Source organism: Actinomycetospora sp. C-140, assembly GCF_054796175.1.
The window spans coordinates 279348-391325 of sequence record NZ_JBTWNF010000004.1; the positions used below are offsets into that span (position 1 = coordinate 279348).

The following is a 111978-nucleotide window of genomic DNA, read 5'->3' on the forward strand; positions in this document are numbered from 1 at the left end:
TCGGCGTAGGTGGAGAACGAGCCGGGGTCGGGCCGCGCGGCGGCCATCTCGCCGAGCATCCGCATGACCAGCACGACGAGCGTGCCGGCGAACAGGTAGGCGATCAGCACGGCGGGGCCCGCGGTGGCGATGGCCTCGCCGGAGCCGATGAACAGCCCGGCACCGATCACGCCGGCGATGCTGATCATCGTCACGTGCCGTTGGCGGAGGCCGGCACGCAGCTCGCCCTCGTCCCGTGCGGCGGTGGTTACGGTGGCGGTACCACGGTCGGCGCCGTCGGACGGTTCGGACATCGGCGCCCCTCTGTAGCGACAGGCCGTGACGAGGACGTCACCAGCTGACACCGTGAGGTACGTGTGAGTCAACGGCCACCGTCGCGGTCCGGTGCACCACTGATCAGGAAGGCCGCGCCCGTGTCCTCGACCCTCGGCCGCGCCGACGACGTCGTCACCCTGAACAACGGGGTACGGATGCCGCAGCTGGGCTTCGGTGTCTCCGAGGCGCGTGATGCCGAGGCCTCGGTGTCCGAGGCGCTCGCGCAGGGCTACCGCAGCGTCGACACCGCCGCGGTCTACGGCAACGAGGACGGCGTGGGCCGCGCGCTCGCCGCCTCCGGGCTGCGCCGGGAGGACCTGTTCGTCACCACCAAGGTGTGGAACGGCCACCAGGGCTGCGATCACGCGCTCGACTGCCACGCCCGCAGCCTCGAGCGGCTCGGGCTCGACTTCGTCGATCTCTACCTCGTGCACTGGCCGACCGACGTCTTCGCGGAGTCCGTCGAGACGTGGTCGGGTATGGAGCAGCTCTACGACGGGCGCCTGGCCCGGGCGATCGGGGTGTCGAACTTCCGCGCCGGCCACCTGCAGCGCATCCTCGTGCTCGGGGGGACCATGCCGGCGGTCAACCAGATCGAGCTCCACCCGCACCTGCAGCAGCACGGGATGCGGGCGCTGCACGACGCGCACGGCATCCGCACCGAGGCGTGGAGCCCGCTCGGCCGGGGGTCGGTGCTGCAGGAGGACGTCCTGCGGCGGATCGCCGAGCGGCTGGGTGCGACGCCCGCGCAGGTGGTGCTGGCCTGGCACCTGCGGCAGGGCCGGATCGTCATCCCGAAGGCCGACTCCCCGCAGCACATCGCCGAGAACCGGGCCGCGGCCGACCTCGAGCTCACCGACGAGGACGTCGCCGCGATCGCGAGCCTGGACGTCGCGGACGGCAGCGGGCGCATCGGCCCGGTGCCCGTCGACCCCGACGCGGGAGGCTGACCCGGCGGCGTCGGCGACCTCGGGCCGGTGTCACGCGAACGGTCCGCCGGGGGAGAAGGCGTGCGCGGCGAAGCGCTCGCCGATGATCCGGTGGGCGGCGGCGTCGGGGTGCAGGCGGTCGGGGAGGGGGTGCTCGGCCGCGTCCGCCTCGCCGTAGAGCGCGAGACCGTCGAGGAGGTGGAGGTTCGGGTCGTCGGCGCGCTCCGCGACGACGCGGGCGAGCTCGGCGCGGATCGCGCGCAGCGAGAGCCGCCCGGTGGGCCCGTCGTTCACGTCGGCGGGGTCGCCGGTGGCGCGGAAGCGCGCCGTCCCGTCGCCGAAGTCCGGGGCGCCGGGCCCGGGGGTGTCCTCGTGGATCGGGCACAGCACGGGTCCGACCACCAGCAGCGGTGTCGTCGGGTGGCCGTCGCGCAGGGTGTCGAGGAACCCGTGCACAGCCGGCGCGAACGCCCGCCGGCGCATCACGTCCCCGTTGACCAGATTGATGCCGATCTTGACGCTGAGCAGGTCGGCCGGCAGGTCACGCATGACGCGGGCGACGAACGGGTCGAGCATCATGCTGCCGCTGAACCCGAGGTTGACCAGGTCGACGCCGCCCGCGGCCGCCGCGAGCGCGGGCCAGGTCCCGGTCGGGCCTGCGGCGTTCGATCCCTGGCTGATCGAGCTGCCGTGGTGGACCCACACCGGGCGGTCGCCGGCCGGGAGCGGGGCCACCGGCGCGTCCGTGCGCAGCGCGACCAGCTCGGTCCGCTCCTGGTGGGGCAGCCACAGCGCGACGTCCTGGTCGCGGCCGGCCAGGCCGGAGAACCGCAGGGTCGCGACGGGGCCCTCCGAGGTCTCGGTCGCGCCGGTGGCCGGGTCGACGGTGACGGTGGTCCCCCCGCTGGTGGACAGGGAGCCCGCGGGCTCCCCGTCGACGACGAGGTCGACCCGCCCGTCGGGTCGCGGTGGCATGCCTCGGAAGCGCATCGTCGTCCGGCGGAGGTCGACCTCGACGAGGGTGGCCCTCGTGCGGAAGGCGAGCCGCACCCCGGCCGGGCAGGACTCCGCGGTCAGCAGCTGCGCGTCGGCGCGGGCGCGGGCCCACGCGGGCAGCCGGTGGGGCAGCACACCGCGGTCGGTGGCCTCGATCTCCTGCGCGCCCCGGACCAGGTCGGTCGTGATCGGCGTGGCGACCAGGGGCGGGGTGCTCGACGGTGCCGCCAGGTCGTCGGTCACGGCGGGGTTCCTCCTCGTCGGTCGGGGTCCGGGTCTCGGGTCGGTCCCGACCATCAAGCCATACACCCGGGCCCGCCCGAGCGTCAGGCCAGCGCCGAACCCTGCCGGTACTGCTCCCACGGGATCGTCCAGTCGGCGATGTCGCCGTCGGCCGGGGTCAGGGGGCGTTCCGAGCCGACGATCTCGACCGGGTCGCCCATCTGCACCCAACCGAAGAACATCTCTCCGTCGGCCGGGGAGACGTTCGCGCAGCCGTGGGAGACGTTGCTGCGGCCCTGCTGGCTCACGGTGGCCGCGTTGACGTGCACGAACTCGCCGTTGTTCGAGATCCGCACGGCGAAGGGGAGCTCCTCGTCGTAGAAACCCGGGGTGCCCTCGGCCGGGCCGCCCCACGAGTCCGAGCGCATCCGCTTGACCTCGTACTTCTCGAACGCGACGTGGACCCCGGACTGCGTCGGGTACTGCGGGCGGCCGAAGGACGCGGGCAGGGTCCGGACCTCCCGGCCGTCCTGGTAGAGCACGAGGGTGTGGGCGTTGACGTCGCCGCGGGCACGCTGGTCGCGTCCGACGGTGAACGAGAACGAGGTGTCGTCCCCGCCGTCGAGGCCGTGTCCGGTGGCCACGCCGAACAGCCGGGCGTCCACCGTGACCTCCGTGCCGGGGCGCCAGTACTCCTTCGGGCGCCAGTTGAGCTGCTCGTCGGACATCCAGTGGAACGAGCCCTCGGTCGGTACCGAGGTGGTCACGGAGACCCGCCGCTCGACGGCGGCACGGTCGCCGACCGGCGCGTCGAAGGTGATCGAGATCGGCATCGCGACGCCGACGGTCTGCCCGTCGGTCGGACGGATGCTCGCGACCTCGAGGGTCTGCCGGGGCTTCTCGACGGTGCGGAAGGTCTGGTCGAGCGGGGCCCCGGGCCTGCCGTCGGAGTCGACGCCGGCGGCCTGCACGCGGTACTCGGTGTCGTAGGCGAGCCGGGCGCTGGTCCAGCGCGTGCCGCTCGGGTCGGGCGTGCCGGCGAGCGGGGCGGCGCCCACGGGCGTGACGGTCACCTGGGTGACCCGCCCACCCGCGGCGGAGACGACGAGCGGATCCGCCGGGGCGACGTCCACGGCGCCCGCGGGGACGGACGCGGCCAGGGAGAACGGGACCGGCGACGTGAACGGCGACCCGGGGATCGCGCTGCAGCCACCCAGGACGCCGAGCAGGGCCAGCACCGCCACGACGGGCGCGAGGCGGGCCCGACCGGTCCGGCCGCGCCGTGGTGGTTCGGTCGTGATCATCGCGGGACTCCCTCGCGGCCGTGAGGCGGTGACCAGGGAAGCGTCCGCCGCACGAGGCGCGCGCAGAATCACCGTCGCGATCACAGAGGTCGTGCATCGAGGTCAGGTTCTCGTCACCACGAGGCAAGCCTCAGCGTTCGCCGTCCGCGGGCGTCGTCGTCGAGTCGTGGCCGGTCGTCACCCGCGCACCCACGACCTCCAGCGAGGCCGTGTCGATCTCCACCGTCACGTCCCACTGCCGGACGAGCCCCAGCACCAGGACGTCGAGCACCGCCGGGTTGGACACCCAGTAGACGGCCGGCCGGGGGACCAGGGTCACCTCGCACGAGGTGCGGTCGCGATGGGCGACGGAGCTGACCAGCCCGGTGTCGGTCGTGATGACCCGGCCGGTCACGCCGGGATCCCGGCGGCGGCGCGGGCACTGCGGATCTCCGAGCTCGTCGAGGCGATCTCGACGGTCACCTCGAGGCCCTTCGTGAGGCTCAGCGCCAGGATGTCGAGGACGGCGCGGTGCGCGACCCAGAACCGGGCGCCCGACGAGTAGAGCACCACGTCCCACACGTTCTGGCCGTGACACTCGATGGCCCGGACGCGGGAGACCGCGGTGTGGGTCGGTGAGGTCACGTCAAAGGCTCCCCGGGGGCGGAACAGGGCCGGCGTCGATCAGTCTTCCCCGGAAACACGTTCCCGAGCCAGAGTCGACCCCTCGGCTCCCGCCCGGACGAGCGTGAGCTGTTCGACGCGCCGGGCCGTGCGGCTGCCGGGCTCGGGGGTGAACACCTGCAACTGCTGCCCGCGCACGGCCACGTTCGCGAGGGTGGTGCAGTGCAGGTCGAGGTCACCGAGCACGGGGTGGCAGAGCCGGTGGGTGCCGGGGCACGGGCTCACCGTGATCTCCCGGGACGACCAGAGAGCGGCGAAGGACTCGCTGCGCTCGCCCAGTTCCGCGGCGATCTCGGCGATCCGTTCGTCCCCGGGGAACCGGGCGGAGGACTCCCGGAAGCTCGCCACGGCCGCGTGGGCGGTGAGGTCCCACTCGTCGCCGTAGAAGGAACGGGCGGCCGGATCACCGAACACCATCCGGAGGAGGTTGTCGCGCCGAGCGAACCCCGCGTGGAGTCCGACGCTCGCCGGGTTCATGTCGACGACGTCGAGCGCGCGGTCGAGCACCGTCACCGGCACCCGCACCAGCGACGGGTGCAGCAGAGCGCGGAGGTCGGGTCCCGGCGCGGCCGGCGGCGGCTCCACCGGCGGCGGGGCCTGCCCGCCGAGTCGGAAGAGGTGCCCGACCTCGTCGGCGTGCAGGCGGAGGGCACGAGCGAGCGAGGCGAGGACCTGGGGCGACGGGTGTCGCTCGCGGCCCTGCTCGAGGCGGGTGTAGTAATCGGTGCTGACCTCGGCGAGCTCAGCGAGCTCCTCGCGGCGCAGTCCCGGCACGCGGCGCGCACGCCCGTCGGGCGACAGCTCGACCGACCGCGGGTCGACCCGACGCCGGCGTGCGCTGAGGAACGCCCCGAGCTCGGAGCGGCGCTCGCGCTGCCCTTCCCGCACCCCTCGACGGTAGCCCGTCCCGGGGGCGGCCCGTCACACCTCGCGGCGGGGTCGCCTGCCGTGCCGTGGTCCCGAGGGGGTGCGCTGCACCCTGCCGGGGAGGCCGTTCGGACGGTGAGCTGCCCGGGAGCGACGGAGGGAGCCGGCATGAGCACGCCTCGGGTGATCCGGGAGGCGACGCACCAGCGGATCGCGTGGATCAGCGGCAGCGTCCACCACATCGTCCTGGACGGCGCGGCCACCGACGATCGGCTGGCCGCGTTCCGATCGTCGATGGCGGGAGGCGCCGCGTCGCCCGTGCACGTCCACGATCACGAGGACGAGACGGTGTTCGTGCTCGACGGCACGTGCACCTTCTGGGCGGGCGATCAGCGCTGGGACCTCGGAGCGGGCGACACGGCGTTCCTCCCGCGGCGCGTGCCGCACGGCATGCTGATCACCTCTGAGACCGTCGACCTCCTGACCGTGTGCACCCCGGCCGGGATGGAGGCCTTCTACCGGGCCGCGGGCCGGGACCTGCGGGAGCCCGTGCCGGACGGCTGGGCGGTCGACGCGGCAGCGCTGAGCGCCGCCGCACAGGCGTGCGGTCAGCGGGTGCTCGGGCCCCCGCTCGCCGCCGGCGATCGGATGCCCGCGCGCTACCTCGACGACAGCGGTCGGTGAGCGTGTCGGCTCAGGCGCGGGCCTTGGCCTTCCGGCGCCACTGGGTCAGGGGGCGCTCGGTGTAGCCGTTGGGTTCGGTCCCGCCGCTGAACACCAGCTCGAGCGCGGCCTGGAACGACTCGCTGTTCTCCAGGTCCGGCGCCATCGGCGGGTAGCCGTCCTGGCCCTCGTTCTGCTCGTCGACCAGCGCGGCCATGCGCGCGAACGTCTCCTTGACGGTGTCGGCGTCGACGACGCCGTGCTCCAGCCAGTTCGCGATGAGCTGGCTGGAGATCCGCAACGTCGCGCGGTCCTCCATGAGCCCGACCCCGTCGAGGTCGGGCACCGTCGAGCAGCCGATGCCCATCCCCACCCAGCGCACGACGTAGCCGAGGATCGACTGGGCGTTGGTCTCCAGCTCCCGGCGCACGTCGTCGTCGGACAGGGTGCTCGGGTCGGAGAGGGGGAGCTCCAGCAGGTGACGGCGGTCGGCCGTCTGCCGCTGCGCGATCTCCTCCTGGACGGCGTGCACGTCGACGCGGAGGTAGTGCAGCGCGTGCAGGGTCGCGGCGGTCGGCGAGGGCACCCAGGCGGTGTTCGCCCCGGCCTTCGGATGCCCGATCTTCTGCTCGAGCATCTCGGCCATCGCGGCGGGCTTGGCCCACATCCCCTTGCCGACCTGGGCGTGGTGCTCGAACCCCGCGGCCAGCGCGACGTCGACGTTGCGGTCCTCGTAGGTCTGCAGCCAGACCGTCGACTTCATGTCGCCCTTGCGCAGCACCGGTCCGGCGGCGAAGCAGGTGTGGATCTCGTCGCCGGTCCGGTCGAGGAACCCGGTGTTGACGAAGATGACGCGGTGCGCGGCCGCGCCGATGCAGGCCGACAGGTTGACCGTCGTCCGCTTCTCCTCGTCCATGATGCCGATCTTGAGCGTGTTGGTGTCGAGCCCGAGGGCCTCCTCGACCGCCGCGAACAGCTCGACGGTCAGCGCGACCTCCGCCGGCCCGTGCTGCTTGGGCTTGACGACGTAGACGCTGCCGGCGCGGGAGTTGGTGTGCGGGCCGAGGCCGCGCAGGTCGTAGAGGGCGGCGACGGCGCACACGAGCGCGTCGAGCACACCCTCGGCGATCTCCTGCCCGTCCGCGGTGAGCACCGCGTTCGTGGTCATGTGGTGGCCGCAGGTGCGCACCAGCATCAGCGAGCGACCCGGCAGCGTCAGCGTGCTGCCATCGGCGGCGGTGTACTCGCGGTCGGGGTTGACCCGCCGGGTGACGGTCTCGCCGCCCTTGGAGAACTCCGAGACCAGGTCGCCGGTCATCAGCCCCAGCCACGTGCGGTAGGCCAGGGCCTTGTCCTCGCCGTCGACCGTCGCGACCGAGTCCTCGAGGTCGACGATCGTGGTCACCGCCGACTCGAGCGCGATGTCGCTGACGCCCGCGTGGTGCTGCCGGCCCACCTGGGTGGACGGGTCGATCACCAGGTCGACGTGCAGGCCGTTCCGCACGAGCAGGACGTGACCCTTGCCCTCGGCGTCGGGGCTGGTGAACCCGGCGAACTGGTCGGGACGGGCCAGGCGGACGTCGCCGCCGGGAGTGTCGGCGGCCAGACCGTCGGTCGACGGCCGGTAGGCGGTGACGTCGGCGTGGCTGCCGCGCTCGAGCGGGAACAACTCGTCGAGCAGTCCGTCGGCGGCCTCGATGACCTGCGCGCCGCGGCGCTCGTCGTAGCCCTTGGCGAGCTCGTGGTCCTGGGGGAGCGCGTCGGTGCCGTAGAACGCGTCGAACAGCGAGCCCCAGCGGGCGTTCGCGGCGTTGAGCGAGAAGCGCGCGTTCGTGGACGGCACCACCAGCTGCGGCCCGGGCACCTCGGCGATCTCCGGGTCGACCCGGTCGACGTCGATCGTCGGGACGCTCGACGGCTCGGGCTCCAGGTAGCCGAGGTCGGTCAGCAGCTTCTCGTAGTCGTCCCGCGAGCCCGCGCCGCGCTCGGCGTGCCAGGCGTCGATCTCGTCCTGGAACCGGTCGCGCTCGGCCAGCGCCGTCGCGATCGGGGCGGCGAACCGCTCCTGCAGGCGGGCCAGGGTCGACCAGAACTGCTCGCCGGTGAGCTCGACCTGCGCGAGCAGCTCTTCTTCGACGAACGCCCGCAGGTGCTCGTCGACCTTCAGCCCGGACCGCTCGGACATCTCGGACACTGACGGACCGCCCCTCACCCACTGGACCCACCGGGGACTCGCGACGGCCACGTGACGGCGCCGTCGGCTGCCTCGCTCTCGCGGGGAGTCTGACCGCGACCCGCGGCTGCCAAACGTGGTCCTCGTCCACGTCGGGTCGTCAGCCCCGGGCCGTTCCCGGAGGTTCGAGCAGCCCGTCGACCAGCGTGGCCGCGAAGTAGTCGGCGATCTGCTCCGGAGTGCGCGTCCCGTCCGGCCGGTACCAGCGGTAGACCCAGTTGGTGGCGCCGAGGACGGCGAGAGCGCTCAGGTGCGGGTCGAGGTCCGACCGGACGCGGGGATCGGCGCGGGCCGCGTCGACCTGCTCCTCGAGCACGGCCTGGTACTCGCGGACCGGGACGGTGGCCTGTCGCTCCGCCGACAGCTGCGCGAACTCGTGGAGCAGCACGGTCGTGCCGACGCGGTTGTCGACGAGGTGCAGGACGTGGGCGCGGATGATCGCGCGGAGGCGCTCGACGGGGTCGAGGTCGACCGCCGCCTGCTCGCGGAGGCGGGCGAGCCCGACGTCGAGCACCCCGCGGATGACCTCGTACAGCAGGTCGTCCTTGCTGCGGATGTAGTGGTAGAGGCTGCCCTTGAGGACGCCGAACTCGTCGGCGATGTCCTGGAGGGTGGCGGACCGGTAGCCCTTGCGCGCGAAGGTGCGCGCCGCGGTGTCGAGCAGTTCCTGCCACCGACCGTCGTCGGACCGGAAGGGTGGGGCGGTCTCCTCCCGCTTCTCCCTCCTGCGGTTCACCACCGCGTCGACCTCGTCGACCTCGTCATCGGGGCTCGGGGAGCAGCACGTCGGCGCGTCCGTGCAGGACCGTGCGTGAGCCGGACTCCAGGGTCAGGTCACACCGCACCGTCTCGCCCGCGTCGGTGAGCTCGTGCCCGGTGACGACCCCGCGCACCACGGCCTCGTCCCCGGCGGCGACCGCGCCGCGCAGCGTCACCTGCAGCCGGAGCAGCCGGCCCGCGGGGTAGGCCGCTCGCACCGCGTTGGCGAGCATCGCCATGCTGGACGGACCCTGGTTGACCGGGCGGTCGCCGAGCCCGACCGCCCGGACCGCCGCCGGGTCGAAGTGCAGCGGGTTGGGGTCGGCGAGCAGCAGGGCGAGCACCTTCATCCTCGCGGCGTCGACCTCGTCCAGGCGCCAGACGGGCAGTTCCGTGCCCACGGCGGTCACGCGCGTCCCCCGGCGGGGCGGGGGAGGGCGTAGACGTTGCGGACCACGGCCACCGGCTCGCCGTCGGCGTCGCCGAGCTCGAAGCGGGCGGTGAGGAGGTCGAACTCGCCCATGGTCCGGCCGAACTTGCGCACCACCGACTCGACGGTGCCCGTCACCCGGTACTCCACCCCGGCCCGGAACTCGCCGGGGAACTCCAGGGTCGACTCGGTGAGCATCGGACCGTCGCCCATCTCGGTGCCCCAGGAGCGGAACAGGTCCGCGACACCCACGCCGAGCCCGCGCTGCGCGGCGACGAACGCCATCACCGGGTGGGGTTCCTCGGCGGGCTCGGAGTAGAGCGCGTCGTGGCCCAGCCAGTTCTCGTGCGCCTCGAGCGTCCAGGAGCCGCCGGGGATCGCCGCGCCGGCGGTCGGGCTCACGAGAACGACCTCGGCAGCCCGAGCCCCTCGGCGATGCCGTTGCGCGCCATCTCGTTGGTGATCGGCCCGATGCGGAACAGCCGCACGTCGCGCCAGTAGCGCTGCATGTCGGTCTCGGCCGAGTAGCCCATGCCGCCCAGGACCTGCAGGCCGAGATCGGCCGCCTGGCCACCGAGCTCCGAGGCGACCACCTTGGCCATGGTGGCCTCCTGGTGGCAGGGGCGGCCCAGCGACTGCAGCCACGCCGCGCGGTTGACCATGAGCTCGGCCTGGTCGCGCCACATGGCGATGTTGGCGATGTGGTGCTGGACGGCCTGGAAGCGCCCGATCGGGCCGCCGAACGCCTCGCGTTCCTTGGCGTAGCGCACCGCGTCCTCGAGGACCGCGTCCATGATGCCGACGCAGAAGCTCGACAGCATGATCCGCTCGTTGTTGAGCGTGGGCAGCAGCATGTACCAGGCCTTGTCCTGCTCCCCGAGCAGGTTCTCGTCGGGGACGAACACGTCGTCGAGGTAGACGTCGCAGGACCCGAGCGAGCGCATGCCGACCTTGGGGATCTCGCGGATCGTCACGCCCTCGCTCCTGGTCGGCAGGATCAGCAGGGAGACGCCCTGGTGGCGCTTCTCGGTGTAGTCGCTGGTGCGCGCCAGCAGCAGGACGTAGTCCGCGACGTGTGCCATCGAGCTCCACGTCTTCTGCCCGTTGACCACCCAGCCGCCGTCGACCTTCGTCGCCCGCGTGCGCAGGGCGCCCAGCACGTCGGTGCCGCCGCCGGGCTCGGTGAAGCCGATGGCCCACTTCTCGCGGCCCTCGGCGATGGCGGGCAGGTGACGCTGCTTCTGCTCGTCGGTGCCGTAGACACCGACCGACTTGCCGCCCGCGAACGACGAGATGCCCCACACCCAGGTCAGACCGGCCAGTGACCGCGACAGGCCGCGCGCCAGGATCATCTGGGTCATGACGTCGCCGCCCTGACCGCCGTACTCCTCGGGGACCCCGATCCCGTGGAAACCCGCCGCGGAGAACTTGTCCCAGAGCGCGTGCGGGAACGCGTGCTCGTCGGCCTCGAGCTCGCGGGCCCACTCCTTGGGTGCCTCCCGGTCCACCCAGTCGCGCACGGTCTTGCGGAAGAGCTCCTGCTGCTCGGTGAGCTCGAAGTCCACGGTGACGTCCTCTCCGGGGATGTGTCGTCGGCCCTCAGGCCGGCGAGGTGGCGGATCGGCGGGTCGGGTCGCCGTCGCCGGTCGGACCGAGCTCGGCGAGGAGCCGGTCGCGGAGCCGGAACTTCTGGATCTTGGTGGCCGACATCGGCCAATCGGTGACGAACCGGACGTGGCGCGGGACCTTGTAGCGGGCCAGGCCGCGGCGGCAGAAGTCGAGGACGTCCTCGTCGGTCAGCGACGCGCCGGGCCGGAGCTCCACGAAGGCGGCCGGCACCTCGCCGTAGCGCGCGTCCGGGATGCCGACGACGCCGGCGAGCTGGATGTCGGGGTGGGTGGTCAGGTAGGACTCGACCTCGAGGGCGCCGACGTTCTCGCCGCCGACCTTGAGCATGTCCTTGGTCCGGCCGCGGAACGTCAGGTTGCCCGCGGCGTCGATGCTGGCGAGGTCCCCGGTGGCGAACCAGCCGTCACGGTCGAAGCTCGCCGCGGTCTTCTGCGGGTCGTTGCGGTAGCCGGAGAAGAGGTTGAACCCGCGGACGTACAGCACGCCGGTCTCGCCCGCGGGGGCCTCCTCGCCGGTGACGACGTCCCGCACCTGGGCCTCGACGCCGGCGAACGGCTTCCCCGAGGTGAGCCGCTCCTCGAGCGGGTCGTCGAGGCGGCCCATGATGGCCACGCCCCCGGTCTCGGTGGAGCCGTAGCAGCTGACGTGGACGGTGTGCGGGAGCTGCTCCTGGTACGAGCGCAGGAGCTCGGGCGGCCCGACCGTCAGCATCGCCCGCACCCGCCGGAACGTGTCCGGTCCGTAGCTCGGGTGGCCCAGCAGCGGCGCGGTCAGGGTCGGGTAGGCCGGGTAGAGCAGCGTCGCGCGTTCGCGCTCGACGAGGTCGAGGGCGAGGTCGGGCTCGAAGTGGGTCATCGAGATCCACGCCGCGCCGGCGTCGAAGACGGCGATCATCGGCGCCTGGGCGCTGACGTGGAACATCGGCAGTGGGTTCCACATCCGGTCGTCCGCGGCGAGCCCGAACGCCTCCGTACCCAGGGCCCGACCGAGACGGATGACCGACTCGTGACTCAACGGGCAGCCGCGGGGCTCGGCCGTCGTGCCCGAGGTGTACATCATGATGTAGGGGGAGTCCGCGCTCACCGCGCGCGCCGTCTCCCGGACCCGGTCCGGATCGATCTCGCGTCCCGCGGCCAGGAAGCCGCGCCGGTCGACGAGGCCGGACGCGGACCGCGCTCCCATCACGACCACGTGGCGCAGCTCGGGTGCCGCGGCGAGGTCCGGGGTGCGTCCGTGCTCGCCCCCGCGGAGCTCGGGCAGGGCCTGGTGCAGGCGGGCGACGTAGTCGACGTGCTCGTCGACCACGTCGGTCGTCACCAGGACCCGCATCCCCGAGTCGACGACGACGTGCGCGATCTCCCGGGGCGCCAGCCGGGCGTTGACCGGGACGAACAGCGCCCCGGTCATCGAGATCCCGATCATGACGTGGACGAAGTCGAGGCAGTTGGGCATCAGCACGCCGACGGCGTCGCCGGGCCGGACGCCGAGCGCGACGAGCGACCGGGCGACGTCGACCGCGGCCTCGTCGACCTCGCGGTAGGACGCGCGCACCCCGGGGAGGACGACGCAGTCGTGATCCGGGTGCGCCCGGGCCGTCCGCTCGAACAGCCGCGGCAACGTGGGCTCGGTGTCGACCACCGGACACCTCCTGGCTGGACGGTCCGCGGACGGTCAGTTGCCGACCATACGGTTGTTTGGGCGCGCCGGACAAGCGCCGACCCGCGGTCCGAGCGAGGGCTTCCGTTCTGACAGGACGTCCTGTCAGAATTCCGCCGTGGTCACCCGGACCTTCCAGGGCGCGAGCGCGGCGGAGCGAGTCGCCGAGCGCCGGACGCGTCTGATCGCCGCGGCGCTCGACGTCGTCGGTGAGCGCGGGGTCCGCGACTTCACGATGACCGCGGTGTGCCGCGCCGCGGGCCTGACCGAGCGCTACTTCTACGAGTCGTTCGCCCGCCGCGAGGACCTGCTCGAGGCCCTGTTCGACAGCGTCGCCGCCACCGCGCTCGACCTCGCGGTCCGCGCCGCCGACGACGTCCCGCACCCGCGGCTCGAGGCCCGGGCCCGCGCGGCGATCGGCGCGACGACGACGCTGCTCGGCGAGGACGCGCGGGTGGCCCGCCTCTACCGGGAGGCCATCGGCCACCCCCAGCTCGCCGGGCGCCGGCAGGACACCATCGCCGCCTTCGCGGCGCTGCTCGCGCGGCTGATCACCGATGCGCACCCCGATCTGCGCAGCGAGGACCTGCAGCTCACCACCGTCGTCCTCACCGGTGGGGTCGTCGACGCCGTCGGGTTCTGGCTCGACGGCCGCCTGGACGCCGACGTCGACGCGCTCCTCACCCGCTGCGCCCGCCTCGTGGTGGCCGCCGCCGACCAGCACCGCACCGAGAACCGAGCGACGGAGGAACCGTGACCTCGATGCTGCAGCACCACGTCCAGCAGGTCGTGGCGAACGCCGTCGGCCGCGTGCCGGCGCGGCCCGGCCCGCTCGCCCCGCCGCCCCCGGGCAGCGGCCTCGCGCCCGTCCCGGGCGACTTCGGCGCGCCCCTGGTCGGGCGGTCGCTGGAGTTCGCGGCCGACATGCTCGGCTTCGCCCGGCAGCGCTACGAGAAGTACGGCCCGGTGTCCTGGACCGGCGCGTTCGGCCGGCCCATGGTGGCGGTGCTCGGGCCCGATGCGCTCGGCCAGGTGCTGGTCAACAAGGACAAGTACTTCGGCAACGCCGACGGCTGGGGCTTCTTCATCGGGCCGTTCTTCCGCCGCGGCGTGATGCTGCTCGACTTCGACGAGCACCGCACCCACCGGCGCATCTTGCAGGAGGCGTTCACGCGCGACCGGCTCGCCGAGTACCTGCAGGTGATGAACCCGCGCATCCGGCGCAGCCTCGACGACTGGACCACCGGCGACGGCGTCCGGATCTACGACCGCATCAAGCAGATGACCCTCGACATCGGCACCGAGGTGTTCGTCGGCGACGAGCTCGGCCCGCGGGCGGACCGGGTCAACCGCGCCTTCGTCGACACCGTGCACGCCGGCGTGGCGGTCGTGCGCGCGCCGGTGCCCGGCGGCTCGTGGAAGCGGGGCCTGGTCGGACGGAAGGTGCTCGAGGACTACTTCGCCGCGCAGATCCCCGCCAAGCGCGCGGGCGACGGGCGCGACATGTTCAGCGTGCTCTGCCGCGCGCGCAGCGACGAGGGCGAGACGTTCTCCGACGACGACGTCGTCAACCACATGATCTTCCTGCTGATGGCCGCGCACGACACGTCGACGATCACGCTGTCGATGATGTGCTACCTGCTGGCGAAGAACCCGGAGTGGCAGGAGAAGCTGCGCGCGGAGTCGCTGGCCCTCGGCGGCGACGACCTGACGGGTGCCGAGCTCGACTCCCTGGTCTCGCTGGACCTCGCGATGCGCGAGACCCTGCGGATGTACGCGCCGGTCGGTCAGCTCGCCCGCATCACGGTGCGCGACGCCGACCTGCAGGGCTTCCACATCCCCGCCGGCACGCTGATGTCGCTCGGCATCCACGCCTCGCAGCGCATGGAGCCGTGGTGGGACCGGCCCGACGAGTTCGACCCCGACCGCTTCGCCCCCGAGCGTGCCGAGGACAAGTCGCACCGCTTCGCGTGGATGCCCTTCGGCGGTGGCGTCCACAAGTGCATCGGCCTGCACTTCGGCGGCATGGAGGTCAAGGCGATCATGCACGCGATGCTGCGGCGCTTCCGCTGGTCGGTGCCCGAGGGCTACGTCATGCCCGTCGGGCTGACGACGGGTCCGACGCCGGCCGACCACCTGCCGCTGCGCCTCGAGCGGCTCGCCCCACAGGACTGAGGGCGCCGCGGGCCGCGGTCACCGACGACGGGACGCCCGTCGTCGGGCAGGTCCCTTCGTCGCGGGGCCGGAGGAGTCCGGTGGCGGGCCGCCTCGACGGGGCGTGCGGGAGCTGTTGGCCGTGCGTCCGCGGACGATGCCGATGAACTCCTCCATCAGCTCCGGTGTGTCGGCGTCCGGCCAGGTGAGGACGACGCTGGACTGCGGCGCGTCGAGGACCGGCCGGTGGGTGAGGTCCCGCCGGTGGTGCAGGCGCGCCAGCGACTGGGGCAGGAGCAGCAGGCCGACGCCCGCGGCGACGAGCTCGATCGCCTGGGCCGTCGTCGCCGGGTCGGACGCCGCTGGTCGGCCCGGCCTGTCCCCGGGCCAGGGGAGGGTGTCGTCCCGCGGTCGCAGGACGATCTCGTCGTCCAGATCGTCGAGCGCCGCCTCGTCGACCGCGGTGAGCACGTGGTCCTTCGGCGCGACGGCCACGGTGGTCTCGGTGTAGAGCGGGATCGCGTGCAACCCGGTGCGGTCGATCGGCAGCCGGACCACGCCGGCGTTCACCGCGCCGGCCCGGATCCGTTCGACCACCTCGTCCGTGTCCGCGCCGACGAGCTCGAGGGGGACGTCGGGGCGGCGCTCGGCCCAGATCCGTGCCCACTTGCCCGGCGTGGCGCCGGGGACGTAGCCGAGCCGGAAGGACGCGGTCTCGCCCGGCTCGGTCACGGGGTCAGGCTATCGGCCGGCCGGACCCCGATAACCTGGACCGATGGCGCGGCAGAGGGCGACACAGACGATGAAGCCCGCGACGGCGGCGAAGAAGCTGGGCGTGCACCTCGACGCCACGCCGGCCGAGTTCCGCGACGGCGTGATCTCCCGCGACGAGCTCGACGCCCTGCAGGCCGACCCGCCGGCGTGGCTGCGCGAGCTGCGGCGCGACGGACCGCACCCGCGTCCCGTCGTCGCGGACCGGCTCGGGGTGTCGATCTCCGGTCTGGCGCGGGCCGAGATCACCGAGCCGCTGACCACCGCGCAGATCGCGGCGTTGAAGGAGGAGCAGCCGGAGTGGCTGCGCCGCGAGCGGGACCTCCGCGCCGAGGTGCAGCGCGAGGAGGCCCGGCTGCGCGCCGAGCGCTCGGGCGGCGGGGACACCCGGTAGGCGACCGCTCGCCGGGATCACCTCCTGACGGTGTAGTGCAGGTGCAGGACGCGGTCGCCTTGGACGATCGTGTCGGCGTCGTCGAGCAGCACCGTGCCGGCGTGCGCGCCGAAGAAGCGGACCCCCTCGCCGAGGACCACCGGGACGACGTCCATGGCGACCTCGTCGACCAGCCCGGCCGCGAACGCCTGGCCGCCGAGGTCGCCGGCGGAGACGACGACGAGCCCGTCGCCGGCGAGCTCCTTCGCCCGCGCGATCCCGGACTCGACGGAGTCGGCGACGTGGAACGGGGCGTCCGGGTGCGCGGCGAGCCAGTCCTCGGGCAGCGGCCGGTGGGTGACGACGACGAGCTGGTCGCCCGCCGCGGTCTTGCCGTCCCACCCGTCGGTGGTGTCGAAGAGGTGGCGGCCGATCAGGGTGACGGCGACCGCGTCCCAGAACGGCTGGACGTGGTCGTGCGAGGCGGGCGAGACGCGGAACGTCCAGCCGCTCGGCCGGGCGATCAGCTGCTCGTCGCCGTTGAAGTACCAGTCGAACAGGGGGCCGACCGAGTCGTCGGGGCGGGCGATGAACCCGTCGACCGAGACCACGGCCTGCATCACGACACGTGCCATCGAACGCTCCTCATGCCTCGTGGTGCCGCAGCCAGGCGACGTAGTCGGGGACGGCGCGATCGACGTCGTAATCGGGGACGAAGCCGGTGTCGCGCTGCAGGCGGGTGATGTCGAGGTGGCCCTCGGGCGGGCGGCCCGTGCTGTGCCCGGGTGGCAGGGTCAGGTCCGCGCCCGGAACGGCCTCGTTGATCGCCGCGACCACCTCGGCGTAGGGCACGAGCCGTCCGCTCGAGACGTTGTAGACGGTGTGCTCGAGGCGGTCGGCGAGCATCAGCAGCGCGATGGCCCGGCCGCAGTCCTTGACGTAGCAGAGGTCGGTGGCGTCCTCGGCGTGCGCCGGCGGGCGGGGTGGCGTGAGGTCGGGGTCCGCGTCGCGCACGGCGGCGCTGAGCAGCCGCGGGAGCGCGAAGAACGGCGAGTCGGGCAGCCCCAGCGGGCCCCAGACGGTGCCGATGCGCAGGTTCACCACGTCGAACCCCGCGTGGGCACCGGCCAGGCTGCTGAACAGCTCGGCGGCCTTCTTGAACACCGGGATCTGGTGCGGGGCCACCGCCGGGAGCGGGGCGTCCTCGCGCCACGGCGGGTCGTCGACGCCCAGGTACGCCGCGATCGTGCTGGCGACCGCGAACCGCCGCACGCCCCACGTGGTCGCGGCCTCGAGCGCGTTGAGCAGCGCGGTGCACTCGGCGCGGAGGTAGGCGACGGGGTCGGGCGCGTCGTGCGGCGCCGCGGCGAGGTGGACGATGCCGGTGATCGGGTGCCGAGTCCCGAGGTCGAGGAAGGCCGCGCCGTCGGTGGTGTCCAGCGGCTCGACGACCAGACGGTCGGCCGGCTCGTCGGCGAGGAAGGACGGCAACCGGGTCGAGCGGTGCGCGGTGAGCACGACCGGCTCGCCGAGGTCGAGCAGCGCCCGTGCGGTGTGCGACCCGATCGAGCCCAGGCCGCCGGTCACGAGGATCATGCTCGCGGACGTTAGGCCGGGGCAGCCGTCCCCTCTTGTACGGAACGGCCACGCGTCCGCAGCATGGGCATGTAGGCGGCGGTGTGGTCGTGGTCGTCGGCGCCCCCGCAGGCCGCGCGGTACTGCGCGAGGAACTCCGCGGGCGTCACGCCCGTGAGCCGCCGGCACTCCCGCGTCAGGTGCGCCTGGTCGTGGTAGCCGGTGTCGACCGCCCAGCCCGCGAGGTCGGCGGGCGCGCCCCGGTCGACCGCCGCCTGCACGCGGGCGGTGAAGCCGTGGAAGCGCAGGATGCGCTGCAGCTCCTTCGGCCCGACCCCGGCCGCGGCACGGCAGCGTCGCCGCAGCTGGCGCTCGGACACCGGCAGCAGGTCCGGGAGGGCGGCCGTCCCGCCGCGCCACGGCATCAGGTGCCGGACGGCCTCGTCCACGAGCGGGTCCCGCGCGTCGACGGAGCGCGCGACGAACGCCTGCAAGCGGTCGAGTGCGGCCTGAGGTGACGGCGCATCGCCGAGCAGGTCGGTCAGGCGGGCGGGGTCCCGCCACAGCGCCGAGCCGGCCAGGTCCTCGTCCACCAGCTCGTCGGCCGGTATGCCGGCGAGACCACCGAGCACACCGGCACGCAGGCGGACGCCGACGACCGTCCGGCCCGCCGGGATGTCCCGGTGGGTCGCCGCGGTCAGCGTGCCGAGCAGTCGCGGCTCCTCGCCGAGGACACAGCGCACCTCGGCCCCGCCGTGGGGCACGTGGCGCTGCGCGACCGGCTCGGCACCGACCCGCTGGATCCACACCGACGACGCGATCGCGGCGAGCGCCGGCATCGGCGCCCGGTCCTGGTACGTCGACCCTGCCACCTCGGCATCCTCTCTCGTGGGTGAGGACACCCGCCGCTACGCGGCCCGATGCCGCGCCTCACTCCTGGTGGAGGTCCCACTTCTCCCGCAGCATCCGTGCCTTGCGCCGCTCGTCCTCGGCAAGGTCGCGGATCCGCTGCGTGACGTGGGGACTGTCGGGCCGCCCGGTGCCGTCCGAGCGGGACGGCCGGGTGTCGGCGACGCGATCGAGTGCCCGAGCGACGTGATCGGCGGTCGCGGCGAGCTCGGCCGCCACGGACCGGGCGTCCGTCGCCGCTCCGGCCGCCCGGTCCGATGCGCCGGTCTCACGGTCGATCTCACCCTGGTCGCGTCGGGCCCGCAGGCGTGCGAGCGTGGCGCGCGAGCGGCTGAGACGAGCGACCGACCGGGCGACCGCGTCGCGGGCGTGGTTCAGGGTGTCCTCGGCGCGATCGAAGACACTCGCCGTCGACACGCCCGCCGCCCGCGCGAGATCGTCGATGGCGACCTCGCGGATGTCGGCGAGATGCTCGCGCTCGTCGGCCTGCTTCTCGCGGAGGTCGGCCTCGGCCTCTCTGTCGTCGGCCTCGGACTCGCGCTCGTCGGCGGCGGCGTCGCGGGCGTCGGCCCGCGCGTCCCGCTCGTCGGCGGCGGCGTCGCGCTCGTCCGCGCGGGCGTCCCGCCGATCGGCGGCGACCTCTCGGGCGTCCTGCCGCGCCTGATCCGGCGGCACCGGGCGCACCGGCCCACGCCCAGCGCTCCCGTTGACCGCGGCCTCGGGAGGCTCCGACCTCTCGCTCACGGCGTCCCCGGGCCCTCAGCGCCCGGCGGCCCGCGCGTCCCGCCGTGTCCCGTCTCCGACGCCCACCGCGGTGGGGTGCTCGGACGGTGGCGACGCCTCCGCTCGCAGCCGCTCCTGCACGTCGCGCTCGTACCGGGCGAAGCGACCGGCCCTCACCGCGACGTCGAGATGATGGGCCCGGTCCTGGCCCGGCAGCGCTGCCATCGCCCGACGACCGGCGTCGATGCCCTCGAAGGTCTCGGCCACCATCCCGGCGGTGTCGGCCATGTAGGCGCGGACCGCCAGCCACTGGCCCTGGACGGCCCGGAAGCGCTCCCGTGCCGATTCCCGCGGGTGGGAGGGCCGATCGTGTAACAACTCCATGGCCGCACCTCACCGAGAGCCGGCCCCGCCCGACGCCCCGACCGGCGTCGGGCCGGGCGCCGAAGGAACCCTCAGCCTGGAGCACGGCACGGGCCCGCACAAGGAGCCGCCCGTGGCGCCTGGCAGGTGACGGGTGACCTCGGAGGCGACCCCGTGCCAAGGTGGGTCCGTGCTCGACGCGGAGCAGGTGGCGCAGGCCTACGCCCGGTGGATCGCGCACGGCGAGCCCGCGTTCCAGGCGATGATGCGTCCCGATCTGCACGACCACGTCAGCGGGCGACGTGGGCCGGAGACCTGGGACATGGTCTGGGGCTGGATCGAGGCCGCCTTCGACGAGCGCCGGGCGGAGCTGCACGGCTGGGGCCGGCTCGACGACGGGCGCATCGCGGTGTGGGTGACCCTGCACGGCCGTCACGTGGGTCCCGGGATGCCGTGGTTGGGGGACCGCACGCCGAGCGGCGCGCAGGTCGCCTGGAAGCAGCTGCACGTCTTCGCGACCGACGGCGAGCACCTCACTGACCACTGGGCGGTCCGCGACGACCTCAGCGTGATCGAGGCCGTGGACGCGGCGAACGGCTGATGGGCCACGTGCCTCGCGGCGGGTCCCACCGCTGGTTCCGTGGTCGGGAACGCCGACCTTGACCGTTGATCGACGCGCTCGCCAGGCTCCCCGCCGAGACGGCAGGAGGCGCCGATGACCGCCATCCGCACCACGCACGTCGGGAGCCTGGTCCGCCCGCCCGAGCTCGCCGAGATCCTGCGGGCCCGCGAGCACGGCGAGGTGATCGACCCGGCCCACCACGTCGAGGTGCTGGCGCGGTCGGTCGAGGAGGTCGTCCGCCGGCAGGTGGAGATCGGCATCGACGTCGTCAGCGACGGCGAGTACGGCAAGTCCGACAGCTGGTCGCGCTACATCCGTGAGCGCCTCGGGGGCTTCACCGTCGCGGAGTCCGCCGGGACGGTCATGGCGCGCTCCAACGTGCCGCCGGGCACCGACAAGCGCCTCTTCGGCGACTTCTACGCCGAGTACGAGGCGTCCCAGGGGTTCGTGGGCGGGGGAGGGGAGTGGACGGCGACGTCGCCGGTGCACTACACCGGCCAGGAGGCCGTCGCGCGCGACATCGCGAACCTGACCCGCGCGGCGGCGAAGACCGGTGCCGCCGGCGCGTTCCTGCCGGTGGTCGCGCCGGCGAGCGCGGTCCCGCGCCCGGTCCTGGACTTCTACGACTCCGACGAGGCGCTGTTGTTCGCCGTGGCGGACGCGCTCAACGAGGAGTACCGGGCCGTGGTCGACGCCGGGCTGACGGTGCAGGTCGACGACGCCCACTTCGCGATCACCTACGACACGATGGGCGGCGACCTCGCCGCCTACCGGGCGTGGGCGGAGGTCCGCACCGAGGCGCTGATCCGTGCCCTGGACGGGATCCCGCCGGAGCGCGCCCGCTACCACGTCTGCTGGGGGAGCTGGAACGCCCCGCACGTCGGCGACGTCGCGCTGCGCGACATCGTCGACCTCGTCCTGCGGGTGCCGGTGGGCACCTACTCCCTCGAGCAGGCCAACCCGCGCCACGAGCACGAGTGGCGCGTCTGGGCCGACGTCGAGCTCCCCGCGGGCAAGGTCCTCATGCCGGGCCTGGTCAGCCACGCGACCAACGTCGTCGAGCACCCGGAGCTCGTGGCCGAGCGGATCGTCCGGCTCGCCGGGCTCGTCGGCCCGGAGCGCGTCATCGCCAGCAGCGACTGCGGGTTCGCGCAGGGACCGCTCGTCCGCCGGGTCCACCCGAGCATCCAGTGGGCGAAGCTCGAGTCCCTCGTCGAGGGCGCGCGGCTGGCGTCGACCCGGGTCTGACCGGCGCCCTCGACGCGTTCCGGGTCTACCGGGGGGCCGCCGGCAGGCCGGAGTGCCGACCCCCACGCCACGTCGGCAGCGGTGTGCGGGCCAGGGCCACGTCGAGCGCCCGGTCGGCCAGCACGGCGGTGGAGTCGACGACGGGTAGAGGACTGTCCTCCGGTGCGAGGAGGAGCGGCAGCTCGGTGGACGCGAGCGCGACGGCGTCACAGCCTCGCTCGGCGAGACCCTGGACGACCTCGACGCACCAGGATCGCGACGCGTCACTGGCGGCGCCGTTCACCAGCTCCCCGAGGATGATCCTGTCGAGCCGCTCCGCGTCCCCGGGCGCCGGGGTCTCGACCTCGATCCCGTCGGCGCCGAGCCACGTCGCGTAGAGGGCGCTCCCGGTGACGAACGCGGTCCCGAGGACGGCGACGCGTCGGTGACCCGCCGCCCGGGCCGTCTCGGCGACGGCCCGGGCGATGTGCACTCCGGGGAGGGCCAGGTCCGGCCCCATCTCGTCGAGGACGAGGTGCACGGTGTTGTCCGGGCAGACGAAGAAGTCCGCGCCGGCCGCGGCGAGCCGCGCCACGCTCCGCGCGAGGTACGCGCGGACCGTGTCGGGATCCCCGGCCCGCCAGGCGGCCAGGTGGTGACCGAACCCGATGTAGTCGAGGCTGACGTCGGGATAGGTGTGGCCGCCCAGCTGCGCGGCGCCGGCGCGGCAGTAACGCAGGAAGCACTGGGCGGCCCCGTCCGGGTTGGCGGCCAGGATGCCGGTGTGGGGCACGGCTCCTCCCCGGTCAGACGTACTGGTCGTACTTGCCGGGGGACATCTCGTTGAGCTTCCTCATCCACGCCACCTCGGCGTCGTGGACGGGCTCGGGCAGCACCATCCCGGCCTCGATGATCCAGCTGCTGGGGGTGTCGGAGACGACCACGACGACCTGGTCCGGCGGGAGGTCGACGACGTCCTGGATGACCTCGTAGAGCTTGTCCATCAGCTCGTGGCGGGTCTGCTCGGAGCGGCCTCCGCGGCATGCGGCGCTCAGGATCAGCGACGGCTCGACACGGCCGGCCGTGTAGATCAGGCCCAGCGGCATCGGCTGGAACACGATCCGGACGAAGGGATCGGGCGCGCCGGTGACATCGTGGTGGGTGCGGGTGCACCGGGTGGCGAGCGCGTCCCGCTGCTCCTGCGTGAGGTCGATCCCGCTGGTCACGATCTGGTAGACGGGCATCGGACGTCCTTCCCTCGGGAGCGGCCCCTCCGAGTGGGGTCCGCGACGGGGACGACGATGGCGTGGGTGCCTCCAACGGCGCGCCAGGTCCGGCTCCAAGACCGAGCCAACCGACCCTCACCGGTCGGCGGGCCGCCCGTCGGCGACCACGGGCGCCCGGAAGTCCGTGACGGTCAGCCGGGCGGCGCCGCGGGCGATCCGCTCCGCGGTGTCGGCGGGGACCGCGGCGCGGGCGCGCTCGAGCAGGGCGTCGGTGCCGGCCGCGGTGGGCCAGGGCAGCCCGGCGCGGTCGATCTGTGCCCGCGCGGCCCCGTAGACGCGCAGCGCCTCGTCGTGGTGGCCCAGCAGGGCGAGGGTGTTGGCCCGGAGCTCGAGCTGCAGCGGGGCCTGCTGCCGGCCGGTGCGGTCGACGACGGCCAGGCAGGCGTCCGACCACTCCAGCGCCGTCGTCGCGTCCCCGGTGGCGAGGGCGGCCATCTGCGCGATCGCGCTCGCGATCCAGGCGCCGAACCAGTTGTCGACCGTCGATGCCTCGCGGTAGGAGACCCCGAGGGCGGCGAGGACGTCGCCCGGGTCGCCACGGCCGAGGTCGGCCATGCGGGCGCGGACCCGGTGGACCAGCGTGAGCGTCGGATCCGCCGTGCGCCGCACGATGTCGGCGGCGGCGGCGAGGGCGGTCGCCGCCTGCTCCGGTGCCCCGGAGAACCCGAGGGAGGTGGACAGGACGACGAGGGCGTCACCGGTCAGCAGTTCCTGCTCGGCGTCGAGCCGGGTGCCCGCGAGGTCCTCCAACGCCTGATCGCAGATCGGCGCGGCGAGGTCGAGACGTCGCGCGAACGCCTGCGCCGTCGCGGCGCTGATCGCCACCCGGAGCGCGGCGACGGCAGGGACGTCGCCGAGGCCGGCGGCGCACCGGGCGTGGGCGATCTCGATCCACCGCGTGCCCTCGAGCGTCGCGTCGTGCTGGAACCAGAAGAGCGCCCCGAGGTCCGCCATGATCTGGGGGCCGCGTGGCGACGGCTCCTCGATCAGGGTGTGCTGCAGCGTGCTGCGCAACGCCGCCGCGTCGTCGGCGAGTGCCCGCGAGCGCGCGAGGTCCTCGGGTGTCCCCAGGCGTGGGCTCTCGGCGACGAGGTGCTCGATCCAGGCGTCGCGCCGGTCCCGGGCGGCCGCGGTCTCGCCCGCGTCGTGCAGGGCACGGGCGGCGTGGGCCCGCACGATGGTCAGCTGCGAGAACCTCGAGGGGCGGCCCGTTCGGGCCGGTCCGCGGGCGACGAGCATCGAGCGGTGGGTCAGGTCGGCCAGCAGGTCGGCCGCGACGACGGGCGTCGTCCCGGCGACCGCGGCCGCCGCGGCGGCGGTGAACGGTCCCGGCAGCACCGCGAGGCGGCGGTGCAGGAGCCGCGCGTCGTCGTCGAGCAGCCGGTGGCTGCGCTCCACCGCGGCATAGACGCTCGGTCGGACGCCATGCCGGTGGCGACCGAGCGCGGAGAGGGTGCCCGGGTCCTGTTCGGTCTGGTCGGCGATCTCGGCGAGGGTGAAGCTCCCGGCGCGTGCGGCGGCGAGCTCGAGGGCGAGGGGTACGCCCTCCACGGCGCGGCAGACCCGGCGGGCGTCCGCGAGGTCGTCGGGGTCGGTGGGCCCGGTCGCCGCCTCCCAGCGGTCCAGGAGCAGGTCGAGTGCTGGGCTCTCGGCCTGGTCGTCGTCGGTGACGACCAGGGGCCGGAGCTCCACGAGGGTCTCGTCGGCGAGGTCGAGCCGTTCGCGGCTGGTGACGATCAGCCCGAGGTGCGGGGCAGCCCGGCACAGCGGCCCGACGAGGGAGGCCACGTCGGCCAGCACGTGCTCGCAGTCGTCGAGCAGCAGCAGCCCGTGCCGGTCGCGCAGGAAGCCCAGCACGGCGTCGCGCGGCGAGCCGGCCGCCGGCGCGGCGAGCGAGAGTCCCGTGCTGATCGCGTCGAGGACCTGGTCGCCGTCGCGGGCGGCGGTGAGGTCGACGAACCAGACGCCGTCGGTGTAGGCGTCGGCGACCTGGTGGGCGGCCTCGACCGCCAGCCGCGTCTTGCCGACCCCGGCCGGTCCGTGGACCGTCACCAGCGGTGATCGGCCGACGAGCGACGTCAACCTCTCGAGCTCCCGGTCCCGCCCGACCAGCCGGCTCGACCACCGGGGCAGATGGGGCTCCGCGGCGCGGGGGTCCGAGGGTGCCGTCGGGGTCGCTCGCAGGGACGGGTCGTCCGCCAGCACGCGGCGGTGCAGGTCGCGGAGCTCGTCGGTGGGCTCGGTGCCGAGCTCGGCGACGAGCAGCGAGCGGGCCCGGTGGAAGGTGGCGAGGGCGTCGTCGACACGGCCGGCGCGGTACGCCGCGAGCATGCGCCGCGCCCACAGGCGTTCGCGCAGGGGATGCTCGCCGAGCGCCGACTCGAGCTCGAGCAGCGCCTGCTCGGGACGTCCCAGGGCGAGCAGCGCATCGACGTGCCGCTCCGCGAGCTGGGCGCGCAGCTCCTCCAGCCGCGCCACCGTGGGGGTCGCCCAGGGCTGGTCGGCCACCGGCGCGAGCGGGCGACCCCGCCACAACTCCCGTGCCGACTCGCAGCTCCGCAGCGCCCGGCCGGCCTCTCCGCGGCCGAGCAGGGTCCCGGCCTCCTCGACGAGCGCCGTGAATCGCGACGAGTCCACCTGCGCCGCCGCGACGCACAGTCGGTAGCCGCCGGGCTCGGTGACCAGGAGCGACCACGGCTCGCCGGGCTTGCGGCCCGGTTCGAGCACCTGACGCAGGCGCCACAGATGGGACTCGAGCGTCGAGACGGCGCGCGGTCGGCCGTCGTCCCAGATCGCGTCGCTCAGCGCGTCGACGGACACCGGGCGGTTGGCGTGGATCAGGAGCACGGCGAGGGCGGCGCCCGGCCGTCGACCACCCGGGGTGCGTACCAGCCCGTCGACCTCGACCATCAGCTCGCCGAGGTCGAGGAAACGCACCGATCCGCCGTCCGCCCCCATCACCCCATCGTGCCGCACCGGCGTTGGAGCGGGCTTGGACCGGCGATGGACGTCCCCGCGCGACCGTTCCCGGGCCGCGGCCGGACACGGGCCGCCCCACGCAGAGCCGGAGAGCGCCATGGAACTCGTCTCGGAGGAGCCGGACACCGTCCTCGTCGCCGGAGCCGGCCCGGTGGGCCTGACCGCCGCTGCCGAGCTCGTCCGGCAGGGCGCACGGGTCCGGCTCGTCGACGCCCTCGGGGGCCCGTCGGGGGAGTTCCGCGCGATCACGGTGCACCCGCGCACGCAGGAGCACCTCGCGGCGATGGGCGTGCTCGACCGGATCGAGGCGCAGGCCCAGGAGATCACCGCGGTGGAGTTCCACGTGCACGGAGAGGCGGAGCCCGCCGTGCGGATGACGACGGACCACGTGGACTCCCGGTACCGGCGCATCCTCGACGTCCCGCAGGTCGACACCGAGTCGGCGCTGCGCGAGGTGGTCGCCCGGCACGGCGTCGGCATCGAGTACGGGCAGCGGGTCGACGACCTGGTCCAGGACAGCGGCGGCGTCACGGTCACCCTCACCGGCGCGGGCGGGACCGAGCAGCGCCGCTACGGCTGGGTCGTCGGCGCGGACGGCGCGCACAGCGCCGTCCGCCGGGCCGTGGGCACGCACCTCGAGGGCGAGTTCGCGGGAGAGCACTCCGTGCTCGCCGACGTCGACGTCGACACCGCGCTCCCGCCGACGGCGTTGCGCCTGTTCGTCGATCCCCGCGGTGGCGGAGGTGTGTTCCCGCTCGCCGGGGGACGCGCCAAGATCGCCGTGCGGGTCGGGACGCCCGACCCCGGGGCCTCGCCGACGGTGGAGCAGGTCCAGCGCCTGGTCGACGAGCAGATGGGTGGGCACTGGCGGCTGGGCACCGCCCACTGGCTCACCTACTTCGAGAGCCGTCATGCGCAGGTGCCGCGCTACCGCCACGGGCGGGTGCTCCTGGCCGGCGACGCCGCCCACATCCACCCGCCGGCCGCGGGTCAGGGGATGAACACCGGGATCCAGGACGCGGTCGACCTCGCCTGGAAGCTCGCCCTGGTCAGCACCGGCCGGGCGGACGAGAGCCTGCTCGACACCTACGACGGCGAACGCCACCCCGTCGGCGCCGCGGTGGTCGCCGGCACCAGCAGGCTGAACAGCCTCCTCGCCGCGGACGGACCCAGCGCTCTCCTGCGCGACCTCGGACTGCACCTGCTCGGCCACCTGCGCGCCGGGGGCGACCGACTGATGGCCCGCATGACCGAGACGACCGTCACCTACCGCGCCGAGACCGACCGCACGAGGTCGCACGCGGTCGTCGGCGACCACGCCCCGGACGTGCCCGGCCTGCGGACCGCCACCGGCGAGCCGGCCCCCCTCGACGTCCTGCTGCGTCGACCCGGCCACCTCCTGCTGGCCGTCGGCGCCGGGCCGGGCGACCTCGAGCGTCTCCGCGACGTCCTCGGGGCGCTGGGAACGGTCGTCCCCGTCGTGGCGCCATCGGTGAACATCCCGACCGGCGCCCTGGTCGATCCCGTCGGCGAGGTCGCCCGGCGCTACGGCCTCGGCGCCCACGGCTTCGCGCTCGTCCGGCCCGACGGGTACCTGGCGTGCATCTCCCGTGCCCTGGACCCACGACCGCTCCACGAGCACCTGTGCGTGCATCGCCTCGACGCCCGCCGCGCCACGGTCTGACCGGACATCGGTCGGCCGGCTCGTGGCGCCGTGGGTCCGCGGACGATGCCGACGAGCTCCTCCACCAGCTCGGGTGTGGCGGCGTCCGGCCAGGTGAGGACGACTCTGGACTGCGGCGCGTCGAGGAGCGGCCGGTGGGTGAGGTCCCGGGTGCGCGCCGAGCGCTCGGGCTGCGCTGCCACCCCGTAGGCGACCGACTCGGCCGGCCCGGGGGAGGGTGCGGTCAGGCGCGCCGCGCGTAGGCGTCGATGAAGCAGTAGAGGCCGTAGGCGGCGAGTCCCGCGCTGACGACGACCAGGCCGATCAGTCCGGCCGGGCCGTCCTCGATGGCGCGCATGGCGTGGGTGAACCCGCCGGACCGCCGGGCGTCGCCGGTGACGGCGGCCGCGGCGAACAGCACACCGACGCAGCCGGTGAGGGCCGCCCGAGCGAGGTTGCCGTAGCTGCCGGCGATGACCGCGGCACGGCGCAGCCGCGGGGTGAGCCGCTCGGCCCGCAGGTCGCCGAGGTAGGTGGTGCGCAGCCCGGTCCAGCACATCGCGACCGCCATCGCGAGCGCGACCACGGCGGCCGCGGCCACGGCGGCGCGGCCGGCGGGCAGCGCGAGGACCGACGCGACCAGGTCGTTCACCGCGTGCGGCGCCGAGGGAGGGGGCGGTCCGCCGGGGGGCGGTCCGCGCAGGGGCCCGATCGCGGGTGGCAACGCCAGCGAGGCGATCGAGAACATGGCGACGGCCTTCCCGGCAGCGCCGAGCCGCTTGCGCGTCCGCTCGCCGCCGGTGGTCCAGCCGAAGCCGATCAGGGCGGCCCGGGCCTGCCAGACGCCGAAGGCGACGAGGGCCAGGACGGACAGGCCGAGCAGCACCGCGCCGACGGGCCCGATGCCCGCGATGACGGCGATGGCTCCTTCCTGGTCGGCGTGGACCGTGCTGCTCCCCGTCATCAGGACGACGGCGAGCCCGGCGAGCAGGAGGTGCAGGACCCCGTAGGCCACGAGACCGGCCCGGCCGAGGACCTCGATGCCGTGGTTCCCCGCGTCACCGGCCCCGCCGGTCGCCCAGGTGGAGACCGAGCGCGCCCTGCTCCGCAGGCGTCCGGACCACGGCGCGGCGACCACGGACGTCGTGGGCAGGCCGTCCGCCGGGCCGGGACGCGACGTCGTCGACGTGCGTCGAGCGCGAACGGCGGGGGACACGGTCGTGAGCTCCAGATCGGGGCCGGCAGCGGGTCCGCGCCCGACAGGCCGCGTGATGCGAGAGTGCCCCGCACGCCACGGATCGGCACCTCGGGATGCTGAAGCGTTCCTGAAGAGGTCGGGCGCCGGCCCCCCAGGCCGGCCGGGGCCGTCAGGGAATCCCGACGAGGCCGTTGCGGATGGCGTCGCTGAGGGCGTGCGCCGTGCCGGGGGACGAGCAGGGAGCCACTCCGACGCCACCCCAGCGAGAGCGGGACGCCGAGCGCGATCTGCACGACCAGCAGGCCGATCACGACGCCGACGATCGGGGTCGCCGCGCCGGCCGCGAGCACGATCGGCAGGTGCCACAGGCCCCAGAGGGCGGAGACGTAGATCGCCGAGAGCCACCCCGTCCCGCGGTCCGTGCGGTGCTAGTAGCTGTCGAGGACGCCGCGGAAGACGACCTCCTCGACGACGAACACCGCGGGCAGGCAGAGCAGGAACCCGTAGGCGCCCGACAGCAGGCCGCTCCCCGCCGGCGTCGGACCGGGTCCGCCGCGGGTCGACAGGTTCAGGAGGTCGAGCACGACGCCGAGGGCGCAGACGACCACCACGCAGATCACCAGCTGGCGGACGGTGACGCGTCGGGCGGCGCGGAGCTGGAAGGCGACGACGAACGGGATGCTGAGCAGCAGGTACACGTTCGTGAGCCGCGGCTCGACCGAGGAGGAAGCATTCGCCCCGGCCGGCCCGAGCGCGAGAGATCCGGTGCCGGAGATCAGTCCAGCCGTGCGGCGGTCACGGCCGCGGCGGCCGCGAAGATCGCCACCAGGGCGAGCTCCGTCGCGGGCAGGAGGTCCGGGCTCGGGCGGCACGGGTCGGCGGCGATCACGACGACCGTCGAGACACCGACCGCGACCAGGGCCATGCCCATCGACAGCGCGGGCAGCCGGTCCGGGGCCGACGGGCGACGCTCGCGCATACGCGTCGCGAACCGGCGGGCCAGGAGCCCGACCACGAGGACCGCACCGACGGCGGCGAGGCTGGCCACGTCGAGGCCCTGCAACCCGGTCGTGGTGCCCGTGCGCAGCCGGATGTGGTCGTGCATGCCGGCCGAGAACACCAGCACCGTCAGCGGGCAGACCAGGACGACGAAGGCCCGTTGCAGCAACGAGAAGGCGCTGCGGGTCTGACCGGTCTCGTCGGGGACGTCGCGCTCGACGGCGTGGAGCAGGACGAGCAACGAGTACAGCAGCGTGAGCACGGCCGCGGCGAACCCCAGCCCGGCCGCCGTCTCCAGCGAGGACGCGCGCCCGAGGCTGGTGGGGTCTCCGGCGGCGAGCGCGAAGCTCATGCTCGCGGCGACGAGGCAGACGAAGGCGCTGACCGTGGGTCGGTACGCGACGGCGAGATCGCCGTACGAGCTCCGGGCGCCGATCCGCGCCGCGATCAGGGCGACGAGCCCCGCGAACGCGAACCCCGCCAGCACACCGGACAACTGCGAGTAGAACCCGGCGGCGTCACGCAGCGCGCTCAACCCGGACGGGTTCGGCACGCACGGTGCCGGCGGTGTCGTCACAGACGCGAAGGGTGGCCGGTCCGCTCACGGGACGCCAGCGTCGAGGACACCGGGTCGTCGACGGTGGCCCTCGTCGACGCCGCGGTGCGCGTCGGTCCGGACTAGTGGTGAACGGCGGACTGGTGCTGGAACAGGACGAGCAGTTTGCCGGAGTCGCAGAATTCACGGAAGGCGACGGCGAGGCCGTTGCGCAGGGTCCAGAGCTGGATGAAGGCGACGTCGAAGGTCTGGTCGCCGAGCCGGCCTCGGTGGTGCCCTTCCACGAGGACCCGGTCGTTCTCGTCGGCGGAGAACTGCTCGGGTTCGACCCGGAACTCGGTGTACGTCTCCTGCAACGTCCCGAAGAACTGCAGCACCCCGTCCGGGCCGCGGTAGGTACCGCCCTCGGGGAGCTCGTCGGGGATGTACCACTCGATGTCCGGGTCGAACAGGCCGAGAAGCGTGGGCATGTCCTGCTCGGCGAAGGCCTGGTACCCGGCGACGACGATCTCTGTGTTCGTTGGCATGCCGCGAGGCTAGGAACGGCCTCGCGCCCGCAGCCATCGTCAAGACTGTGTAGGCCGGGGCCGGGGCCGGGCCGGATGTGACCTGGACCCTGCGGGCGGCTCCGCCCCGGTGCGCAGCAGCCCGTGGTGCAGGGCCCATCGCGTCGCCTCGGTGCGGTTCCGGACATCGATCTTCGCGTAGACGTTCGCGGTGTGCCGGTTGACGGTGGCGATCGAGATCGACAATTCTCGGGCGATCTCCTTGCTGGTCCGTCCCGCCGCCACTTCGACGAGGACGTCGCGCTCGCGGGCGGTGAGACCACCCGCGATCCCGGGGGAGGAGGTCGCCCGCAGCAGGAGGTCCCGGGCCAGCTCCTCGTGACGGCCCATGCCGAGCGTGTGGTAGGCCGCGACGGCGTCCTCGAGGAGCTCGGCGGCGACGGCGCGATCCGCGGGATCGCCGCGCTCGAGGAGCACCCAGGCGTGCAGCCGGCACGTCTCGGGCCGCTCGATCCGGTGCCGGATCGTGGCGGCCTGCCGGTGGGCCCGGCGGAAGTGCTCGTCCGCGCGCGCCGCGTCTCCGGCAGCGTGCGCGGCGAGGGCGGCCACCGTCTCCACCAGGCGATTGTCGTAGCCGCGCAGCACGTTCCCGGCCGCGAGGGTGCGCAGGACCGCGGGGTAGTGGCGGGCGGCGTGTTCGTGGTGGCCGCGGATGACCAGGCCCTCGACGGTCGCGAGCAGACTCGTCCAGCTCCCGAGGCTCGCCGGCCTGCCGGAGATCGGGAAGCGGTCCGCCGCGTCTCGCAGCAGCCGCCGGCATCCACGGTCGTCGTGCTGGTGGGCGCGCAGCAGGAAGGTCATCGCCCAGCACGCGCCGGCCAGGATGCCGGCCGGGTCCTCGGACATTCCCTGTCGGTAGTGCTCGTCGGCCCGCGACCAGTCGCCCCTCCAGAACGCCGCCAGGCCGAGCCAGGCCCGGGAGTCCGCGGTCCACGGCAGTCCGAGTGCGTGACACCGCTCGAGGTCGGCCCGGGCGGCCGCATCGATGGCGTCGACGTCGCCGCGGGTGATCTGACTCAGCACGGCGGCACGGCCCCGCATGAACGCACCGCCGTAGTGCCCCAGTCGCTCGACGAGTGCGCCGAGCTCGGTGTCGATGGCGGCGACGGCGTCGAGTTCGCCCGCCAGGACGTGCGCGAACTGGACGAAGCCCAGACCGTCGGCGAGCTCCCACAGCGCACCGGAGGCGCGGGCGGCGACGGCCGCCCGCCGTCCGTGGCGGACCGCGTCCGCCGGTTCCACCACCGACCAGAGGTGCACGGTGCGCGCGAAGGACGCCGCGGCCCGGGCGGCGTCGCCCCCGATCTCCTGGGCGACGACGAGCGCCTCGGCAGTGAGCCGCTCACCGGTGTCGTGGTCGCCGGCAAAGGTCGCGCACTTCCCGCCGAGGGCGAGCAGGCGGACGCGGTCGGCGCCCTCCTGGCCGGCGAGGGCCGCGAGTCCCGTCCGCACGGCCGTCTGGCACTCGTCGTACCTGCCCGACCAGAAGAGGTTTCCCGCCGCCTCCGTGCAGAGTGTGCCGATCGCGGCCCGCTCCTCGGCCGCACCGAGGACGTGGATCGCCTGGTGCCACGCATCTTGGGCCTCGTCCCACCGGCCCAGCCCGCACAACACGCGAGCTCGGCGCTCGAGGAGCTGGATCCACGCCGCGTCCCGTCGTGGGCCGACGAGCCCCAGCGCGATCTCCAGGTGCGCGAGGGCGTCCTCGAACGCCGCGGCGCGCTCGGCGTGTGCTGCCGCGGCATCGAGGTGGGTCAGCAGCCGTCCTGGGTCGGCGTCGTTGCCGGCGCGACAGAGGTGGTGCACCAGCTCGGCGGCGCGGACCCCGAGTCGGTCGCCATCGGTGGACTCGATGGCTGCGGCGACCGACGCGTGCAGGCGCTGTCGGCGCAGGGGTGTCATTCCCGCGAGGACGGCGAGGCGCATGAGCTCGTGCCCGAAGTGGTGCTCGGTCACACCGGGGCCCGCCGTGGCGACGAGCAGGTCGGCGCGGCTCGCCTCGTCGACGGCCCGGACGAGGACGTCCGGCGTCGTGGCCAGCGCCTCGGAGAGGATCTCCATCGAGGCGTGCCCGGCCACGGCCACCGTGTCGAGGACCTCCTGGGCCACGGGGCTCAGGTCCCGCACCCGCATCGCGGTGATCCGACGCACCGCGGGTGGGACGGGGAGGTCCGCGTCGGCGCCGAGCTCGAGCCACACCCCCTGCGAGTCGCCGGTGGCGTCCCGGGCGGACAGGTGACGGAAGACCTCCGCGACGAAGAAGGGATTGCCGCCGGTCAGCTCGTGGCACCGCGCGACGACGCGCTCCGGCGGCGGACGCCCGCCGAGCGCGGCGAGCATCTCGCCGACCTCGGAGCGGTCGAGAGCCCGGAGCGCGATGTGCTCGGAGAGCCCGTGCCGCCGCCACTGCTCGACGGCTTCCTCGAGCGGGGTGGGCATGCCGTCGTCCTCCGGACGGAACGTCGCGACGACCAGCGTCGGTGTCCCGGCCAGCCGAGGTGCGAGGTGGCTGATGAGCAGGAGGGTCGCGGTGTCGGCCCAGTGCAGGTCCTCGAGCACCAGGAGGGCCGGCGCGACGGTACCGAGCCGGCGCAACGCCTCGGTGACGGCCGAGAACACGAGCCGGCGTTCGTGCCCGGGAGGGACGGCGACCGGCGCCGGGGTCGTGGGGAACCACCGCCGGAGCTCGGGCACGAACCGCGCGATGTCGCCGGCGCCGGGACCGAGCACGTCGACGAACTCGGCGATCGGCAGGGAGTGGTACAGCTGCTCGATCAGCTCGACGAACGGTGCGAACGGAGCCTCGTCGCCGTGGCGGGCGCCGCCGACCGCGACCCGGAATCCGCGCTCGGAAGCCGTCCGCCCGAGCTCGTCGGCGAGCGTCGTCTTCCCGAGGCCGGCCTCCCCGTCGATCAGGAGCAGACCCCCGCGGCCCGCCGCCGTCGCGTCCAGCCTCGCCGTGGCGACCCGCCACGACCCGACACGACCCACGAACGGGATGCGGCTGACCAGGCCCACGCACACCTCCGCGGACCCGCTCCCGGCGACCGGTGCCGTGAGCCCGACGTAGCAAGGGGATCGTCCGTCATCGGGGCTCGCTCCGACAGCCCCCACGGCACCGGGCCGCCGATCGACGGCGCGCCACGCACGGCCACGCCCGCCGGGCCGTGAGGGCCGTGAGGTGCCGTCACCCTCCTCGCCGTCGGCGGCGCCCCATCACAGACTCGGGAGGAACACGGCCGGCGTGGTCCCGCAGGCCGCCCGGAACGGCCGGCTGAAGTGACGGGAGTCCGCGAACTGCCACCGCGCCGCGATGTCCGCGATGCGGGCCGACGGTCCCGTGGCCATCAGCTCGGCGCGTGCCCCCCGCCGGCGTCTAACCGGGCGAGGCGAGGCGGTCCCAGTGCTTCTCGATCTGCTCGAGGGCCTTGCGCATCATCGATCGGGTCACCGCTCGTGCGAGGTCGGTGTCGTGCGCGCGATAGGCGTCGACCAGGTAGGCGTAGTCGCGCGCGGATTCATCCATGCGACCCGGGAGGGACAGCCCGAAGCGGCGCAGACGGTGGATGCGCAGCCCGAGTGAGTTGATGAGCGGCCCGACGCTGCGGTTCGGGCAGATGTCGGCCTCGACTTCGCGGAAGTCCACTGTGGCGTCGAAGTAGCCCAGACTGTCGCCACTTCGCCGGGCACGTTCCATCGCCTCGAGTGGACGCGCGAGGCGCTCGACCCGTGCCCGATCGGTGCCTTCGGTGATCGACTCGGCGATGAGGCCGTAGAGGCTGGCGCGGACCGCGTAGAGATCGCGGACCTCCGGCAGGGAGAGTTCCGCGACTCGGGGTCGTCGCCGGGGCTCGATGTCGACGAGACCCTCGCTGCGCAGGACGGCGAGCGCCTCCCGGACCGGGGTCCGGCTCGTGCCGAACCGGCGCCCGAGATCCGCCGAGGTCAGCTGGTGCCCGCTCGCCAGCTCACCGTCGATGATCTCCCGGGCGAGCGTCGACACCATGTGCTGGGTGAGCTCGCCGTACCCGGACAGGGACGGTGACCGGTGCAGGGCGCGGTCCAGTGCGCGCGTCGACGAGTCGGAGGGTCCGGCGCTGTCCACCGGCACACTCTAGCGATCACGTCCTCCCGGAATCTGTCGCCAGATTCCTTGCCGTATCCGTGCCAGGCGACCTACTGTCCGACGAGAGCACTCAAATGTCGACAGATTGAGGTCAGCGTTGACGGCGACGACGACACGAGCGACGGCGCAGGCCGTCCGGGACCTGCTGCCCGAGATCGCGGAGATCACCGGGGACGAGCTGCGCGACGCGGTGACCGACATCTGGCTGCGGGCGTGGACCTCCAGCGTGTGGGAGGACCTCGAGGTGGTCCCGAAGTCGCCGGAGCTGCCGGCCTTCCGCACGCTCGCGGTGCACTCCCGCTCGGTCGCCCGGATCGCGGCGGGGATGGCGGAGACGGTTCGGGAGCTCCACGGGGTGACCGTCGACCGCGACGCGACGCTCGCGATCGCCCTGCTTCACGACGTCTGCAAGCTCCACGAGTTCGAACCCGCTCCCGAGGGCGGGTGCCGCTTCTCGACGACCGGCCGCCTCTACCAGCACGGGTTCCTGGGTGCGCACTGGATGCTCGAGGCAGGCCTCGACGAGGAGCTCGTCCACGCGGTCATCGCGCACACCCCGCACTCGTCGGTGGTGCCGCGCACGCAGGAAGCAGTGCTCGTGCACTACGCCGACTTCGCCGACTCCGACGTCCAACTGCTCGACGCCGGCGCCCGCCTGTTCTGCAAGAGGCGCTCGTGAGCACCGGCGGCCGGTTCGACCTCACCGGTCTGCGCCGGTTCGCCGCCTCCGTGCTGGACGGCACGGGGATGCGGCCCGACGACGCAGAGCTGCTGGCCGGGTCCCTCGTGGAGGCCGACGCCACCGGGGTGGCGACCCACGGCCTGACCCGGCTGACCGCCTACGCCGCCCAGCTGCGGGCGGGCCAGGTGAACCCCGCACCGGAGGAGCGGACGCTGTCGGAATCGGCGTCGGCGCTCCTGGTCGACGCCGACCGCGGCTTCGGGGTCCCGGTCGGGGTCCGGACACTGCGGCGGCTGATGGCCAAGGCACGGGAGACGGGCGTGGCCTACGGCGGCGTCACCGCCGTCGCCCACTTCGGGGCCGCCGGCTACTTCACGAGGATGGCCGCACGCGAGGGGTTCCTCGCCCTGGCGATGAGCAGCACCTCCCCCTCGGTCGTGCCGTTCGGGGGGCGGGAACCGCGGATCGGCAACAGCCCGATGTCGTTCGCCGCCCCCGGCGTGGCGGAGCCGGAACTGGTCCTGGACATGGCGCAGTCCATGAGCTCGCGCGGCCGGATCAAGGTCTTCGCCACCGAGGGCCGTGACCTGCCCGAGGGGTGGGCGGTCGACGCCGCCGGTCGGCCGACGCGCGACCCGGACGCCGCCCTCGCGGGAGGGGCGCTCCCCAGCGGCGGGCACAAGGGCGCGGCCCTGTCCCTCATGGTCGAGATGCTGGCGTCGGGACTCACCGGAGCCCACCTCACCCGCGACATCCGGCACTCGGGGTTCACTGCGGCCGGCAGCCCCGACCTCTCCGCCGACGTCACGGTCGGGAACGCCTATCTCGTCCTCGACACCGACGTCTTCGGTGACGCCGCCGAGGTTCGGAAGCGCGCCACGGGCATCGCCGAGCACGTCCGGAAGTCCACCCCCGCGGACGGTGTCGACCAGGTGCTCGCGCCCGGCGACCCGGAACGCCGCCGCCTTGCCGACGCGGCCGCCCACGGCGCCCCGCTCTCCTCGACCACGGTGGACGAGCTGCGGCGCCTCGCGCGTGACCTCGGCCCGACCTTCCCCGCCCCGCTCGACGCCGACCAGGGAGCAGACCATGGACACGGAAGCGCTGAGATCACCGGCCGCCGGGACGACCGGTGACGACGACGGCCGCACGGGACGCCGGGACCGCCGGCGCACGATCATCGCGGCGTCCGCCGGCAACTTCGCCGAGTGGTACGACTGGGGCGTCTACGGCGTCGTCGCCACCCTCATCGCGCAGAACTTCTTCCCACCCGGCAACGAAGCCCTCGCGCTGCTGAGCGCCTACGCGGTCTTCGCCGTCTCCTACCTCACCCGCCCGCTCGGCACGGTGATCTTCGGGCACATCGCGGACTCGGTCGGGCGGGCCCGGGCCCTGTCGTTGACGATCATGATCACCTGCGGCGCGACGGCCCTCATCGGACTGATCCCGACCTACGCCACCATCGGTGTGGCGGCGCCGATCCTGCTCCTCGCGATGCGGCTCATCCAGTCGCTGGGGACCGGCGGCGAGTACTCGACGGCGATCTCGTTCGTCTACGAGCACGGACCGCGCGGGCGGAAGGCACGCTCGGTCGGGGTCCTCACGGCGGTGACCTTCCTCGGCCTGCTCACCGGCTCGGTCCTGGCCACGGCGCTCTCCGCGATCCTGCCCGAGGAAGCATGGGCCACCTGGGGATGGCGAGCGCTCTTCCTGCTGTCGTTGCCGATGGGCCTGATCGGGCTCTACCTCCGCCGCCGCACCCAGGACGGTGCGGAATTCCGAGCACTGCAGGAGACGCAGCGTCGGAAGACGTCGGTGGCGTCGTCCCCGGTGCTCGAGGCCCTGCGGACCTCGGGCGGTCGCATCCTGCTGTTCGTCGCGTTCCTGGGGTCCTGGTCGATCGTGTCGGCGACCCTGACGTCCTATCTCGCCACGTTCCTCAAGCAGAACGACGCGCTCAGCGAGACCCAGGCCTATGCGGCCAACACCGTCGGCGCGGCGACGGTGGTCGTGGTGGTGCTGGCGTTCTCGCTGGTCGCCGACCGCCTCGGACTGCGGCGGTCGACGATCGTGGCCAGCCTGGTCGTCGCCGTGACCACCGTCCCGGCGTTCGTGCTCGTGGGCTCCGGGGTCGCCGGGGCCTTCATCGGCGCCTTCGTCCTCGGAGCGGGCAAGGGCGTACTCGCCGTCCCCCTGCTCCTGGCGGTCAGCCAGATCTTCCCGGCGAGCATCCGGGTCAGCGCCGGCGGGCTCTCGTACAACATCTCCCAGTCCGTGCTGGGCGGTACCGCCCCGCTGATCGCGGTCGCGCTGAACGAGCTCGTCGGGTCCTCCCTGGCCTTCTCCGCCTACATCGTGGCGTCCTCGCTCGTGACGCTGCTCATCATCCTCACCGCGGGACGGCGCTGGATCAGCGACTCGGCGGAGCACTCGGGCGACGTCGGCTCCCTCGCCCCGGGACACGACCGGTGACCGCCGGGGAGGCCGGGCCCGCTCCGCGCAGCGTGTCCGTCGGCGTCGTGCCGGGAGACGGGATCGGCCCGGAGCTCGTCGCGAGCGCCTGCGAGGTCCTCACCGCGGCGGCGGGAGGCGGCGTCCGCTTCCGATTCGAGATCGAGGACGCCGGTGCCGACACCTACCGGCGCACCGGGCAGGCCCTCGACCCGCAAGCCCTCGATCGACTCCGCGGTCGTGACGGCATCCTCAAGGGCCCCGTCGGCCTCCCCGGCGTCCGCCGGCCCGACGGCACGGAGGCCGGGCTCCTCGGCGGTGTCCTCCGCGGCGGCCTGGACGCCTACGTCAACGTCCGGCCCATGCGTCTGCTGCCCGGGGTGCGCAGCGCGCTGCGGGGCAGCCCGACGATCGACCACGTCATCGTCCGTGAGAACACCGAGGGCCTCTATCTCGCCCGCGGGCTCGGGGTCGGTAACGAGCGCGCCGTGGCCGACCAGCTCCTCATGACCCGTCACGGGGTGGAGCGCGCCGTCCGGTACGCGTTCGGCCTCGCCCGGCGCCGCGATGGTGCCCCCGTGGACGGCGTCCACCGCGTGACCTGCGTCGACAAGTCGAACGTGCTGCGCTCCTTCGCCTTCTTCCGAGCGATCTTCGACGAGGTCGCCGGCGAGTACCCCGACGTCGAGGCCGACCACCGATATGCCGACGCCGCCGGCCACGACCTCGTCGCCCGCCCCGAGCACTTCGACGTCCTGGTCATGGAGAACTTCCTCGGGGACGTGCTCTCCGACGTCGCGGCGGCGACGGTCGGAGGTCTCGGGATGTGTCCCGGAGGCAACATCGGCGACGACCACGCCTACTTCGAGCCCATCCACGGCAGCGCACCGCACCTCGCAGGACGGGATCTCGCCAACCCCGTCTCCCAGATCCTCGCCGCCGCGATGCTGGCCGACCACGTCGGCGAGCCCGCCGTCGGACACCTCATCCGGGACGCGGTCACCGACGCCTTCGCCACCGGGCAGATCGAGATCCTCCCGAACGGCTCGCCGAAGGAAGGGACCAGCGCCGTCACGCGCGCTGTGCTCGCCGCTCTGCACCGGTGAACCGCCCGGCGCGAACAGGCCGCGGTCCTCGCACGAGGTCTGTCACGATCGGGCGACGCCCGGCACGACACCCCGGATCGGAGCTGCCCCATGGCGACGTTCGTGCTCAGGCTCCAGGCCGCTCGCCCGGACTTCGCGCTCACCATGAGCGACGAGGAACGCGAGATCATGGGGCGCCACGCGGCGCACTGGCAGCCCTACATCGACGCGGGCCGGATGGTCGTCTTCGGGCCCGTGCTCGACGAGACCGGCTCGTTCGGGCTCGGCGTCGTCGAGGGAGTGGACGAGGCGGAGCTGCGGGAGTTCGCCGCGACCGACCCCGTCGTCACCACGGGGACCGCCCGGTTCCTGATCGGCACCATGCTCGCCGGGTTCGTCCGGCCCGCGTAGGGCGAGGGCGCGCGACGGATCGACGAGGGAGGACGAGCCCGCATCGCCGCCTGATCCGCGCCCCGCACCGGGGCACGCGGGGCGACGATCCGCGTGCCGAGGACGGACCCCGGCGGACTCGCCGGACACCGGGCGAGGGGAGGTCGCGGCGGGCGGCCGATGGACGTCGTCGGTGAGGAGGACGAGGCTCGCCGTCGACGCCGACCCGAGGATGTGCCCATGGCCGCGCCCACCCGTGAGGACAAGTTCAGCTTCGGGCTCTGGACGGTGGGCTGGCAGGCCCGCGACCTGTTCGGGGAGGCCACACGGCCGGTGCTCGCCGCGGTGGAGGCGGTGCACCGGCTCGCCGAGCTGGGCGCCTACGGGATCACGTTCCACGACGACGACCTGGTCCCGCCGGGCAGCGATCCCGACGAGCGGGCACGGATCGTCCGCGAGTTCCGGGCCGCGCTCGACGAGACCGGGCTCGTGGTGCCGATGGCCACCACCAACCTGTTCGGCGACCCGGTCTTCAAGGACGGCGGCTTCACCAGCAACGACCGCAGCGTGCGCCGGCACGCGCTCCGCAAGGTCATGCGCAACCTCGACCTGGCCGCCGAGCTCGGTGCCCACACCTACGTGTTCTGGGGCGGCCGCGAGGGCTCGGAGGTCGACTTCGGCAAGGACGTCGGTGCGGCGCTCGACCGCTACCGCGAGGCGATCGACACCCTCGCGCAGTACGTGATCGACCACGACTACGGCATGCGGTTCGCGCTCGAGCCCAAGCCCAACGAGCCCCGCGGCGACATCCTGCTGCCCACGGTGGGGCACGCGCTGGCGTTCATCCACGAGCTCGAGCACCACGAGATGGTCGGCATCAACCCCGAGACCGGCCACGAGCAGATGGCGACGCTGAACTACACCCACGGCCTCGCGCAGGCGTTGTGGGCGGGCAAGCTGTTCCACCTCGACCTCAACGGCCAGAAGGGTCCGCGCTACGACCAGGACCTGGTGTTCGGCTACGGCGACCTGCTCCAGGCGTTCTCGACGGTCGACCTGCTCGAGAACGGCTCCCCGGGGGGCGGGCCGGGCTACGACGGGCCGCGGCACTTCGACTACAAGCCGCTGCGCACCGAGAGCATCGAGGGGGTGTGGGAGTCGGCGCTGGCCAACATGGAGACCTATCTGGCGCTGCGGGAGAAGGCCCGGGCCTTCCGTGCCGACCCCGAGGTGACCGAAGCGCTCGCGGCCGCGTGGGTCCCCGATCTGGCCCGGCCCACGCTCGGCGAGGGCGAGAGCTACACCGACCTGCTGGCCGACCGCAGCGCCTTCGAGGACTTCGACATCGACCGCGCCCGGACCCAGGGCTACGGCTTCGCCCGCATCCAGCGGCTCGCCGTCGAGCACCTGCTCGGGCGGCGCTGACGCCAGGCGCTCGCCGACCGCTCACCGTTTCGGTGGACGCCTCAAAACTTGCGTGTCGATTGGCAAGTATGTGAGGGTGGTGGGGAACCGAGAGGAGCCCGTGATGATCGAGCTACAGGACGGCGCGGTGGCGACGATGCTCGCCGAGGACCCCGGGGGCCCCGTGGTGATGCTCAACCTGCTGCGCTTCCGCCCCGACGGCGGGCGCGAGAGCTACCAGCGCTACGTCGACGCGATCGGCGGCGTGGTCGCGCGGCACGGCGTCCAGATCACGTATCTGGGTGAGGGCGGGCGTCCTCTCGCCGCCGAGGAGGGACAGGCCTGGGACATGGTCGCGCTCGTCCGCTACCCGAGCCGGGAGCACTTCGCGGCGATGATCCGCGACCCGGAGTACAGGCAGGCCGAGCACTTCCGCACCGAGGCCCTCGTCGAGGCGGTCCTCCAGCCGACCGTGCCGCTGGCGGAGGTGGCGGCGTGACGGTGGTGCTGGTGCACGGCAACCCCGAGACCCCGGTCGTCTGGGATCCGCTGCTGGAGGCCCTGGAGCGGACCGGGGTGCGGGAGCGGATCGTGCGGCTCGCGCCGCCCGGCTTCGGGGCGCCGCTGCCCGAGGACTTCCCGGCCACGCCGGACGCCTACCGCGACTGGCTCGTCGGCGAGCTCGAAGCGATCACGGGAACGGACGGGCCCGTCGACCTCGTCGGACACGACCTGGGCGGGAGCCACACGCTGCGGGTCGCCATGAGCCGCCCCGACCTGCTGCGCAGCTGGGTCAGCGACACGCTCGGGGCCTTCGAGCCCGACTACGTTTGGCACGAGCTCGCGCAGCGCTGGCAGACGCCCGGTGTCGGGGAGGCCGACGTGGCCGAACGATTCGGCCCGGGCCGTGACGTCGACGCGGTGGTGGCGCTGCTCGTCGGCCGCGGGATGCCCGAGCCGGTCGCCCGGCGGGTCGTCGCGGGCCAGGACGAGGCCATGGGACGCGCGGTGCTGCGGTACTACCGCGCCGCCGTGCAACCGGTGATGGCCGAGGCCGGTGCCCACCTCCCCGATGCGGGCAAGCGCCCCGGCCTCGCGGTGCTCGCCACCGCCGACCACGTCGTGGGCGACGAGGGTCAGCGCCGACGCGCCGCGGCCCGGGCCGGCGCACGGGTCGCGGAGCTCGAGGGCCTCGGGCACTGGTGGCTGGCCCAGGACCCGGAGCGTGCCGCCCGGGTGCTCGTCGACTTCTGGGCGGAAGTCGCCGTGACCACGATCCCCGCGTCCCGGACACCCGGACACCGCCCGGCGCGACGGCCTAGTCCCGCCGGGCGCTGAACGGCTGGGCGGCGCCCTGCCGGTCGCCGGCGCCCTCGTGTGGGAAGGCCACCCCGGTCAGCTCCTGGGACACCGTCCACATGCGCTCGGCGTCCTCGGTGCTGCGCATCGGGGCGAAGAGCTTCTGCTCCGCGGGCGGGCCGCCCAGGTTGCCCAGACCGCGGGGTCCGTAGAAGCGCCCGCCGCTCGCGCTCGGGGAGGTCGCCGCGTAGAGCGCGGGGAGCCCCGCGCTCTCGGCGGTGCCGAACAGGACGCCGCGGGCGGACAGGGCGCCGATGAGCCTGCGGCCTCGCGCCGGCTCGTCGCGGCCCAGTTCGGCGCGCGGGGCGAGCAGGCTGGTCGGGGCGACGCCGGGGTGGGAGGCATTGCTGGTGATGCCCCACCCGCCGGCGCGGCTGCGCCGGTCGAGCTCGAGGGCGAAGAGTCCGAACGCGATCTTCGACTGGGAGTACGCGCGCATGCCGTCGTAGGAGCGGCCCCACTGGAGGTCGTCCCAGTGGATCGTCCCGCGGCGGGCGGCGACGCTGATCTGCGAGGTCACGCGCGCGTGTCCGGCGCGCAGCAGCGGCATCAGGTGGGCGACGAGGGCCACGTGGCCGAGGTGGTTGGTGCCGAACTGGAGCTCGAACCCGTCGGCGGTGGTCTGCCGGTCGGGCGGGGTCATCACCCCGGCGTTGTTGATCAGGTGGTGGATGGGCCGGTTCTCCTCGCGCAGCGTCGCGCCGAGGGCGGCGACCGAGGCGAGGGAGGAGAGGTCGAGGGTGCGCAGGGAGACGGTCGCCTCCGGGGCGCGCTCGCGGATCGCGGCGATCGCCGCCTCGCCCTTGCGCGGGTTGCGGACGGGCAGCACGACCTCGGCGCCCGCGGTGGCGAGGCGCCGGGCGATGCCGAGGCCGATGCCGTCGCTGCCGCCGGTGACGACGGCGCGCGTGCCGGTGAGGTCGGGAACGGTGATGTCGGGGGTGCCGGGCATGGCTCTCTCCTCGGAGTGTGGGGTCAGGCGGGGGACGGGGTCGCGGAGATCGCGCGCCGGGCGGCGATCAGCGTGACCGCGGCGAGCACGGCGAACACGGGTGCGGCCGCGACGCCGAGGGCGGCCAGGACCGCCGGCTGGTCCGCGAGGTAGGCCACGCCCCGCGCGACGAGGTTGAGGGCGTGGAACGCGACGGCCGCGAGCGTGCTGGCGGTGTAGACGCGCAGGAGACGTGCGTGGTCACGCCAGTCGTCGGGCCCGCCGACGAGGCGGTTGAACAGCACCCCGGCCACCGGACGCCGGACGAGCACCGAGCCGAGGAAGACCACCCCGAGCACGGCCGGGATCAGGGTGGGGAGCAGGAAGAAGGCCCGCGCTTCGCCGGCGAGGGCGGCGATGGCCGCGCACACGCCGGCGACGGCGAGTCCGACCACCGCGCCCCGCACGGACTCCCGCCGGGCGAGCCGCACCCCGAACGCCACCGGCGCGGCCACGGCCAGGGCGAGGAACGCGACGGTCAGCCCGCCGACGGCGTCGGCGACGACGAACACGACGGCCGGCGTGGCGGCGACGACGATGCCCGTCACGCCCCCGGAGCGGGCGAGGGCCCCGCGCAGCGCGTCGGCGAACGGCGGCGCCCCGTCCGGGGGGACCGGGTCGGCGGCCGTGGCGGCGTCGTTCGTCATGGAGCGCTCCTCGGATCGGGGGTCGATGACGACGACACTCGCCCGGCGCCGCCGGGACAGCCACGGCCTGCCGATCCCCCCTTCCGCGGATCACCGAAGGGGGGATCGACAGGCCGTGGTTGCGCCCTGTCCGACGCCGGTAGGAACGAGGGGAGCGAGGAGAGGGCGTGCGCGATGATCGATCGGGCCGGGCTGGCGGAGTTCCTGCGGCGTCGCCGGGAGTCGTTGCAGCCCGAGGACGTCGGTCTCCCGCGGGGGCAGCGCCGCCGGACCAGCGGGCTGCGGCGCGAGGAGGTGGCCGGGCTGTGCCACATGTCGACGGACTACTACGCGCGCCTCGAGCGTGAACGCGGACCGCAGCCCTCGGCGCAGATGATCGCCGCGATCGCGCAGGGACTGCACCTCTCGCTCGACGAGCGCGACCACCTGTTCCGGCTGGCCGGGCACCACCCGCCCGCTCGCGGCGTGGACAGCGAGCACGTCAGCCCCGGCCTGCTGCGGATCCTCGACCGCCTCACCGACACACCGGCGGAGATCGTCACCGAGCTCGGCGAGACGCTGCGCCAGACCCCGCTGGGTGTCGCGCTGGTCGGCGACGCGCTCGACCACACCGGTCCGGCGCGCAGCCGCGGTTACCGGTGGTTCACCGACCCGGCCAGCCGGTCGATCTACGCGCCCGAGGAGCACGCGTTCCTGTCCCGGATGTACGCCTCGGGCCTGCGCGGCCTCGCGACGCTCCGCGGTCCGGGCTCGCGGGCGGCCCACTACGCCGACCTCCTGCTGGCCCGCAGCGCGGAGTTCCGCGAGCTGTGGGACGCCCACGAGATCGGCATCAGGCCCCACGACGTGAAGCGCTTCGTGCATCCCGAGGTCGGCACGCTGGAGCTGAACTGCCAGACGCTGCTCGACCCCGACCAGTCCCACCGCCTGTTCGTCTACACCGCGGTCCCGGGCAGCGAGAGCTACGAGAAGCTCCAGCTGCTGTCGGTGATCGGGGCCCAGCCCGTCACGTCACCGTCGGAACGGCGATGACGATCTCTGCGACCGCGGTGCCGGAGCGCTGTTCGCGTGGGAGCGCCGTCGTCGTGAGAATGCCGGCGGGTGCGGATCGGGCAGTCGAAGGCCGACGGTGCCGGTGAACGGCTCCTCGAACAGCATGCCCGACGGAGCCGCCCGAACGGGGTCCGCGGGACCCTGGTGCGGTCGGTCGGAGCCGAGGGACGGAGGGCGATGTGCCGGACCGCGACGACGCGCTGCGCCGAACGGTGGGCGACGCCGACGAGGTGCGCGAGGCGTTCGAAGAGCTGCCGCTGATGATGGCGGCGATGGACGGACCGGAGCTGCGGTTCGTGGCGGCGAACGCGGCCTACCGGGCGCTGGCGAGGCCCTCGCAGATCATCGGTCGATCCCTGCGCGAGATCTTTCCCGAGATGGGCGGGCAGCAGGTCTTCGAGGCGGTCGAGCGCGTCTACGACTCCGGCGAGCCCTCCTCGATGCACGAGTGGCGTATGCAGTTCGGGACCGACGACGCGGGGGAGCCGCGGGAGTTGTTCCTCGACGTCCACCTCGTGCCGCGATTCCTGGCCGACGGCAGCGTGCGTGGGGTCGCGGGCTACATCACCGACGTCACGGAGCTGGTCCGGGCACGACAGACTGCTCAGACCGAGGCCGCCGAGGTCGAGCGCCGCTACGAGCGGGCGCGGGACGTGATCGCCGTGCTGCAGCGGGAACTGCTCTCGCCAGGCTTGCCCGTGCTCCCGAGCGTCCGCATCGCCGCCAGCTACCTGCTCGCGGACGCCGACACGGCCGCCGGGGGCGACTGGTTCGACGCGCTGCCGTTGTCGCAGGGCCGCGTGGGGCTGGTGGTCGGTGACGTCGTCGGCCACGGGGTGGCCGCGTCGGCGGTGATGGGTCAGCTGCGAGCGATCGTGGCCGAACGGCTCCACAGCGGCGCCACGGTCCCCGACGCCCTGGCTGCCGTCGATTCCGTCGCTGACCGGGTCCCGGGTGCGCGGGCGGCCACGGTGTGCATCGCCGAGCTGGACACGTCCACCGGGGCCGTGTCGTACTGCACGGCCGGACACCCGCCGCCGCTCGTCGTCCCCGTGTCCGGTGAACCCTGGTTCCTGCCCCCCTCCGGGGCGGGCCCCCTGGGCACCGGGTCGGGATTCCCGCTCGCGCACGCGACGCTGGACGTCGGAGACGTGGTGCTGTGCTACACCGACGGCATCATCGAACGCCCCGGTCGAGCGCGGACGTCCAGCAGCGAGGAGTTCATCCGGGTCGCCGCGGACACCGCCGCCGGGCGCGCCTGGTCCGTCGACGAGTTCTCATCAGTCGGGCGGATGTGCGCCCAGATCCCGGAGCTCCTGGTGCGGGCGACCGGGCACAGCGACGACATCACCCTGCTGGCCGCCCAGGTCCGCGAGCCTCTCCCGGCGCTGGACGTGACCCTGCCCGGCGAGCAGGCGAGCATCGGGACGCTGCGGCGGCGGCTCTCCGACTGGCTCGCTGAGCTGGAACCCGGCCCCGACGACCTGTTCCGCCTTCTCCACGGGGTGAACGAGCTGGTCACCAACGCCGTCGAGCACGCCCCGACGGGCAAGTACCGGGGCTCCGTGCGATTGCGGGCGAGTGTGGACGCCGACGGGAGGCTGCACGCCTCCGTCTCCGACGAAGGCCGCTGGTCGGAGCGGACCGACCCGACCAACGGCGCCGCGCCGGCCCTCACCCCGGCCCGAGAGGGACGGGGGCGGGGTCTGGCGTTGAGCCACCGGCTGCTCGACTCCCTCGAGTTCACACGGGGCGTCCTCGGCACGACGGCTCGCATCACCCACCGCCTCGCACGCCCCGCGCGGTTGCTGACCGCCGGCGACGTGCTCGGCGCCGTCGCGACCCACCCACCGACGCGCCACCGAGCTGAGTTCCTCATGGTCGTCGAGGACCGTCCGGCGCGGGTTCCTCGCCTCCGTCTCGCCGGACCGGTGGACAGTGACACCGCCGAGCACCTGCGCAGGGAGCTCGTGCGCCGCACCGCGGATGCCAGAGATCCCCTCATCGTCGACCTCAGCGAGGTGACGCTGCTGGCCAGCGCCGGCGTCGCCGTGCTGGCCGCCGCCGACGGCAGAGGCACGTCCGGCGGGCTGGAGCTCTACGCCCCGGCCGGCAGCGAGGCCGATCAGGTCCTCACCCTCGTCGGCATCGACCACACGACCCGGGACCCCGGCCCGGAGCGGACCACCGGTCGCGGCGGCGTGGCGGACCTTCCCGACTGACAGGGAGAAGGTCCCCGACTCGGAGGCAGGGATGTGCTGCCGTCCTCCCGCTAGGCCCGGGTGCGGAAGTGCAGCGTCGAGTGCCCGACGCGGATCGTGTCGCCGTCGGCGAGTCGGCAGGTCTGCGTGGGGACGCCGTTGACGAGGGTGCCGCTGGTCGACCACCGGTCGGACAGGGTGGCGTGCCGGCCGTCCCACTCGACCACGAAGTGGCGGCGGGACACCGAGATGTCGGCGAGCACGACGTGGGCGTCCTCGCCGCGGCCGATCACGTTCGGGCCCGTGACCAGTCGGTGGGAGCGGTGGGAGCCGTCGTCCACGATCAGCGACGCGGCGAGCTCGCGGGGCCGCCCGTCCGGGGAGCCCTGCTGGACCCAGCCGAGCTGCTGGGGTGGGTCGTCGCCGGTCTGGCCGTGTCGGTCGTCCCCGACCATCGCTCGCCTCCGGACCGGATCTTGATCATGCTCGATGGACTGTGTCACTGTCCCACCGACGATGCGAGGTCGTGCATCGATCGAGGACAGGGCCGGCGGACGCGTGGTGGGAGACCGGATGAAGACTCGTGCGGCAGTCATGGACAAGGGCCAGACGGAGTTCGAGATCACCGAGCTCGAGGTCGACGATCCGGGCCCCGGCGAGGTGCACGTCAAGTTCACCGCGTCCGGTCTGTGCCACTCCGACCTGCACCTGGTCGAGGGCATCTACGGGGACTCCCCCCGGTTCCCGATCGTGGCCGGTCACGAGGGCGCCGGGATCATCGAGTCGGTCGGTCCAGGCGTGACGCACCTCGAGCCCGGTGACCACGTCGTGTGCAGCTTCATGCCCAGCTGCGGCTACTGCCGGTACTGCGAGACCGGGCACACGAACCTGTGCAACATCGGGGCCAACATCCTGCAGGGCTGCATGCCAGACGGGACGTTCCGCTACCACCGTGGCGGCACCGACCTCGGTGGCTTCTGCATGCTCGGCACGTTCTCCGAGCGGGCCACGGTGCACGAACGGTCGGCGGTGAAGGTCGATCCGTGGCTCCCGCTCGACGTGGCCGTCCTGGCCGGGTGCGGCGTCCCGACCGGGTGGGGCTCCGCGGTCAACGCCGGCGGCGTGCGGGCGGGCGACACGGCGGTGATCTTCGGCGCCGGCGGCGTCGGGATGAACGCGGTGCAGGGAGCCGCACAGGCGGGTGCCCAGTACGTGGTGGTGGTCGACCCGGTGGAGTTCAAGCGGGAGACGGCGCTGTCGTTCGGCGCGACCCACACGTTCGCGGACGCGGAGGAGGCCGACGCGAAGGTCAAGGAGCTCACCTGGGGCAACGGCGCGGATCAGGCGATCCTGACCGTCGGCGTGATGGACGAGAAGGTCATCCGGCAGGCCTTCGACATCGTGGGCAAGGGCTCGACGGTGGTGCTGGTCAGCCAGGCGAACGCCGCGAACAACACGATCCAGCTCCCGAGCGCCCTGATGGTGCGCAGCGAGAAGGTCATGCGCGGCGCCCAGTTCGGCTCGTGCAACCCGCACCACGACATCCCGCGGCTGCTGCGGCTGTGGAACAAGGGCGGGCTCAAGCTCGACGAGCTCATCACCAAGCGGTACACCCTCGACCAGGTCAACGACGGCTACCAGGACCTGCGCGACGGCAAGATCATCCGTGGGGTGATCGTGCACGAGTGACCGCTCCCTGTCCGGCCACGACGCACGGACGCCTGGTTCGGCCCGGTGGGGAGGAGATTCGCCGGCTCCGCGACCATCCGAGCGGCTCAGGCCGCCCTGCGCAGGTCGCCGAGCCCCGGATCGGCCCGCAGCCGGCGAAGGGCGACGAAGCGGTAGTTCTTCGCGGTGCCGAGCGAGATGCCGAGCTCGGCGGCCGCGTCCTTGATGGTCATCTGGCGGATGTCGACGAGCTCGACGAGGTCGCGTTCGCGGGGGGACAGTGAGGCGAGCGCGCGGGCCAGGACGAGGTGGAAGACGACCGGGTCCTCGACGGCAGCCGTGTCGTCGGGCAGCTCCGCCGCCGCGTCCTCGTCGTGCTCCCGGCGGAGCCGGTCCCGGCTTGCCCGCGTCCCCACGGTGACCGCCTCGTTGCGGATGGCCTGGTAGAAGAACGGGGCCTCCTTTCCGGGCTCCCGCATCTCCGGGGGCTTCTGGCAGATCTTTCGCATGACTTCCTGGAGGAGGTCGTCGGCGAGGTCCGCATCTCTCCCCAGCGTCCGCCGCGCGAAGGCAAGGAGCTTCGCCCGCTCGGCCTCGTAGAAGACGAGCATCCGGTCGAGGCGGTGGCGCGCGTCCGTCGCCGAGATGCGCTGCAGGCCGCCACGGGTCTCGCGGTCGTGCGCCAGCCCGTCGACCGGGGGCATCCACCTCGGGTCGAACCGACGGAGCAGGTGCCCGAGCCAGCTCTCGTCCCCGTCCACCACGACGACCCCCCACCCGCGACGACGGGACGGATTCTCACCCGACGTGACGCGGAGCGACAGCGCATCCAGTTGATCAGCCCGCGTCGCGCAGGGTGCCCAGCTCCGGGTCGTCCTTCAACCGGCGCAGGGCGACGAAGCGGTGCTTCTTGGCGGTGCCGAGGGCGATGTCGAGCTCGGCCGCCGCCTGCGCCAGGGTCAGGCCCCGGATGTCGACCAGCTCGACGAGGTCCCGCTGCCGTGGCGGCAGTCCAGCGAGGGCCCGCGCCACGACGAGGTGGAACAGAACCGGGTCCTCGAACGGGGCGGTGGGTTCGGTGGGGTGGACGGCGGCGTCCGGGTCGTCCTCGCGTCGGGTGCGCTCGCGCCCGGCTCGCTCGGCGACCGTGATCGCCTGCTTGCGGATCGCCCCGTGGAGGTAGGCGCGCTCCCCGCCGGGTTCCCTCACGGTCGGCGGGTTCTGGCAGACCTTGCGCATGACCTCCTGCAGGAGGTCCTCGGCGGCTCCGTGGTCGCGTCCGAGCAGGGAGCGGGCGAAGCGCAGGAGCCCGGTCCGTTCCCGGCGGTAGACGTCGATCATCGCGGCCAGCCGCGCGTCGGCGCCCACTCCGATGCGCACGACCCCGGGGCGTCCGTCCCGATCGACCGCGAGTCCGCCGTCGCGGGGGAGCCAGGTGAGGTCGAATCCGCGCAGGAGGGCCGCGAGCTCGTCGAGGACCAAGGTCGGGTGCCTCACCGGACGGCCGGCATGATCGAGGGACTCTGGTTCTGCCGGGTCGAGATGCGGTGCACGACGAGGACCAGCAACCCGCCGGCCACCACCTCCATCACCGCGCCGAGGATCTGGAGACCGGTCGCCGTCGTCGCGCCACCCCCGGCTCGGTAGGAGGTCGCGGCGACGTTGAGGGCGGCCGCGACCAGGACGCTGGTCCACCACAGCGCCACCTCGGTCGGACCGCGCCGGTCCGGCCCGCTCGAGCGCCACACGTCGGCGACGACGAGCGGCACGAGGACCAGATTGCCCAGCGGCACGAACCAGGCGCCGATCGACCAGGCCCGGGCCCACCGCGGCGACGGGCCCGGCACGTGATCGGCGTTCGTCCGGGCGACGAAGAGCCACCCCAGCACGACGACACCGGCAACCACGACCAGGGCCGTGGCCAGCAGCACCCCGACGATCGCGGTCTGGATGCGCTCGATGCCCTCGGCTCCGCCGACCGAACGGCCGACCGTGTCGAACGTCAGGGCGCTCAGCACGAGGACGACACCGCGCACGACTGCCGCGACGGCGATCGCGAACGACGCGGCGACCCCCCACCGTCGCACCGACCGGCCGGCGGTCGTACCTCTTCCGGGTTGCTGTGTTCCTCCGACGACTGCCGTGTCAGACATGGGGGTCCCTTCCTCCGGGAGGTGATCCGTCGTCGCCTCGATGAGGAGGACCAGCCGGGGTCGAGAAAGGTTGGGGGTCACGTCGCCGAGCGGCGCAGGGCGGCGTGGAGGGCCGCCCACCGGTGCTCGTCCCGCGGAGGGTGTCGGCAGAGGGTGCGCATGACGTCCAGGACGGTGGCGTCGAGGGCGCGCCCGGAGTCGAGGTGGCTCCGGACGTGGGCCCGGATGTCGAGGTGCTCCCGGCGCCAGAACTCCAGCAGGCCGTCCAACCGCGCCGTCAGTTCGGCACCCGAGGCCGTCGAGTCGGGCCCGTGTGGCGCATCAGGCAGCCACTGCGGGTCGAAGCGGCGCAGGGCGCACCGGAGCCGGGCGTCATCGTCGTCCATCGGTCTCTTCCTCCCAGCGGGCCGGCGTCGCCGGCAGGTCGGGGAGGGGACGACCCGGGCCCGCTGATCGTTGGGAGGGACCCAACCGCGCGCAGCCCGATCCGCGTCCTCCTCGGCGACGCGGCCGGGCTGATGCCGGCCGGTGACGTGAGGAGCCACGCGTGGAGGAGCAGGGAGCAATCCTGGGGATCGTCATCGTGCTCGGGTTCGCGCTGTGCGTCGCGATCGGGCTGACCCAGGTCGGCCGCGAGGGGCCGGACACGTTCGTCGGCGACCAGCCGGCCACCTCCCACGCGACCATCTGCAACTCCAGCCGCGGCGCCGCGGCCGGATGCGGGCCGGACACGCGCGAGACCACGCTGCGGTGGACCGTCGGCGCCGGCGGCACGGCGCGCACGCGGCTCTCGGACTGGTACGACGGTCGGCCGGAGGAATTCGGGAGGATCTTCGGCACGCTCGCGCTCGACGGGGACGACGAGTGTCCGGCGTCGGTCCGCTGGACCGTCACGCCCCTCCCGGCGGGGCCTGTCTCGTCCGGTGGCCCGTTGCGCGGCGAGGACGAGGTCGACACGGCCCGGCTGCCGGTGCCACCGGGGACGACGGAACTGGCCGTCGAGCTCCGCCGTGACGACACCGCGCCGTGCCCGGCGACGGTGGTCTGGGAGCGGGCCAGTCTGGAGTGAGGCGTGCTCAGTCCTGGTGGCAGGGCGCGGTCGTGTCGGCCCCCGCGGGGAGGAGTGCGACCTCCGCCGGGGTGAAGGAACGGTCCTGGGTCCCGCAGAGATGGTCACGCCACACATCGGCGTCGAGGGGGAGGACGTCGACGTCGCCGATGTGGTCGTCGGCCCAGGTTCCGCGGGAGATCGGCGTCTGGTCGGACGTGTCGTTGAGCTCGAGCTGTCCCCGCGGGCGCAGGTCGGTGGACGACCAGAACTGCAGCGCGGGAGAGCCGGTCGACACGATGGTCACGAGGTCTCCGGCGGCGTCGGTCCCGAGGAGCTGGGAGCCGTCGGGGAGCCCCGCGGGAGGCGCCAGCGGGCGCATCGTCGACCGGTCGTACAGGTTGATCGTGCTGGGCTGCTGCACCGTCGCGAACCGGTCCCCGACGGCGACGAACGAGAGCGGGCCGAGGTCGAGCGGCAGGGTCGTCGTCGTGCTGTCGGCACGGCCGAAGGTCCGGAACGTGATGGTGTCGGTGTCGCGGTAGGCGACGGTGTCACCGGCCGGATCACCGAGCTGGACCGAGCCGTTGTTCCGGTCGAGGGCGGTGATCTCGTCCTCGTCGGTGGTGAGGGTGACCGGCGGGCCCTGGAGCCCGTGGCTCTGCGTCGACCACCAGGACAGGACCCCGCCCGAGAGCGTCACGAGCCGGTCGGCGGTCCGGGCGAGGGCCAGGGCACGTGTCTCCCGGGGTTCGGGTCGTCCGCCGGCCCCGGCGGCGTCGAGCTCGTAGACGCCGGTCGGCGTCAGCGCGGGCAGGGTGAAGTCGAGCAGGCGACGCCCGCCGGACCCGTCGACGGCGAGCACGTAGCCGGAGTCGGTGCGGTACCCGCGGTACACCTGCTCGTCGGGGCGCAGCCCGGCCCCGGCGCGGGTCAGACGCCCGATCACCTGCCCGGTGTCGGGGACGACGGTCCGGGCGAGTTCGTCGCCGGTCTGTTCCAGCAAGCCGTAGGACCCGCCGTCGCCGACCGAGGCCGCGCCGATCTGGCCCCCTGCTTCGGGGCCCCGCCACGCCGGGGTGCTCACCGGAGCCAGGATGTCGAGCATCGAGCCGTCGACGAGCACGGCACGGTCGCCGTGCACGGACAGCAGGCCCGTGCTCCGCGGCGTCTCGACCAGGTTCTCGCTCGTGTACTCCGGGGAGAGGGCGTCGCCGGCGGCGAGGCGGCTCGACCGCGGGGCCGTCGCCGAGGTGCGCTGCCCCGTGACGACGTCGAGGAACTGCACCCCGTGGTTCCCGGTCCGATCCGTCCCGACGTCCAACCACGCCACGTGCCGCCCGTCCGCGGTGATCATGGTGTCGCCGGCCGTGCAGCCCAACGAGAACCCCGCCGGCTCGACCTGCCGGACGACGGCGCCCGACGCGGAGTCGGAGATGGTCAGCGTGCTGCGGCCCAGCGCACCCTCCTGCTGGCGACACTCGACCAGGAGACGACCCCGGTCCGCCACGACGGCAGCCGGTGACACCGGGGCGAGGACGGCACCCGTGCGCACGTCACGAACGGTCGTCCCGCCTCCCTGGGGGGTCTTCGCCCTCACCAGGACCCGGGTCGGGTCAGCGGTGGCGACGACGACCACGGAGGACTCCGGCAGCGCCAGCAGCGGCGTCACGGTCCCGCTCTCGAGATCGACGAGCTGGGTGAGTGAGCCCCCGGGGACGCTCGAGGAGATGACGAGGTGGAATCCGTCGGGTGTCGTCGTGGCGCCCGTCAAGGGACCCGGCAGCGCCCGGGGCGGGCCGGGGCGGGTCCGATCCCAGACCTGCATGGTGCCGTCCGGGTCGAACAGCACGACGAACCGTCCGCGCCCGGCGACGGTCAGAGGGCGGACGCGGGCGGTCACGCCGGGCACCGGGGTGAAGGTCGGGTGTCCGGTGGCGAGGCCGTCGACGAGCAGGGCGGACTCGGCCGTGCCCACCACCGCGACGTCCGTGGACGGGTCCTCGTCGACGGTCAGGCCGCGCTCCGGCGGGCCCGACCCGTCCGGGAGCGCGACGACCGAGCTCGTCGATCGCCGGGTGAGGTAGGCCTGCCCGAGGGCGCTGCGGGCGTCGGCGTCGTCCGGGTCCGCGGCGTCGGCAGCGAGCGCCAGCTGCACGGCGGTCTGTGGGTCGCTGGCGAGCCTGGCGCGGGAGAGCTGCGCGAGGGAGCGGGCGTTGGCGGCGGCGAGCGCGGTGCGCAGGCTGCCGTTGGTCCGGCTCACCACGATCGTGAGCACGCTGGCCACGAGGGCGAGCGCGACGACGGCCGCCACCGCGCCGTAGCGCAGACGGCGGTCCCGACGGTGCCGCTGCTCGCTCGCGGCGATGAATTCCCGTTCCGCGGGCTCGAGCTCGCCGCCGTGCTGCCGGACCCACCCTTGCGCGGCCTCCAGCTCGGGGCCGCGCAGCAGGAGGGCAGGTCCGGGCGCCTGGGTCCACCGCCCGACGTCGGCGCGCAGCTGAGTCCGCCACCGCAAGAAGTCGGCGTCCTCGACGAGCCAGCCGCGGAGCCGTGGCCAGCGGTCGATCAGTGCCTGGTGGGCGAGTTCGGCGACCTCGCCGCTGGGGCCGGGGCCGATGGTCACGAGGCGTGCCGCGGCGAGCCGGTCGATCGCCTCGCGCCGTCCAGCGCCCATCTCGGCCACCGGAGCGGCCCGCCGCACGAAGCCGCCCTCGGTGGCGGTGGCCATGGCGATCAGGGCACCCTGCGCCGCGGCCTGGTCGGTCTCTCCGAGGGACTGCCAGGCCTGCTCCGCGCCCGTCACCAGAGCGCCCTCGACGCCGCCGAGCTCCCGGTAGTCGGCCAGGGTGATCCGGCCGCTGCGCGCGGACGCCCACAACTGGGTCAGCAGGGCCGCGACGAGCGGGAGTCGCCCCGGTTCGTCGCGCGCGTCCTCGACGACGGTGTCGACGACGACGGCGTCGAACGAGGCCCCCGGCACGCGGGCTGCCGGCTCCGCCACCGCCGACCGGAGATCGGCGGGGCCGAGCTGGGTGACCGCCAGGGCGGAGCGTTGCAGTTCGGCCAGGGCCGCCGATCCGGGAAGATCGTCGAACGTGGCCCATCGTGCCGTGGTCGCGATCCACACCCCGGCCCCGGCGAGCGCGACGATCAGTTCGACGGCCGTCCCGAGAGGACCGAGCTCCTCGAGCTGGTCGACCACCAGGAGCAGGTCGGCCCCGTCCACCGAACCGACCGCGGACCGCGGTGTGTCGATGACGTGTGCCAGGCGGGGCACCCAGGGCGCACCGTCCGGGAGCCCGGCGTCGAGAGCCGTGGCGAAGGCGGCGACGACGGCCTCGGGGGAGTCGGCCGCGGCGAGGCGGACGGGGCGTTCGTCGCGGCCGAGTCGCCGGGCGGCCGGGACGATCCCGGCGGCCAGCAGCGAGGACTTCCCCGACCCTGAGCCCCCGGCGAGGACGAGCAGCCCCCGGTCGATCAACGAGGTGATCCCTGAGGCGATCTCGCGGTCGCGGCCGAAGAAGAACTCCGCGTCGTCCACGCCGAAGGGCGCCACGCCCTGGTACGGATTGGCCACCAGCTCTGGCGCCGCGGCGAGGACCTGGTCGATCGGCAGCGCGTACGCGCCGCCGTCCCCGGAGAGATCGGCCGCGACCGCCATGGCGACCACGGCGTTCCGCTCGAGGTCCCACACCGGGGCGCCGCTGAATCCGGGGCCTACGAACTCCGTCCCGGTGGCGACCAGCTGGAGCCATCCGCTGGCCTGACGGGCGCGGAATTCGCCCGACGCCCAGGCACCCTCCTCGCGGTCCGGCGGAAAGCCGACGCTCCGGAAGGTCTTCCCCCACCCCTGCCGGTCGCGGCGTACCGGTGGGATCGGGATGTCCACGGGTTCGTCGAGACGCAGGAGGGCGACGTCGCCGGAGCCGTCGGGTGCGGGCGGCGCCCAACGCAGCACCGTCGCGGTCCGCGCCGGTCGGCCGGGCGCCAACGGCAGTTCCACCGGGAACGCCGAGGTCGGAGGGCTGTCCGGCACGTCGTCGAGGCCGGCGGCTTCGGCGATCACGTGCGCGCAGGTCGCGATCACGGTCGGGGTGAGGAGCATGCCGGCGCCCACCGCGAATCCGGACCGGGCGAAGCGCACCACCGAGCTGCCGTCAACGACGCCCGGGTGATCCACGGGCGGGAGTCTGACACGGTCGGGGCGCTCGGCGGCCTGCCTCGACGACCTGACCGCGCGGTGCGATCGGTCCCAACCATCCGGGTCTCTCGGGCGGTCCTCCCCGGCACCAGACCGCGGAGGTGGCCGATGACGACCTGGACGAAACTGCTGCTGCTGGCGATCGCCGTCGTCGTCGCCGTCCTGATCGTGGGCGTTGCCCTCTACCTGGACAGCCGCCGCTCCCCGTACCGACCGTCCGGCGGCCCGCCGTCGCCGGTCGTGCGGGCCGCCGCGCTCTTCATCATCGTGACGATCTACAACGGGTTGTGGTTCGGCGTCGTCCAGCTGCTCCACGCCCTGTTCGGTCCCTTCTGACCCGGCGCGCCGTCTCCTCTGCGTGATGCCGGGTCACGCGTGGTCGCCGCTGCAGACCCACGCGATCAGGTGCGCCCCGCGTCCGGCGTAGGAGGCAGCGACACGGTCCGCGTCGTACCGGGAGCGGCCGTACGCCCAGCCCCACCGGCCCGAGGACGCCTGCATCAGGGACGCGCAGCCGTTGGCCACCTCGACCGCGGCCGCGCAGCTCCGTACCGCGCAGTCGGACCGCGCGCCGTCGGCGGCGGAGCCCGAGGTGGCCTGGTCCCAGGCGACCCCGGCGCGGCCGGTCTCCATGCTGACGGCGATGGCGGCCCACGGACCGGAAGCGGTCTCCGCAGCAGCCGTGCCCGCCGAACCCAGCGACACCAGGGCGGCGAGTGCTCCTGCCAGGACGACGGAGGTGGTGTGACGGCGCATGGCGTGTCCCTTCCGCGCAGTGGAGCGGCGTCGTGTCGGTCCGATGCGGGGAGGACCGGACGGGACAGCGGAAGGTTGGGTGTCCGCCGAGGTCGTCCTCCGGGACGCCCGCAGTGCGGTCCCCGGGGCCGTCGCCGGGGGCGGGGGATGCCGGTTCACGGCGCGGACCTCGTCGTCGGCGCTGACCCCCGCCGGACCTGACCGTGGCCACAGTGCCGAACTGATCGACGCGCTCACCCGTACTCCTCACGAGCGACCGGTGGTGATGTCCCAGCTCGCCGCATCGTCGCCAGATCGTCAGGAGCCGATCCCGTGGATGCCACACCCCGCCGGCGCCGCTGGTTCCTCGGGGTGGCGACGACGGGTCTGGGCCTGGCGGGGTTGTCGCGGAGCGGGGCCGGGCACTCGGACGTGGCCATCCCGGCGGGCGTGTTCTCCGTGCACCTCTTCGGTGCCCGAGGCGACGGCACCACCCGCGACACCGCGGCGATCCAGGCCGCGATCGACGCGGCGTCCGCGAGCGGGGGCGGGATCGTGGCCTTCCCCGGCGGGACGTACCTCTCCGGGACGATCTTCCTGCGGAGCCGCGTCACGCTGCACCTCGGGCCGGGTGCGGTCCTGCTCGGCAGCCCCGACGTCGCGGACTACCCGGCGAGGGCCTTCCCGGCCCGGGACCTGGACGTCGGGGGGTACGAGGTCTGGGCGCTGGTCCATGCCGAGGACGCCGAGCAGATCGCGATCGAGGGCGACGGCGTCGTCGACGGCAACGGTCGGCACTTCCCGAGGTCGACGGTCACCGATCCCGACGTCGCGACGAGACCGCGCCCGCGCCTGATCTTCTTCAAGAACTGCCGCTCGGTGCGGCTGCGCGACGTGACCCTGCGCGAGTCGGGGCTGTGGACGGTGCACCTGGCGATGTGCGACACGGTGCGCATCAGCGGGCTGCGCGTGACGTCCACGTTCCACCTCAACCAGGACGGGATCGTGCTCGACAGCTGCGTGGACGCGACGGTCAGCGACTGCTCGGTGGACACCGAGGACGACGCCGTCGTGCTGAAGAGCTCCTTCCCGCGCGCGTGCAGCCACGTGACGATCACGAACTGCGTGCTGCGGTCGCGGTGCGCCGGCCTGAAGTTCGGGACGCAGTCGCTGGGTGGCTTCCGCGGCGTCGCGATATCGAACCTCGTGCTGCACGACTGCCGGCTCGGGGGGTTGAAGTTCCAGACCGTGGACGGTGGCGATCTCGAGGACGTGACGGTGCGCGACGTCGTGATGCACGACGTCGCGGCGCCGCTGTCCTTCCGCCGAGGGGCACGGGGCTTCGACTTCGGTTTTCCCGACGTCCAGCGCCCCCGTCCGGTCGGCGCGCTGCGCCACGTGCTGGTCAGCCAGGTCCGGGCGATGCTCGCGGCGGATGCCGGCCGGGACGGCCGGACCATGAGCATCGCCGGCCTCCCCGGACACCCGGTGGAGGACGTGACGCTCGAGAACGTCGACATCACCGTCCCGGGCGGCGGCACGCTCGCCGAAGCGCGCCGCGGCGAGGTCCCCGAGCGGGAGGGTGCCTACCCCGAGCACACCATGTTCGGCGTGCTGCCCGCGCACGGCCTGTGGGTGCGCCACGCCGCGCGGCTCACCCTGCGCGACGTCCGTGTCGGCGTCGTCGCTCCCGACGCGCGTGCAGGCCTGGTCTGCGACGACGTGGACGACCTCGACGTCGTCGGGCTCCGGGCGGCGACGTCCGGCCCGGAGCCGGTGGTGCGTCTGCGCGGGACGCGCGACGCCCGGGTGCAGGGGTGTCGGCCCGGGTCGGGGGAGGTCTTCGTCCGCGTCGAGGGTCAGCACAGCGCCGACATCGCCGTGGTCGGGAACGACCTGCGCGCCGTCCAGGTGCCGGTCGCCGCGTCGGACGGGTTCGCCGGCCGGGTGACGCGGACGGGCAACGTGGCACCGGGCGCCGCGAGTGGCCCGTGACCCGGGCGGCGCGGTGCGGTGGTCAGCGAGCGCGCCCGACCTGCCCTCCCCGGGAGGTCACGGGCTGAAGACGGTGCGGGGTTCGCGGACCGGGGCGGGGTCGCCGTCGGTGCCCGCGACACGGGTGGTGGTCGCGCGCACGTCGTAGGCGTCGCGCCCGAGGTCGCCGTAGTCGGGCACCATCAGGCGACCCCACACCCGTCCCGGTTCACCGGCGAGACGGGTGTCGGCCTCGTCCAGGACCCCGCTCTCCGTCACCCCGGCGAAGCTGCCTCCGGCGTCGAGGGCGGTCGGCAGACCGGCCCCGCCGCCGGTCCACACCTCGGGGACGACATCGCCCGGAGCGCCGTCGTCGAGGAGGCGACCGCCGACCGGGTCCTCGGGTCCGGATGGGGCGAGGATCAGTGCCCCGGGGGTCGTCGCGAGCCCGCGCCCGACGGCCGCGAGGTTCCCGACGCACGGCCACGCCAGCGCGAGCGTCCAGTCGACCAGCACGCCACCGCGATCGCTCAGGTAGTCGGTGATCGGGGTGACGTCGACGATCCGCGGGCCGGTGACCGCGACCCAGCCGCGGTCGTCGGTACGGTCGTCGCGCGCGACCACGCGGACGCGGTCGGCGCCGGCCGGGATGTCGGCCGGGGCCACGGTGAGGGTGCGCCAGGTGGAGATGTCGCGGAAGCGGTCCTGCAGGTCGGCGCGCTGCGGGTCGGGAGCGAACCCCCGGTAGCCGCGCTCGGGGGCCGGTGCCTCGACCAGGCGACGGGCGCCCCGGGCGGCGGGGTCGTCGGCGGTGTCCGGGCCCGACCCGCCGTACTCGAGGGTCACCGATGCCCCGTCGTCGGTCCGCCCCGCCACCGAGAGCGCCAGTTCCTGCCCCTCGCGCGTCGGCGGGAGCACGAACCACGGGCTGGTGAGGACGCCGACGCCGGTCGGTCCCACGTCCTTCGACCCCCACGCGTAGGTGTCGTCGCGCGCGCCGTCCTCCTGTCCCGGTCGGATCGGCGGCGGGTCGGCCCAGCCGCCTCCGGCGGTGAAGCCGTCGAGGTCGGTGGTGGCGTCGGACCCGTTCTGCGGCGCGAGGGGCCCACCGTTCGCGGTGGTGAGGACCTCGACGCGGTCCTGCAGAGCACACGCCGCTCGCGCGCCCGGATCGCGGGCGGCCGCGACGTTGGCGGCGCCGAGCGACCATCCACCGGCCGGCGGAGCGGCGGCGACGGCGAACGAGCCGGCGAGAACGCTGATCGAGGTTGCCGCCGCGAGCACCGGCAGCACCGCCGGGGCGACCGCGCATGCGACGGCCGATCCGTGCGACGCGAGCCCAGCACGTCGGCGCCACGCGGTCACGGCCGCGGTGATGGCGGCGGTCGCCGCGCCGGCGCCGGCGAGCCAGAGCAGCGGCGAATCGAAGGGCGTCACCGGGGTCGTCGCCCACGGCATGTGCGCGTTCGAGTACCCCCACCAGGCGTTCGGTCCCGAGAACGCCGCCGTCGCCGCCGCGACCACGGCGAGCGCGGTCCCGGCACCCACGGCGAGCAGGACCCGGTCGCGCTCCGGCCGGGCGGGGGCGAGACGGGCGAACGCGACGACGACCGCCACCAGGGAGACGGCGCCGAAGCCGGCGAGCGCGCCGAAGTGGTGCGACCACTTCGACGGTGTCACCGCCAGCAGCGCGAGACCGCCGGGACCGAGGAGCAGCAGGACCGGCTCGCCGGTGTGCGGGCCGAGCGCCGCGCGACCGCGGCGGGCCAGGAGCGCCACGGCGGCCACGGACGTGGCCAGCAGCAGCAGGACCGGCAGGCGCTTGCCGGCGGAGCCCCAACTGTCCTGGCCGAGCAGGTAGCTGTAGCGCAACCACTCGGCGTACCAGGGCTGGCTCGGTCCGAACTGCTGGTGGATCGAGGTCGCGACCAGCAGCCCGTGCCACGACTGGCGCGCGAAGACGACGACGACCGCGACCGCGCCCACACCGGCCGTCGCGGCGAGGACGGCCGCGAGCCGCCCGGCGGCCGCCGGGCCCGTATGCCCGCCGCGGGCCAGCCGCGAGAGGCGGGGCAGGGTGAGCAGGAACGGCGCCAGCCCGAGTAGCCCCGAGGGGGCGACCGTCACCGTCACCGCCGCCACGCCACCCCCGAGGCCCAGCAGCGGCAGCGGATGGCGGGCGTCCGCGCGCACCGCCCGCAGGACGAGCACGAGGACGGCGGTCACCCCGGCCGCGACGAACGGCTCCGGTCGCGTCCCGAGGTCGTAGGGCAGCCACCAGACACCGAGCGCCACGACGGTCAGGAGTCGGATACCGAGGGCGTGTCCGGCTCGCTGCCCGAGCGCCGGCAGCACGCCACGGGTCACGAGGAACCACAGCGCGATCCCGGCGAACACGCTGGGCAGCCGCAGGGTGAGCGCGTCGACGCCACGGTCGACCACCAGGCTCACCAGCAACTGGCTCGTCGCGAACGGTGCCTCGGACGCGTCGAACCAGCGCACGTAGTTGCCGACCGGACCCCCGTCGGCGGCGGCCCGCGCGATGAGCGCGGCGAAGCCGTCGTCGTCGGTCATCGGGCCCACCACCGACCACCACGCGAGGGCCACCACCACACCCATGTCGGTCGCGGCGAGCGCCCAGCTGCGCGGGCGGCGCAGGGCCGCCAGGCCCCGGCCCGTCGCGCCGCGCACCCGGGCGACGACCGGGGCCCCACGAGGGCGGTTCGGCGTGGCGGGGTCGACGGTCCCGAGCACCGCGAGGAGCAGGAGCGCGAATCCGGCCAGCCCGAACTGCAGCGCGACCAGGGCGGACTTCTCCGGCGTCCGGGCGTTGTCGAACCACGAGGGGGTGCGCGCCTGCACGGAGAGACCGTCGGCCGCGGCGCCGCGGAGGTCGGTGACGATCGCGAAGACCTCGGGGACCGGGTCGCCCGGCCGGTCCACGGCCGGGCGACCGTCGAACGAGGCCCGCACCCCGTCGGCGTCCGCGTCGACGCGCAGCGTGCAGTCCCCGTCCGGCACCGCGAGTGCGTCCGCGCGGCCCCCGGCCAGCAGCGTCGTGGTGCCGTCCACCGTGCGGACCGCGAGCCCGGAGGCGGAGCCGGTCGTCGTGGTCGCGAGCACCGTGGTCCCGTCGGTCGCCCGCGCCGCGTCCCGCAGGGTCGTGCACGGGACCTCGGCCCGCAGCTGGGCGGGTCGGTACGGCACGAGGAATGCCGTCGTCGACACCGGAGGGGAGCCGGCCGACGGCCAGCTGACGGTGGAGGTGGTGGCCTCCACGGGGGCAACGGCGACGAGACCGGCGACCACCGTCGCGGCGAGGCCGACGACGACCGTGGCCCCGACCACGAGGCGACGCCCGCGGTCGCCTCTCGCTCCGCGTCCGGACGAGATCGGTGCCGCCCCGTCCCGATCCGCCGACTGCTCGGCAGGACGGACCAGTGAGGTTGCGGTCACACGGGCATCTTCGTTCCGCCACTCGGACGTGGATCGTACCGGGGCTCTGCTGTGCCGTTCGGCCGTGCTCAGCGGCGGCGTGCGCGCGGCGGGCGGTGTGCCGACGGGTGACGGGCGTGAACTCGCCGGGGGCCCGGGCGCGTATGCCGGGGCGTGCCGACCTCGACGGACGACCCGGTCCCCACCACGGCGGCGCGGCTGGAGCCGCGTCCGGCCGCGCTCTGCGGGCTCCTGGCCCTCGGCGCGGCGCTCGCGGTCGGCGACCTCGTGGCCGGCCTGCTCTCGCCGGCGTCGTCGCCGGTGCTCGCGGTGGGCGGTCAGGTCATCCGCCTCACCCCGGAATGGCTCAAGGCGTTCGCGATCGCCACGTTCGGTGTGTACGACAAGACGGCGCTGCTGGTGGGCATGGCCGTCGTCCTCGTCCTCGTGGCCGTCGCGGCGGGGCTGGCGAGCCGCCGGAGCGGGACACCGGGCGCGATCGTCGTCGTCCTGCTCGGCGCCGCCGCCATCGCCTCGGCCACGGCCGCTCCGACGTTCTCGACCGCCGACCTGGTCGCCCCGCTCGCCACCCTCGTCGCCGGGCTCGCCGTCTGGATCGGCCTGCACCGACTCGCGATGCGCCGCGCCGCCGCTCCGCCGGACGCCGCGGAGGAGGGTCCCGACCCGGACGGCCGCACCGGAGACGTGGCGGAGGGGGTCGGGGACCAGCCCACCGTTCACCGCGCCGGACCGATGGGGACGCGCGGCGCGGCGCGGCGCCGGTTCCTGCTCGGGGTCACCGGCGTGGCGGCGGGAGCCGGGGTGGCGGCGGTGGCCGGCCGGTGGCTGGCGGCGACGGGCGGGGCGGAGGCCTCGCGGGCGACCGCCGGCGCCCTCCCCGGCGGTCCGGCGCGTCCGCTCGACCTCACCGGCGCGGACTTCGCCGCGCAGGGGACGCCGACGTGGCTGACCCCGAACAGCGCGTTCTACCGCATCGACACGGCCCTGCAGGTCCCGCAGCTCACGGCCCGCGACTACGCGCTGCGCATCCACGGCCTGGTGGACCGCGAGCTGCGCCTGTCCTACGACGACCTGCGCGCCCGCCGCCTCGTCGAGGCGCCGATCACGATGACCTGCGTGTCCAACGAGGTCGGCGGTTCGCTGATCTCGAACGCCGTCTTCCTCGGCGTGCCACTGGCCGATCTGCTCGCCGAGGCCGGCGTCCGGCCGCAGGCCGAGCAGATCGCCTCCACCAGCGTCGACGGCTTCACCACCGGCACCCCGATCGCCGCGGTGACCGACGGCCGCGCGGCCATGCTCGCGGTCGCCATGAACGGCGAGCCGCTGCCGGTGGAGCACGGATTCCCCGTGCGCATGGTCGTTCCCGGCCTCTACGGATTCGTCTCCGGGTGCAAGTGGCTCACCGACATGGAGCTCACGACCTTCGCCGAGTTCACCTCTTACTGGGAGCAGCGGGGGTGGGCCGAGCAGGCTCCGGTGAAGACGCAGTCACGCGTCGACGTCCCCCGGGCAGGCAGCAGCGTGCTCTCCGGCCGGGTGACCGTCGCCGGCGTCGCTTGGGCCCAGCACACCGGTGTCGCGCGGGTGGAGGTCCGTGCCGACGCCGGCGCCTGGCAGGACGCCGAGCTCGCCCGCGACGTCTCGATCGACACCTGGCGCATGTGGCGCACCGACCTCGACCTGGCTCCGGGGGCCCACCGCCTTCAGGTCCGCGCCACCGACCGCGGCGGCGACACCCAGGTCGCCACACCCAGCCTCACCATCCCCGACGGCGCCACCGGATGGCACACCGTCGAGATCACCGCGATCTGACGGGACGTGCTCGGTCCACGTCGGCGGACACGTCGTGACCGGTCAGCCTCGACGCCCTCTCGCCGGCTTGTCCACCAGGACGCCTCGTCGTCCGGGCGGCGACGGTGTCTGCTGGCCGCGCGGAGCGGCCCGCGCGGTGGCATCGTCGGGTCGACCCGGGTGTCGCGCACCACGCGGAGTCGCCGGTCGGAGAGGACGGCGTCGCGTGGACGTGGGGACGACGGACACCGAGGCGCGCAGCCTCGTCCATTGGGCCGAGACCGGGCGGCGGGGGATGGAGGCCTTCTACGCCCTCGCCATCGAGGACTACCGGCAGATGGTCGTGGCACGCGATTGGGCTGCGGACCTGCGTGGGCACGCCGGGGGCGACGCCGAGGTCCGGGTGCTCGACGTCGCCTGTGGCAGCGGGAAGTTCCCCGCGGAGCTGGTGCGACGCGGGCTGGCGGACCGGGTCGGCGGGTGTTCGGTCGGGGTCGACCTGCTCGACCCGTCCGCGTTCTCGATCTCCGAGGCGCGTTCGGTGCTCGGCCCGCCGTTCGTGGTCCGCGGGGAGCACGAGGTCCGCCTGCAGGACCTCCCTCCCTCGGTGGGTGGGTTCGACGTGGCGTGGGCGACGCACGCGCTCTATGCGATCCCGGCCGGGCAGCTCGACGCGGCCCTCGCCCGCATGGTCGCCGCGCTCCGCCCCGGCGGGTTCGGGACCGTGGTCCAGGCGACCACCGCGTCGCACTACCTGCGCTTCGCCGGCCTGTTCAGGGACTCCTTCGCGCCCGCGTCGACGCCGTTCTCGACCGCCGAGCAGGTGGCCGATGCCCTGGGTCGCGCGGGTGTCCGGCCGAGGGTCGAGCCGATCGAGTACACCGTCGCCTCCGACGACCGCGCCACCGTCGAGGGATTCCTGCAGCGCTGCGTGTTCGAGGACTCGGTCCCGCTCGACGCGATGGAGGCCGACGCGATGGTGGGCGCCTACCTCGCGGAGTGCCGCACCGACGGCGGCTACACCTTCACCCAGCACGTCCACGTCATCACCTGGGAGGTGGCGGCGTGAGCGCCGTGAACGACCGGCTCTCCGACGCCACCGGCGCCGGGGCCTCCACCGACGTCTCGGCCGCCTGGGACTCCGACAACGAGTCGTGGTGGGACTGGTACATGACGCTGGCCGAGCGGCAGGACGGCGACGGCGACCTGGTCGAGGTGCCCGTCCCGGATCCCGGGCCGCTCCCGGACGAGGCCGAGGTGATCGCGCAGCTTGCCGAGCCCTACCCGCTCGACGACGCGTCGGTCGCCGCGTTCGCGATCGACGGTTTCGTCCGACTGTCCGGGGTGATCACGCCCGGGGCCGCCGAGGTCCTGCGCCGGCGGCTGGCGGCCATGCTCACCGACCGGTCGAGCGCCTCGGGGCTGCGCAGCCGCGAGATGATGTGGCTCGAGGACGACCTCGTGCGGGCCGCGGTGCTCTCCCCTCGGATCGGGTCCATCAGCGCCGCCCTGCTCGGCGTCGACGCGCTGCGGCTCTACCACGACAGCGCGCTGTGCAAGGAGCCCGGCGGCGGCCGCACCCCCTGGCACGAGGACGCGCACCACTTCCCGCTCGACAGCCACGACGTCGTCTCCACCTGGATGCCCCTGCAGGCCGTGCCCGCGGCGATGGGGCCGCTCGCGTTCGCCCGCGGGATGCACGCCCGCGACGTCGTCGCCGAGCTGCCGTTCGACAAGCACGGCACGTCGTTCGACCGGCAGGTCTCCCGGGCGTTCGCCGCCGCGGGTGTCGAGGTGGTCGAGGAGCCGTTCGCGCTCGGCGACGTCAGCTTCCACTCCACGCTGTGCTTCCACACCGCCGGCGCCAACCGCTCCACCCGGCCGCGCATGGTGCTGGGGGCGACTTACTACGCGGACGGTGCCCGCATCATCGACGCTCCCACGATGGTCAGTGGCGACTGGCGACTGTTCGTCCCCGGCACCGAGCCCGGTGAGCGCGCCGCAAGCTCCCGCAACCCGCTGCTGGAGCTCGCCCGGGCGTAGCCTCGTCGCCCCCGGCCGATCGGCGCCGTGATCCGGCTGACGTCGAGAGCCTCGGCGCGGAAGAGCAGCGTCGCGTGCCCGACGTGGATGGTGTCTCCGTCGGAGAGTTGCCGGGAGACGAAGGCGTCGGAGAGCGCGAAGTGGGCGTCTCCGGCCGCGCTGAGGGCGCCCGAGCGGCTGATCTCGGCGTTGGCTTCAACGCCGGCGGGTCGTCCGCGAGGCCACACACGGCTGAGCATCTCAGAGGTCGTCGGAGAGCAGCTTCCACCAGCTGTCGGTCAGGACCTCGATCATGATGTCGAGCTCGGCCCGATCGCGTCCCCGGGCCCAGCTCCGGGCGACGTGGTCGAGCTGGGCGAACGCGAGCACGCCCCGCATGTGGCGTGACGTCTTGTCGAAGCGACCGGCGGCGTCGAGACCCTCTTCGATGTCGCTGGCCACCTCCTCGATCCACTGGTCGACGAGTCCTCGCAGCTCGGGGTCGACCGCCGCCGCCTCGAAGGCGGCCACCGTGTAGGGCCGGATCGCGTCCCACTGCTTCGACCGTTCCACCAGCCAGGCCCCGATGGCATCGCGCGAGCCGTCGCGCACGGCGGCCACGAGGTCGCCCGCGGTGGACCCGTGGTCGGGCGAGCTGATGCGCTCGAGCATCTGGTTCAGCTCGGCGATGAGCTCTTTCACCAGGTCGCTGCGCGACGGGAAGTAGGAGTAGAAGGTCACCCGGGTCGTGCCGGCCGCGGTGGCGATGTCGTCGACCGTCGTCGCTGCGTAGCCCTTGGCCTCGAACGTCTCGAGCGCCGTCGTGAGCAGCAGGCGGCGGGTCATCTCCTTCTGCGCGGCACGCAGTCCCGCCATGTCAGTCGCTCCTCGCCGCGGCACGTGCGGCCGCCGGCTCGACGACCGCCCCTCCCAGTGTCATGCCGGCAACGATAGGTGACCGGTCGCTCGAGCCGACTCAACGTTGTGCCAGTTTTCTTGACATGACGTAAATCTAGCTGTCACTGTGCTCAGCAACGCCGTGACGGCTCCCACAGCCCTCCGGCCCGACCGCCTCCGTCCCACCGGATCGGCGACCACCCATGTCCGGACTCTCGAAGGGGAGAGCCATGCCACCGATCCAGGGGGCCGCGCAGCCCGGGACCACGCCGTCCCCGTCCGCGCCGGTGGGCCCTGCCCGGGTCACCGGGACCCTCGTCGCCGCATGCGTCGCCGTGCTGGTGGCGCAGGTCGCGAACGCCCTGCCCGCGTCCCTCAACGGGCTGTTCCAGTCCGACCTCGGCGCCACCGGGTCGCAGCTGACGTGGATCACCGCGGCCTTCATGATCGCGGTGGTCGTCTTCGAGCTGACCTTCGGCGTGCTCGGCGACCTCTTCGGCCGCCGCCGGCTCCAGGCCGCGGGTGGCGTGGTGCTCATCGCCGGCTCGCTGGTGTCCGCGCTCGCGCCGACGATCCACGTCCTCTGGGTGGGCGCGGCACTGAACGGCCTCGGCGCGGGAGCGCTCTTCCCGGCCTCGCTGGCGCTGGTGGCCGCGGTGACGCACACCCCGGAGGCGCGCGCCCGCGGCATCGCCCTGTGGGCCGGGTTCCTCTCCGCCGGTGCGGCGGTCTCGCCGCTGCTCGGCGGGGTGTTCGCCGAGGTCGGCACCTGGCGCGGGTCGTTCGCCATCGTCGCCGCGCTGGGGGCCGTCACGGTCCTCGTGACGCTGCTGCTCTCGGCCGAGTCGACGGCCCCCGAGGGTCGCGGCCTCGACATCCCGGGGCAGGTCACCTTCGCGGTCGGGCTGATCGCCGTCCTCTACGCGCTGGTCCAGGGCGCCGAGGACGGGTGGGGACGGCCGCACATCGTGGGCGCGCTCGTGGTGGGCGTCGCCTCCCTCGTCCTGTTCGTGGTCGTCGAGCGGCGGGCGGCGACCCCGCTGCTGCACCTCGACCTGTTCCGCAACCGGGCCTTCTCGGTGGCCTCGATCGTGACCGTCGTCGGGATGCTCGCGTTCCTCGGCTCGGCGTTCTCGTTCAGCATCTGGCTCGGCGCGGTCCAGCACCAGGCGCCCGCCCGGGTCGGCATCCCGCTGCTGCTCATCCAGGCGCCGGCGTTCCTCCTGATCCCGGTGATCTCGCGGCTGCTCGCGCGGGTCGCCGCCCGGTGGCTCCTCACCGGGGGGTTCGGGCTCATGGCCGCAGGAGCATGGCTCGCCTCCCGGCTCGACGTGCTGGACATGAGTCTGACGCCGATGGTGGCGCCCGCCCTGTGCATCGGCATCGGCTTCGCCCTGTCGGTCAGCTCGTTCACCGCCGTCGCGATCAACACCGTGCCGCTGCACCTCGCGGGCATGGCCAGCGCGACGACCAACCTGCTGCGTGACCTCGGCTTCGCCCTCGGTCCCATCGTCGTCGGCGCCGTGGCCCTGAGCACCGCCGCCGAGAATCTCGGCGCCGGGCTGTCGACCCTCTCCGCCGACCAGGCGGGCGTCGCCGCCGAGGTGTTCCGGGCGGGAGGCCCGCTCGCCGTCAACAGCCTGCCGCCGGGTGCTCCCGGCGGGGCGGCACAGCCGCTGGCCCTCACCGCGCTGGGCGCAGGCTTCCAGGCCGCGTTCCTGGTCTGCGCGATCGCCGCGGCGGCCGCCGCGCTCCTGACGCTGCTCGGCCTCTCCGCCCGCACCGGCGAGGGCGAGCCGTCCGGGGAGTCGCTGCACGACCCGCTCCACCCCGAGGCGCCCGGCGAGACCGACGACGCCCGCCGCCCCGACCGGATCACGAGGTGACCGCCATGACCGTCCCGACCGCCGACGTGGACCTCTTCGCCGACGAGGTCCTCCTCGACCCCTACCCCACCTACGCGCGGCTCCGCGAGCTCGGCGGCGTCGTCCACCTGCCGGCGAACGACGTCTACGCCCTGACCCGCTACGACGTCATCCGGACCGCCCTCGGCGACCCGGGGACGTTCTCCTCGAGCGCGATCGGCTTCAACCCGATGGTCAACGAGGCCCTGCAGGGAACATCGCTCGCCTCGGACCCGCCGGACCACGGTCGGCTGCGCGCGACGCTCACCCGCAACCTCACGCCTCGCGCCCTCCGCGGCCTGGAGGCGCACATCGACGCCGAAGCCGCCGCCCTGGTCGACGAGCTGGTGAGGCGGGGCTCCTTCGACGCCGTCGACGCCCTCGCCCGAGCCTTCCCGCTCGGGGTCGTCGCCGACCTCATCGGCTTCACCGGCGCGGTCCGCGACAACATGCTGCGCTGGGGCCAGGCCGCGATGCAGGTCATCGGCCCTCTCAACCAGCGGACCGCCGACAGCTTCCCGATCGCGGGCGAGCTCTACGCCTGGTGCTCCGGCGTCACGGCCGACGACCTCGCGCCGGGCTCGGTGGGGCGCGGGATCGTCGACGCCGAGGCGCGCGGCGACATCCCGTCCGGCACCGCCGGCCACATCATCCACCAGTACCTGGGCGCCGGCGTCGACACGACCGTCGCCGGGATCGGCAACATCGTCGCCCTGTTCGCCGCCCACCCCGAGCAGTTCGACCGGGTCCGGGCGGACCGCTCGCTCGTGCCGGCCGCCTTCGCCGAGGTGCTGCGGTTCTGGGCGCCCATCCACGCCTGGGGCCGTCGCGTGACCCGCGACGTCGAGATCGAGGGGACGACGGTGCCGGCCGGCGCCCAGGTCGCGATCCTGCTCGGGGCCGGCAACCGCGACCCGCGCCACTACGACGACCCCGACACCTTCCGAATCGAGCGCCACCCCGTCGACCACCTGTCCTTCGGCTACGGCCCGCACGGCTGCGCCGGGCAGGGCCTGGCCCGGCTCGAGGCGCACGCGGTGATCGGCGCGCTCGTCGAGCGGGTCGAGCGTCTGGTCGTCGGCGACGAGGTCCGCGTGCCGAGCAACATCACCCGCAGCATCGAGGTGCTCCCCGTCCTCGAGGTGGTGCCGGCATGAGGATCACCGCCGACCACGCCCGCTGCGAGGGCCACGGCCTGTGTGCCGACACCGCCCCCGACGTCTACGACCTCGACGACGACGCCGTCGTGGTCGTCCGCCACGAGGTCGTGCCGTCGGGCCTGGAGCGTGCCGCGGAGGCCGGTGCCCGTCTGTGCCCGGTCGCGGCGCTCCGGATCGAGAGAGAGGACCCCCGTCAGCGATGACCGGCACCGTCAACACCGTCCTCGGACCCGTACCGGCGCAGGAGCTGGGGGTCGTCTCGGTCCACGAGGCGCTCCTGTCCGTGGTCCCGGGCGCCGAGCACGCCTTCGACATCACGCTCGACCGTGCGGAGATCTTCGAGGTCCTGGCCGGCAAGCTGGGCGACTTCCGCCGCGCCGGCGGCACGACGATCGTCGACAGCACCGGGATGTTCCACGGCCGCGACATCCGGATGGCCGAGGCGCTGTCCCGCTCGACCGGCGTGCACATCGTCGCGTCCACGGGCATGGGCCCGGAAGAGATGCTCGGTGGCTACTTCCTGACCCCGCAGACCAACCCGCCGACCCCGTGGCCCGCCGAGCGGTTCGCCGAGCTGTTCACCCTCGAGGTCACCGAGGGCATGGCCGTCCCGCGCGTCGAGCGCCGGGGCGCCGCGGGTCTGGTCGCCACGACGGCCACCCGCGAGGGCATGACCGCCACCGACCAGAGCCTGGCCCAGGGCGCCGCCCGGACGGCGCTCGCCACCGGCGTCCCGCTGTCCCTGCGCTACGGCGCCGACGCCGTCGCCGACCTCGAGGTCGTGCTCGACGAGGGCCTGCCCAGCGACCGCGTGGTCATCGGGGGTCTCGACCGCCGCGACGCGGTGGCGGCCGGCGCGCCCCTGGCGGTCGCCCGTCGCGGCGCCTACGTCGCCCTCGACCACGTCGGCAGCGAGGACGGGACCCACATCGGCGACGACGAGCGCGTCGACCTGGTGCTCGAGCTGGTGGCGGCCGGGCACACGGGCCGCATCCTGCTCTCGGCCGACGCGATCGGCGTCGCCGTGGGCCTGCCCCATCGGGAGATCCCCTTCTCGCACGTCCTCGCCACGTTCGTCCCGCTCGCGCGGTCCCGGGGCCTCGACGAGCAGGACGCCCGACGCATCGTCGTCGACAACCCCCGCGACCTGCTCACCACGCGCCGCGCCGACGAGACCGGAGGGAAGGCCTGATGTCGAAGGTCAACACCGTGCTCGGCACGATCCCCGCCGAGGAGCTCGGCGTCGTGGCCGTCCACGAGCACATCGGCTACGGCATGCCCGGCTCCGAGCTGGACAGCACGTGGTGGAAGACGCCGGAGGAGCGGTACGCCGAGACCGTCCCGAAGCTGCGGGGGTTCCACGAGCTCGGCGGCGGCACGTTCGTCGACGTGACCGGGATCTGCAACGGCCGCGACGTCGACCACTATCGGTCCCTGTCGACGAAGACCGGCGTGCACATCGTCGCCTGCACCGGCTTCGTCGGCGGGGACACCGCCCTGCCGCACTTCGCCCGCGCCTCGGTGGACTATCTGGCCCGCCAGTTCGTCCACGAGATCACCGTGGGGATCGGCGGCACCGGCGCCAAGGCCGGCGTCATCAAGGTGGGGGTCAGTCGCGGCGGCCGGATGACCGAGCTGGACCAGCGCATCTACCGCGCGGCCGCACGCGCCGCCGTCGCCACGGGCGTGCCGATCCTGACTCACCTGGCCATCGACCCGGAGCCCGCCGTCGCGATCTTCGGTGAGGAGGGGCTCGCGCTGGACCGGGTCCTGTTCGGCCACGCCGACGACGGCCCGAACTCCTCGATCACGCCGCACGAGTGGCTGCTCGCCCGCGGCGGGCGCATCGGCTTCGACACCTTCGGCTACGAGACCGAGCTGCCCGACCCGCCGTTCTGGGCCCGCCCGCGCCAGGAACGTCTCGACCACTTCCTGAGCCTGCTGGAACGGGGCCACCTCGCTTCGCTCCTCGTCTCGGCCGACGCCAACTGCAGCCCGCTGGGCTGGCCGGGGGTGAAGGGCCACACCGTGAACTACCTGTTCGAGGACCTCATCCCCGACCTGCGCGCTGCCGGCGTGGACGACGCCACCGTCACGACGCTGCTGGTCGACAACCCCGCCGACTTCCTGACCATCCGGAACTGAGAGATCGCCATGGACACGAAGGACCTGAAGATCGCCGTCGTCGGCGCCGGCTACGGCGGTGCCGCGGCGGCGAAGGGCCTGAGCCTGCTCGGCGCCGACGTCACGGTGTACGAGCAGGCGACGCAGCTCCGTGAGGTCGGTGCCGGCATCGGCCTGCGGCCCTCGACGATGGACCGCTTCCGCCGGTGGGACGTCTTCGACGCCGTCGCGGCGGTCAGCTCCCCGAGCGACTACTTCGAGATCCTCACCGCCACCGGCGAGCCGATCATGAAGGAGGCGTGGCCGGGCATGGACGACTACGCGGAGACGACCCACACCCACCTCGTCCACCGCGGCGACTTCCTCGACGCGCTGCTGGGCGTGCTGCCACCCGGGATGGTGCGCCTCGGATGTCGGCTGGAGACCGTCGAGGACCACGGCGGCCACTCCGTCCTGCGCTTCGCCGACGGCGAGTCCGTCGCGGCCGACCTCGTCATCGGGGCCGACGGCATCAAGTCCGTGGTGCGCCAGCAGTTGTTCAGCGCTGAGCCCCCGGTGTTCTCCGGCGAGCACGCCTACCGCACCGTGATCTCCACCGACGACGCCCGCGGACTGGTCGTCGACGACAACTTCCGGATGTACATGGGACGCGGCACGAAGGTCTACCTGCTGCCGCTGCGCCACCGCCGGGGACTGTCGTTCGACGTCACCTGCCTCGACCCGGACAGCACCTGGGCCCCGACGATCACGAAGGACCACCTGCTGGCGAAGGTGGAGGGCTTCGACGGGCGCATCGTGGACATCGTCCGCGATCTCGACCTCGACAGCCTCAGTGTCCGGGCCGTCTACGACATCGACCCGATCCCGTCGTGGCACACGAGCGCGGTCGCCCTGCTCGGCGACGCCGCGCACTCGATGCTGCACCACCAGGGCCAGGGCGCGAACTCCGCGATCATGGATGCCGGCGCCCTGGCCGATGCCCTGCGCGACGAGGACTCCGTCCCCCAGGCGCTGGCGGCCTACCAGGGGACGCGCAAGCCCGTCACCGACGAGCTGCAGCGCATCTCGCGCCAGGGCTGGAGCGAGGACGAGGTCGACGACGTCTTCCCCGGGCAGAAGCCCGCGTCGCAGGAGGCGGGCATCTGATGGCCCTGCACCTCCGGATCGCCGAGGTCCTCGCCCGGCTCCCGGAGCCGCCCGACGGCCCGCCCGACCCCGCGGCGCTCCGCGCCGACGAGGAGGCGCAGGTCCCGCCGATCGACGACCGCGTCCCCGTGCACGCCGTCGAGGACCTGACCGTGCGGACGCCGTCGGGTGAGGTGCCGGTGCGCCGCTACACGCCCGCGCCGACGGCCTCCTCCGGCATGCTCGTGTACCTCCACGGCGGTGCGTTCTTCCTCGGCAGCCTCGACACCCACGACCACGTCGCCCGGTCCCTCGCACGGACGACCGGCCTGACGGTCCTCTCCGTCGGCTACCGCCGGGCACCCGAGGCGCCGTACCCGGCGGGCCTCGTGGACTGCTACGCCGTGGTCCGCTGGGCTGTCGAGCACCGAGGGACGTCGGGGTGGGACGGCGGGACACTCGCCCTCGCCGGGGACAGCTCCGGCGGGAACTTCGTCGCCGCCGTGACCGCGATGGCCCACGACGACGGCGTCGACCACATCACCCATCAGGTGCTGTACTACCCGTCGCTCGACCTGGACTTCGACGTCGAGCGCTACTCCTCCCTGCGGGAGAACGCCGAGGGCTACGGCCTCGAGACGGCCGGGCTGGCGCCGTTCAACGCCTTCTACCTCGACAGCGGCGCCGACACCGCCGACCCCCTCGTCTCGCCGATCAAGCGCGACGACCTCACCGGCCTGCCCCCGGCGCTGATCGTCACCGCCGAGCACGACCCCCTGCGCGACGAGGGCGAGCTCTACGGACAGCTGCTCGCGAAGGCCGGCGTCGAGGTGCGGGTCAGCCGGTACGCGGGTGCCGGGCACGGCTTCGTCCAGCACTTCTCCTGGCTCCCGGAGTACGCCCGCGTCTTCGACGAGACGGCCGAGTTCCTGGGACGGGGCGAGCTGTCGTGACCACGACTGTCGACATCCACCCCGTGTTCTCGCCGTGGGGCCGGTTCGGGCTCTACAGCTTCTTCATCGACGCCCCCGAGCCGGCCGTCGTCGACACGGGCATCGCGGCGTCACCGGCCGAGGGCATCGCGCCCGCGCTCGAGCGGCTCGGTCGGCGCATCGAGGACGTCCGCTGGATCCTGCTGACCCACGGGCACATCGACCACCTCGGCGGGGCGCACGCCCTGTGGGAGCTCACGGGCCGGCGCGCCCGGGTCGTCATCCACGAGGCCGACGCGCACCTGCTGCGCTCGCGGCGGGCCCACGTCGACCTCTACCGCGACGTGCGGCAGCCCTACCTGCACGACCCCGACGGGATCGCGAAGCAGACGGCCATGGCCGAGGCGGCCATCTCCGGGGAGATGGAGCCGTCGCTCCTCGTCACCGGAGGCGAGACCCTCTCGCTCGGCGGAGGTGTCACCGTCTCGGTGCGCCACATCCCGGGCCACACGGCCGGGTCGGTCGCGTACGTCGTGGACGGGCAGGAGTCCGTGTTCGTCGGGGACGCCGTCCAGATCCACGGGGCCGCGAACGGCTTCCCCGGCTACGAGGACCCGGACGCCTACCGTGCGAGCCTGCGTCACCTCCGCGACCAGGTCCGCCCCCGGCGCCTCTACCTGGGTCACCCGTTCCGCACGACGGCCGGCGAGCCCTACGGCGTCGAGCTCGACGCCGACCAGGCACGGCAGGCGTTGCAGGAGAGCCTCGACATCGAGACCCGAATCCGCGCCGCCGCCGGTCGCGCGCCGGAGGTGACCGACTCGGTGTACTCGCCGTTCGCGGGCACCGCCGAGGAACTCGGCTACACCAGCGACCCACGGCTCGAGCCGTCCCCGTTCTTCACGACGGTGCACGGCCACCTCACCCACGCATCGACGAAGGCACGGACCCATGACTGACGACAGGGTGCAGGAGTTCGCCGGGCGGAAGATCGCGGTGCGCAAGGATCTCCGGATCCCGATGCGCGACGGCGTCGAGCTCGCCGCCGACACCTACGCCGCCGTCGACGACGGTCCCCGCCCGGCGTTGGTCGCGCTCAGCCCGTACGGCAAGGAGCTGCAGGCCCTCGCCCTGACCATGCCGCCCCAGCGCCGCCCCAGCCCGATGTGGGACGGCTGCATCGAGGCCGGCGACATCGCGCGGGTGGTCGACGAGGGCTACGTGCACGTCATCGGCGACCTGCGCGGCAGTGGGCACTCCGAGGGCGAGCACATCGGCAACTACAACGCCGGCGGTGTGTCCCTCGGGCAGGACGCCTACGACGTCATCGAGTGGGTCGCCGCCCAGCCGTGGTGCGACGGCAACGTCGGCATGATCGGCATCTCCTACTACGGCTCGATGCAGATCCTCGCCGCCGCCGAGCGCCCGCCGCACCTCAAGGCCGTCTTCATCTCGGGTGGCCACTTCGACTTCTACGAGACCACCTACCACGGCGGCGTCATGTGGTTCATGCCCCGCGCCGCCCGCGAGGGCCGCGGCGGCGACTCCGGCTGGGCCTTCACCGACCGCATCCGGTCGCGCATGCTCGAGACGTACTCCCCGGAGGAGATCCGGCGGCGCGTCGCCGAACGCCTGCGCGACCCCGACGTCGCCGCCTGGCCCAACCTCGTGCACCTGCTGCACTACCCGACCCACCACGAGGCGTGGTTCGACATCCTCCTCAACGAGCTCGACGGCGACTGGTACGAGGAGCGCAACCCGATCAACCTCGCCGCCGACGTCGAGATCCCGGTCTACCTGCAGATCGACCAGGGACGGGGCTGGACCGTCGACGGGCACATCGAGCTGTTCGACGCTCTGCGCGGACCGAAGAAGCTCGACATCGGGCCGTACCCGCCGATGCAGTCGCGCCCCTGGGTCGAGGAACACGACACGATGTTCCGCTGGTACTCCTACTGGCTGAAAGGCATCGACAACGGGGTCATGGACGAGCCCGCCCTCCGCGTCGTCGTCGAGGGGTCCCGCGAGGTCGTCACCGCGGCGCAGTGGCCGCCGAAGCACGTCGAGCACCGGTCGCTGTACCTGCGCTCCCGACACAGGATCGCCGCGGAACCCGAACCGATGGGCCCGGACCACGCCGTGCCCGACGGCTTCTACCAGGCGCCGCTCACGGTCACCGACCAGGTGGAGATCCTCAGCTGGAGCACCGCGCCGTTCGAGGAGAGCACGGAGATGATCGGCACTGGCGCGGCCCACCTGTTCGCCGAGATCGACCAGCCGGACACGAACTTCATCCTGCGGCTCTGGGATGTCGCCCCGAGCGGGAACCGGCAGCTGATCACGAGCGGGTACCTCAAGGCGTCGCACCGCGAGCTCGACTCGCGCACCACCGAGGGCGACCCCCGCCACCCGCACACCCGCGCCGTGCCGGTGGAGCCCGGGACGATCGAGGAGTACGTGCTCCGGCTCTACCCGTTCGCCAGCACCATCCGCCCGGGCCACCGCCTCGTGGCCGAGCTGTCGTGCAACGAGCCGCTCACCGACGCCCACAACGCGCTGCTCCCGCCCGACGCCTTCCACCTGCCCGTGGGCCGGCCTGTCACGCACAAGATCTATCGCGACGCGCTGCACCGGTCGCGACTGGTCCTGCCCTTCACGGCATCGGTGAGCCCCGCCGCGAGATGACAGCCCGGAGTGGACGGGCGGTAGAGCGCCCCGGAATCACATCGGAGATCGCTCCGTGGAGCTGCTCGTCCTGTCTCAGTGCTACGTGGATCGTGGGCGGGAGCCGGCCCGGGTGAGCGTTGGCGGCCGGCTGCTAGCTGTTGTCGAGCAGTACCTCGGTGGGCTCGAGTCCGATCGTGATAGAGGCGACCCAGGCCCCGAACATCATCGCTCGGGTCTCCGACTGACCGAAGGCGTGTGGCTCGGACGAGTAGAGATTGATGGAGCCGATCGCGTGCTGGTCGGTGTGCAGACCGGTACGCCACGGGTCCCACGGCACGGCGATCGAGAGCGAGGAGCGCACCCCGAGTGTCGCGACGGCGGGGCAGAGCTCCGGCCAGGACTGGGCAGCCTGGTCGCCGAGGAAGTCGTCGGCCCGCACGAAGGTGACAGCGTCGATGTGCACGGCGTCGACGCACGGGCCTTCCCGCAGTCGGTACTGCCACTCGTCGAGGGCACGCGCTTCGCCGGTAGCCAGCGCGGTCCGGTACGGCGGTCGGTCGCCCTGGAGCTGGTCGACCGTGGTCACGCTGATCGACGGGCAACCGCCGTAGAGAGAGCGGGCCGTGTCGAGGACGAGACGGAGAACGTCGGGGTGCTTCTGCGCTTCGCCGACGGACGCCAGTCCGTGGCCGGCCAGCCAGGAGGTGATCATGCGACGGCGCTGGTCCTGTGCGTGTTCACGAGCCGCACCTGCGCGCTGCCGCTCGGCGCGAACGCTCTTGAGCACCACAGCAGCGCGGTACCGCGAGCTCTCCACGCTGGTCCGTACTCGAGCGCACGCCAGCGCCAGCTCCAAGGAGCCTGCTGCCGACATTCCCGAAGCGTAGGGGCCTTGCTGAGCCCTTCGCCAGGGACACATCACCCGGGATCGAGGCGCTTCCGGAGGGTGGTCTCGGTCTCGGGGTCGATCTCGACTGGTTCCTGGCCGCGTCGCACCAAGTCCGCCTGGCTGGCCCAGCTCGACGCCGACGAGGACGCCAGCGACAAGGACCTGCCCGACCTCTGCAGCTTCATGATCGGCACTGGCGTCCGCATCGGGGAGGCCCTGGCCGTCGCATGGCCGGAGGTCGACCTCGACGAAGCCACGGTGGACGCGCCCCGCATCCGGCTCACCGGCGTCGGCCTGCTTCGCCTGGGTCAGCCACGTGTTCCGCCGGACCTGCGCCACGATCCTCGACCCAAGGGCAACAACGCGCTCTCCGCGGTGAACTCGAGGAGGTATCCGCCACGGCCGTATCAGAGCTGCTGGTCGAGACCGCTGCTCACGGGTTGAGGCGCGGTCCAGGTCGACGGTCAAGCCTCCCGCGGCCGACTCTGACGCCCGCGAGTCGAGCACACGTGGGGAGTCACGTGCGCTCGCACGGCGCGCCTGCTCTCCCCGCAACGCTCATCCGAAGACTCTCCGGGCTGGTCCGGACGATCTTCAGCCGCGCAGGTTTCAGGAGTAAGCGTGCCCGAAAGTAGGAGGAATACGCCCGAAGATCGCTCCATAGAGCGTTGACCAGCGAAAAGAGTGCGCCGTCAGGGACTCGAACCCCGAACCCGGCGGACAGGAGTCACGTCCTCCTTGATGGTGCACGGTGCTCGTTCTTGCTGGTCAGTGGACGTACTCGCCAGCGTCGATCATCAACGGTGACCGTCCGAAACAGGCCGTGGTGTGATGTCAGCGGTTCCCGAAGCGGGACGGATGGCCTCGGGCCGTGGACCGACCTTCCCGATGATCGCATTGTGTCTGGGGCGGCCGTCGGTCAGTCGTGGGAGCGCGCGGATCGACGCCATTCTGATGGAGTGACCCCGAAGGTCTGCCGGAAGGCTCGGCCGAAGTGGGGGCCGAGCCCGGCATCGAGCTGGTCCGGGCCCTGCTCGCCGGCCACAGTGGAGCTGACGACGCGGCGCGGGAGTCGCTGGAGAATCCCCAGCGGCGTCCGATGGTGGCGATGGCCTGGTGGGCGTGGCGTTGACCCCGAAGACAGTTGTCTGATGAAGCTGTCCCGAGATGAGCGTCGAACCTCCGGATCGCATGCTGCGCGAGACCGTCGTCCGAGAGGAGAACGTCACGATGACGGCGTCGACCAACACCGAGGTCGGCGTCGGCGTGGACGTCCTCGGTGCTGCCGAGTCTCGATCAGCAGCGATGAACGTGCCGGGAGAAGCCATGGCGTGACGTGCGCGGTCTACCTCGACGCGTTCCTCCCGCGCGCGGACGAGGCGGCGTGGGACGTGCGTGGGACGTGCTGCCCTGGCAGCGTGAGGCGTTCCAGGAGCTCCGGGTTGCCGGACAGGTCATGGCTGATCCGTTCCGTCGACCAGAAGCCGTTCTTCCCCGAGCTCGGGAGGACTTCGACGCCGAGCTGCTGACGCCGATGCCGATCGCGACGCACATCAGGCCGTCGGGGCAGCGCCCGAGCCGGGAGCAATCTCCTCGACCTACGGCCCCGGACGTCGCCCGCTTCGCGCGGTCACTCGAAGAGGACCGGGTCCAGCTCGTCGATCTTGAGCAGGAGTCCGTCCGGGCTGACCAGCCGGAGCTGGCGCCCGCCGGCGTCGTCGCTCGTCGGGCGGGCGATCGTCACGCCGCGGGCGCGCAGCCGCGCCTCGACCTCCTCCAGCGGGTCGGTGCACTCGAAGCCCAGCTCGACCGCGCCCTCGCCCTCGCAGGGGTACGGCGGGTGCGCCAGCAGGCCGACCCGCACGTCCCCGATCTCGATCACTGCCCGGTCGCCGTCCCGGCGTCCGCGCACCACGAGGGCGCCCAGCTGCTCGTAGAACGCGAGCGATGCCGTCAGGTCCTTCACGTGCACCATCGGGCGCAGCCGCACCCCGTGTCCGTTGTCGGTCCGGTCGGTCACGGTGTCCTCCTCGTCTTCCTCGGAGCCCAGCTCCTTGTCGAGGGTCTTGCTCGCTACTGCGCCGCACCACAGCCGGGGCGGGTCACCGGACCCGGGCCTGCGCCGTGGTGGAGGCCGTGTCGGCGTCGCCACCGTCGTCGTCGCCGGGCAGGTGGAGGTCGACGACGTTGACGTTGACCTCGACGACCTCGAGCCCGGTCATCTGCTGCACGGCACTGATGACGTTGCGGCGGGTGGCGCGAGCGACCTCGGCGATGGACGCGCCGTAGTCGACGACGATGGTCAGGTCGACCGCGGCCTGGCGCTCGCCGACCTCGACCGAGACGCCCTGGGTGGTGGACGAGCGTCCGCCGGGGATGCGCTCGGTGATGGCGCCGAAGGCGCGGGCGGCGCCGCCGCCGAACCGGTGCACGCCCTTGACCTCGCGGGCGGCCAGGCCGGCGATCTTCGCGACGACGCCGTCGGCGATCGTCGTGCGGCCCTGTGTGCTCTCCAGCGGCGACCCACCCGTGGTGGCGGGGCTCGTCGTGCTCATCGCGCTGCCCTCCCGTTCGACGGAAACTGCGGCACCGCCCGGGGCTGGACGGCGCTGTCCGTCGAACTCCCGGGTTGGACACACCGGACCCGCGATCCTCACGAGATCGCGACGTGACCGAGACCACGTCGCGCGCACCGGGCCGAGGGATCGACCGCGGCCCGGTCACCCGCTTCCCCACCTCGGGCTGTCGACGCCGCTGCTCGAACGGTCAGCTCGGGGAGGAGCTGCGTGAGCGACGAGAGAAGCAACGCGGGCCGTTCACGGTCGGAGGGTCTCGTTCTCTGGGCGATCAGCGAGGATGGCGCGCAGTTGCTTGGCTGCGGTCACCGAGCACGGCCAGCCGGTGTAGAAAGCCAGATGGGTGATGAGCTCTGTGAGCTCGTCGGCGGTGACGCCGTTGTCGAGGGCCAGCCCGAGGTGCAGATCCAGTTCGTCGGCGCGGTAGAGCGCGACGAGTGCGGCCACGGTGACGAGGCTGCGGTTGCGCTTGCTCAGGCCGGGACGTTCCCAGACGTCGGCGTAGAGCACGTCGTCGGTGAGCTCGGCGAGCTTCGGGGTGATGTCGCCGATGCTGCGACGCCCGGGTCCCGGTGCTCGGGCGCTCACGCGTCCATCCAGGGTCCGACACCGGCGATGCGGCGCACCGTCGTGGTGATCACGTAGCCGGGCGGCGGCCCCGGAGGCATCGGGAAGTCGAAGTCAGGGGCGATGTAGACCTTGCCCAGGCGTCCGACCAGCTCCGCGGCGCCACCTTCGCTGATCTCGGCCTCTCCGTAGACGATCAGGTTGGGGTGCATTCCGTTGGGCAACGGCGTCGGGCCGGCGAACGACAGGGCGATCCGTGGATCCCGGAGAAGGTTGGTGATCTTGCGGTAGCGGCCGAAGTGCCCGGTGATGATGCGGTCGCCGTCCAGGCCTGCCCAGACGACGCTCATCTGGGGCGAGCCGTCGGGGTTCAGGGTCGTCATGTGGGCGAGGGCTGTCCCGCTGAGGATCAGTTCTCGGGCCGAGGGGGGAAGCACGAGGGCAGTGTCGGCCGTTGTTCTGCTCGACACGAGCCGTCACGGGGACACGGAGTGGAAGGATCGAGCCATGGAGCAGCATCGGGTCGCGGTCCTGGTTCGAGACGGCGTTCTGGCCATGGAACTGGGAGTCGTGCATCGCGTGTTCGGCGAGGCCTGCGACGCCGAGGGTCGACCGTTCTACGATGTGACGACGTGTGCTCTCGAGGCGGGCTCGGTCCGCACGGACGGGGACTTCTCCCTCGACGTCGAGCATGGACCGGAACTGCTCTCCGAGGTGTCCACGCTCATCGTGACCTCGACCGATCACGACGCGGTGAGTGTCTCGGACGCCGAACAGAGCGCGATGACATCGGCCCTGCGCCGCGTCCGACCTGGCACGCGCCTGGCCTCGATCTGTACCGCCGCTTTCCTCTTGGCCGCGGCCGGGCTGCTCGACGGTCGGGACGCCACCACTCATTGGGCTCGAGTGGCGGCGTTCCGCGAGCGTTTCCCCACCGTGCGGGTACGCCCCGAGGTGCTCTACACCGTAGACGGAAACATCCTCACTTCTGCCGGGGTGGCCTCCGTGGCGGACATGTGCTTGCACATGGTGCGAAGCGACCATGGCGCTGCGGTGGGCGGTGTCGTGTCTCGTCGCGTGGTGATGCCGCCGCACCGCCAGGCCGGCGAGGCACAGCTCACCGCGCGTCCCGTGACGGAGGACGGCGTCGCGGGGACGGCTCGCGCGCGGAGCTGGGCGCTCGAGCATCTCGACGAGCCGCTCAGCCTGCGTGACCTGGCCGAACGGGAAGGGATCAGCACCCGCACCCTGTCGCGCCGCTTCCGGGAGGAGACCGGGACCTCGCCCACGCAGTGGCTCCTCGCACGCCGTCTCGAGCGGGCACGCGAGCTGCTCGAGACGACCGAGCTGGGCGTCGACATGGTCGCCGCGCGATGCGGCTTCGGAAGTGCGGCGGCGATGCGCTTGCACATGCGCGCGGTGATGCAGATGTCGCCATCGGTCTATCGGCGCAACTTCCACGGCTGAGGAGAGCGGTAGCCGGGGCTCCATGCCCGGTTCCGGGGCAGACGGCACGCACGGTCTGTCGCACGCCGAGCTCACATAGCCGGGAAGAAAGGGAACATTCCTTCTCGCCATGGGATAGATGGCGGCGACCGGCGCATCGTCGTCACGGTGAGTGCGCCGCCTCAGCCTCGGTTACGACCGGGCGTCGGCGGGACGGTCTCAATGACGCTGCTGTGAGGAGAAGGCGTCATTATCCGCGGTATAGGCCATGTGTGGGTCACCGTTCCCGACCTCGAGCAGACGACCCAGTTCCTCGTCGAGGGACTGGATGCCGTCTCTATGTACGACATCATCGATGCACCGATGGGAGGCGAGTGGATCGAACAGAGCCTGGGTGTGCCCGAGGGGACAGTGATCAGGGCAATTCGGCTGTCGCAGGGTCATGGCCGGCCCGCCGGGCCGGAAGTGGTCAGCACCCAATGCCGCGACCACTGAGCGCGGCCCGTTGCTGAGTGTCGCCGTGGTGGAGGTGGACGCGGTGTAGCGAGAGGTCCTGGATCATGAAGGCGACGAGGTGGGCTTGGCGGTCGCTGAGGTGGGGGTCGTGGTGGAGCGGCCGATCGGGTTTGCCGCGCAGGTACGCCACGATGCCGCTTCCGGAACCGGCGATGTCGGCCAGCGCAGTGTCCAGCTCCGACCGGCACGAACAGTTCAAGGAGCTGAACAGGTCGCCCGTCGGGCATTCTCGGTGCACGTGGACGACGGGTCGGGCGGACCGCTCGGTGCCCGGACCTCGGAGTACGAGGTGCTCGGCGCCCGAGTGGGTGTCGCGGTAGCCGGTGGCGAGAACGATGCCGTGATCGGTCGGGAGGACGACTTCGGGCCCGCGGACGGCGAGAGCCTGTGTGCGCAGTCGCTCGTCGATGATCTCCTGGCCGGTGACGCGGAAGAGGGCGCGCTGCCTGGCGAGATCGTCCAGGCCGTGGAGTCCGGTGCCGTCGTCGACGACGATCTCGGTGACCAGGGCGAGCTGGCCCAGTCCAGCTGCCTGGACCAGGTCGACTGCGAACTCGGCGATCCCTGGCGCGGCACCCAGCGTCCCCTGGGCGGCGGCGACCACCACCGGGATGCCGGCGCGGCGGGCCGTGTCGGCATCGAAGCCCGGGCGGCCGGCCAGACTGGTGATGATCTCGGCGCGCTCGGCGATGGTGCAGGCGACGGGGGTGTGGTCCGCCGCCAGCACCGTGGTGGCCTCGGCGGTGGCCGGGGACGCGGCGAGGAAGGACGGTCCGCCCGCGACGCGGGCGGTGTAGCCCAGCAGCTCGGAATTCCCGTGACCGGCCCAGCAGACGAGGAACGCCGAGGAACCGGCCCCCTCTGGTACTTCGATGATCACCGGGTTCGCGGCCCTCAAGGCGCGGCACGCGAAGGAGAGGACGGGACCGCCGTTCGGGTCAGGCGAGGCGGGCGAAGCTGCTGCGGTGGAAGACCAGGGGACGGACGTCGGGGCGATGGTGTACCTCCAGCACGGCGAGCACGGCGATGAGGTGGTCCCCGGCAGTGATCTCGTCCTCGACCGAGCAGTCGAACCAGGCGCAAGCCCCGTCGATCAGGACGGCCCCGGAGGCCCCAACGGTGACCGAGGTCCCGACGAACCGGTCCTGGCCGGTGGATGCGAGCCGGCGTCCCAGCTGTGCGTGGTCCTCAGCGAGCACGCTGATCCCGAGACGCGCCGCGGTGCGCAGTCGTGGCCACGTCGTCGAGGTGTGTGCCACGCAGACCGAGACCAGGGCGGGTTCCAGGCTCACGGGGGTGAACGTGCTGACCGCGAGGCCCTCGAGGGCACCGTTCACCACGGCGGCGAGGGCGACGACCCCTTCGGGGTGAGCACCGAGCACCAGGCGTAGTCCCGACGCGTCCAGCGGTACCGCGCTGGGGCCCGCGGGCGGGGTGCCGTCGGCTCCTGGGTTGGGGGCAGCCATGGCGGGTGGGTTCAGGAGACCGCGGACAGCGCCGCGACCGGCTTGCGCACGCCGGCGCTCTCGAGCAGCGGCATCACCTCGGCGACGAAACGGTCGAGGCCGGAGACGAAGTCGACGAAGGACAGCGACACACCGGTGACCCCCGCGTGGCTGAGCCCGATGAGGCTCTCGGCGATCTGCTCGGCGGTGCCGACCAAGGGGTAGCCGCCGTAGCCGGCGCGCAGGTGCAGCTTGAACTCCTCCCACTGGTCGGGCGCCATGGCCGAGGAATTCAGGCCCAGATAGTGCGCGGCGGCCTGGCCGGCGCTCTCGTCGACCTCGTCGACGAAGACCAGCTGGCGGTAGGCCTCGGCTTCTTCGGCAGTGTCGCGCTGGATCACGTAGGCGGTCGTCCAGGTGTCCACTTCTCGTCCGTAGGCGGCGGCCTCGGCCCGGCGCTCCTCGACCAGCGCCCGGGTCGAGGCGAGGTCGTAGCCGGCGAGCAGGGCATAGCCGGAGTCGGCGTAGCGGGCGACGAAGTCGCGACCGGTCTTCGAGCCCCCGGCGTTCATGATGGCCGGCCGGGGGAGCTGGATCGGCTTGGGCTGGGAGTATCCGCCCTCGACGGTGAAGAACTCGCCGCGGAAGTCGAAGTCGTCCTGCTCGAGCCAGAACCGCTCGAGCAGTTCGAACCACTCGCTGGTGTATCGGTAACGCTGGTCGTGGGGCAGGAACGATCCGCCGAGCATCTTGAACTCCGGTTCGAACCAGCCGTTGACGATGTTCAGGCAGGTCCGGCCGCCGCTGATGTGGTCGATCGTGGCGACCTGCTTGGCGGCGACCGCCGGGTGGGAGGCCTGGACGTGCGCGGTGGTGACCAGCGTGATCCGTTCGGTCACCGAGGCCAGACCCGCGGCCCAGGTGTAGGTGTCGAAGTTGCGGCCGTTGAAGCCGTTGTCGCCGATCTGCTTCCAGCGGGCGACCGGGACCAGGGCCTCGAAGCCGGCCTCATCGGCGAGCCGGGCGATCTTCTTGGTGTAGTCCCAGGTCAGCAGCGGCACGTCGTCGGAGAGAGTCATCGCGCAGCCGCGGTCGCAGTTGGGCCCGAAGAGCCCGAGCTTGAGGGGGTTCGCGGAGAACAGGGCGTTGGTGCCGCGCCGATCCCGGCGCTCATCGGCAGGGGCGTGGTTCGACATGGGTGTTCCCTCTCGAAGGTCGTCTGGTGCCGGCCACGGGCCGGCGTGGTAGCAGGAGCCGTGGTTCTCGCCGCGGCGGGGCGAGGCGAAGGCAGCCGAGAGTGAGCCTCGGCCGGGAAAGGGGGAGCGGGGAGCCGTTACGGCGTCGCCGCGGCGCGGTCGTCGACCAGGCGACGGACGAACGCCTCGGCGTAGCGCGGCGCGTCGAAGGGGTAGCGGGCGCTGAGGAAGTGGCCGTCCTCGACCACCATCGGCTCGTCGTGGGTCAGGGAGTATCCGAACGCGCCGAAGCGGGTCTCGCCACGCTCGATCGCGCCGGCGGATCCCACGGCCTGTCCGACCTCGGTCTCGGTGTACTTCCAGTAGGTCCGGTAACGGCGGCCCACCCGGAACCAGGTGCAGCGGAACGCGAACTTCTCGATCGGGCGGGTCAAGGTGGTGAAACGGCGACCCTCGATGATGCTGGCCCCGGTGCGGGGATCGATGGTCCTGGCCGGGATCAGCGAGCCGTGGCAGATCGCGCCGATCGTCTTGTTCTGGCGGTGGAACCCGAGCACGCGCTCGCGGAGGACCCCGCTGTCGAGGTACTGGCGCATGCCCTGGGCGTGCCCGCCGCCGAGATGGACCGCGTCGAAGTCGGCGGGGTCGATGTCGCGGTAGGTGATGGGGGACCGGAAGGCCGGGGAGCTCGACATCGCCCGGTAGGCATCCAGGGCGTCCTGCCCGGCCGGGAACCAGTTGAAGAAGCCCGACCGCAGCAGCCGCTGATCGCAGGCGGCGACCCGGCCGGTCTCGGTGGCGAAGGTGACCTCGACGCCGGCGTCGACGAAGGCGCGCCACGCGATCGAGGACTCGGTGGTGTCGAAGTCGCGGTCGGGCAGCGGTACGAGCACGGACGGCGGACGCGATGACACAAGCTCCTCCTCGGTCTGGGGTGGATTCAGGTTTAGTCCGAAACCGGGGGTCAGTCAACACCTGGTTACGCACCAACGGCGTCTATCTCACGTAGATGGATGCAGTGCTGCTTGACCAAGCGGTCGTGTGGATGCAGTCTTCCGGTCATGCGATGGACAGGGCTGGACGGAGCGCGTCGGCTGCCGCGAGCGGCGGAGCTCGCCGATCTGCTGCGCCCGCGCCCGGTGGTGCTCGACGGCGACCGGCGCCGGGCTGCGCGGGCGGCCAGCGTCGGGGATCTCCGCGCGATGGCCCGCCGCCGTGTCCCTCGAGCGGTCTTCGACTACGTCGAGGGCGGCGCGGAGTCCGAGCGATCGTTGACCCGCGCCCGTGAAGCTCTCGACTCGGTTCACTTCATCGCGCGGGTGCTGCGCGGTGTCTCCACCGTCGACACCCGCGCGACGATCCTCGGCGCCCCGAGCGCGCTGCCGATCGTGTTCGCCCCGACCGGCTTCACGCGCGTCCTGCACCACGAGGGCGAGCTCGCGACCGCGCGCGCGGCCGGAGCGGCGGGCGTGCCCTTCGCGCTCTCGACCATGGGCACCTGCTCGGTGGAAGACGTCGCCGAGATCATCCCGGGGTGTCGACGGTGGTTCCAGCTCTACCTCTGGAGCGACCGGGGCCGCAGTCGCGAGCTCGTCGACCGCGCCGCCGCCGCCGGCTACGAGGCCCTCGTGCTCACCGTCGACACCCCGGTTTCGGGCCGGCGACTGCGCGATGTCCGTAACGGCATGACCCTCCCACCGTCACTGGGACTGCGGACCTTCGTCGACGGTGCGCGCCACCCCCACTGGTGGATCGACCTGCTCACCACCCGCGCGCTGAGCTTCGCGTCGCTGAACTCGTGGCAGGGCACCGTCGCCGAGCTGGCCGCGACGCTCTTCGACCCCGCCGTGGACTTCGAGGACCTGGACTGGCTCCGCGAGCAGTGGCCGGGCAAGCTCGTGGTCAAGGGAGTCCAGTCCGCGGAGGACGCGGCCCGGATCGCGTCCGCGGGTGCCGACGCGATCGTGCTGAGCAACCACGGCGGCCGCCAGCTCGACCGCTCCGCCACCCCGCTCCGCCAGCTGCCCGAGGTGCTCGATCGCCTCGACGGCCGCTGCGAAGTCTTCCTCGACGGTGCCTTCACCTCCGGCGCCGACGTCGTGGCGGCCCTCGCGCTCGGCGCGAACGCCGTGCTCGTGGGGCGGGCCTACCTCTATGGCCTCATGGCCGCCGGCGAGCTGGGCGTGCGTCGAGTTGCAGCCCTGTTCGAGGAAGAGATCACCACCACCATGACCTTGCTCGGGGCCCGCTCGATCGCCGAGTTGACCCCCGACCTCGTTCGGCTGGTTCCCGCGCCCGAGGCTGGGGAGCATCGCCGGTGGGCCGATCTCGCCGAGGCCGGTCTGGCGATCCCGGCTGGTTAGGCTTCTCCGCCCACCACTCAAGAAGCACACCGAGCGAGAGGGCCACTCGTGACCTCGGCAGACCTCAACTCCGACCCCCGCACCGACTCCCTCGCCGACTCCGCCTACGGTTTGATCCGGAACCGGATCCTCGACGGCGTCCTCGGGGTGGGTGCCCCGGTCAGCGTGCTCGGGCTGGCCACCGACCTCGAGATGAGCCGCAGCCCGGTGCGCTACGCGGTCGAGCGGCTGCTCTCCGAGCGACTGCTGCGACGGGTGGCGGGCACGATCGCCGTGGCCGCCCCCGACCGCTACGAGCTCCTGGACTCCCTGGCGGTCCGCACCCAGCTCGAAGCACTCGCCGCGCGGCTGGCCGCCCCACGCATCGACGAGCGGACCCTCGAGGAACTGGTCATCGTCCACGACCGGTTCCGCAGCGCCGTGGACAGCGGCGACCAGGACGGCGCACGTCGCGCCGATTCCGACTTCCACCACGCGATCCAGGATCTCGCGGGCAACGAGTGCCTCGCCGAGTCCCTGGAACGGGTGCGCACGCAGGTGATCCTCGCCGCCTACTCCACCGCGTGGGTCACCAGCCGCGGACCGGCGGTCCTGGAGCACGAACGGATCCTGCGCGCGCTGGGGGACCAGGACGGGCAGGCCGCGGAAACCGCGATGATCCGCCACCTCGACAACCTCACCACGCGCATCACCCGCGAGTGGCGGGCCCAGGACACCGCCGAGGACGCGACGACCAAGCGTCGGAGCACGCCTCGAGCTCCAGGAGGAGGAAGGTAGCCGGTTGGACATCTTGCGACTCGGCCAGCAGGGCCGGGAACGTCCCGTCGCGCGTCTGGGCGGCGACCTGTTCGATCTCTCCCCCCTGACCCAGGACGTGGACGGCCGGTGGCTGGCCGCCGGAGGTCTCGCGGCCGCCCGGGACGCCCTGCAACGCGGGGCACTGCCGCTCATCGAGGACCCCGGGCACCTCCGCGTCGGGCCGCCGGTGGCCCGCCCCACCGCGGTGCTGTGCATCGGCCAGAACTACGCAGCCCACGCGGCCGAGACCGGCTCTCCCCCTCCGACGGATCCGATCGTCTTCCTCAAACACCCGAACACCGTCATCGGACCCCACGACACCGTCACGCGACCCGCGGGCTGCGACACCCTCGACTGGGAAGTCGAGCTGGCCGTCGTCATCGCCCGACGAACCCACCGACTCGCCCAGCGCAGCGACGCCGCCGATGCGATCGCGGGCTACACGATCGCCAACGACCTCAGCGACCGGCACCGGCAGATGGAGGTCTCCGGAGGGCAGTGGTCCAAGGGCAAGATCGCGCCCGGGTTCTGCCCCGTCGGCCCCTCCCTGGTGCCGGCCGACGAGATCGACCCCAGCGACCTGCGTATCGCCTCGTGGGTCAACGGTGAACCACGGCAAGACTCGACGACCGCCGACATGATCTTCGACGTCGCGGCCCTGATCGTCGATCTCTCCCAGTACGTCGCGCTCGAGGCCGGCGACCTGATCCTGACCGGCACCCCGCAAGGGGTCGCGCTGTCCGGGCGCTTCCCCTACCTCCAGCCCGGCGACGTCGTCGAGACACACATCGAGCGGCTCGGGAGCCAACGACAGGTCATCGAAGCATCGGTGGCGGCGCCGCCGAGATCGGCGATCTCATGAGCGCCGACACCCAGCCCGGAGCGTATGCGGCGGCCTATCAGCGGAACGGCCTGCGCCAACACACGAGACGGTCGTCGGCCAAGGTCATGGGGCGTGAGGACGTCCGCGGTCTCAGACGGCTTCGGCTGCCGGCCCGTCAGGGGCCTACTTGCTCGCTTGCACGATGGCGCCGGCGAAGATGTCGGGCGCCTCGACCGGGACGAAGTGACCGACCCCGTCCACGAGCTGCACGGTGACCTGCGCGAAGAACTCTCCGAGGCGGTCGGACCAGGCGCGCAGGAACAGGGGGTCGTGCTCGGCCCACAGGAACGTCGTGGGGACCATGATCTTCTCGTCGGGGACCGTCTCGCCCAGGTAGCGCGCCACGACGCTTCCGGCCGCTCGGTAGTACCCGATCGAAGCAACGAACGCGCCGGCGGGGCCATACGCCGACGTCAGGTGCTCGAGCCGGGCGGCGTCCACGACGAAGTCAGGGCCGGACCAGTGCGTCCAGAAGTACTCCAGATAGTCCCGCACAGCGTCGGGTTTCCCGTCGAGGAGCTTCTCGGCCAGGTCGAGATGATGGAAGGACTGGTACCAGAACTCGCGAAACGGACCTTCGCTGAGGATCCGTGACCCGACGCCTGGAGCTGGTGGCGTGATGACCATGGCACTGAGCAGGTCGGGCCTGTCCTTCGCGAGCTGCTGACCGACCCTGCTGCCGATGTCGTAACCGCCCAGCACGACGTGGGAGAGCCCCAGCTCGTCGATCAGTCCCGCGACACTGCGGGCCTGGGCCACCAGGCTGTAGTAGTCGCCGGGGTCGCCGAGGTGCTTGTCCGAGGCGCCGAAACCGCGCAGGTCCGGCACGACGACGTCGAACTCGTCCCCAAGCCTCTCGGCGACGGATGCCATGTCTGTCCTGTCCCCGGGCCAACCATGAAGCAGGACCACCGGCGGCCGACCAAGGGATCCCAGACGGTCGAAGCTCAGGGTGAACCCATCGACCGGGGCTCCCGTCGACATCGAGAACACGCTCCTTCCAGCAACGCTTGCCCGCGGCCCGCGCCGGGAGCCGACGCACGCTCTCGCGCGCCGAGCGACCCACCATCGACGATCACCTTCCGCGAACTCTAGTGGCTGGACGGACACCAACCGTCAAGATCAAGCCACTCCCGCACAGCGGCCGGGCTCGTCACCCAGCACCACGAGCACCTCCGCCGCGGGAGCCAACGACGACTGTCACCCCGAGGCCAGTAGAGCCGTGACCAGCAAGAAGAGTGCGCCGTCAGGGACTCGAACCCCGAACCCAGTGGACAGGGTTCACGACCGCCACGATGACGCCTCGTGGACGTCCGTGCTGGTCACGAGTGGTGTCCGCGGCTGGCGATCATCGACCATGGAGCGTCGTGACAGGCCGTGCCGTGATGTCAGCGGACACCTAAGCGGACAACGCCAGGTGCCGTCGACGGCGCTGCAGCTCGCCCGATCCGGAGAGTGGTGCGCGCCGTGAGCCGGAGCCGGTCGCGTCAGCTCTCGGTGTGCTCCACGAGGGTTGCTGCGGCGAGCTTCCCGAGAGCGTTGGCGGCCAGGGGGCTGTCGCCGGTGAGGAGCCCCCGGTCGCGGTGGACGTGGCCGGCCATGTCCTCGTTGACCACGACCAGCCCCTGCGCGCGCAGGCCCTCGGCGAGCAGCCAGGGCATCGGGCCCGGGATGTAGCCGATGTCGAGGTTGGCGCCGGTGTCGAGGGCGTCGGGGAAGGCGCAGGACTCGTAGCCGGCGAGCGGGGAGGTGTCGCGGTCGAGCCCGGCGGCGAGCAGAGCGGCGGGGCCGTGGCACAGGGTGATGATGAACCGGTCGGCGGTGAGGGCCCAGTCGAGGACGGCGCGGACGTCGTGGCTGTCGTGCAGGCCCTGCATGGCGCCGTGGCCGCCGGGGATGAACGCGGCGAGGCAGTCGTCGAGGCCGTCCTCGAGCACCTCGGCGAGCGGGCGGGGTGCACGGAACCGGGGGAGGAACCGGTCGAGAGCGTCGTGGACGGTGGCGTCCTCGGCGGGCGTGGCCCACCACTCGAGCTTGACCGGGTTGCCTGAGACCGTGGCGACGTCGACACCGAACCCAGCGGCCTCGAGGTGGACCAGCGGGAGCAGCGTCTCGACCGGGTGGTTGCCGGTGGAGAACAGACGGCCGTTGCCCATGGGCAGGTAGCGCTCGTCGGCACCGATGACGAGGACCTTCCAGCGGCTCCGGGCCTCACCCTCATGCTCGGTCCCGTCGAAGTCGGTGCGGGGCGGGACGTACTGGCTCAGCGAGTAGGGCGAGGGGAAGTAGGCGTCGCGCTCGGCCGGGTCGGGAGTGGGCTCGGTGGAGTCGCCGCTGCGGGGGATCGTGACGTCGGTCATGGAAGGAAGCTCCGTTCCCGGCCGTGTCGGTCGGCCTCGGGGTTCTCGTCGTCCGGTGGCGTGTGCCCGACCACGGCGCTCGGTGAACCGCATCGACGGCCCACCTCGCTCTCGGGCTGCGCCGCAGGCACGCCGATTCCGGCTCGGGTCCAGGTCCGGAAACGTCTCGGTGACCCGAGCGGCGGGTCCTAGCGTCGTCGCCGCAACCGGCCGCGACGCCGCACGGGCGGTGGGGGAGGAGCTGCGTGAGCGATCGAGAGGCGTGCGCGGTGAGCCCCTCAGCCGATCCCGCGTCAGGCGCGCGCGGTCCTCATCGACCGGGCGAGCGCCACGAGCAGTCGTTGGCGACGCGCGCGGCGATCGTCGCGGCCGCGGCGGAGCGGTTCGCCGAGGTCGGATACCACGGGGCCACGCTCAGCGAGATCCTGGCGCGCACCGGGGTGACCAAGGGCGCGATGTACTTCCACTTCCCGCACAAGGAGGCCGTGGCCGAGGCGGTGATCGCCGCGACCGACGCAGCCTGGATCGACCTGCTCGTCGAGGTCCGGGAACGGGGACGGGACCCGCTCCTCACCCTGGTGGCGCTGACCGAGCGGATCGTGGACGCGATGCGCCTCGATCCGGTCGTCCGCGGCGGGGTCCGGCTGCTCAACGATGCCGCCGTCACGGTCGAGCACGGTGCCGCGCACTACCGATTCGCCGAGGAGGCCGTCGCCCTCCGCCTACGAGCGGCGGCCGAGGCCGGAGTGCTGCTCCCGACGGTCGACGTGGCGGTGCTGGCTCGCCAGGTCGCGACCCTGATGGCCGGGCACCACCTGATCTGCGAGCGCAGCGGCACCCTCGACGAACTCCCCGCCCGAATCGCAGCCATGTGGGCCGCGCTGCTGCCCCTGATCGCCACCGACGACTGGCTCGCCCGCCACCGCAGCCGCGCCTGAACGGCTCCCAAGGGCATGCCCGCGGTTCCATACCGGGCGCCCCGCTCGTAGGGTGACGACGCGCATACCCGCTGTACTCGGTGTGTGGTGATGCCCGGCTCGCTCCACCAGCGGCGGCCCGCCGGCTGTCCGTCCCTTCGTGGGGAGCCGATGAGCGACGAACCGTCCAGATCCATGGGTCGGCCGCTGGTACACACCGACGATCTCGACGAGCTGGTGTCGCAGGTCACCGACCTCATGTCCACCCACACGGTGGCTCCGGCCGACGCCGGCGGGTTCATCGCGGAGGTCTTCGGCTTCCACCTCCCGGGTCTGTCGTTGCTGGAGATGGACTACGGGATGGCGGTGCGGGTGACTGCGGAGCCGCTGCCGGGCTACGTGGCGGTGTCCATGCCGCTTGCCGGGTCGCTGACCGCGAGTCACCAGGGCCGCCGATTCGACGCCGTCGCCGGGCGGTCCGCGGTGATGGGCACCCCGGCCTCGAGGCTGGTGATGGACTGGGAGGAGGCGCTGCGGCTGCTGGTGATTCGCGTCGACCTCGAGGCGCTGCAGTCGTTCGCGGCCCGGTTGGTCACGGCTCAGCCAGAGAAGCCCGACCTACAGTTCGACCCCGTCATGGACGCCCCGGAGACCACTGCGGTGCTGGGGCAGGCCCGGTTGATGCAGCAGGTGCTCGCCGACGGCGGGACCGGAGCGGTGAATCCCCTGGTGACGGCGCAGCTGCGCGAGCAGGTGATGAGCACCCTGCTGCTGGGTCAGCCCAACAACTGGACGTCGGCGCTACGCCACCGATCTGAAATCGCGCCTCGCACAACGATCTCTGAGGCCGCGGACCTGATGCAGACCCACGCCGACGAGCCGCTGACCGTCGAGGGCGTCGCCCGCGCGGTGGGCCTGTCGGTGCGGGCCCTGCATGCGGGGTTCCGCCGCGAGCTCGACCGGTCCCCGAAGCAGTACCTCCAGCAGGTTCGCCTCGAGCGCGCCCGCGCCGACCTGGTCGTCGCCGCACCCGGGGGCGGGGTCCGTGTCATCGACATCGCCCACCGGTGGGGCTTCAGCCACCCCGGGCGTTTCGCCACCGCCTACCGCCACCACTACGGCGAGGCCCCCGCCATCACCCTGGCCCGCCGCCTGCGCTGACAGGAGGCAGGCGCCGCCCCTGCGACGACGAGTGCCGATTCCGCACCGTCGTCCCGTCCGGAAACGGCTCTGGTCCGCGCGCGTCGATGCCTAGCGTCGAAGCCGCAGGAAAACAGCGGTTCAGGACAGAAGAGGAGACCGTCGATGACGGACGAACTGCGCGGTCGGCGGGTGGCGATCCTGGCGACCGACGGTGTCGAACAGGTCGAGTACGAGCAGCCCCGCCAGGCCGTGGAGCAGGCCGGGGCGCAGGTCACGCTGCTCTCGATCCACAGCGGCGAGATCCAGGCGATGAACGGCGACATCAACAAGGGCGACACGTTCCCGGTCGACCGACTGGTCTCCGAGGTCTCGCCCGATGACTTCGACGCGCTGATCCTGCCCGGCGGCACCGTCAACCCCGACGGGCTGCGGGTGAACGCCGACGCGGTGCGGTTCGTGGGGAACTTCGTCCGTTCCGGCAAGCCGGTCGGGTCGATCTGTCACGGCCCCTGGACGTTGGTCGAGGCCGACGTCGTGCGAGGCCGGACCCTGACGTCGTTCCCCAGCATCCGCACCGACATCCGCAACGCCGGTGGTCACGTCGTCGACCAGGAGGTCGCCACCGACAACGGCCTGGTCACCAGCCGCAACCCCGACGACCTGCCCGCATTCGGCGCGAAGCTCGTCGAGGAGTTCGCCGAGGGCCGCCACCGGGTCACGGCCTAGGCCGCGACACGCGGCGACCGGCGCGCTACCCACCCACCGAAGTTCCGCGAGGAGAACGAGCATGGCCGAACCCGTGACCGTCGGACTGCTGGTCCGGATCGAGGCCCTCCCGGGCCGAGAAGAGGACGTCGAGAACTTCCTGAAGCACGGGCTCGACCTGGTCGGGCAGGAACCGGAAACGCTTCGCTGGTTCGCCCTGCGCTTCGGGACGTCGTCGTTCGGAATCTACGACGCGTTCGGGGCCGATGCGGGCCGCGAAACCCACCTGTCGGGCCCGGTCGCCCAGGCCCTCGCCGACAACACCGGGGTGCTGTTCACCCAGCCGACCATCGAGCCCGTGGACGTGATCGCGGAGAAGTCGCCGACCTGATCCCGCGTGCGTACCGAGGAGGGCTCGATGTCTGGACCGAGTGCTCAGGACGTCGCCGACGCCACGACCGCGATCCGCGCGGAGCACAAGCGTGTGTTCGACGGTATCGACCCCACCGCCTGGTCCCGCGCCGGCGCACTGGTGACCGGTGCGCCCGCGGTGTTCACCGTGGGCACCGGGCGCAGCGGGTTGGCCCTGCAGATGGCTGCCATGCGATTCATGCACCTCGGCCTCGACGCTCACGTGGTCGGCGAGACCACCACGCCGGCCATCGGCTCCGGCGACGTCCTCGTCGCGGCGTCGGGCTCGGGGTCGACGGCTCGGGTCGTCCGGGCGGCGCAGACCGCCCGCGACGAGGGCGCCGACGTCGTGGCGATCACGACGGCCGCGGAGTCGCCGCTGGCCGAGACGGCCACCGAGGCCCTGGTCGTGCCTGCGGCCGACAAGCAGGACTTCGACGGCACCACGTCGGTGCAGTACGCCGGCAGCCTGTTCGAACAGTCGGTCCTGGTGCTCACCGACGCGCTGTTCCACGCCCTGTGGCGGACGAGCGGGACGCAGGCCCGCGAGCTGTGGCGCACGCACGCCAACCTCGAATGACCCCCCGAGAAGGGAGCACTCAGATGAAGCTGCAGGTCGCCATGGACGTCGCCACCCTCGACGAGGCCCTGACGTTGTCACGTCAGGTCGCCGACCACGTCGACATCATCGAGCTGGGCACTCCCCTGATCAAGCACGAAGGGATCGCGGCAGTCAGCGCGATCAAAGCCGCGCATCCGGAGAAGGAGGTCTTCGCCGACATGAAGACCGCCGATGCCGGTGAGCTCGAGGCCGGCATCGCCTTCGTCGCCGGCGCCGACTACGTGACCGTGATGGGCGCCGCCGACGACGACACGATCCGCGGCGCGGTCAAGTCGGCGCAGGAGCACGGCAAGCAGATCGTCGCCGACATGATCACCGTGAAGGACCGTGCTGCTCGCGCCCGCGCGGTGACCGAGCTCGGTGTCGCGTTCTGCGAGATCCACGCGGGTCTCGACGAGCAGGCCCAGCAGGGCTACTCGATCCAGACCGTCATCGACGACGGCAAGGCATCCGGGGTGCCGTTCTCGATCGCCGGTGGGGTCGACATCGACAGCATCCGCGACGTCCAGGCCGCGGGGGCCACCGTCGCCGTCGCCGGCGGGTCGATCCGCAACGCCGACGATCCCGGCGCCGCCGCCAAGGAACTGCGCGAGGCCATCACCAGCTGATCGGGAAGCCGCGCAGGCACGCGTGCACGCCGCACATCCGTTTCCGGAAGTGGAGAGGTTCGACAACACATGAAGGCACTGGTCTACGAGGGCCCGAAGTCGGTGTCGGTGAAGGACGTACCGGACGCGACGGTCGAGAAGCCGACCGACGTCCTGGTGCGTATCACGACCACGAACATCTGCGGGTCGGACCTGCACATGTACGAGGGGCGGACCGGGCTCGAGTCCGGGAAGATCCTCGGACACGAGAACATGGGCGAGGTCGTCGAGGTCGGCTCGGGTGTCGACCGGGTGCAGGTCGGTGACCAGGTCAGCCTGCCGTTCAACATCGGTTGCGGCTTCTGCGAGAACTGCGAGCGCGGCAACACCGGCTTCTGTCTCACGGTCAATCCCGGGACCGCCGGCGGCGCGTACGGCTTCTACGGCATGGGCCCCTACGCCGGCGGCCAGGCCGAGCTGCTGCGGGTGCCCTACGGCGACTTCAACTGCCTGGTCCTGCCCGAGGACGCTTCCGAGAAGCAGAACGACTACACGATGCTCTCGGACATCTTCCCGACCGGCTGGCACGCCACCGAGCTCGCTGGGATGCGCCCGGGGGAGTCGGTCGTGGTCTACGGCGGCGGACCGGTCGGCATCATGGCCGCCTACTCCGCGACGATCCGCGGCGCGAGCCAGGTGTTCGTCGTCGACCGCCACCCCGACCGACTCAAGCTCGCCGAGCGGGCCGGCGCGATCCCGATCGACGACTCGGCCGGTGACCCGGCCCAGCAGGTCCTCGACCTCACCGACGGGCACGGCGCCGACCGCGGCTGCGAGTGCGTCGGCTATCAGGCCCACGACTCCCAGGGCGTCGAGGACCCGTCGATGACGCTGAACTCGCTGTTCCAGGCCGTGCGGCCGACCGGGAAGATCGGCGTGGTCGGGCTGTTCCTGCCCGGTGACCCGGGCGCGAAGGACGAGGACGCGAAGATCGGGCGTTACCCGCTGGACTACGGCACCACGTGGTTCAAGGGTCAGGGCATCGGCAACGGGCAGGCGAACGTCAAGAACTACAACCGCCAGCTCGCCCAGCTGATCCACCAGGGCAAGGCCGCGCCCTCGTTCATCGTCAGCCACGAGCTTTACCTCGACCAGGCCCCCGAGGCCTACGAGAGCTTCGATGAGCGCCTCCAGGGCTGGACCAAGGTCCTGCTCAAGCCGGCCGCCTGACCTCGGTGGCGCGGTGCCGCGGGGTGACGCCCGCGGCACCGCCGCCCACCCGATCCACCCCAGACCCCAGGAGAACCCGGATGAGCAGTCGAGACGACAACATCGCCACGCAGGAGAAGGCCGCCGAGCGCCTCAACGCCGGGGACGTCGACGCCGGGGTGGACATCATGTTCGCGCCGGACGCGGTCGACCACGACCCGGCGCCGTTCCAGGAGCAGGGCCGCGAGGGGTACCGCCGGTTCTTCCACTATCTGGTCGCCGCGTTCCCCGACTTCACGATCACCCCGGAGCGGATGGTGGCCGACGATGACACGATCGCGTTCGCCTACACGCTCACCGGGACCCATCAGGGCGAGTTCGAGGGCGTCGCCGCGACCGGCCGGCGCATCGAGGTGCGCGGGCTGCAGCTCGGACGTTTCCAGGACGGCCAGATCGTCGAGCGGTGGGGCGCCACCGACATGGCGGGCCTGCTCTCCCAGCTCCAGCCCTGACCACCACCACCGTGAGTTGAGGAGAGCCCGTGCGGCACCCCCTGAAGCGAAAGGATCCGTGATGGCAGACACGAAAAACGGACCGGAGCTCCACCCGGTCACCGAGGAGCTCGCGAACGGCAAGAACTTCGCAGCGGTCACGACGGTCCTGCCCAGCGGCCGCCTGCAGACCCAGGTGCTGTGGGTCGCGATCAAGGACGGCTCACTGGTCCTCAACACCGAGACCCATCGCAAGCGGTACCAGAACCTGCAGTCCGATCCCCGGATCACGGTGCTGATCCGCGATGAGGGCGACCCCTACCGGTATGCCGAGGTGCGCGGGCGCGTGGACCGCACCACCACCGGCCCGGAGGCTCGCGAGCACATCGACGAGGTCGCGCACCAGTACCTCGGGACCGACTACCCGCCGGAGGGCATCAAGTCCGAACGCGTGATCCTCTGGATCACCCCCGAGCGCCAGACGATCATCGACCAGAACAAGGACACCAGCGACTGACCCCGAGCGCCACGCGCGGCGACGCCCTCGTGGCCGAAGTGCTCGGAGACCTGTTCCGAGTGCTTTCGGCGCCCCATCGACGTCTACTACTTCCTGCCGTAGACCCCGGGTGACCGGTCGGGCTGGAGGGCGCCGCCGTCGCCGTGGAGCGGGCCATCGAGGGGCGACGACAGGAGCCCCGCGTCACCGTCGCCCGCTGGCAACGCGTTGGTCAGAGGGTGACGTGGTCGGTGCGGTAGACGTCGGCGGCTCGGGGGGCCTGGGTGACGCCGAGTTCGTGGGCGACGGCGGCGAGGCCCTCGTCGGCTGCGGCGAGGTCGACCTGCCCGTCGGCGGTGAACCAGGGCGCGACGAAGCGGGCGTGGTATCGCTTCACCTCGTCGGGGGTGTCGCGGCCCAGGAACCGCTGGAGGTAGGCGACGGCGGTGTCCGGGTCGTCGGCGAGCAGGGCCAGGGCCCGCCGTTGCGCACGCACCGCGGCCGCGACCGCGGGGTCGTCGAGCGGGACGACGGCGGGGTCGACGGCGAGCCCGACGGTTGGGATGGCGAGGTGGTCGCCGACCCAGGCGAGCTCGTGGAAGCCTTCCTCGGCGGCGATCTGTGCCGGGTCGAGGGTGCTGCCGAGGTAGGCGGCGTCGACCTCGCCCGCGCGCAGCCGTCGCAGGTCCATCGCGTAGTCGCCGGGCGGGCGGGTCACGCATTCCAGGTCGCGGTCGGGGTCGAGGCCGTGGCGGCGCAGGACGATGCGGGCGAAGCATCCCGGTGCGGTGTGCGGGGCGTGGACCAGCAGGCGGCGTCCCCGCAGCTCTTCCATCGTGCGCACGTGTCGTGCGCCGACGACCCAGAACAGCGGGCGATGGGTGCTGACCGACAGCGCGGTCCACTCGACGCCGTCGGTGAGCCGGGCGAACACCGAGCGTCCCAGCCCGATGGTGGCGCCGCGACGCAGCCGCTGGTCGTCCCAGCTCACCCCGTCGCGCACCGCGAGGTGCACGCCCTCCTGCTCGGGGAAGCCTTCCTGGTCGGCGACGTAGGCGACGAGCTCTTCGTGCAGGCCGTGACCGACGTAGGTGAGGTCGAGGGTGTGCAACGCTGCTCCTGGTTCACGGCATGATCTGGCCGCCGTTGACCGGGGCCCAGCTGCCGGTGGTGAAGGCGGCGTCGTCGCCGGCGAAGTAGGCGACGGTGCGCGCGACGTCGTCGGGTCGGGCGAGCCGACGCATCGGGGTCGCGGCGGCGAGCTGTGCTCTGAGCTCGTCGGAGAGACGCCCGCTCACGGCGGTGTCGTCGACCGTGGACGGGGCGACGATGTTGGCCGTGATGCCGTGTGGCGCGACCTCCTCGGCGACGTAGCGCACGAAGGAGTCGAGGGCGGCCTTGGCGACACCGAGCGCGATCATCCCCGCTCGGGGGCGTCGTGACAGGCCGGTGGACAGGTAGATCAACCGTCCGTCACGGCGGTCGATCATCCCTGGCAGCACGGCCTGGGTCAGCAGGTGCGCCGCGTGCATCTCCTGGTCGAGCTTCGTGCCGAGCTGCTCCCAGCTCAGGTCGGCGAACGAGGCGACCGGGAACGGGGTCATGGCGTTGTGCACCACCGCGTCGAGGTGTCCCCAGTGTCCGATCACCGCGTCGACCATGCGCGTCACGTCGTTCGGGTCGGTCACGTCGCCTTGCACCACCAGCGCGGAACCGCCGGCGGCCCGGACGTCCTGCGCGACGGCCTCGGCGTCGGTCGCGCTGTCGCGATGGTTGACCACAACACCGTGACCGCGCGCCGCGAGCTCGCGCGCACTGGCGGCTCCGATACCTCGGCTGGCTCCGGTGATCAGGCACACCCGATCGCTCACCTGCGATCTCCTTGCTGGTCGACGTCGGTGCGGTGGAGTCCCCGGCACGTCGAGCGCCGAACCTCGACGCTTCTCGATGCGGGGCGCGTGTGTCGCATGTCTTGTGGGGGAATCCGCAGCACATTCCGCCGGTAGGGGAGCGGCGACGAAGAACGTCGACGTGCCCGTCTGAGCGACGCCTCGAGGGGCCTGGAGGCATGGTGTGGGGCAAACGGGACGACATGGTCGTCCATCAGGTCGATCCCTATAACGCCGAGCCGCCCCGGCGAGCGCTGGCCGGCGAGGACACCACCCCCGTCGACACCTTCTACAGTCGCAACCACGGCTCGGTGCCGGAGATCGATCCCGATGGTTGGACGCTGCGGGTCGACGGTCTGGTCGACCGGCCGGCGACCTTCGGGTTGGACGACCTGCGGGGCCTGTTCACCGAGCACACCGAGACGGCGACCCTGCAGTGCGCGGGCAATCGGAGGGCGGGCCTGATCGGGGTCCGTGACATCCCTGGTGAGGCGCCGTGGGGCCCCGCCGCCACCGCGACCGCGCGCTGGGGCGGGGTCCGGCTGGCCGATGTGCTGCGGCATGTGGGCGTCCACCACGAGGCGACCGATGTCGCGTTCACCGGTGCGGACATCGCCAGCAGTCCCGCCACCGGCGCGCTGTACGGCGGGTCGATCCCGGCGCGCAAGGCTCTGATGCCGGAGGTCCTGCTGGCCTGGTCGATGAACGGCGAATCCCTGCCCGCGATCCATGGTGCCCCGGTGCGGGTTGTCGCGCCGGGCTACATCGGCGCCCGCAGCGTGAAGTGGCTCGAGCGGATCACTGTGCAGGACGAGCCGTCGGACAACTTCTTCCAGGCCAGCACGTACCGACTGCTGCCGCCCGAGGTCGACCCGTCGAGCACCGGGCCGGGAGACGGTGTGGCGCTGGGCCTGGTCGCGGTGAACTCCGACGTGCTCTCGCCCGACGACGGGTCACAGGTGCCCGCCGGACCGACCACGGTCACCGGGTACGCGTTCGCCGGCGGTGACCGCACAGTGGTGCGCGTCGACGTCTCCACCGACGACGGCGAGACCTGGACCCAGGCCGAGCTCGCCGACCAGCGAAGCCCGTGGGCCTGGCGCCACTGGTCAGCCACGGTCGAGGTCCCGCGCGGCGGGGTCACGGTGCTCGCTCGGGCCTGGGATTCCTCGGCGGCGCTGCAGCCCGAGCGCCCCGAGCATGTCTGGAACCCGAAGGGCTACGTCAACAACAGCTGGGCGCGCTTGCACCTGCACGGCGTCTGACAGGGCCCACCTCGAGCCATCAGCCCGCCGAGTTCCCCGAGGCCGGGGAATGGCGGATGAGCCTCAAGGCGCCGGATGACGCCGGCTACCGCTCGATGCTCTCCACCCAACTCAGTGCCGATTCCGGGATGCGCGCCGCGCTGAACCTCGACGCCGGAAGCGCCCCGGGTTTGGTGGCGGCTCTGGGGTGCCCCACTCGGGTCATATCGCCGCACATCGACGGGCAGTCACTCCGCCGAGCGGCTTCGCGGTGCGGTTCTCGCCGTCCGCTGGTGATCGATCCGCTCCGACGAAAGGGAGGTTCCGGTGACGAGTGCGCTGAGGGAACGCGCCTACATGATCGTGCACGAGCAGGAGCCCTCCAACGCCGAAGTCCCCGCGCGCGGTGCTACCGCGACGTTGTCCCTGTCCCGGCGCATCTGTCGTGAGGTGGTTGAGGATCCCGCGCTGCGCGTGGAAGGACGGCGAGTTCGCCCTGGCATGTCGGCCGTCCGCTCGGCGCAGTGTGCGGGATCGCCCGCCGCGGGTACGGACACGAACATGGCCCTCCATCATGTGCGTCGCGGCACCGGTGACCCGCTCCTTCTCATCCACGGCCTGGGCGGCTCCTGGCGGTCCTGGGAAACGATCATCGACGACCTTGCCGCTCACCGGGAGGTCGTGGCGGTCGATCTGCCCGGCTTCGGGGAGACGCCTGCACTCGCGGGCGAGGTGACCATCGCCGCCCTGACCGACGCGGTCGAGGGGTTCATCGAGGAGCAGGGCCTGACCGGGGTCGACACCGTCGGCAGCTCGATGGGCGCGCGGATGGTGCTCGAGCTGGCGCGCCGGAAGGTCGGCGGCGACGCCGTGGCTCTCGACCCAGGCGGGTTCTGGACACCCACCGAGCAGCGGATCTTCTCCGCCTCTCTACGGGCCTCGTTCGCCCTGGTTCGCCGCCTCGAGTCGGCCCTGCCGACGCTACTGGGCAACCCGGTCACCCGGACCGCACTGCTAGCTCAGTTCTCGGCCCGGCCGTGGGCGCTGCGCCCGGAGGTGCCGCTCGAGGAGCTGCGTCGCTTCCTGCGTGCGCCGTCGTTCGACGACGCCCTCGACGCGCTGACCCACGGCCCGACACAGTCGGGCGCCCCTCGCGGCACGGCGCCGGGACGGGTGACGATCGGCTGGGGCCGCTATGACGGCGTGACGCTGCCCCGCCAGGCCGAGCGGGCGCGCCTCGCGTTCCCCGACGCCGAGCTGCACTGGTTCGACCGCTGCGGCCACTTCCCTCAGTGGGACGTCCCGGCGGAGGCGGTCGCGCTCATCCTGGCCCGTACCGGATCGTCCTGAGCGTCTGCGTGGCTCGCCGCTGAGCTCCGTCGGGCGACAGAGCTCGGCGCACGGGGGGCATCCTCGTGCCCGAGAGTGCGCCACGCGGGCCTCGTGAACGGCCCGTGCAGCGTGGTTCGACACCGGTGACCGCAGCACGCCGCTGGCTTGAGGACCGAGGTCCGCAGCTCGGCGAGGACGACGCGCCTCGTAGTACGAGAACGCGGGCGACGAAGTCGGCATGGACGGCGTGGACGGATAAGCATCGGTCCGGAGTGACCTCAGCGCTGCGCGGGGGTCCTGGTAACGAGTCCCGCCGAGACCGCGCGAAGCTGCCACGCCAGAGCGGAATTTGGGAGTCAGCGCCATCAGAAGATCGCGCTACACCGCTCTGACCTGCATGAATAGAGTGCGCCGTCAGGGACTCGAACCCCGAACCCAGTGGACAGGAGTCACGGCGACGACGGTGACGTCCGATGCTTGTTTGTGCTGGTCAGTGGACGTGTCCACGAGAGCCGATCATCAGCGGTGACCGCCCGAGACGGGCAGTAGTGTGACGTAAGCGGTCCCCTAATCGGGCCGTAGCGGGACCGCTCATGGACTCGGCTTGTTGCGCCCGAAGCCTGCCTGGCCTCCAGTACCGACGCTGAAGTTGACCGCACCCCGTCCACAGATGACCTCGCGGACCTGCTCCTCGGCGAGGCGCAGGACCGGACCGACTCAGGCGATCTTGACCACGAGCTTGCCGACGTTGGTGCCGTCGAAGAGCATGTTGATGGCCGTCGGGAGCTGCTCGAACCCGTCGACGACGGTCTCGAGCGGGACGAGCCGGCCCCGGCCGATCAGGCCGGTGATCTCGGCTCGCGCCTGCTGCATCTTGGCGTAGTCGTCCATCATCACGAAGCCCTGCAGGGTCGCTCGGCGCGTGAGCAGGTTGCTGAACGACCGTGGGCCCCGGGGGAGCTCGGTCGCGTTGTAGCCGGAGATCAGCCCGCAGAGGGCCACGCGGGCGTGCACGGCGAGCCGGTCGAAGACCGCCTCCATGATCTCCCCGCCGACGGACTCGAAGTCGACGTCGATGCCGTCGGGGGTCGCTTCGGCGAGGGCGTCCCGCCAGCCTTCGGCCCGGTGGTCGACAGCGGCGGCGAAGCCGAGCTTGTCGGTCAGCAGTGCGCACTTCTCGGGGCCGCCGGCGATCCCGACGACCCGGGCGCCGGCGGCCGTGGCGAGCTGGCCGGCGACCGATCCCACCGCGCCGGCCGCGGCGGACACCACGACGGTCTCCCCGGGCCGCGGCTTCCCGATCTCGTGCATGCCGGTCCAGGCGGTCAGGCCGGTCTTGCCGAGGGCACCGAGGTACTGGCTGGGGGAGACGCCGGGAGCGAGGTCGTGGGCCTGCATCATCGTGGTGTCGTCGACCGTCGCGTACTCCTGCCAACCGAGGAGGCCCTGGACGGTCCGGCCGACCGGGTAGACGGGGTTGTTGGACTCGACGACGGTGCCGAGCCCGTAGCCGCGCATGACCTCACCGATGCCGACCGGGGGGAGGTAGGTCGGGGTGGCGCCGATCCAGGCGCGGTTGGACGGGTCGAGCGAGACCCACTCGACGCGGACGAGCGCCTCGCCGTCGCCGATCGGCGGGGTCGCTTCCTCCCGCATCTCGAAGGTGGTGGCGCTGATGCGTCCGGAGGGGCGCTCGCGCAGGACGAACTGGCGGTTCCAGATCTTCTGGCCGGTCATCGGCTTCTCCTCGAACTGGGGGTCGGTGTCGCTGTGAGGGGGACGGCGGTGACCTCGATCCAGCTGGCTCCGCCGAAGTGCAGGGTGTTGCGGGACAGGTAGGGCGGCACAGGGAGGTCGAACTGGGCGTAGCCGTTGCTCGGGTCCTCGCGGAGCAGGTCGCTGCGGCTGGCGACGTCGAGGCGGAGGGTCTCCCCGGCGCGCAGGGACACCGGTGCCGCGGTGAGGCTGAACCGGAGGTCGACCGGTTCTCCGGGCACGAGTGGTTCCCGGCGCCCGGAGTCGATGGCGATCTCCACGGCGGAGCCGCGGGCGGGATCGACGGTGCGGGCGACCGGTCGGATGGCGCCCATGGACAGCTGGTGAACGGCGCCGTCGGCGTCGATGCGCGTGAGCCGGGCGACGACGTAGGAGTCGATCTCGTTGCTGCTGAACGAGAACTGCGCGGTGACCGGGCCGGCGAGCTGGAGCTCGTCGGTGACGGGGAGGTCGAACGACAGCACCTGGGGTGCGATCTCGTCGAGCCCGCCGAGCACGGGAACACCTCGCGGCACGGCGGCCCACGAGTTCTGGCCCGCGGGCGGTGTGTCGGGGGTGAGCCGGTGGGTGATGTGGTCGGCGCCGGCGGAGCGCAAGTAGAGCCGGCGCACTTCGCCGTCGTCCGGTGGAAACGAGGATGCCGTGTCGAAGCGGGCGGCCCCGTCGACCCAGTAGCGCACGTGGGGCTGGTCGGCGTAGCCGTTGTCGCTGCCGTGCAGGACGTGGTCGAAGAACGCGAGGGCCTCGAGCTGCCATTCGTAGACCGGCAGGTCGTACATCGGCGGCCCGAGGATCAGCCACTTGTCCGCGTCCGGGGTCCCGGCGTGCTCGAACAGGTCGTAGCTGCCGAACTGGTGCAGGTTGAGGTACCCGAGGTTCTGCACGGTCACGAACGGCACGTCGATGCGGGCGAGCTCCGCGGGGGTGACCTCCTGGGCGGTGGAGGTCTCGCGGGTCTTCTCGTCGAACATCCACCGCGCGTAGCGCTCCGCCATGTCCGGCGTCGGGATGTTGCTCAGGACTCGCTGGAAGGTTCGGCTGACTCCGCGGTGGACGAGCTTGTCGAGCAGTGGGTGCAGGGGGCCGTTGGTCACGTGGCTGAACAGCGCGCGGGTCGTCGGGGACATGCGCGTGGCCTGCGCCTTCGCGGTGAAGTTCGCCCCCAGCCACACGCCGAGAAAGAAGCTGCCCGGTACGCCGCCGAACTGCATCGCGTGTCGCAACTCGTCGGTGTCGGGTTCGTGGGCGAAGAACGCCCTCAACGCGGGCGGGCGGCGGGCGGCGACGAACACCTGGCTGATGGCGTAGTAGGACGTGCCGAACAGCACGACCTCGCCGTTGCACCACGGCTGCTCGGCGGCCCAGGCGATCACCGCCTCGTGGTCGTCGACGTCGCGCGGGTCAAAGAACGACACCGGGTCGCCGCCGGAGCGGCCCATGCCGCGGCGCTCGACGAGGACCGGGCAGTAGCCGCGATCGGTGAATACCGGCGGCGACCCGGCCTCGTTGGTGCCGGTCGGCAGCCCGGCGGTGTGGGTCTCGGTGCTGTAGGCGGAGAAGGCGACCACGGCCGGGTACCGGCCGGGCTCGGCGGGTGTGTAGACGTCGGCGTTGAGGCTGACCCCGCCCGCGACCGGAACCCGCTGCCCGGTCAGCGCTCGGTTGCCCAGGCCTTGCCTCGCGACCGTGCGCGGCTCCCAGCCGGCGTACTGCGGCCCCGCGGTCGAGCCCTTCAAGGGGACGGGCATCTCGCTCGTACCCCTTCAGACCGTCGTCGGAGCAGCGACGTGCAGGACGTCGGCGAGGTAGTCCCGCAGCACGTCCGCCTCCGCGGTGTCGGCGACCAGGCCGAGGTAGCCGTCGGGGCGGACGAGCGCCATCCCGCTGGCGCCCCAGCCGTAGGCCCCGCCGAGGACGCCGTCGGGGTCGAGCACGTCCTCTCCGAGACGGACGACCGCACCGAGGCCCCCGAGCGCGGCGCGCAGGTCCTCGACCACCCCGGGGTCCTCGCTGCGGACCAGCAGCAGGAAGCCGGGCCGGGACAACAGGTCCTCGATCGTGACCGGTGTGCCGTCCGGGCGGGTCAGGCCGTCGGGATCGGGCGCGTGCTCTCCGGCCCGGGCTGTCCCGTGGTGCCGCCCGCCGTGGTGGGCCGCCAGGGCGCCGTGGCGGTAGTTGATCGTCGTCTCGGTCAGCGTGGCCGCGCCGGTGGCCGCGACGTGGGGGAGGTGGCCGACGAGGAACAGGGCCAGGTCGCGGACCGCGGCCTCGGCCCCGGTCGCGGTGCCGACCTCGGTCAGGGTGGTGGTGGTCTTCACGACCATGGCTCCGACCGGGTGGCGCTCGCTCTGGTAGGTGTCCAGCAGCTTCTCGTCCGCGTGGCCGGCGGCGACCAGGGCGAGCTTCCAGGCGAGGTTCGCGGCGTCCTGGATGCCGGTGTTCATGCCCTGGGCGCCGGCGGGGCTGTGGATATGCGCGGCGTCGCCCGCGAGCAGGACGCGCCCGATCCGGTAGTCGGGGACCTGGGCGTGGTGGACCTCGAAGTAGGTCAGCCACCGCGGATTCGACACGGTGACGTCCCCGTCGCCCATGCGGGCGTCGGCCAGGGCCTGGATCTGCGCGAGGGTCGGGTCGGGGGCGTGACGGCCAGGGTCGTCGACCAGGAACATGATCCGGGCGCGGCGACCGGCGAGCGGGAAGACGATCCCGAGCCCGTCGGGGTGCAGGAACATGCGGATGGCTTCCGGCGCCCAGGCGGTGTCGAGGTCGACGTCGGCCATCGCGAAGTGCTGGCCGTGGAAGCCGCCCTCGAGCGTCGTCCCGGCGAGCTCGCGGGTGCCGCTGTGGCCGCCGTCGGCGCCGACGACCCAGCCGAAGCGTGCGGTCTCGTCCCCGGCGGCGGAGCGGAGGGTGGCCTCGACACCGTCGGCGTCCTGGGTGAGACCGACGAGCCGCACGCCGCGCTCGACGGCGAGGCCGAGCTCGCCGGCCCGTTCGGCCAGGACCGCCTCGGTGTCGGGCTGCGGGATGTCGAGGACGTAGCGGTGGCGGCTCGGCGCTCCGGTGACGTCGACCCGTGCCCGGACGGCTCGGGTGCGGCCGTCGAGGAACTCCAGAGCCGGGATGCGACGTGCCCGGGCCTCCAGCCGGGGCAGCACGCCGAGAGCGGCGAGCATCTCCATGCTGCGCGGATGGATGCTGACCGCGCGCGATTCCGTGGTCGGCGCATCCAGGGCGTCGATGATGCGCACCGGCACGCCCAGGCGGGTCAGCTGGCAGGCCGCGGTGAGCCCCACCGGGCCGGCGCCCACCACCAACACCTCGTCGCGAGGCTTCATGATCGTCTCCTGTTCGTCTAGCGGGTGATCAGGTCGTCGCCGGTGCCGAACGCCCGGCGCAGCGCGGTGTCCTGCTCGCGGTCGAGCTGACTGACCGCGAGGTCGGCCTCCCCGTCGGCGAGGGCTTCGCGGAGGCGGTCCAGCTCCTCGTCGGCGGCGAGCAGGAACAGCGCTGACGTGCCCGGACCGATCCGGTCGCGCAGCTGCTGGAGGAACCCGGCCGGGACCCCGACCCGCGAGAGGTCGGTGGCGGCGTCGCGCCGGCCGCCCTCGGCGTCCTCGGCAAGCGGGAGGAGGAACACCACCCCGAACAGCAGGCCCCAGAACGCGCCCGACAGCGCGGCGCCGCCCGTCGCCGCCCCGACCTGGTAGGTGCGGGGCCGGCTCGCGCCGGCGGGCCAGGCGACGACGGCCACGTCCTCGACCGTGACCCACTCCCTCCGCTGCAGGCGCTCGAAGACGGACAGCGCGGCCTCGGCGCCCTCGACGGTGGGGAACCGCCAGGTGCTCAGGGTGGTCATCGCGGACTCCGCCTCCCGGGCGGCGTCTCCGCCCGACCGGTGACGACGGTGTCCGGACGCGCTTCAACCGCCCTTCAACCGCGTCGCGGTGGCGTTGAAGGCGGTGTCACACGTCGATGAAATCCGCCAGGGGGGTGCGGGCCCCGTCGGCGCGGGCACGCCCGGCCGTCTCCTCGCCGAGCCGGGCCGTCAGGCGGGTCAGGAGTTCGGCCTGCGCCGGGGTGCGGGGCCACGGCACGCCGCCGCCGCGGTGCTGGGCCTCGACGGCACCGAAGACCCGCAGCGCGGAGACCGGATCGCCCACCAGCCCGAGCGCGGCGCCGAGGACCTCCAGCACGAACGCGTTGTCGCGCAGCCCCGCGACCATCGAGGCGCGCAGCGCGGCGCGGCACCGCGGCAGCCCGTCGGCGGGCCGGCCGCCCTCGACGAGCAGACGCGCGGCGCACGACGCGGCCATCCAGGCGGTGTAGTGGTTGTCCTCGGCCAAGGCGTCGTCGTGCAGGGCGTCGAACGGCGCCACGAGCTCGAGTCGTGGCGCCGTGGCCACGGCGTGGACGAGCTCGACGTGCCGGACGAGCACCTCGAGCGCCGGTGAGCCCGCGGCCACACCGCGCGTCGCGGCCGCGACTTCGCCCAGCACCTCGCCGTCGGCGGCACGGGCCAACGGTCCGGCGGCCACCGCGAGCGCCTCGCACACCATCACGACGTCGTCGCCGTCGACCTCTGCGACCACGTCGACGCCCGCGCGGACCCGAGCACGACCGTCATCGTGGCGGCCCTGCACGAGCAGTGAGCTGCCGAGGGTCAGGAGCAGCGACGCACGGTCGGCGGGCGCCCCGAGCACGCCGCCGTCGGTGGCGGTCACGGCCCTGCCCATCCAGCGCGCTCCCTCGAGCCCCATGCCACGGAAACCCCAGTACACCCCGAGGCGCGCGGCCAGCACGATCCCGACCTCGGAGGGGTCGTCGACGAGCGTGTGCTGCAGGCTTGCCCGCAGGGCGGCAAGGTCGTCGTCGAGCGCGCCGTACCACCGGCTCTGGGCCGGCGAACCCAGCCGTGGCCGCGCACGGACCAGGCTCTCGACCCACGCGTCGCGTCGCGTCGCGGGATCCTCGCCGGACTGCGCGGCGAGGTGCTGGGCGTGTCCCCGCACCGTGGCGAACTGCGCGAAGCGCGACGCGCCGTCGGGGCGGCCGGTGCCGAGGGCGGTCAGCAGCGACCGGTGCACGAGCCCGGCGACCACGTCGGCGCTGTCGACCTCGCCCGTCCCCCCGACGAGCGCGTCGGCCAACGTCGCGGTGAACGGGCCGGGCACGGCACCCACAGCGCGGTGCAGCGCCGCCAGCGGAGGCGGGAGGTCGCGGTAGCTGGTGTCGATGGCGTCCCGCAGCGTCCGGTGGTGCGCGGCGCCGCGTCCCCGACCGACACGGCTCAGCGAGCTGGCGTCGGCCCGGACCTGCACGGCGATCTCGGCGAGCGTGTAGGCCCGGGCGCGGCCGGCGGCGAGCTCGAGGGCCAGGGGGACGCCGTCGACGGCTGTGGCGATCTCGCGCACACGGGCCATCGACTCCTCGTCTCGTGCGTTGCCCGGGACCAGCGCACCGAGCCGGTCGAGGAACAGTTCCACCGCCGCGGGGACATCGAGCGGGGCCAGCGGGGCCACCACCTCGCCGTCGACCTCGAGGGGTTCCCGGCTGGTGGCCAGCACGACGAGCCCGGAATCCTCGACGAGCACCCCGTCCACCAGGTCCGCCACGGCGTCGAGGACGTGCTCGCAGTTGTCGAGCACGATCAGCATCCGGCGCCCCGCGGTGAACCGGGTCAGGGCCTCCAGTGGGTCGGCCGGTCCGGTGACCGGCAGCCCCAGCGTCGAGGTCACCGCGTCGAGGACCCGATCCCCGGTGGCCGCCGCGAGATCGACGAACCAGGTCCCGCCCGGGAAGCGCGACGCCGCGCGGTGCGCGACCTCGACGGCCAGGCGCGTCTTCCCGCAGCCTGCCGTGCCGACCAGCGTGACCAGGGTGGCGCCCGACCCGAGCAGGGCGAGCACATCGGCCACGTCACCGTCACGACCGATCAACCGGCTCCGGGCGGTGGGCAGGCTGCGCGAGGGCTCCTGCCCCGCGGCCGGCGCGGCGGGCACCTCGACCTCCTCGGCCAGGACCGTCGCGTGCAACCGCTGCAGCTCGGACCCCGGCTCCACACCCAGCTCGTCGACCAATCGCCGCCGCGCGTCGGCGTACGCCTGCAGCGCCTCCGCCCGCCGCCCGCCGGCCCGGAAGGCCGCCATCCGGTAGAACCACAACCGTTCGCGCAGCGGTTCCTCGGCGATCGCCGATTCCAGCTCGACCAGCGCCCGATCCACGGCTCCGAGGCCCACCAGGGCGCCGATGAGGGTCTCCCGCCACTGGCCGTGGGTCTCCTCCAACCGTGCGACCGCCGCGCGAGCCCACGGCTCGTCAGCCGCGGCGCCGAACGGGCGTCCACGCCACCGGACGCCGGCCTCCTCGGCGTCACGCAACGCCGACGCCGCGTCCCCGGCGGCGAGGAGATCGGCCGCGGAAACGCTCAGGGCGGTGAACCGATGCGAGTCGAGCTGCCCGGGATCGACGACCAGGCGGTACCCGGCGGCGTCCCGGACCAGGACCCGAGGCGGGACCCCGGGGGCCCGGTCCGGCTCGATCAGACGCCGCAGACGGAACACGTGCGAGTCGAGCGTCGCCACTGAACGGGCGACACCGCGCTCTCCCCACATTGCGTCCCGCAGCGCGTCGACCCCGACGGAACGCCCGGCGTGCACGAGCAGCAGGCCCAACGCCGCCTCCAGCCGGGCGCCGCCCACGGGGAGGACGGAGCCGTCGCGCTCGACCTCCAGCGGTCCCAGGTCCCGGAAGCGGACCGACGTGGCGGAGGCCTCTGCGACCATCGCCTCCCCCTCCGCGCTGCCGGCTGCTCCCACGATCACGGGATGAGCCGACGATGTCCACCGCACACGCGCCGCGGGAAGGCACGCCGTCGGCTCGACGACGGTGGGACCGGAGCTCACCGGCGCCCCGACCGGTCCTGTCACTCCCGGGTCGTGTGGACCGTGCCGGTGCGGGCGGTGGGGACACCGCCGTAGGCGGGGACGTCGATGCGGATGTCGAGGGAAGCGAGCTGCGGGTAGCGGGTCATCACGTCGCGGGCGAGGTTGCCGAGGAAGACTTCGTAGAAGTCGCCCTTGTCGGGGTAGGCCTGGATGAAGGTCACCATCCCGTCGCGGATGTCCTGGAAGTAGGGGTAGGTGTCCGCCGGTACGGCGTGCCCGGCGGGGTCGAAACCGGCGCCCTGGAGCCCGTCGCGGTAGAGGTAGGACACGTGGAAGGTGCTGCGCTGGCCG

111 protein-coding genes (2 of these 111 running past the window's edge) are annotated in these 111978 nt (G+C 73.0%); 53 read left to right on the forward strand and 58 right to left on the reverse strand.

The window, feature by feature from the left end; genetic code table 11:
• Positions 1-293: the 5' portion of an amino acid permease gene (locus ACR9E3_RS09250; RefSeq protein ID WP_460379939.1), read on the reverse strand. It extends 1141 nt beyond the left edge of the window; only the first 293 of its 1434 coding nucleotides appear in the window; its start codon is at positions 291-293; its stop codon lies beyond the left edge, outside the window.
• A 120-nt stretch (positions 294-413) separates the two neighbouring features.
• Here ACR9E3_RS09250 and ACR9E3_RS09255 point away from each other — a divergent pair, with 120 nt between their 5' ends.
• Positions 414-1265 carry an aldo/keto reductase gene (locus ACR9E3_RS09255; RefSeq protein ID WP_460379940.1) on the forward strand — a complete coding sequence of 284 codons (852 nt, stop codon included), beginning with the start codon at positions 414-416 and terminating at the stop codon, positions 1263-1265.
• Between the two features lie 30 nt (positions 1266-1295).
• On the opposite strand, the gene ACR9E3_RS09260 is transcribed toward ACR9E3_RS09255, so the two are convergent.
• From ACR9E3_RS09260 to ACR9E3_RS09280, 5 genes are all read right to left on the reverse strand, one after another.
• On the reverse strand, positions 1296-2444 hold the full coding sequence (locus ACR9E3_RS09260) for a GDSL-type esterase/lipase family protein (protein WP_460380069.1): 1149 nt from the start codon (positions 2442-2444) through the stop codon (positions 1296-1298).
• A gap of 122 nt (positions 2445-2566) precedes the next feature.
• Positions 2567-3766, reverse strand: a complete 1200-nt coding sequence (locus ACR9E3_RS09265) for a L,D-transpeptidase (protein ID WP_460379941.1) — start codon at positions 3764-3766, stop codon at positions 2567-2569.
• Between the two features lie 130 nt (positions 3767-3896).
• Positions 3897-4160 carry a hypothetical protein gene (locus ACR9E3_RS09270; protein WP_460379942.1) on the reverse strand — a complete coding sequence of 88 codons (264 nt, stop codon included), beginning with the start codon at positions 4158-4160 and terminating at the stop codon, positions 3897-3899.
• Positions 4157-4390 carry a hypothetical protein gene (locus ACR9E3_RS09275; protein ID WP_460379943.1) on the reverse strand — a complete coding sequence of 78 codons (234 nt, stop codon included), beginning with the start codon at positions 4388-4390 and terminating at the stop codon, positions 4157-4159. Before ACR9E3_RS09275 ends, ACR9E3_RS09270 begins: the two co-directional genes overlap by 4 nt.
• Positions 4391-4429: 39 nt before the next feature.
• The gene (locus tag ACR9E3_RS09280; RefSeq protein WP_460379944.1) at positions 4430-5317 is read right to left on the reverse strand and encodes a helix-turn-helix domain-containing protein; all 888 of its coding nucleotides are present in this window, start codon (positions 5315-5317) and stop codon (positions 4430-4432) included.
• A 147-nt stretch (positions 5318-5464) separates the two neighbouring features.
• Between ACR9E3_RS09280 and ACR9E3_RS09285 the strand changes: the two genes are divergently transcribed.
• Complete coding sequence (locus tag ACR9E3_RS09285) at positions 5465-5980, forward strand: cupin domain-containing protein (protein WP_460379945.1); 516 nt, start codon at positions 5465-5467, stop codon at positions 5978-5980.
• 10 nt (positions 5981-5990) lie between these two features.
• Here the strand turns inward: ACR9E3_RS09285 and ACR9E3_RS09290 are convergent, their stop codons facing one another.
• The 6 genes from ACR9E3_RS09290 to ACR9E3_RS09315 form a co-directional block, all read right to left on the reverse strand.
• On the reverse strand, positions 5991-8144 hold the full coding sequence (locus ACR9E3_RS09290; RefSeq protein ID WP_460379946.1) for a malate synthase G: 2154 nt from the start codon (positions 8142-8144) through the stop codon (positions 5991-5993).
• 148 nt (positions 8145-8292) lie between these two features.
• Entirely contained in the window at positions 8293-8928 is a 636-nt protein-coding gene (locus tag ACR9E3_RS09295) for a TetR/AcrR family transcriptional regulator (RefSeq protein WP_460379947.1), read from the reverse strand.
• Positions 8929-8953: 25 nt separating this feature from the next.
• Positions 8954-9361 (reverse strand): MaoC family dehydratase, encoded by a 408-nt coding sequence (locus ACR9E3_RS09300; RefSeq protein WP_460379948.1) that lies wholly within the window; start codon positions 9359-9361, stop codon positions 8954-8956.
• Positions 9358-9783, reverse strand: a complete 426-nt coding sequence (locus ACR9E3_RS09305; RefSeq protein WP_460379949.1) for a hypothetical protein — start codon at positions 9781-9783, stop codon at positions 9358-9360. Before ACR9E3_RS09305 ends, ACR9E3_RS09300 begins: the two co-directional genes overlap by 4 nt.
• Positions 9780-10946, reverse strand: coding sequence for an acyl-CoA dehydrogenase family protein (locus ACR9E3_RS09310; protein ID WP_460379950.1), 1167 nt, complete (start codon positions 10944-10946; stop codon positions 9780-9782). The genes ACR9E3_RS09305 and ACR9E3_RS09310 overlap by 4 nt, the downstream gene beginning before the upstream one ends.
• 34 nt (positions 10947-10980) lie before the next feature.
• On the reverse strand, positions 10981-12648 hold the full coding sequence (locus ACR9E3_RS09315) for an AMP-binding protein (protein WP_460379951.1): 1668 nt from the start codon (positions 12646-12648) through the stop codon (positions 10981-10983).
• A gap of 136 nt (positions 12649-12784) precedes the next feature.
• Between ACR9E3_RS09315 and ACR9E3_RS09320 the strand changes: the two genes are divergently transcribed.
• Together ACR9E3_RS09320 and ACR9E3_RS09325 are read left to right on the forward strand one after the other, a co-directional pair.
• Positions 12785-13423, forward strand: coding sequence for a TetR/AcrR family transcriptional regulator (locus ACR9E3_RS09320; protein WP_460379952.1), 639 nt, complete (start codon positions 12785-12787; stop codon positions 13421-13423).
• 5 nt (positions 13424-13428) lie between these two features.
• The gene (locus tag ACR9E3_RS09325) at positions 13429-14841 is read left to right on the forward strand and encodes a cytochrome P450 (RefSeq protein WP_460380070.1); all 1413 of its coding nucleotides are present in this window, start codon (positions 13429-13431) and stop codon (positions 14839-14841) included.
• Between the two features lie 18 nt (positions 14842-14859).
• Here the strand turns inward: ACR9E3_RS09325 and ACR9E3_RS09330 are convergent, their stop codons facing one another.
• Positions 14860-15552, reverse strand: coding sequence for a LysR substrate-binding domain-containing protein (locus tag ACR9E3_RS09330; RefSeq protein ID WP_460379953.1), 693 nt, complete (start codon positions 15550-15552; stop codon positions 14860-14862).
• Between the two features lie 43 nt (positions 15553-15595).
• Here ACR9E3_RS09330 and ACR9E3_RS09335 point away from each other — a divergent pair, with 43 nt between their 5' ends.
• A complete protein-coding gene (locus ACR9E3_RS09335) occupies positions 15596-15985 on the forward strand; it encodes a DUF5997 family protein (protein WP_460379954.1) in 390 nt (129 codons plus the stop codon).
• Between the two features lie 17 nt (positions 15986-16002).
• Here ACR9E3_RS09335 and ACR9E3_RS09340 read toward each other — a convergent pair whose 3' ends face one another.
• The 5 genes from ACR9E3_RS09340 to ACR9E3_RS09360 form a co-directional block, all read right to left on the reverse strand.
• Positions 16003-16599 (reverse strand): dihydrofolate reductase family protein, encoded by a 597-nt coding sequence (locus tag ACR9E3_RS09340; protein WP_460379955.1) that lies wholly within the window; start codon positions 16597-16599, stop codon positions 16003-16005.
• A 10-nt stretch (positions 16600-16609) separates the two neighbouring features.
• On the reverse strand, positions 16610-17560 hold the full coding sequence (locus ACR9E3_RS09345; protein WP_460379956.1) for an NAD-dependent epimerase/dehydratase family protein: 951 nt from the start codon (positions 17558-17560) through the stop codon (positions 16610-16612).
• A gap of 11 nt (positions 17561-17571) precedes the next feature.
• Positions 17572-18411, reverse strand: coding sequence for an AraC family transcriptional regulator (locus ACR9E3_RS09350; RefSeq protein WP_460379957.1), 840 nt, complete (start codon positions 18409-18411; stop codon positions 17572-17574).
• Between the two features lie 58 nt (positions 18412-18469).
• Complete coding sequence (locus ACR9E3_RS09355) at positions 18470-19123, reverse strand: hypothetical protein (RefSeq protein WP_460379958.1); 654 nt, start codon at positions 19121-19123, stop codon at positions 18470-18472.
• A gap of 84 nt (positions 19124-19207) precedes the next feature.
• The gene (locus tag ACR9E3_RS09360) at positions 19208-19555 is read right to left on the reverse strand and encodes a hypothetical protein (protein ID WP_460379959.1); all 348 of its coding nucleotides are present in this window, start codon (positions 19553-19555) and stop codon (positions 19208-19210) included.
• Positions 19556-19724: 169 nt separating this feature from the next.
• Between ACR9E3_RS09360 and ACR9E3_RS09365 the strand changes: the two genes are divergently transcribed.
• Together ACR9E3_RS09365 and ACR9E3_RS09370 are read left to right on the forward strand one after the other, a co-directional pair.
• Complete coding sequence (locus tag ACR9E3_RS09365) at positions 19725-20135, forward strand: hypothetical protein (RefSeq protein ID WP_460379960.1); 411 nt, start codon at positions 19725-19727, stop codon at positions 20133-20135.
• Between the two features lie 114 nt (positions 20136-20249).
• The gene (locus tag ACR9E3_RS09370; protein ID WP_460379961.1) at positions 20250-21404 is read left to right on the forward strand and encodes a methionine synthase; all 1155 of its coding nucleotides are present in this window, start codon (positions 20250-20252) and stop codon (positions 21402-21404) included.
• A gap of 25 nt (positions 21405-21429) precedes the next feature.
• On the opposite strand, the gene ACR9E3_RS09375 is transcribed toward ACR9E3_RS09370, so the two are convergent.
• The 3 genes from ACR9E3_RS09375 to ACR9E3_RS09385 form a co-directional block, all read right to left on the reverse strand.
• Positions 21430-22176, reverse strand: coding sequence for an aspartate/glutamate racemase family protein (locus tag ACR9E3_RS09375; protein WP_460379962.1), 747 nt, complete (start codon positions 22174-22176; stop codon positions 21430-21432).
• 13 nt (positions 22177-22189) lie between these two features.
• On the reverse strand, positions 22190-22627 hold the full coding sequence (locus tag ACR9E3_RS09380) for a tautomerase family protein (protein ID WP_460379963.1): 438 nt from the start codon (positions 22625-22627) through the stop codon (positions 22190-22192).
• 117 nt (positions 22628-22744) lie between these two features.
• Positions 22745-25627: an AfsR/SARP family transcriptional regulator gene (locus tag ACR9E3_RS09385; RefSeq protein WP_460379964.1), complete on the reverse strand. Its 2883-nt coding sequence runs from the start codon at positions 25625-25627 to the stop codon at positions 22745-22747.
• 118 nt (positions 25628-25745) lie between these two features.
• Here ACR9E3_RS09385 and ACR9E3_RS09390 point away from each other — a divergent pair, with 118 nt between their 5' ends.
• Positions 25746-27332, forward strand: coding sequence for an FAD-dependent monooxygenase (locus ACR9E3_RS09390; protein WP_460379965.1), 1587 nt, complete (start codon positions 25746-25748; stop codon positions 27330-27332).
• Positions 27333-27555: 223 nt separating this feature from the next.
• Here ACR9E3_RS09390 and ACR9E3_RS09395 read toward each other — a convergent pair whose 3' ends face one another.
• From ACR9E3_RS09395 to ACR9E3_RS09425, 7 genes are all read right to left on the reverse strand, one after another.
• Positions 27556-28527 carry a DUF1206 domain-containing protein gene (locus ACR9E3_RS09395; protein WP_460379966.1) on the reverse strand — a complete coding sequence of 324 codons (972 nt, stop codon included), beginning with the start codon at positions 28525-28527 and terminating at the stop codon, positions 27556-27558.
• A 410-nt stretch (positions 28528-28937) separates the two neighbouring features.
• On the reverse strand, positions 28938-29207 hold the full coding sequence (locus ACR9E3_RS09400; RefSeq protein ID WP_460379967.1) for a hypothetical protein: 270 nt from the start codon (positions 29205-29207) through the stop codon (positions 28938-28940).
• A gap of 77 nt (positions 29208-29284) precedes the next feature.
• A complete protein-coding gene (locus tag ACR9E3_RS09405; RefSeq protein ID WP_460379968.1) occupies positions 29285-30085 on the reverse strand; it encodes a hypothetical protein in 801 nt (266 codons plus the stop codon).
• A 101-nt stretch (positions 30086-30186) separates the two neighbouring features.
• Positions 30187-30591 carry a nuclear transport factor 2 family protein gene (locus ACR9E3_RS09410; protein WP_460379969.1) on the reverse strand — a complete coding sequence of 135 codons (405 nt, stop codon included), beginning with the start codon at positions 30589-30591 and terminating at the stop codon, positions 30187-30189.
• Positions 30592-30630: 39 nt separating this feature from the next.
• A complete protein-coding gene (locus ACR9E3_RS09415) occupies positions 30631-33648 on the reverse strand; it encodes a helix-turn-helix transcriptional regulator (protein ID WP_460379970.1) in 3018 nt (1005 codons plus the stop codon).
• Positions 33649-33846: 198 nt separating this feature from the next.
• Positions 33847-33978, reverse strand: a complete 132-nt coding sequence (locus tag ACR9E3_RS09420) for an AraC family transcriptional regulator (protein ID WP_460379971.1) — start codon at positions 33976-33978, stop codon at positions 33847-33849.
• A 28-nt stretch (positions 33979-34006) separates the two neighbouring features.
• Positions 34007-34735 carry a GntR family transcriptional regulator gene (locus ACR9E3_RS09425; RefSeq protein ID WP_460379972.1) on the reverse strand — a complete coding sequence of 243 codons (729 nt, stop codon included), beginning with the start codon at positions 34733-34735 and terminating at the stop codon, positions 34007-34009.
• 118 nt (positions 34736-34853) lie between these two features.
• Between ACR9E3_RS09425 and ACR9E3_RS09430 the strand changes: the two genes are divergently transcribed.
• From ACR9E3_RS09430 to ACR9E3_RS09465, 8 genes are all read left to right on the forward strand, one after another.
• Positions 34854-35435: an HD domain-containing protein gene (locus ACR9E3_RS09430; RefSeq protein WP_460379973.1), complete on the forward strand. Its 582-nt coding sequence runs from the start codon at positions 34854-34856 to the stop codon at positions 35433-35435.
• Positions 35432-36574, forward strand: coding sequence for an Ldh family oxidoreductase (locus ACR9E3_RS09435; RefSeq protein WP_460379974.1), 1143 nt, complete (start codon positions 35432-35434; stop codon positions 36572-36574). Before ACR9E3_RS09430 ends, ACR9E3_RS09435 begins: the two co-directional genes overlap by 4 nt.
• Entirely contained in the window at positions 36528-37910 is a 1383-nt protein-coding gene (locus ACR9E3_RS09440; protein ID WP_460379975.1) for an MFS transporter, read from the forward strand. The genes ACR9E3_RS09435 and ACR9E3_RS09440 overlap by 47 nt, the downstream gene beginning before the upstream one ends.
• Positions 37907-38995 carry an isocitrate/isopropylmalate dehydrogenase family protein gene (locus ACR9E3_RS09445; protein ID WP_460379976.1) on the forward strand — a complete coding sequence of 363 codons (1089 nt, stop codon included), beginning with the start codon at positions 37907-37909 and terminating at the stop codon, positions 38993-38995. The genes ACR9E3_RS09440 and ACR9E3_RS09445 overlap by 4 nt, the downstream gene beginning before the upstream one ends.
• A 90-nt stretch (positions 38996-39085) precedes the next feature.
• Positions 39086-39385 carry a YciI family protein gene (locus ACR9E3_RS09450; RefSeq protein ID WP_460379977.1) on the forward strand — a complete coding sequence of 100 codons (300 nt, stop codon included), beginning with the start codon at positions 39086-39088 and terminating at the stop codon, positions 39383-39385.
• A 219-nt stretch (positions 39386-39604) separates the two neighbouring features.
• Positions 39605-40789: a xylose isomerase gene (gene xylA, locus ACR9E3_RS09455; RefSeq protein WP_460379978.1), complete on the forward strand. Its 1185-nt coding sequence runs from the start codon at positions 39605-39607 to the stop codon at positions 40787-40789.
• Between the two features lie 103 nt (positions 40790-40892).
• Positions 40893-41267: a DUF1330 domain-containing protein gene (locus ACR9E3_RS09460; RefSeq protein WP_460379979.1), complete on the forward strand. Its 375-nt coding sequence runs from the start codon at positions 40893-40895 to the stop codon at positions 41265-41267.
• The gene (locus tag ACR9E3_RS09465; RefSeq protein ID WP_460379980.1) at positions 41264-42106 is read left to right on the forward strand and encodes an alpha/beta fold hydrolase; all 843 of its coding nucleotides are present in this window, start codon (positions 41264-41266) and stop codon (positions 42104-42106) included. The genes ACR9E3_RS09460 and ACR9E3_RS09465 overlap by 4 nt, the downstream gene beginning before the upstream one ends.
• Here ACR9E3_RS09465 and ACR9E3_RS09470 read toward each other — a convergent pair.
• A complete protein-coding gene (locus ACR9E3_RS09470) occupies positions 42087-43079 on the reverse strand; it encodes an SDR family oxidoreductase (RefSeq protein ID WP_460379981.1) in 993 nt (330 codons plus the stop codon). The two genes, ACR9E3_RS09465 and ACR9E3_RS09470, sit on opposite strands and share 20 nt — an antisense overlap.
• Positions 43080-43102: 23 nt before the next feature.
• Entirely contained in the window at positions 43103-43765 is a 663-nt protein-coding gene (locus ACR9E3_RS09475; protein ID WP_460379982.1) for a DUF3159 domain-containing protein, read from the reverse strand.
• Between the two features lie 174 nt (positions 43766-43939).
• Between ACR9E3_RS09475 and ACR9E3_RS09480 the strand changes: the two genes are divergently transcribed.
• A complete protein-coding gene (locus tag ACR9E3_RS09480) occupies positions 43940-44797 on the forward strand; it encodes a helix-turn-helix transcriptional regulator (protein WP_460379983.1) in 858 nt (285 codons plus the stop codon).
• Between the two features lie 200 nt (positions 44798-44997).
• Complete coding sequence (locus tag ACR9E3_RS09485) at positions 44998-47040, forward strand: SpoIIE family protein phosphatase (protein ID WP_460379984.1); 2043 nt, start codon at positions 44998-45000, stop codon at positions 47038-47040.
• A gap of 50 nt (positions 47041-47090) precedes the next feature.
• Here ACR9E3_RS09485 and ACR9E3_RS09490 read toward each other — a convergent pair whose 3' ends face one another.
• Complete coding sequence (locus ACR9E3_RS09490; RefSeq protein ID WP_460379985.1) at positions 47091-47474, reverse strand: FHA domain-containing protein; 384 nt, start codon at positions 47472-47474, stop codon at positions 47091-47093.
• Positions 47475-47592: 118 nt separating this feature from the next.
• On the opposite strand from ACR9E3_RS09490, the gene ACR9E3_RS09495 reads away from it, so the two are divergent.
• A complete protein-coding gene (locus ACR9E3_RS09495) occupies positions 47593-48708 on the forward strand; it encodes an NDMA-dependent alcohol dehydrogenase (RefSeq protein WP_460379986.1) in 1116 nt (371 codons plus the stop codon).
• An 86-nt stretch (positions 48709-48794) separates the two neighbouring features.
• Here the strand turns inward: ACR9E3_RS09495 and ACR9E3_RS09500 are convergent, their stop codons facing one another.
• The 4 genes from ACR9E3_RS09500 to ACR9E3_RS09515 form a co-directional block, all read right to left on the reverse strand.
• Complete coding sequence (locus ACR9E3_RS09500) at positions 48795-49448, reverse strand: RNA polymerase sigma factor (protein ID WP_460379987.1); 654 nt, start codon at positions 49446-49448, stop codon at positions 48795-48797.
• Between the two features lie 76 nt (positions 49449-49524).
• On the reverse strand, positions 49525-50184 hold the full coding sequence (locus ACR9E3_RS09505) for an RNA polymerase sigma factor (protein ID WP_460379988.1): 660 nt from the start codon (positions 50182-50184) through the stop codon (positions 49525-49527).
• Complete coding sequence (locus ACR9E3_RS09510) at positions 50181-50774, reverse strand: DUF4328 domain-containing protein (RefSeq protein WP_460379989.1); 594 nt, start codon at positions 50772-50774, stop codon at positions 50181-50183. The genes ACR9E3_RS09505 and ACR9E3_RS09510 overlap by 4 nt, the downstream gene beginning before the upstream one ends.
• A gap of 143 nt (positions 50775-50917) precedes the next feature.
• The gene (locus tag ACR9E3_RS09515) at positions 50918-51226 is read right to left on the reverse strand and encodes a hypothetical protein (RefSeq protein WP_460379990.1); all 309 of its coding nucleotides are present in this window, start codon (positions 51224-51226) and stop codon (positions 50918-50920) included.
• 161 nt (positions 51227-51387) lie between these two features.
• Between ACR9E3_RS09515 and ACR9E3_RS09520 the strand changes: the two genes are divergently transcribed.
• A complete protein-coding gene (locus tag ACR9E3_RS09520) occupies positions 51388-51909 on the forward strand; it encodes a hypothetical protein (protein ID WP_460379991.1) in 522 nt (173 codons plus the stop codon).
• A gap of 7 nt (positions 51910-51916) precedes the next feature.
• Here the strand turns inward: ACR9E3_RS09520 and ACR9E3_RS09525 are convergent, their stop codons facing one another.
• The gene (locus ACR9E3_RS09525; RefSeq protein ID WP_460379993.1) at positions 51917-56071 is read right to left on the reverse strand and encodes an nSTAND1 domain-containing NTPase; all 4155 of its coding nucleotides are present in this window, start codon (positions 56069-56071) and stop codon (positions 51917-51919) included.
• Positions 56072-56200: 129 nt separating this feature from the next.
• Here ACR9E3_RS09525 and ACR9E3_RS09530 point away from each other — a divergent pair, with 129 nt between their 5' ends.
• A complete protein-coding gene (locus ACR9E3_RS09530) occupies positions 56201-56428 on the forward strand; it encodes a hypothetical protein (protein WP_460379994.1) in 228 nt (75 codons plus the stop codon).
• A gap of 33 nt (positions 56429-56461) precedes the next feature.
• On the opposite strand, the gene ACR9E3_RS09535 is transcribed toward ACR9E3_RS09530, so the two are convergent.
• Positions 56462-56848: a DUF4189 domain-containing protein gene (locus ACR9E3_RS09535; RefSeq protein WP_460379995.1), complete on the reverse strand. Its 387-nt coding sequence runs from the start codon at positions 56846-56848 to the stop codon at positions 56462-56464.
• A gap of 312 nt (positions 56849-57160) precedes the next feature.
• On the opposite strand from ACR9E3_RS09535, the gene ACR9E3_RS09540 reads away from it, so the two are divergent.
• Positions 57161-58822 (forward strand): glycoside hydrolase family 28 protein, encoded by a 1662-nt coding sequence (locus ACR9E3_RS09540; protein WP_460379996.1) that lies wholly within the window; start codon positions 57161-57163, stop codon positions 58820-58822.
• 57 nt (positions 58823-58879) lie between these two features.
• Here ACR9E3_RS09540 and ACR9E3_RS09545 read toward each other — a convergent pair whose 3' ends face one another.
• Complete coding sequence (locus ACR9E3_RS09545; RefSeq protein WP_460379997.1) at positions 58880-62149, reverse strand: arabinosyltransferase domain-containing protein; 3270 nt, start codon at positions 62147-62149, stop codon at positions 58880-58882.
• A gap of 261 nt (positions 62150-62410) precedes the next feature.
• On the opposite strand from ACR9E3_RS09545, the gene ACR9E3_RS09550 reads away from it, so the two are divergent.
• The 3 genes from ACR9E3_RS09550 (at position 62411) to ACR9E3_RS09560 (ending at position 66091) form a co-directional block, all read left to right on the forward strand.
• Complete coding sequence (locus ACR9E3_RS09550; RefSeq protein ID WP_460379998.1) at positions 62411-64069, forward strand: molybdopterin-dependent oxidoreductase; 1659 nt, start codon at positions 62411-62413, stop codon at positions 64067-64069.
• A gap of 205 nt (positions 64070-64274) precedes the next feature.
• A complete protein-coding gene (locus ACR9E3_RS09555; protein WP_460379999.1) occupies positions 64275-65117 on the forward strand; it encodes a class I SAM-dependent methyltransferase in 843 nt (280 codons plus the stop codon).
• Positions 65114-66091: a phytanoyl-CoA dioxygenase family protein gene (locus tag ACR9E3_RS09560; protein WP_460380000.1), complete on the forward strand. Its 978-nt coding sequence runs from the start codon at positions 65114-65116 to the stop codon at positions 66089-66091. Before ACR9E3_RS09555 ends, ACR9E3_RS09560 begins: the two co-directional genes overlap by 4 nt.
• Positions 66092-66331: 240 nt before the next feature.
• Here the strand turns inward: ACR9E3_RS09560 and ACR9E3_RS09565 are convergent, their stop codons facing one another.
• Positions 66332-66946, reverse strand: a complete 615-nt coding sequence (locus tag ACR9E3_RS09565; RefSeq protein WP_460380001.1) for a TetR/AcrR family transcriptional regulator — start codon at positions 66944-66946, stop codon at positions 66332-66334.
• 251 nt (positions 66947-67197) lie between these two features.
• Between ACR9E3_RS09565 and ACR9E3_RS09570 the strand changes: the two genes are divergently transcribed.
• From ACR9E3_RS09570 to ACR9E3_RS09610, 9 genes are read left to right on the forward strand one after another with little or no spacing between them, the layout of a single operon-like run.
• Complete coding sequence (locus ACR9E3_RS09570) at positions 67198-68853, forward strand: MFS transporter (RefSeq protein ID WP_460380002.1); 1656 nt, start codon at positions 67198-67200, stop codon at positions 68851-68853.
• Between the two features lie 5 nt (positions 68854-68858).
• Positions 68859-70028 carry a cytochrome P450 gene (locus ACR9E3_RS09575; RefSeq protein ID WP_460380004.1) on the forward strand — a complete coding sequence of 390 codons (1170 nt, stop codon included), beginning with the start codon at positions 68859-68861 and terminating at the stop codon, positions 70026-70028.
• Positions 70025-70234, forward strand: a complete 210-nt coding sequence (locus tag ACR9E3_RS09580) for a ferredoxin (protein ID WP_460380005.1) — start codon at positions 70025-70027, stop codon at positions 70232-70234. Before ACR9E3_RS09575 ends, ACR9E3_RS09580 begins: the two co-directional genes overlap by 4 nt.
• On the forward strand, positions 70231-71223 hold the full coding sequence (locus tag ACR9E3_RS09585; RefSeq protein WP_460380006.1) for a phosphotriesterase family protein: 993 nt from the start codon (positions 70231-70233) through the stop codon (positions 71221-71223). Before ACR9E3_RS09580 ends, ACR9E3_RS09585 begins: the two co-directional genes overlap by 4 nt.
• Positions 71223-72176, forward strand: coding sequence for a phosphotriesterase family protein (locus ACR9E3_RS09590; protein WP_460380007.1), 954 nt, complete (start codon positions 71223-71225; stop codon positions 72174-72176). The genes ACR9E3_RS09585 and ACR9E3_RS09590 overlap by 1 nt, the downstream gene beginning before the upstream one ends.
• 9 nt (positions 72177-72185) lie before the next feature.
• On the forward strand, positions 72186-73301 hold the full coding sequence (locus tag ACR9E3_RS09595; protein WP_460380008.1) for an FAD-dependent oxidoreductase: 1116 nt from the start codon (positions 72186-72188) through the stop codon (positions 73299-73301).
• On the forward strand, positions 73301-74233 hold the full coding sequence (locus ACR9E3_RS09600; protein WP_460380009.1) for an alpha/beta hydrolase: 933 nt from the start codon (positions 73301-73303) through the stop codon (positions 74231-74233). Before ACR9E3_RS09595 ends, ACR9E3_RS09600 begins: the two co-directional genes overlap by 1 nt.
• Positions 74230-75171: an MBL fold metallo-hydrolase gene (locus ACR9E3_RS09605; protein WP_460380010.1), complete on the forward strand. Its 942-nt coding sequence runs from the start codon at positions 74230-74232 to the stop codon at positions 75169-75171. Before ACR9E3_RS09600 ends, ACR9E3_RS09605 begins: the two co-directional genes overlap by 4 nt.
• Entirely contained in the window at positions 75164-76897 is a 1734-nt protein-coding gene (locus ACR9E3_RS09610) for a CocE/NonD family hydrolase (RefSeq protein ID WP_460380011.1), read from the forward strand. Before ACR9E3_RS09605 ends, ACR9E3_RS09610 begins: the two co-directional genes overlap by 8 nt.
• 133 nt (positions 76898-77030) lie before the next feature.
• On the opposite strand, the gene ACR9E3_RS09615 is transcribed toward ACR9E3_RS09610, so the two are convergent.
• On the reverse strand, positions 77031-77669 hold the full coding sequence (locus tag ACR9E3_RS09615; protein ID WP_460380012.1) for a GAF domain-containing protein: 639 nt from the start codon (positions 77667-77669) through the stop codon (positions 77031-77033).
• A 156-nt stretch (positions 77670-77825) separates the two neighbouring features.
• Here ACR9E3_RS09615 and ACR9E3_RS09620 point away from each other — a divergent pair, with 156 nt between their 5' ends.
• From ACR9E3_RS09620 to ACR9E3_RS09630, 3 genes are all read left to right on the forward strand, one after another.
• Positions 77826-78212 (forward strand): hypothetical protein, encoded by a 387-nt coding sequence (locus tag ACR9E3_RS09620; protein WP_460380013.1) that lies wholly within the window; start codon positions 77826-77828, stop codon positions 78210-78212.
• 550 nt (positions 78213-78762) lie between these two features.
• Positions 78763-78900, forward strand: a complete 138-nt coding sequence (locus ACR9E3_RS09625) for a hypothetical protein (RefSeq protein ID WP_460380014.1) — start codon at positions 78763-78765, stop codon at positions 78898-78900.
• Positions 78901-78935: 35 nt separating this feature from the next.
• Positions 78936-79103, forward strand: coding sequence for a hypothetical protein (locus ACR9E3_RS09630; protein ID WP_460380015.1), 168 nt, complete (start codon positions 78936-78938; stop codon positions 79101-79103).
• A gap of 295 nt (positions 79104-79398) precedes the next feature.
• Here the strand turns inward: ACR9E3_RS09630 and ACR9E3_RS09635 are convergent, their stop codons facing one another.
• From ACR9E3_RS09635 to ACR9E3_RS09650, 4 genes are all read right to left on the reverse strand, one after another.
• Complete coding sequence (locus tag ACR9E3_RS09635) at positions 79399-79788, reverse strand: VOC family protein (protein WP_460380016.1); 390 nt, start codon at positions 79786-79788, stop codon at positions 79399-79401.
• A gap of 82 nt (positions 79789-79870) precedes the next feature.
• Positions 79871-80323: an Asp23/Gls24 family envelope stress response protein gene (locus ACR9E3_RS09640; protein WP_460380017.1), complete on the reverse strand. Its 453-nt coding sequence runs from the start codon at positions 80321-80323 to the stop codon at positions 79871-79873.
• A 261-nt stretch (positions 80324-80584) separates the two neighbouring features.
• Complete coding sequence (locus ACR9E3_RS09645; RefSeq protein ID WP_460380018.1) at positions 80585-80932, reverse strand: carboxymuconolactone decarboxylase family protein; 348 nt, start codon at positions 80930-80932, stop codon at positions 80585-80587.
• Positions 80929-81381 carry a pyridoxamine 5'-phosphate oxidase family protein gene (locus ACR9E3_RS09650; RefSeq protein ID WP_460380019.1) on the reverse strand — a complete coding sequence of 151 codons (453 nt, stop codon included), beginning with the start codon at positions 81379-81381 and terminating at the stop codon, positions 80929-80931. Before ACR9E3_RS09650 ends, ACR9E3_RS09645 begins: the two co-directional genes overlap by 4 nt.
• A 37-nt stretch (positions 81382-81418) precedes the next feature.
• On the opposite strand from ACR9E3_RS09650, the gene ACR9E3_RS09655 reads away from it, so the two are divergent.
• Both ACR9E3_RS09655 and ACR9E3_RS09660 read left to right on the forward strand, forming a co-directional pair.
• Positions 81419-82378 (forward strand): GlxA family transcriptional regulator, encoded by a 960-nt coding sequence (locus tag ACR9E3_RS09655; protein ID WP_460380020.1) that lies wholly within the window; start codon positions 81419-81421, stop codon positions 82376-82378.
• Positions 82379-82627: 249 nt separating this feature from the next.
• The gene (locus ACR9E3_RS09660; RefSeq protein WP_460380021.1) at positions 82628-82852 is read left to right on the forward strand and encodes a hypothetical protein; all 225 of its coding nucleotides are present in this window, start codon (positions 82628-82630) and stop codon (positions 82850-82852) included.
• Here ACR9E3_RS09660 and ACR9E3_RS09665 read toward each other — a convergent pair.
• The 4 genes from ACR9E3_RS09665 to ACR9E3_RS09680 form a co-directional block, all read right to left on the reverse strand.
• On the reverse strand, positions 82827-83600 hold the full coding sequence (locus tag ACR9E3_RS09665; protein ID WP_460380022.1) for a 3,4-dihydroxy-2-butanone-4-phosphate synthase: 774 nt from the start codon (positions 83598-83600) through the stop codon (positions 82827-82829). The genes ACR9E3_RS09660 and ACR9E3_RS09665 overlap by 26 nt on opposite strands.
• Positions 83601-83811: 211 nt before the next feature.
• The gene (locus tag ACR9E3_RS09670) at positions 83812-84339 is read right to left on the reverse strand and encodes a flavin reductase family protein (RefSeq protein ID WP_460380023.1); all 528 of its coding nucleotides are present in this window, start codon (positions 84337-84339) and stop codon (positions 83812-83814) included.
• A gap of 11 nt (positions 84340-84350) precedes the next feature.
• The gene (locus ACR9E3_RS09675) at positions 84351-85514 is read right to left on the reverse strand and encodes an LLM class flavin-dependent oxidoreductase (protein ID WP_460380024.1); all 1164 of its coding nucleotides are present in this window, start codon (positions 85512-85514) and stop codon (positions 84351-84353) included.
• 137 nt (positions 85515-85651) lie between these two features.
• Positions 85652-86428: a type 1 glutamine amidotransferase domain-containing protein gene (locus ACR9E3_RS09680; protein ID WP_460380025.1), complete on the reverse strand. Its 777-nt coding sequence runs from the start codon at positions 86426-86428 to the stop codon at positions 85652-85654.
• Between the two features lie 147 nt (positions 86429-86575).
• Between ACR9E3_RS09680 and ACR9E3_RS09685 the strand changes: the two genes are divergently transcribed.
• Genes ACR9E3_RS09685 through ACR9E3_RS09695 form a run of 3 tightly spaced genes read left to right on the forward strand, consistent with a single transcriptional unit; the run spans position 86576 to position 89537 of the window.
• On the forward strand, positions 86576-87877 hold the full coding sequence (locus tag ACR9E3_RS09685; RefSeq protein WP_460380026.1) for an alpha-hydroxy acid oxidase: 1302 nt from the start codon (positions 86576-86578) through the stop codon (positions 87875-87877).
• A 48-nt stretch (positions 87878-87925) separates the two neighbouring features.
• On the forward strand, positions 87926-88654 hold the full coding sequence (locus ACR9E3_RS09690; protein WP_460380027.1) for a GntR family transcriptional regulator: 729 nt from the start codon (positions 87926-87928) through the stop codon (positions 88652-88654).
• A 4-nt stretch (positions 88655-88658) separates the two neighbouring features.
• Positions 88659-89537: a fumarylacetoacetate hydrolase family protein gene (locus tag ACR9E3_RS09695; RefSeq protein ID WP_460380028.1), complete on the forward strand. Its 879-nt coding sequence runs from the start codon at positions 88659-88661 to the stop codon at positions 89535-89537.
• A gap of 144 nt (positions 89538-89681) precedes the next feature.
• Here ACR9E3_RS09695 and ACR9E3_RS09700 read toward each other — a convergent pair whose 3' ends face one another.
• A complete protein-coding gene (locus ACR9E3_RS09700) occupies positions 89682-90542 on the reverse strand; it encodes an alpha/beta fold hydrolase (protein WP_460380029.1) in 861 nt (286 codons plus the stop codon).
• A 503-nt stretch (positions 90543-91045) separates the two neighbouring features.
• A complete protein-coding gene (hchA, locus tag ACR9E3_RS09705; protein WP_460380030.1) occupies positions 91046-91918 on the reverse strand; it encodes a glyoxalase III HchA in 873 nt (290 codons plus the stop codon).
• A 341-nt stretch (positions 91919-92259) separates the two neighbouring features.
• Between hchA and ACR9E3_RS09710 the strand changes: the two genes are divergently transcribed.
• The 9 genes from ACR9E3_RS09710 (at position 92260) to ACR9E3_RS09750 (ending at position 98520) form a co-directional block, all read left to right on the forward strand.
• On the forward strand, positions 92260-92856 hold the full coding sequence (locus ACR9E3_RS09710; protein ID WP_460380031.1) for a ScbR family autoregulator-binding transcription factor: 597 nt from the start codon (positions 92260-92262) through the stop codon (positions 92854-92856).
• Between the two features lie 174 nt (positions 92857-93030).
• The gene (locus tag ACR9E3_RS09715) at positions 93031-93996 is read left to right on the forward strand and encodes an AraC family transcriptional regulator (protein ID WP_460380032.1); all 966 of its coding nucleotides are present in this window, start codon (positions 93031-93033) and stop codon (positions 93994-93996) included.
• A 144-nt stretch (positions 93997-94140) separates the two neighbouring features.
• Complete coding sequence (locus tag ACR9E3_RS09720) at positions 94141-94704, forward strand: type 1 glutamine amidotransferase domain-containing protein (protein WP_460380033.1); 564 nt, start codon at positions 94141-94143, stop codon at positions 94702-94704.
• Between the two features lie 61 nt (positions 94705-94765).
• Complete coding sequence (locus ACR9E3_RS09725) at positions 94766-95074, forward strand: putative quinol monooxygenase (RefSeq protein WP_460380034.1); 309 nt, start codon at positions 94766-94768, stop codon at positions 95072-95074.
• A 27-nt stretch (positions 95075-95101) separates the two neighbouring features.
• Positions 95102-95674 carry a 6-phospho-3-hexuloisomerase gene (hxlB, locus tag ACR9E3_RS09730; RefSeq protein ID WP_460380035.1) on the forward strand — a complete coding sequence of 191 codons (573 nt, stop codon included), beginning with the start codon at positions 95102-95104 and terminating at the stop codon, positions 95672-95674.
• 23 nt (positions 95675-95697) lie between these two features.
• The gene (hxlA, locus tag ACR9E3_RS09735; protein ID WP_460380036.1) at positions 95698-96324 is read left to right on the forward strand and encodes a 3-hexulose-6-phosphate synthase; all 627 of its coding nucleotides are present in this window, start codon (positions 95698-95700) and stop codon (positions 96322-96324) included.
• 69 nt (positions 96325-96393) lie between these two features.
• Entirely contained in the window at positions 96394-97533 is a 1140-nt protein-coding gene (locus ACR9E3_RS09740; protein ID WP_460380037.1) for a glutathione-independent formaldehyde dehydrogenase, read from the forward strand.
• Positions 97534-97613: 80 nt separating this feature from the next.
• Positions 97614-98024 (forward strand): ester cyclase, encoded by a 411-nt coding sequence (locus ACR9E3_RS09745; protein ID WP_460380038.1) that lies wholly within the window; start codon positions 97614-97616, stop codon positions 98022-98024.
• Between the two features lie 61 nt (positions 98025-98085).
• Complete coding sequence (locus ACR9E3_RS09750; RefSeq protein ID WP_460380039.1) at positions 98086-98520, forward strand: PPOX class F420-dependent oxidoreductase; 435 nt, start codon at positions 98086-98088, stop codon at positions 98518-98520.
• 211 nt (positions 98521-98731) lie between these two features.
• Here the strand turns inward: ACR9E3_RS09750 and ACR9E3_RS09755 are convergent, their stop codons facing one another.
• A complete protein-coding gene (locus tag ACR9E3_RS09755) occupies positions 98732-99610 on the reverse strand; it encodes a substrate-binding domain-containing protein (protein WP_460380040.1) in 879 nt (292 codons plus the stop codon).
• 13 nt (positions 99611-99623) lie between these two features.
• A complete protein-coding gene (locus ACR9E3_RS09760) occupies positions 99624-100370 on the reverse strand; it encodes an SDR family NAD(P)-dependent oxidoreductase (protein WP_460380041.1) in 747 nt (248 codons plus the stop codon).
• Between the two features lie 11 nt (positions 100371-100381).
• Here ACR9E3_RS09760 and ACR9E3_RS09765 point away from each other — a divergent pair, with 11 nt between their 5' ends.
• Both ACR9E3_RS09765 and ACR9E3_RS09770 read left to right on the forward strand, forming a co-directional pair.
• Positions 100382-101653: a sulfite oxidase gene (locus ACR9E3_RS09765; protein WP_460380042.1), complete on the forward strand. Its 1272-nt coding sequence runs from the start codon at positions 100382-100384 to the stop codon at positions 101651-101653.
• Positions 101654-102193: 540 nt separating this feature from the next.
• A complete protein-coding gene (locus ACR9E3_RS09770; RefSeq protein WP_460380043.1) occupies positions 102194-102982 on the forward strand; it encodes an alpha/beta fold hydrolase in 789 nt (262 codons plus the stop codon).
• A gap of 699 nt (positions 102983-103681) precedes the next feature.
• Here the strand turns inward: ACR9E3_RS09770 and ACR9E3_RS09775 are convergent.
• From ACR9E3_RS09775 to ACR9E3_RS09800, 6 genes are all read right to left on the reverse strand, one after another.
• Positions 103682-104701 (reverse strand): NADP-dependent oxidoreductase, encoded by a 1020-nt coding sequence (locus ACR9E3_RS09775; RefSeq protein ID WP_460380044.1) that lies wholly within the window; start codon positions 104699-104701, stop codon positions 103682-103684.
• On the reverse strand, positions 104698-106488 hold the full coding sequence (locus ACR9E3_RS09780) for a CocE/NonD family hydrolase (RefSeq protein WP_460380045.1): 1791 nt from the start codon (positions 106486-106488) through the stop codon (positions 104698-104700). Before ACR9E3_RS09780 ends, ACR9E3_RS09775 begins: the two co-directional genes overlap by 4 nt.
• Positions 106489-106503: 15 nt before the next feature.
• On the reverse strand, positions 106504-108081 hold the full coding sequence (locus tag ACR9E3_RS09785) for an FAD-dependent monooxygenase (protein WP_460380071.1): 1578 nt from the start codon (positions 108079-108081) through the stop codon (positions 106504-106506).
• A 14-nt stretch (positions 108082-108095) separates the two neighbouring features.
• Positions 108096-108599, reverse strand: a complete 504-nt coding sequence (locus tag ACR9E3_RS09790) for a DUF1269 domain-containing protein (protein WP_460380046.1) — start codon at positions 108597-108599, stop codon at positions 108096-108098.
• A 106-nt stretch (positions 108600-108705) separates the two neighbouring features.
• Positions 108706-111525, reverse strand: coding sequence for a BTAD domain-containing putative transcriptional regulator (locus ACR9E3_RS09795; RefSeq protein ID WP_460380047.1), 2820 nt, complete (start codon positions 111523-111525; stop codon positions 108706-108708).
• 140 nt (positions 111526-111665) lie between these two features.
• Positions 111666-111978 carry the 3' portion of a hypothetical protein gene (locus ACR9E3_RS09800; RefSeq protein ID WP_460380048.1) on the reverse strand. 254 nt of this gene lie beyond the right edge of the window, so only the last 313 of its 567 coding nucleotides appear in the window; its start codon lies beyond the right edge, outside the window; it ends in the stop codon at positions 111666-111668.

Excerpts from the sequence above, each read along its gene's own strand:
- ACR9E3_RS09265 (WP_460379941.1), bottom strand. The coding sequence starts at position 3,766 with ATGATCACGACCGAACCACCACGGCGCGGCCGGACCGGTCGGGCCCGC.
- ACR9E3_RS09285 (WP_460379945.1), top strand. The coding sequence starts at position 5,465 with ATGAGCACGCCTCGGGTGATCCGGGAGGCGACGCACCAGCGGATCGCG.
- ACR9E3_RS09290 (WP_460379946.1), bottom strand. The coding sequence starts at position 8,144 with ATGTCCGAGCGGTCCGGGCTGAAGGTCGACGAGCACCTGCGGGCGTTC.
- ACR9E3_RS09325 (WP_460380070.1), top strand. The coding sequence starts at position 13,429 with ATGCTGCAGCACCACGTCCAGCAGGTCGTGGCGAACGCCGTCGGCCGC.
- ACR9E3_RS09335 (WP_460379954.1), top strand. The coding sequence starts at position 15,596 with ATGGCGCGGCAGAGGGCGACACAGACGATGAAGCCCGCGACGGCGGCG.
- ACR9E3_RS09340 (WP_460379955.1), bottom strand. The coding sequence starts at position 16,599 with ATGGCACGTGTCGTGATGCAGGCCGTGGTCTCGGTCGACGGGTTCATC.
- ACR9E3_RS09345 (WP_460379956.1), bottom strand. The coding sequence starts at position 17,560 with ATGATCCTCGTGACCGGCGGCCTGGGCTCGATCGGGTCGCACACCGCA.
- ACR9E3_RS09360 (WP_460379959.1), bottom strand. The coding sequence starts at position 19,555 with ATGGAGTTGTTACACGATCGGCCCTCCCACCCGCGGGAATCGGCACGG.
- ACR9E3_RS09370 (WP_460379961.1), top strand. The coding sequence starts at position 20,250 with ATGACCGCCATCCGCACCACGCACGTCGGGAGCCTGGTCCGCCCGCCC.
- ACR9E3_RS09380 (WP_460379963.1), bottom strand. The coding sequence starts at position 22,627 with ATGCCCGTCTACCAGATCGTGACCAGCGGGATCGACCTCACGCAGGAG.
- ACR9E3_RS09385 (WP_460379964.1), bottom strand. The coding sequence starts at position 25,627 with ATGGGGGCGGACGGCGGATCGGTGCGTTTCCTCGACCTCGGCGAGCTG.
- ACR9E3_RS09390 (WP_460379965.1), top strand. The coding sequence starts at position 25,746 with ATGGAACTCGTCTCGGAGGAGCCGGACACCGTCCTCGTCGCCGGAGCC.
- ACR9E3_RS09410 (WP_460379969.1), bottom strand. The coding sequence starts at position 30,591 with ATGCCAACGAACACAGAGATCGTCGTCGCCGGGTACCAGGCCTTCGCC.
- ACR9E3_RS09420 (WP_460379971.1), bottom strand. The coding sequence starts at position 33,978 with ATGGCCACGGGACCGTCGGCCCGCATCGCGGACATCGCGGCGCGGTGG.
- ACR9E3_RS09440 (WP_460379975.1), top strand. The coding sequence starts at position 36,528 with ATGGACACGGAAGCGCTGAGATCACCGGCCGCCGGGACGACCGGTGAC.
- ACR9E3_RS09450 (WP_460379977.1), top strand. The coding sequence starts at position 39,086 with ATGGCGACGTTCGTGCTCAGGCTCCAGGCCGCTCGCCCGGACTTCGCG.
- xylA (WP_460379978.1), top strand. The coding sequence starts at position 39,605 with ATGGCCGCGCCCACCCGTGAGGACAAGTTCAGCTTCGGGCTCTGGACG.
- ACR9E3_RS09460 (WP_460379979.1), top strand. The coding sequence starts at position 40,893 with ATGATCGAGCTACAGGACGGCGCGGTGGCGACGATGCTCGCCGAGGAC.
- ACR9E3_RS09470 (WP_460379981.1), bottom strand. The coding sequence starts at position 43,079 with ATGCCCGGCACCCCCGACATCACCGTTCCCGACCTCACCGGCACGCGC.
- ACR9E3_RS09475 (WP_460379982.1), bottom strand. The coding sequence starts at position 43,765 with ATGACGAACGACGCCGCCACGGCCGCCGACCCGGTCCCCCCGGACGGG.
- ACR9E3_RS09480 (WP_460379983.1), top strand. The coding sequence starts at position 43,940 with ATGATCGATCGGGCCGGGCTGGCGGAGTTCCTGCGGCGTCGCCGGGAG.
- ACR9E3_RS09490 (WP_460379985.1), bottom strand. The coding sequence starts at position 47,474 with ATGGTCGGGGACGACCGACACGGCCAGACCGGCGACGACCCACCCCAG.
- ACR9E3_RS09495 (WP_460379986.1), top strand. The coding sequence starts at position 47,593 with ATGAAGACTCGTGCGGCAGTCATGGACAAGGGCCAGACGGAGTTCGAG.
- ACR9E3_RS09515 (WP_460379990.1), bottom strand. The coding sequence starts at position 51,226 with ATGGACGACGATGACGCCCGGCTCCGGTGCGCCCTGCGCCGCTTCGAC.
- ACR9E3_RS09530 (WP_460379994.1), top strand. The coding sequence starts at position 56,201 with ATGACGACCTGGACGAAACTGCTGCTGCTGGCGATCGCCGTCGTCGTC.
- ACR9E3_RS09535 (WP_460379995.1), bottom strand. The coding sequence starts at position 56,848 with ATGCGCCGTCACACCACCTCCGTCGTCCTGGCAGGAGCACTCGCCGCC.
- ACR9E3_RS09565 (WP_460380001.1), bottom strand. The coding sequence starts at position 66,946 with ATGGCGGGACTGCGTGCCGCGCAGAAGGAGATGACCCGCCGCCTGCTG.
- ACR9E3_RS09570 (WP_460380002.1), top strand. The coding sequence starts at position 67,198 with ATGCCACCGATCCAGGGGGCCGCGCAGCCCGGGACCACGCCGTCCCCG.
- ACR9E3_RS09575 (WP_460380004.1), top strand. The coding sequence starts at position 68,859 with ATGACCGTCCCGACCGCCGACGTGGACCTCTTCGCCGACGAGGTCCTC.
- ACR9E3_RS09580 (WP_460380005.1), top strand. The coding sequence starts at position 70,025 with ATGAGGATCACCGCCGACCACGCCCGCTGCGAGGGCCACGGCCTGTGT.
- ACR9E3_RS09585 (WP_460380006.1), top strand. The coding sequence starts at position 70,231 with ATGACCGGCACCGTCAACACCGTCCTCGGACCCGTACCGGCGCAGGAG.
- ACR9E3_RS09590 (WP_460380007.1), top strand. The coding sequence starts at position 71,223 with ATGTCGAAGGTCAACACCGTGCTCGGCACGATCCCCGCCGAGGAGCTC.
- ACR9E3_RS09595 (WP_460380008.1), top strand. The coding sequence starts at position 72,186 with ATGGACACGAAGGACCTGAAGATCGCCGTCGTCGGCGCCGGCTACGGC.
- ACR9E3_RS09600 (WP_460380009.1), top strand. The coding sequence starts at position 73,301 with ATGGCCCTGCACCTCCGGATCGCCGAGGTCCTCGCCCGGCTCCCGGAG.
- ACR9E3_RS09610 (WP_460380011.1), top strand. The coding sequence starts at position 75,164 with ATGACTGACGACAGGGTGCAGGAGTTCGCCGGGCGGAAGATCGCGGTG.
- ACR9E3_RS09630 (WP_460380015.1), top strand. The coding sequence starts at position 78,936 with ATGAGCGTCGAACCTCCGGATCGCATGCTGCGCGAGACCGTCGTCCGA.
- ACR9E3_RS09640 (WP_460380017.1), bottom strand. The coding sequence starts at position 80,323 with ATGAGCACGACGAGCCCCGCCACCACGGGTGGGTCGCCGCTGGAGAGC.
- ACR9E3_RS09655 (WP_460380020.1), top strand. The coding sequence starts at position 81,419 with ATGGAGCAGCATCGGGTCGCGGTCCTGGTTCGAGACGGCGTTCTGGCC.
- ACR9E3_RS09670 (WP_460380023.1), bottom strand. The coding sequence starts at position 84,339 with ATGGCTGCCCCCAACCCAGGAGCCGACGGCACCCCGCCCGCGGGCCCC.
- ACR9E3_RS09675 (WP_460380024.1), bottom strand. The coding sequence starts at position 85,514 with ATGTCGAACCACGCCCCTGCCGATGAGCGCCGGGATCGGCGCGGCACC.
- ACR9E3_RS09685 (WP_460380026.1), top strand. The coding sequence starts at position 86,576 with ATGCGATGGACAGGGCTGGACGGAGCGCGTCGGCTGCCGCGAGCGGCG.
- ACR9E3_RS09700 (WP_460380029.1), bottom strand. The coding sequence starts at position 90,542 with ATGTCGACGGGAGCCCCGGTCGATGGGTTCACCCTGAGCTTCGACCGT.
- hchA (WP_460380030.1), bottom strand. The coding sequence starts at position 91,918 with ATGACCGACGTCACGATCCCCCGCAGCGGCGACTCCACCGAGCCCACT.
- ACR9E3_RS09715 (WP_460380032.1), top strand. The coding sequence starts at position 93,031 with ATGGGTCGGCCGCTGGTACACACCGACGATCTCGACGAGCTGGTGTCG.
- ACR9E3_RS09720 (WP_460380033.1), top strand. The coding sequence starts at position 94,141 with ATGACGGACGAACTGCGCGGTCGGCGGGTGGCGATCCTGGCGACCGAC.
- ACR9E3_RS09725 (WP_460380034.1), top strand. The coding sequence starts at position 94,766 with ATGGCCGAACCCGTGACCGTCGGACTGCTGGTCCGGATCGAGGCCCTC.
- hxlB (WP_460380035.1), top strand. The coding sequence starts at position 95,102 with ATGTCTGGACCGAGTGCTCAGGACGTCGCCGACGCCACGACCGCGATC.
- hxlA (WP_460380036.1), top strand. The coding sequence starts at position 95,698 with ATGAAGCTGCAGGTCGCCATGGACGTCGCCACCCTCGACGAGGCCCTG.
- ACR9E3_RS09740 (WP_460380037.1), top strand. The coding sequence starts at position 96,394 with ATGAAGGCACTGGTCTACGAGGGCCCGAAGTCGGTGTCGGTGAAGGAC.
- ACR9E3_RS09745 (WP_460380038.1), top strand. The coding sequence starts at position 97,614 with ATGAGCAGTCGAGACGACAACATCGCCACGCAGGAGAAGGCCGCCGAG.
- ACR9E3_RS09750 (WP_460380039.1), top strand. The coding sequence starts at position 98,086 with ATGGCAGACACGAAAAACGGACCGGAGCTCCACCCGGTCACCGAGGAG.
- ACR9E3_RS09770 (WP_460380043.1), top strand. The coding sequence starts at position 102,194 with ATGGCCCTCCATCATGTGCGTCGCGGCACCGGTGACCCGCTCCTTCTC.
- ACR9E3_RS09775 (WP_460380044.1), bottom strand. The coding sequence starts at position 104,701 with ATGACCGGCCAGAAGATCTGGAACCGCCAGTTCGTCCTGCGCGAGCGC.
- ACR9E3_RS09780 (WP_460380045.1), bottom strand. The coding sequence starts at position 106,488 with ATGCCCGTCCCCTTGAAGGGCTCGACCGCGGGGCCGCAGTACGCCGGC.
- ACR9E3_RS09790 (WP_460380046.1), bottom strand. The coding sequence starts at position 108,599 with ATGACCACCCTGAGCACCTGGCGGTTCCCCACCGTCGAGGGCGCCGAG.
- ACR9E3_RS09795 (WP_460380047.1), bottom strand. The coding sequence starts at position 111,525 with ATGGTCGCAGAGGCCTCCGCCACGTCGGTCCGCTTCCGGGACCTGGGA.